Here is an 81,185-nt window from a genome sequence, read left to right as displayed (position 1 = left end):
CCGCCAACGGCCACCCCGCTTGGGCGTCCGGTCCGGAAGCAACGGCTCGATCCGCGCCCACTGCGCATCAGTCAACGGCACACCCGGACCAACGATCAACTGATCCAAACGAAACTGCCTAGCCGGGCCATAAGTAGCGTGTGACCGGTGAGCACGGACTTTCAGAAGGCGCGGGCCGCGCTCGGGGCCAGGCTTCGGGACCTGCGGGTCTCGGGCCCTGCGGGTCGGCTCACCGGTACACAGCTGGCGGAGCTGCTCGGCTGGACGCACTCCAAGGTCTACAAACTGGAGAACGGGCGGCAGACCGCGACGGCCGACGACCTGCGGGCCTGGGCGGAAGCGACCGGCAGCCCGGATGTCGCCGATGAACTGCATGCGCGGCTCAAGGGCTTCGAATCCCACATCCGCTCGTGGCGCCGCCAACTGGCCTCCGGACATCGCCCGGTGCAGGACGCGATCACCGCCGAGCACGCCCGTACCACCACCTTGCGCATCTGGGAGAACTGCCTCGTCGCGGGCATGCTCCAGACCGCCGACTACGCCCGGGCCGTTTTCACCCGGCACGCCGAACTCATGCAGTCGCCCCGGGACACCGAGGACGCGGTGCGCGCGCGGGTACGTCGCCAGGAAGCGCTGTACGACTCCGGTAAGCGGCACCAGATCATGATGTGGGAGGGGGCGCTGCACGCCCTGGTGTGTCCCCCGTCGGTCCTCGCGGCGCAGCTCGACAGGCTGCTGAGCGTCATCGGCCTCGACACGGTCGAGCTGGGCATCATTCCGTTCTCGAACCCTTTGAAGATCCACCCGGGCAACGGTTTCTGGATCTACGACGAGCGGCTCGTGGTCGTGGAGGACTGGCATGCGGAGCTGTGGCTCGATGACGCCGACAGCATCGCAACCTACGACCGGGCCTGGAACGCGCTCCGCGCGTCCGCCGTCCACGGGGCCGACGCCCAGCGGGTGATCAGTGCCGCGCGCCGGGCGCTGTGACCGTAGCGTCGCGTCCTGTCACGGTGGCGTGGGTCTCGGATGGTGCGACAAAGCGGCCTCCGCCGCCACCGGTAGAATCGACAAAACAGCCACCCTCTTCCGCCGGAAGGCCGCCCCCGTGCCAGAAGCACCCTCCGCCGCCCACGACAGCGCCGCCCCGGACACGGTTCTCGTCGTCGACTTCGGCGCCCAGTACGCCCAGCTCATCGCCCGCCGCGTCCGCGAGGCACGGGTCTACAGCGAGATCGTGCCCAGCACGATGCCCGTGGCCGAGATGCTGGCCAAGGACCCCAAGGCGATCATCCTCTCCGGCGGCCCGTCCTCCGTCTACGAAGAGGGCGCCCCGCAGCTCGACCGCGCGATCTTCGAGGCCGGCGTCCCCGTCTTCGGCATGTGCTACGGCTTCCAGCTGATGGCGACGGCCCTCGGCGGCACCGTCGACAACACCGGTGCCCGCGAGTACGGCCGTACGCCGCTCGCCGTCTCCAAGTCGGGCTCCACCCTCTTCGAGGGCACCCCCGAGAACCAGTCGGTGTGGATGTCGCATGGCGACGCCTGCTCCGCCGCCCCGGAGGGCTTCACCGTCACCGCGTCGACGAACGTCGTCCCGGTCGCGGCCTTCGAGAACGACGAGAAGAAGCTGTACGGCGTGCAGTACCACCCCGAGGTGATGCACTCCACGCACGGCCAGCAGGTGCTGGAGCACTTCCTCTACCGCGGCGCCGGCCTGGCCCCGACCTGGACCACCGGCAACATCGTCGAGGAGCAGATCGAGGCCATCCGCCAGCAGGTCGGCGACAAGCGCGCCATCTGCGGCCTCTCCGGCGGCGTGGACTCCGCGGTCGCCGCGGCCCTCGTACAGAAGGCCATCGGCCCGCAGCTGACCTGCGTGTACGTGGACCACGGCCTGATGCGCAAGGGCGAGACCGAGCAGGTCGAGAAGGACTTCGTCGCCGCGACCGGCGTGCAGCTGAAGGTCGTCGACGCGCAGGAGCGCTTCCTGAACGCGCTCGCCGGCGTCTCCGACCCCGAGACCAAGCGGAAGATCATCGGCCGCGAGTTCATCCGCGTCTTCGAGCAGGCCCAGGCCGAGATCATCGCCGAGGCCGAGGGCGGCCCGGACGTGGCCTTCCTGGTGCAGGGCACCCTCTACCCGGACGTCGTCGAGTCCGGCGGCGGCACCGGCACCGCGAACATCAAGTCCCACCACAACGTGGGCGGCCTCCCCGAGGACATCGAGTTCGAGCTCATCGAGCCGCTGCGCCAGCTGTTCAAGGACGAGGTCCGGATGGTCGGCCAAGAGCTCGGCCTCCCGGACGAGATCGTCCAGCGCCAGCCCTTCCCGGGCCCCGGCCTCGGCATCCGCATCGTCGGCGAGGTCACCAAGGAGCGCCTGGACCTGCTGCGCGAGGCCGACGCCATCGCCCGCCACGAGCTCACCGCGGCCGGCCTGGACCGCGAGATCTGGCAGTGCCCGGTCGTGCTCCTCGCAGACGTCCGCAGCGTCGGCGTGCAGGGCGACGGCCGCACCTACGGCCACCCGATCGTGCTGCGCCCGGTGTCCTCCGAGGACGCGATGACGGCGGACTGGACGCGCATGCCGTACGAGGTGCTCGCGCGGATCTCCACCCGCATCACCAACGAGGTCAAGGACGTCAACCGCGTGGTCCTGGACTGCACGAGCAAGCCCCCGGGCACCATCGAGTGGGAGTAGGACTCCCCGCTCACCGCAGCTGACGAAGCCGCCGCTCCCGGGCAGGGGAGCGGCGGCTTCGCCGCGTGTATGGCCACTTCGGGCGCGCGCCGGTACCTTGCGCCGCGACCGAAGGAGGGATCATGGCCGAGCGACCCGCACCCGTGCCCGTGGAGCGGCTGGGTTTCGAGCTGCCGCCGGTGCACGAGGACCCCGCCGAGGAGCGCGCGTACCGCAAGGAGCGCCTCGCGCTGGCGCTGCGGCTGCTGGGTCGGCTGGGGTACGAGGACGGGGTGGACGGGCACGTCAGCGCCCGCGACCCGGAGTTCGAGGACTGCTACTGGGTGAACCCCTTCGGGCAGCCCTTCGGCGCCCTGGCCGCCGAGGACCTGCTCCTGGTCGACGGGGACGGGCGGGTGCTGCACGGAGAGCGGCGGGTCAACGGGCTCGCCTTCGCCGTGCACGCGGCCGTGCACCGGGCCCGCCCCCGGGCGGTGGCCGTGGTGCGCACGTACGGCCCCTACGGCCGGGCACTGGCCGCGCTCGGCGAGCTGCTCGCCCCGGTCAGCCCGCAGGCCTGCGCCTTCTACGAGGACCACGCCCTCCTGGACGGGTACGCCGCAGCCGAGGACGCCGACCGGATCGCCCGGGCGCTCGGCCCGTACAAGGCGCTGGTCCTGCGCCACCACGGGCTGCTGACCGTCGGGGACTCGGTGGACGCGGCCGCCTGGTGGTTCGTCGCGGCGGAGCGCGCCGCGCAGGTGCAGCTGATCGCTCGGGCCGCAGGGAAGCCGGCGCTGATCGACCACCGCGGGGCGGCCGCCGCGCGGGAGCGGTTCGGGACCGATCTCGCCGCGTGGGTCAACTACCAGCCGCTGTCCCGGCAGGTGGCGTCAACATCATGAACCGTTAATCACCTGCTCTGACATCGTGCGCAATCCGGAGCACTGCCCCAGTGGTGCACAATTCGCTGGCATCGCACCGAAGTTCAGAGAGGCGGCACGCACGTGGCTGTCCAAGAGATGTCCCGAAGCACCCACGGCGGCTCCTGCACCTGCGACGACTGCCCGCACGGCGCACAGGAGGGGCACCGGCGCGCGGTCGCCGCGTTCCTGGAGAAGCGGGACGAGTTCGCCGCCGGGCAGGGGCTGCCGGCCGCTGTGGCCCGCTCCGCGGGCGCGTCCCGGCAGTGGGTCTCCGACGAGCTGACCCTGTCGGCCCGTACGGTGGCCGACCGGGGCAGGGAGGCCGGCAACTCCTGGCTGTACCTGTTCTCGCGACGGGCCGTCCTCGCCGTGTGGATCGCCGCCGGGATGCTGCTGCTGGTGCAGGTCGGCACCGCGCTCGGCACCGGCTGGTCCACCACCCGCACCGCCGGGCTGCTGGCCGCGGTGGTCCTGGCCGTGCTGCTGACCGTCGCCGCCCGGGCCCAGTCGCTGCGCGGCGGGCTGCTGGCGCCGCTGGTGGGGGAGGACAACCGGCTGTCCACCTCGAAGGCGGTGCCGAGCGCCTGGGTGGTGCTGACCGCGTTCGCCGCGCTGCTGCCCGCGCTGCGGCTGGCCGCCTCCTCGCCGGGCCCGGAGCGGCAGGCGCTGTACGCGGGGCTCTCGCTCGGGCGGGCGCTGCCGCTGCTGGCGGTGGTCGCGCTGACCTCGGCGGTGGCGGTCCTGGTGCGCCGGGTGGTGGCCGTCCGGATCATGGCCCAGCGGTTGCAGAAGCTGCCCGCGGACCGGCCGCGCGGGGTGGACCTGCTGACGGACGATGCGGGCCGGGGAAGCTTCCCCGACGCACAGTACGTGCTGGTCTCCACCGTGGTGCTGGCCTTCGCGGCGGTGTCCCTGGCCCGCTTCCCCGACCGGCTGCCGCGGCTGCCGTGGGCGCTGGCCCTGCTGGTGGCCCTGTCGGCGGCCGTGTACCTGGCGGCGAAGTTCGCGGAGGTGACCCGTCCGCTGGTGCTGTCGGTGGTCCGCAGACGCGAGCCCGGCGATCTGGACGCGGCGATCCGGCCGGGGGACGACATCGAGATCCGGGGCGTGGGGTTCGTACCGCCGGGCGCGCAGACGCCGGAGATGCTGGCCCGGCTCGTGGTCCGCATCGGCGCGGTGCACGTGCACGTGCCGCTGGTCCCGGTGGCGGGCGGATTCACCAACCCCTCCGACGCGGTGCTGACGGTGCCGGTCCCGGCGGAAGTGGAACCGGGGCGCATCGAGATCCAGGTGGTCACCGCTGCCGGGGTGGAATCCAACCGCTGCACCATCGACGTGGCCGAGTGAACGGGGTACACATGGGGCGTGAACCGAACAGATGTGTCCGCCGGTGACGTCGGCGACGTCCCCCGCGGCCCTGCCCATGCCGCCCGCGGAGCCACTCCCGGGCTGCGGGAACGGGCCGCCCGGTACGCGCTGCTGCCGCTGCGGGTCTTCCTCGGCGTGACGTTCGTCTACGCGGGTCTGGACAAGCTGACCGACTCCGGGTTCCTGTCCGCTTCCGGCAACGGCTCGATCGGCGAGCTGATGCGCGGCGTGCGCGACACCTCCGCCGTCCCCGTCCTCGTGGACTGGGCCCTGCTCTCTCCCGTCGGCTTCGCCGTGCTGCTGGCCATCGGGGAGATCGCGGTGGGCCTGGGGGTGCTGGTGGGCCTGCTGACCCGGGTCGCGGCCACCGGAGGGGCGCTGATCTCGCTCAGCCTGTGGCTCACGGTGTCCTGGCAGGTGTCCCCGTACTACTACGGCAACGACCTGGCCTACCTGATGGCGTGGATCCCGCTGATCCTGGCCGGGGCGCCCTATCTGTCGCTGGACTCGCTGATCCGGTCGCGCCGGTCGCGGCGCACGGCGTAGGTCACCATCCCCACCAGGGCCGAGAGGGCCAGCCCGCCCGCCGCCATCGGGACGACCAGGAACCAGGGCAGGTCCGCCTCGCCGGTCGCGTCGAGCAGGTAGAGCACGCCCGCGGCCAGCAGGACCAGGCCTGCCAGGAGCCGTCCCGGCTGGAACTCATGACGCCGCACGGGCCACCTCCACCTGTCCCACACCCGCGCTCAGGTGCAGCTCGATCGTGCCGCCGGCCTCGGTGCCGGGCAGCGGCTTGAGGGTCTGCTGCTGGGTTTCGCCGTCGCTCTTGATGCGTACGTCCTGGCTGCTGTCCCCGGGCATCCGGATGTCGCCCAGCTCGACCGAGACGTCGGCCTGCGCGGTGACCTCCCGCGGCACCACCACCTTGAGCCGGCCCGCCTCGATCGTCGCGCGGACCGTCAGCGTGGTGCCCTTGGGCACGTCCAGCCGGCTCAGGTCCAGCGTGGCGAGCCCGGTGCCCGAGGAGTACACCGGCCGTACGTCGGCCACCGCGGCCGGCCGCCACCGCACGTCGTGCCAGTCGGTGCCGATCTCGCGGGGCAGCGCGGACGCCACCGCCAGCAGCCCGGCGGTGAGCAGGGCCAGCAGGACGGTGCCGAAGCCGGTGCGGCCCTTGACCGAGCTGACCGCAAGACCGAGACCGAAGACGGCCAGCGCCGAGGCCAGACCGATCTGCAGGGCGTACGAGAGGGTGCTGCCCTGCCACACCGAGGCGCAGGCGACGCCCCCGCCCAGCACGGCCAGGACGAACACCCGGCCGCCGATGCCGCCGCGCGGCGCGCGGGCCGCGGCGGCTGCCGGCGCCGCCCGGCCCCGGCCGCCGCCGCCCGCGGTGTCCGCCGCGACCGCGTCGGCCGAGTCGTCCGGCCCCCACAGGTAGCCGCTGGACCCGACCGGCCCGGTGGTGCCGTCCTTGACCAGCGGATCACGCCACCAGGACGGGCCGGCGACGGTGGGCGGAGCCTGGGTCTCCGGCGGGGCCGGGCGGTGCGCGGCCTGGGGTTCCGCCTCGGGGGGCCCGGCGTGGCGGCGGCGCTGCGACCAGTACGCGGCCCCGCCGAGCGCCAGGACCACCAGCACGGAGAACGCCGCGAGCCCGCCGTTGTCCAGCATCGACAGGAACAGCGCGCAGCCCACCAGGGCCGCGAAGACCGCGGCCAGGGTGGCACCCTCGACCCGGCCGGTCAGCAGCTTCTTCGCCTCGCTGTCCTCCTCGCCGTCCACCGGCAGCAGCAGCCACGCGAACCCGTAGAAGATCAGCCCCACCCCGCCGGTGACCGCGAGGACACCGAGCACGATCCGGAAGATCACCGGGTCCAGGTCGAAGTACCGGCCGAGGCCGCCGCACACACCTGCGAGGACCTTGTCGCGCTTGCTGCGGCGCAGGGGCGGGCGCTCGGCGGTCCGCTCGACGACGGGCGCGGCGGGCGCGGCGGCAGCCCCGGCAGCCGGGTCGCCCGGCGAGGAGTCGTGCGTGGTCATGGGTCCATGGTGACGGGCCGCCACGCCCCGCGGCACCCGGCCCGACCCTGGTGCAACCCTGATATCCCCCCGGTCGAACTGGGGGGATGCCCTGATGCCCGGGGCCCCGCCACGTGTGACCATCGGTGCCATGCCCGCAGCCGCCGCCCTCCGCACCCCGCACCCCCCCGAGTCCGACGACGTCCCCGTGCGCAGGCTCTACCGCAGCGCCGACGGCCGGATGCTCGGCGGAGTCGCGCGCGGACTCGCCGGGCACCTGGGACTGCCGGTCGTCTGGGTCCGGCTCGCCTTCCTCGGCCTGTTCCTGTGGGGCGACGGGCTCGGCGTGCTGCTGTACGCCGCGTTCTGGGTCTTCGTACCGCTCGGGGTGGGCGGCCGCACCGCGCACCGCCCCTTCTTCGAGACCCTCCCCGACGGCAGCCGGCGCCTGCGCAAACCCGAGAAGGGGCAGATCACCGCGCTCGTCGCCCTGTGCATCGGCGCGGGGATCTTCGTCTCCAAGGTCCAGGTCGGCGGCACGTCCGGCCGCTACGTGTGGCCGACGCTGCTGGTCGGCGCCGGTGTGGTCCTCGTATGGCGGCAGGCCGACAATGCCCGCCGCGCCCACTGGGGCGAGGTCGCCGGGCGCAACCGGCGCTGGCTGCAACTGGCCCGGGGCCTCGCCGGCGTCGCGCTGGTCGGGGTGGGGCTGACCGTCTTCCTCGTCGTACGGGGCTCGGCCGCGCAGCTCGGGAACGTGCTGACCGCCACCCTCGCCGTGCTCGTCGGCGTCGCCCTGCTCGCCGGACCCTGGCTGATCCGGATGACCCAGGACCTCTCCGAGGAACGCCTGATGCGCATCCGCGCCCAGGAGCGCGCCGAGGTCGCCGCCCACGTCCACGACTCGGTGCTGCACACCCTCACCCTGATCCAGCGCAATGCGGAGGACGTGGGCGAGGTACGCCGTCTCGCGCGGGCCCAGGAGCGCGAGCTGCGCAACTGGCTCTACAAGCCCGAGGGCACCGGCAAGGACGAGGCCGAGGAACCGGCCACCCTCGCCGAGGCGGTGAAGAAGACCGCGGCCGAGGTGGAGGACCACCACGGGGTCCCGATCGAGGTCGTCGTCGTCGGCGACTGCCCGCTCGACGAGAAGCTGGGCGCACAGATCCAGGCCGCGCGCGAGGCGATGGTCAACGCCGCCAAGTACGGTGGCGAGGCAGGGGCGGTGCAGGTGTACGCCGAGGTGGAGGGACAGACGGTGTTCGTGTCCGTACGGGACCACGGGCCGGGCTTCGACATCGACGCGGTACCGGACGACCGCATGGGCGTACGAGAATCGATCATCGGCCGGATGCAGCGCAACGGCGGAACCGCAGTGCTGCGGCCCGCACCCGACGGCGGCACGGTGGTCGAGCTGGAGATGGAGAGGGCGGCGAAGGCAGCATGACCGAAGAGACCGGTACCGGGGCAGGGGCGGCGACCAGGCACGCGCGGGTGGTGCTCGTCGACGACCACCGGATGTTCCGCACGGGCGTCCAGGCCGAGATCGGCGACACGGCCCGGACCGGCGTCGAGGTCGTCGGGGAGGCCGCCGACGTCGACCAGGCCGTCACCGTCATCACCGCCACGCGGCCCGAAGTGGTCCTCCTCGACGTGCACCTGCCCGGCGGCGGCGGGGTCGAGGTGCTGCGGCGCTGCGCCCCGCTGATGACGGGGGAGCAGCCGGTGCGCTTCCTGGCCCTGTCGGTGTCGGACGCCGCCGAGGACGTCATCGGCGTCATCCGCGGCGGCGCCCGGGGCTACGTCACCAAGACCATCACCGGGACCGACCTGGTGGACTCGGTCTTCCGCGTGCAGGACGGGGACGCGGTGTTCTCGCCGCGGCTGGCGGGCTTCGTGCTCGACGCGTTCGCCTCGACCGACGCGCCGCCGGTCGACGAGGACCTGGACCGCCTCACGCAGCGCGAGCGCGAGGTGCTGCGGCTGATCGCGCGCGGGTACGCGTACAAAGAGATCGCCAAGCAGCTGTTCATCTCCGTGAAGACAGTCGAATCCCACGTCTCGGCCGTGCTGCGCAAGCTCCAGCTGTCGAACCGGCACGAGCTGACCCGCTGGGCGACGGCGCGCCGCCTGGTCTGAGACCGTGGGGTCCGAGCCCGTGTGATCCACGCCGCAGCGGGCGGGGGCAACCGGAGGGGGCCGCGCCGCCCTCTTGGGTGGCGTGATGAGCTTGACGGGGACCCCCCTCTTCGCGACGGCGATCGCCCTCACGGCGATCGCCGTCGTCCTGCCGCTGGCCGTGTGGAGCAAGGTGCGCGGCCCCGCCGTCGTACGCGTCGCGACGCGCGCGTCGATGCTGGTCTTCGCCCAGGCCACCGCCATCGCCCTGGTCTTCCTCGGACTCAACCGGGACATGAACTTCTACGCCGGCTGGGGCGACCTCTTCGGGACCGGCTCGTACGTCACGGCCGCCCCCGACCTCGGCCCGGACGGGCTCGGCGGCAAGAAGGCCGAGCAGGTCAAAGAGGCCCCGAAGGTGGTCCAGCACTTCGAGCCCGTGGAAGGCCTCGGCGGCCGGGTCAAGAAGACCGAGCTCGACGGCAAGATCTCGGGGGTCAAGGGCGACGTCATGGTGTGGCTGCCGCCGCAGTACGACGACCCGGCCTACAAGGACAAGAAGTTCCCCGTCGTCGAGCTGATCCCGGGGATACCCGGAACGGGCAAGTCCTGGTTCCAGGGGCTCAAGGCGCACGAGGTGCTGGAGCCGCTGATGAAGAGCGGCAAGGTGCAGCCGTTCATCCTGGTCTCGCCGCGCGCCATGCTGCTCGGCAACGCCGACACCGGCTGCGCCAACCTCACCGGCAAGGTCAACGCCGACAGCTGGTTCAGCGTCGACGTCCGCAAGATGGTCACCGACAACTTCCGCACCTCCGGAGAGGCCCGCACCTGGGGCGTGGCCGGCTACTCGGCCGGCGCGTACTGCGCCGCCAAGCTGGCGATCCTGCACCCCGACCGCTACAGCGCGGCCGTCTCGCTGTCCGGCTACAACGACCCCGGCCAGGAGCCCAGCTCGCTGGTGGCCCAGGACCCGGAGCTGCGCCGCACCCACAACCTGAAGGCCCTGCTGAAGGCGGCGCCCACGCCGCCGCCGGTCGCGCTGTGGATGTCGGGAGCCGAACAGGACGGCTACCTGTCCGGCACCGACCTCAAGGCACTCGCGCAGAGCCCGACGGTGGTGCACGCCGAGAAGGTCGCCGGCGGCCACAACCTCGACTCGTGGTCGAAGCAGCTGCCGCAGACCTTCGGGTGGTTGAGCACGCAAGTGAAAATGCCGTAGCCGGAGGGAACCCGCCGACTGGCAGGGGTGGCGGCGATCGGTGACGATGGAGTTGTCCCGTGAAGTCATGCCGTTTGTGTGGTGAGCCGTCACCGGCCGCCGGGACGGAGAGACATGTCGGGTGCCGTCATCATCGTCATCGTCATCGCCCTCGTGTGGATCATCTGGTTGTGGTGGGCGTCCCGTCGCCATAAGCCCGAGAGCCGCCCCCTGGTCGTCGAGGAGAACATTCCGGCGTTCCAGGTCGTGGCACTGGGGCTGCAGGGCTCCGGCAAGACCCTGCTGCTGGCGAGCATGTACCACCGGCTCCAGACACCGGCAGGCCAGAGCTACTTCCTCACCGCGTCGCACGAAGACGTCCTGCAACTCAACCAGTGGTTCAGCCAGATGGCGGACACCGCGTCGGCGGACAGCTGGCCGCCCGGAACGACGAAAGGTGAATCACGGCATTTTTCGTTCATCGCCAAAACGCGTACGCCCGAAGGATTTCGCCCCATCCTTGAGCTGAAGTACCTGGAGTACGCGGGAGAACTCCTCACCGAGCCGCAGGCTCCCGGATCGACCGTCCAGCAAGACCTGTTCGAGCACATCCACGGGGCCGACGCGCTGCTCGGGATCATCGACGGCAACCACATCCGGCAGCATCTGGACGGTGTTCCCACGGGTCTGATGCGTCTGGAGCAGACCCTGGACGCCCTGGTGCCGGCCATGATCGAGGCGACCTGCCCGGTCAGCTTCGTCATCACCAAATGGGACCTGCTGACGGGTTTGCACCCCGACGAGAGCACCCGGTTGGAGCTCGTGCACGACCTGTTGACGTCCAACGACCACTTCCGGTCGCTGGTGAAGATCCACGGCTCCACCCGGGTGGTCCGCCTCATCCCCGTCAGCGCGCTGGGTCCGGGATTCGCGACGGTCGACTCCACCGGAAGGATCGTCAAAGTCCCTCACGGGACGCTGCACCCCACCCGCGTGGACGTTCCGCTGTCGGCCGTGGTGCCCGACCTGTTCGACCAGGTCGAAGCCCGACTCGACCGGGAGGCCCGCTCGGCCTTCTACGACGAGGTGCGCCAACGCAGCCGGCTGACCCCGATGGAGGCGATCGCCTCCATGGGCACCTTCGCCGGCAAGGCGGCGGGCCAGGCCGTGGTCGCGGCGTTCGGCCCCTCCGCGGCCACACTGACGGGGAACGCCCTGATGAGCCTCTTCCTCGACTCCCACCGAAGGGCGCGCCAGCAGTCGCACGACCGGCTCGACCAGGAGCTGAGCCAGGCCGAGCAGAGCATCGAAGCCCTTCGAGAAGCGCGGCGGCGGGTCATCGAGGACATGCGCCGCAAAGTCGCGGTCCTGGAAGACCAGTTGCCCCACTCCAGGCTGTCCTGACATGGCCGGCCCCTCATCCCCCCGGCGGGGGTGGCCGTTCCTCGTCGCCCGTGGCCGCTACCACGGCTACCGGACCCTGCTCGCCCCCGACGTCCTGCTCGCCGCGCGCGACTACGGAGTGCTGGACGATTCCCTGGTACCGAGCACGGTGGAGGACCAGGCACAGGTCATGCAGGTGGTCACCGCAGGCGGACGCCCGCTCACCGTCGTGCACGCTACGCACCGGGTCACCGCGGCCGACGTCGCGGAGCCGGGAACCGAAGCCCTCGACCGGCCACCACGCGACGAGTACGGCCGCCCCCTCGCCTTGATGTACGGGTACGTCTGCGAGGGCGGCGGGGACGTCGCACCGCAACAGGCTGATCTGGCCTTCTGCCGGGAGACCGCGCTCGGCGTCTACCGGCGGTTCCTCGGGGACGAGGAGGGCTTCGCGGTCGAGCCCGGGCCGGCGTTTCCCCTGCGATCGGCCGTAGCCGTGAGCCCGGGCGTCGGGGGGGAAGGCCCCCGGCACGCGCCGACCCGGTCCACCCGGTTCGGGCCCCCTCCGGGCAGGCGGTTGATCGCCGCTGCGATCCTGGCGGCCGTCGTGATCCTGGTCTACGTGGTGTGGGCCGTCATCACTCCGCCGCCGCCACCGGGGCCCACCCCCACGCCGACTCCGACTTCCACATCCACGACGCCGGAGCCACAGCACTCCTGTCCCTCGCCCGACGTCTTCCTGCCCACCTGTCCCCCCGGCCCGTACGACCCGTACGGCGGCTACGGCGACCCGTACGGCGGCTACGGCGACCGGGACGAGCGCGGCGACCACGGCGAGCGCGGCGACTGAGCCGGGACTACGCAGGGCGGGACGCGCCCGCCCAGGGCATGGAGTCGATCGGGGCCACCCGGACAGTCGAGCCGGGGCGGGGGGCGTGGATCATCTGGCCGTTGCCGATGTACAGGCCGACGTGGGTGACACCGGAATAGAAGAACACCAGGTCACCGGGGGCGAGCTGATCGCGGGAGACCCGGTGGCCCGCGTTGATCTGGGTGTAGGTGGTGCGGGGCAGCGAGACCCCGGCCGAGCGCCAGGCCGCCTGGGTCAGGCCCGAGCAGTCGAAGGAGCCCGGTCCCGTCGCGCCCCACACGTACGGCTTGCCGATCGCCCCGTACGCGAAGGCCACCGCACGGGCGGCGCGCGAGCTGTCGGCAGGCGGGGCCGGGGTCGCGGCGTGCGGGCCCGCGGGGGTGGCGGCCGGGGCCGGCCCCGCGGTCCGGGCCTCGTACGCGGCGCGCTCCTCGGCCGTGAGCCGGGCCAGCAGCCGCTTGGCGGTGCTCAGCTTGCCCTCGATGACGGCTTTGGCCTCGGCGATCTCGCGCTCGCGGGTGCGGAGCTCGGCGAGCCGCCCGGCGGCCTTGTCGCGCAGCTGCCCGACCTCGTCGAGCCGGCGGCGTACGGCGGAGACCTCGGCGGCGTTGCGGTCCCCGGCCCGGGTGAGGAACGAGGCCCGGTCGAGGTAGTCCTGCGGATCGTCGGACGTCGCCAGCTGTACGGCCGGGCCCAGGCCCCCGCTGCGGTACTGGGTCGCGGCCAGCGAGCCGAGGGCGCTGCGAGCGCTGTTGAGCCGGTCGGCCTTGCGGGCCGTCTCGTCGCGCAGGGCGTCCAGCGCGCGCTGCGCCTCGTCGGCCTTCTCCTTCGCCCCGTTGTACCGCTCGGTCGCGGCCTCGGCCTCCTCGTAGAGCCGGTCGACCTCCGCCTTGACCTGGGAGGGGGTCTGCTGCGGGTCGGCCTGCGAGGTGCCTTCGAACGCGGTGGCGGTGGCAGCGCCCGCGAGGGCGAGGGTGGCGGCGGTCCGTACGGTGCCGCCGGAGAGCGGGCGCTGCCTGGGCTTTCGGTGACTGGCCACGAGGGCCTCACGTCCTTCCTCGCTCGGGAGCTCGGTGCTAGGAGGAGGACGCTAGACCCGTAGGTAACGGGCAGATGACGGGATGATCGCAAGTGGTCTGATGCGACCGGATACGGCCGTGTGTGGCGGTTGCGGATCAGCGCCAGAGGACGGCGACAAAGATATTGATCACGGTCAGTCCGCCGACCGCGCCGAACAGCGCCTTCCCCACCCGCTCCTCGTCGCGCTTGACGTAGACCAGGGCGAGGATCACGAAGAGGACGGCGAGCTTCACGCCGATCTTGATGTTGTTGACGTGCCCGCCGTCCATCTCGCGGAAGCCGACCAGCAGCACGCCGGTGACCAGCATGGTCAGCGCGCCGTGCAGCATCGCGGGCACGAAGCGGGCGATACCTGCGCCCATCGCCTTCATCTGGGTCAGGAAGCCACCGAGGAGCGAGGCGATCCCGATGATGTGCAGGCCGACGAAGACGTTGATCAGTACGCTCATGGCTTCGAGCGTACGGGGCCGATTTTCCGGGGGCGGGGCCGGGTGTCGGTCCGGCCCCCTAAACTCGGAAGGCGATGAGCAGCCTCTTTGACGACAGTTTCCTGGCAGACCTCACCCCCTCCGACGAGGTCCCGCCGCCGCCCGAGGAGCACGCCGCCCCGGAGCCGGGCGCCGACGACCTCTTCGGGGGCCGCTTCGACGTGCCCATGAGCGGCGACGCGTACTACCGGGACGGCTCCCCGAAGCCCGTCATCGACCCGGCGACCCTCCTGGACGGGCTGAACGAGCAGCAGCGCGCCGCCGTGGTCCACGCGGGCTCCCCCCTGCTCATCGTGGCCGGCGCGGGCTCCGGCAAGACCCGGGTGCTGACCCACCGGATCGGCCACCTGCTGGCCGCGCGGAACGTCCACCCCGGCCAGATCCTGGCGATCACCTTCACCAACAAGGCCGCCGGAGAGATGAAGGAGCGGGTCGAGGGCCTGGTCGGCCCGCGGGCGAACGCCATGTGGGTGTCCACCTTCCACAGTGCGTGCGTGCGCATCCTGCGCCGCGAGTCGAAGCGGCTCGGTTTCACCTCCTCCTTCTCGATCTACGACGCGGCCGACTCCAAGCGCCTCATGGCGCTCGTCTGCCGCGACCTGGACCTGGACCCGAAGAAGTTCCCGCCCAAGTCCTTCAACGCCAAGATCTCCAACCTGAAGAACGAGCTGATCGACGAGGACGCCTTCGCGGCGCAGGCCGTCGACGGCTTCGAGAAGACCCTCGCCCAGGCGTACGCGATGTACCAGGGCAGGCTGCGCGAGGCGAACGCGCTCGATTTCGACGACATCATCATGACCACCGTCCACCTGCTCCAGGCGTTCCCGGACGTCGCCGAGCACTACCGGCGCCGCTTCCGGCACGTGCTGGTGGACGAGTACCAGGACACCAACCACGCCCAGTACACGCTCGTGCGCGAACTCGTGGGGACGGGCTACCCCGACCTGCCGCCCGCCGAGCTGTGCGTGGTCGGTGACGCCGACCAGTCGATCTACGCCTTCCGCGGCGCCACCATCCGCAACATCCTCCAGTTCGAGGAGGACTACAAGGACGCGACGACGATCCTGCTGGAGCAGAACTACCGCTCCACGCAGACGATCCTGTCCGCGGCCAACGCGGTCATCGAGCGCAACGAGAACCGCCGCGCCAAGAACCTGTGGACCCAGGCCGGCGCGGGCACCGTCATCACCGGCTACGTCGCCGACACCGAGCACGACGAGGCCCAGTTCGTCGCCGACGAGATCGACCGGCTGACGGACGCGGGCGAGGCCAAGGCGGGCGACGTCGCGATCTTCTACCGGACCAACGCGCAGTCGCGTGTGTTCGAGGAGATCTTCATCCGCGTCGGACTCCCCTACAAGGTCGTCGGCGGCGTCCGCTTCTACGAGCGCAAGGAGGTCCGCGACGTCCTCGCCTACCTGCGCGTCCTCGCCAACCCCGAGGACAACGTTCCGCTGCGCCGCATCCTGAACGTGCCCAAGCGCGGCATCGGCGAGCGGGCGGAAGCGATGATCGACGCCCTCGCACTGCGCGAGAAGATCACCTTCCCGCAGGCGCTGCGCCGGGTGGACGAGGCCTTCGGCATGGCCGCCCGCTCGACCAATGCGGTCAAGCGGTTCAACGTGCTGATGGAGGAGCTCCGTACGATCGTGGACTCCGGAGCCGGCCCGGCGGTGGTACTGGAAGCGGTCCTGGAGCGGACCGGCTACCTCGCGGAACTCCAGGCCTCGACCGACCCGCAGGACGAGACGCGGATCGAGAACCTCCAGGAACTCGCCGCGGTGGCGCTCGAATTCGAGCAGGCCCGCGGAGAGGACGCCGGGACAGCAGAGGCTGCCGCCTCGGGCGGCACGCTCGCGGAGTTCCTGGAGCAGGTCGCGCTCGTCGCCGACTCCGACCAGATCCCCGAGGAAGACACCGAGGGCACGGGCGTCATCACGCTGATGACCCTGCACACCGCCAAGGGCCTCGAATTCCCGGTGGTCTTCCTGACCGGCATGGAGGACGGCGTCTTCCCGCACATGCGCGCGCTGGGCCAGACCAAGGAGTTGGAGGAGGAGCGCCGCCTCGCCTACGTCGGCATCACGCGCGCCCGGGAGCGGCTGTACCTGACGCGCTCCGCGATGCGCAGTGCGTGGGGCACCCCCTCGTACAACCCGCCGTCGCGGTTCCTGGAGGAGATCCCGGCCGAGTACCTGCAGTGGAAGCGCACGGGCGCGAAGCAGAAGCCGGCCGGACCGATGCGCGGATCCGGCTACGGTTCGGGCTCCGGCGGGGGCAGGGCCACGTTCGGCACCTCGCCCGAGGCGTTCCTGTCGTCCTCGCGTACCACGTCGGGGCCGTCCGGGTTCGCGACGCGCCGGGCCACCGACAAGCCGGTCGTCGCCCTGTCCGTCGGAGACCGGGTCACGCACGACCAGTTCGGGCTGGGCACGGTCATGGAGGTCAGGGGCGCCGGCGCGGACGCGCAGGCCACCATCGACTTCGGGGACGACAAGCCGAAGCGCCTGCTGCTGCGCTACGCGCCGGTGCAGAAGTTGTAACGGTCCTTCGGGGCAACGGCCGTTGGGGGACAGCGGCCGTTTCGGCCCGGCGCCCTTCGGGGCCCGTGCGGGCCGGTTCTGTCAGGTCGGGTCCAGGCCGTGGCTGCGCAGCCACGGCAGGGGGTCGATCGCCGACCCGCCGCCGGGCCGGACCTCGAAGTGGAGGTGCGGTCCGGTGGAGTTGCCCGAGTTGCCGGAGTACGCGATGACATCGCCGGCCTTGACCTTGCCGGACCGGATCTTGGTGCTGCTGAGGTGGCAGTACCAGGTCTCGGTGCCGTCGGGCGAGGTGACTATGGCCATGTTGCCGTAGGCGCTGTTCCACTGGGTGCGTACGGTGCCGTCGGTGGCGGCCATGACCGGGGTTCCGTAGCCGACCGGGAAGTCGATGCCGGTGTGCACGGACATCCACATGCCGCCGGCCTGGCCGAAGCTGGCGCTGAGGCCGTGCTGGGCGACGGGGATCGCGAACTTGGGGCGGGCCGCTTCCTTCGCCGCCTCCTCCTCCGCCTTCTTCTTGCGTTCCTCGTCCTGCCGCTGGCGCAGGTCGATGCGCTCCTGCGTGCGGCTCGCGCGGTCCGCGAAGTCACCGGCGTCGGCGCTGAGCGCGGCCAGCTGGGTGTCGAGCTTGCTGTTCGCCGCGACCGGCTTCACCGAGGCCGGGTCGGGCGCGGCCATCGTGGTGGTGTCCTCGGTGGCCTTCTCCGTGCCGGTGAGTCCGCCGACCGAGGCGGCCGCGACTCCGGCCACACCCATCACACAGGCGGACGGAACGGCGACGGTGAGGAGGGCGGAACGCTTCGCCGGGGTTCGGCGGCGGCTGCTGCCGGCAGACCTGGCGCCGGATGCGGCTGCGGCCTTGGCTCCGCCCTTGGCTGCGCCCTTGGCTCCGCCCTTGGCTCCGGCGCGGCGCGAGGGGCGCGGGGCAGCGGGTGCGTCCGGCGCGGCCGGTGTGACGGGCATCGCCTGGGTCGGCAGGTCGTGTACGGGGGCGAAGTCCAGGTCCGGCTCCGGCTCGGCGTCGGGCTCGGGCGCCCCGTCGGCGAGGACCTCGAAGACGGCGGTCTCGCTGTACGCCTCGGCGGCCGCGTACCCGTACTCCGCCGTGTGCTCCTGCTGCTGTTCGTGCGGGTACTGCTGGTACTGCGGCTGCTGCTGTTCGCCCTGGAACTCAGCCTGGTACTCGTAGGCGAAGGTCTGCGTCTGCTGTTCGTGCGCGACGGTGTTCCAGGCGGTGGCGTCGTACGCACCCGTCTCGGTGCCCGTGGTGCCGTAGCCCGGCATCGCCCACTGCCCGGTCTGCTGCTCGTAACCGAAGGCGGTGGACTGGTAGTCCGTGCTCGGCGTGTGCCAGCCGTGCCCGTCGTTCTGGGCGGGGATGCTCGACAGGTAGGTGTTGTCCTGCGGGTAACTCTCCTGCGGGGCCCAGGCCGTGGTGTCGTAGGCGCCGGTCTCGTAGGAGCCGTAGGAGGCTTGGTCATAGCCCTGAGCGCCCGCTCCGCCCTGCGTTTCATAGGAAACGTAGGCTGAGTCACCAGCGAAAGTGGTGGTGGAAAGGCCGTCGTACCCGGAATCGGGGTACAGGCCCGACGAGGGGCGGTCGTTCACCAACTTCTCTTTCGCCTCGGCAGTGGGGGCCTGGGTGGCCAGGGAACGAGAGGTTCCCTGGGGAGAGCAGTGGCGTGACTGTACCCGGCGGTTACTCGCAACGACAATCTTCGGAGGGTTTCCGACTGCGTGGAACCGGGCATTCGGCCGTCTTTCGGTCGGCGAAAGGCAGAGCCTTGGCCTTGAGTTCGAAATGCGTTCGAGTATGGGGCGGTCGTCGTTCACGCGACGGAAGCGGCCCCGCCCGGTCGTGCGACCCCGGTGGGAACCGGTCCGTCGAGGACCCGCCGGACCGCGGACGTCACTGCGGGATGCGCGGCCAGGGCCAGGTGTCCGATACCGATGACCTGCACGTTCTCCGCCTGTAGATCCGGGTGCTCGATCCGCGCCGTCCCGGGCGGGTCCATCAGTTGGTCGAACTCGCTCCAGAACGCCACGCATCGGGTCCGGCAGCCGGGCGCCGGTGCGCGCAACTCGGCCATCACCGCCGATTCCGGGCGCATCTGCCGGACCAGGGGGTGGACGTTCATGAAGGGGGCGAACCGTGTGCCGGAATGCGGGGTGCCGAGGGTGACGAGGGTGCGGACGCGCCGGTCGCCGCCGAGCCTCTGCACGTAGTACCGCCCGACCAGCCCGCCCAGGCTGTGCCCGACGAGGTCCACCTCCTGGTGGCCGGTCCGCGCGCACAGCTCCTCGACGTACCGGGCGAGATCGCGGGCGGTGACGCGCAGGTCGCGGGTGAACGGCGAATAGTTGTACGTCTCCACGCGCCTGAGGCGGCCCGCCGCGAGGGCGCGGCGCAGCAGGACGAAGACGGACCGGTTGTCGGTGAATCCGTGCAGCAGGAGCACCGGCGGCCGGCCACCGGCGCCGGAGGTCTGGGCCGTTTCACGGCATGTGGAGCGCTTCTCCTGGTACACCCCGGTCGGGTACAGCAGCAGGTGTCCGCCGAGCACGACCATTTCCAGTAATCCGGCGCGCAGTGCGGCACCGGACACGGGTATGCACAGCCCCATCGACGGCCTCCCCTGAGCCCTTTGGGACTGCAGCCTTCTGGCACTCGGGCCGCGCCACCGTGCCGTGCGGCTGTCGGTACGGTGGCGCGGCGACCCCGGTGCGGCTCTCCTGGCGGTGAATCAACGCCGTCCCACGTGTGATTTCCCCCTCGTGCTTGACCGTGAAACGGCGGTGTGCGCGATGCTGTACTTAACGTTCGTTCACTCGGGAGGCAGTGCGATGGGTGTGACCGGTCCGATCCGTGTGGTGGTGGCCAAGCCGGGTCTCGACGGCCACGACCGCGGCGCCAAGGTGATCGCGCGGGCGCTGCGGGACGCGGGCATGGAGGTCATCTACACCGGCCTCCACCAGACTCCCGAGCAGATCGTGGACACCGCCATCCAGGAGGACGCCGACGCGATCGGCCTGTCGATCCTCTCAGGGGCCCACAACACCCTGTTCGTCCGGGTGCTGGAGCTCCTCAAGGAGCGGGACGCGGAGGACATCAAGGTCTTCGGGGGCGGCATCATCCCGGAGGACGACATCGCCCCGCTGAAGGCGAAGGGCGTGGCCGAGATCTTCACCCCGGGCGCCACGACGACCTCGATCGTCGACTGGGTCCACACCAACATCCGCCGCCCCTGACCCCACCGGCCCGACCCGGCCCCCTGACCCCGCCGGGCCGACCTCCAACGCGTCCCCCCGGCCGCCCACCGCGGCCGCCTGCGGCCGGGTTCGGGTCCGCGCGGGTGCCGCTGGGTCGGCCTGGTTTCTGGCGGCCGGCCCGGCGCCAGTTGGCACGCGCCGGGCCAGCCCTCTGGCCGGGTCCGGCCCGGGGTCAGGCCGGGCCTCCGCCGGCGGTTCGGTCCGGCGCCGGGGGCTCGGGTCAGAACGCCCCCGTTGGGCCAGCGGCCAGGTCGGCGCTCCGCCGAGCGGGTAGGCCGCGTGGGGGCGGTCAGGTCGGTGGAGTGAGCTCCGTGAGCATCGACGCACGGACTCTGAGGGTGGCCACCAGCCGCTCGAAGGCCTCCGCCCAGTACGCCGCCGCGCCCGGCGAGGTGTCCGCTGCGCCCCGTGACGAGGCGGTCAGCGACTCCAGCCGGTCCGCCTCCGCGGGATCCAGGCAGCGCTCGGCCAGCCCCATCACCCCGCTGAAGCTCCACGGGTAGCTGCCCGCCTCCCGCGCCGCGTCCAGAGCGTCGACCACGGCCCGCCCCAGGGCCCCCGCCCACGGCACCACGCACACGCCGAGCAGCTGGAACGCCTCCGACAGGCCGTGGGCCCGTATGAACTCCGCGACCCATTCGGCTCGTTCCCCCTCGGGGAGGACCGAGAGCAGCTTGGCCCGCTCCGCGAGCGACGCCGTGCCCGGCGCCGTCGCGGTCGGAGCGGCCGCCGAGCCGAGCAGGGCCTTGGACCACTCGGGGTCGCGCTGGCGCACCGCCGCCCGGCACCACGCCGCGTGCAGTTCCTCCCTCCAGCCCTCGCCCTCGGCCACCGGCAGCGCGACGATCTGCGCCGGCCCGAGTCCCCCGAACCGCTCCCGCCAGCAGGACAGCGGCGCCGCCTCCACCAGCTGGCCCAGCCACCAGGCCCGCTCCCCGCGCCCGGCGGGCGGCCGCTCGACCACCCCGTCGCGCAGCATCCCGGCATCGCACTCGGCCGGTGCGGTCACCCCCTCCGGCCCTACGCAGGCCAGCGCCCGCCGCGCCATCCGCCCGGCCAGTGCCGACCCCGGCAGCGCCGACAGGAGCTCGGCGGCGGTCGCCCGGACATTGCGGCTCCTGTCGCCCAGGGCCGCCTCCAGGAAGGGCTCGTCCTCCTCGGCCAGCCCCACCCGCAGGGAGTCGAGGAACATCAGCCGGTCCTCGGCCCGCTCGGTGGCCCAGCTGGTCGACAGCAGCCGTATCGCGGCCGCCGGCTCATGCGCCCGTACGGCGCCGAGCAGGGCCACGCGCTCCGCGAACAAGCCCTCCTGCCACAGCCGTTCCACCGCGGCCCCGTCCGCGGGCGCGGGCAGCTCCCCGCTGCCGCCCGCCCCGCCGCGCAGCGCGAACCGCCAGTCCGGATTGAACCGGGCCAGCCACAGCCCGCGCGCCCCGGCCAGGGCCAGGGCCTGCGGACGCAGGTCCGTGCGGGCCCGGGCCGCGTCCAGCAGGGCGGGCACCAGCGCAGCCGGTGCGCGGTAGCCGTGCCGTACGGCGGCGGCCAGCCACTGGGGCAGCAGCTCCGTCAGATCCGGAGCCGACCCACGCCGCCCGCCGCCGCTGCCCGCGCCGCCCCGGCCGGCCAGCAGCTGGGCGAGCCGGCGCCGGGCGGCCTCCGGGGGTGCCGGGCGGGGATCGTGCGGCGCGGGCTCCGGCCGCGGACCGGCCTGGGCCGGCCGCAGCCCGGCCCGGCGCCGCAGGGTGTGCACGGCGGCCGCGTCGAGCAGGGCCCCCGGGCTGCCCTGCCGCCGCTCGGTGCCCAGCAGCGCGGCGCCGACCAGCTCGTCCCAGTTCCCGTACCCCGAGTCCGTGGCAGTGGCGGTGGCGGTCATCGGTCCCTCCCTCTTCCCTCATGGTGTTCCGTGCTCCGGTCCCGCCCCCTCCGCGGGACCGGAGCGGTCCCTGGGCCATTGCGCCCCGTTCGTCCTGCCCTTCAGCTGGCGTGGTTGTCGTCCACAGAAGCCCCCCGGCTCAGTCGTTTTGTGCACGACGACGCCCCCGCGCCGCCGTTCCCTGCGTATCCCCCTGCCGACGACGCCCCCGTGTCCCCGGTCAGACCAGGGCCACCGGCTCCGCCGTGTCCGGCGGCCAGGCCGTCAGCGGCGTGAAACCGCGATGGCCGCATTCGCCGAAGACCGTGACGGGCCCGCCGCCCGAGAGGGCGGCCAGTTGCCACAGCCCTGCGCGCGAGGCGCCCCCGGGCAGGGGTACCGGCAGCGCGGAGGTGCCCTCCGCATCCGCCAACTGCCAGCCCAGCTCTCCTGGTATCGGAATCACCGGACCCAGCACCACCGGCCAGGAGTCCAGCCACGGGTCCTCCCGCAGCGCCGCCCCGTACGCCTCCAGTGCCTCGGCCGTGCTCACCCCCGCCGGAGCCTGCGCGCCCGGGGCAGCCGCCGCCTGCCTGTCCGCGAGGTCGGCCCGCAGCCCCGCCGACCCGGGCCGGAAGCGGGCCTCCGCCTCCAGCACCAGACCCACGGGCAGCGCCAGACCCGGTGGCCGCCCGGGCGGTCCGAAGTCCAGCACCAGGGCCGGGCGCCCGCTCTCCAGCCCGCGCAGCCATATCCGGCGGGTGGTGAGCCGGCCGTCCGGCGACACCGTGTCGTACTGGGACAGCACGAGCCAGCGGTCCCGTACGGCCTCCCCCTCCGCGGCGGCACCCGGCAGCCCCACCCTGCTGCGCACCGTCGCGGCGAGCGGTTGCGGCAACCCGGCCAACCCCAGCCAGCCCCGGTTCAGCAGGTGCAGCAGCGCGCTCTCCTCCAGCATCCGGGCGGGCCAACCGGGACCGCAACTGGGTATCGTCCCCAACTCCCGCACCCGCGCGGCCAGTCCCGGCGCCTGTGCGTCGACCATCCGGGCGGCGGTCTCCTCCCAGGCCGCGTACCCGCTCTGCTCCTGGCCGGCCAGGCCCCCGCGCAGCAGGTCCACGAGCCGCTGCTCCAGCTCGGTGACGCCCCCGCCGATCCGGGCCGCCCGCCGCTCGGCCCGCCTCCGGGCAGCCTGCGCGTCCACCGGACGGGCCTCCGCGGCGGCCGGGCGGGCCGCCTTGGCCGCCCGCTCCGCCAGCCACTCACCGGCCCAGTCCGGCGCCTCCCCCGGCTCGCCGAGTCCCTCGGCGGCCCAGAGCAGCAGCAGTCCCAGCGCGTGCTTGCACGGGAACTTCCGGCTCGGGCAGGAGCACTTGTACGCCGGACCCGCCAGGTCCACGACCGTTCGGTACGGCGCTTTGCCGCTGCCCTTGCACAAGCCCCACACCGCACCGGAAGCGGAACCTCCGGTCTGCGACCAAGGACCCGCCCCGCTCAGCTTGCCTCCCGCCTTGCGTGACGCCTCGTCAGGAGCCAGAGCCAGTACCTGTTCCGCTGTCCAGCGGACCCCCTGCTCAGTCATGGAACAACCGTAGAGACCCCCACTGACAATCGCGCTGACCTGCAACGACGAGGTGTGCAGAGCCCGTTGTCAGTGCCGTGGTGCACCGTGGGAACAGCAGTCGGGAGCGGTTGCGGAGCATTGGAGGGGGACCATGAGCACGAACGGGATCGACACCGGAGCCGAGGCGCTGCGCCCGCACGCCGAAGACGCCTTCGCGGACGAACTGAAAGTCTTGGCGGCCGCCGACGACCGGCCCCGCCCGGCCCGCTGGAAGCTCTCCCCGTGGGCGGTCGCCACCTACCTCCTGGGCGGCACCCTGCAGGACGGAACCGTCATCACACCCAAGTACGTCGGCCCGCGCCGCATCGTCGAGGTCGCCGTCACCACGCTCGCCACCGACCGCGCGCTGCTCCTGCTCGGCGTCCCCGGCACCGCCAAGACCTGGGTGTCCGAGCACCTCGCCGCTGCCGTCAGCGGGGACTCCACCCTCCTGGTCCAGGGCACCGCCGGCACCCCCGAGGAAGCGATCCGGTACGGGTGGAACTACGCCCGCCTCCTCGCCCACGGGCCGAGCCGCGAAGCCCTCGTACCCAGCCCGGTCATGCGGGCCATGGCCGACGGCATGACCGCCCGCGTCGAGGAGCTCACCCGCATCCCCGCCGACGTCCAGGACACCCTCATCACCGTCCTGTCCGAAAAGACACTGCCGATACCGGAGCTCGGCGAGGAGGTGCAGGCCGTACGCGGCTTCAACCTCATCGCCACCGCCAACGACCGCGACCGCGGGGTGAACGAGCTCTCCAGCGCGCTGCGCCGCCGCTTCAACACGGTCGTGCTGCCGCTGCCCGCCACCGCCGACGCCGAGGTCGACATCGTCGCTCGCCGCGTCGACCAGATGGGCCGTTCCCTCGCACTGCCCTCCGCACCCGAGGGCCTGGAGGAGATCCGCCGCGTCGTCACCGTCTTCCGTGAACTGCGCGACGGGGTCACCGACGACGGACGGACGAAGGTGAAGACGCCGAGCGGCACCCTGTCCACCGCCGAGGCCATCTCCGTCGTCACGGGCGGCCTCGCGCTGGCGGCCCACTTCGGGGACGGGGTCCTGCGCCCGTCCGACGTGGCGGCAGGGATCCTCGGCGCCGTGGTCCGCGACCCCGCCGCCGACAAGGTCGTCTGGCAGGAGTACCTGGAGACCGTGGTGCGCGAGCGGGACGGCTGGAAGGACTTCTACCGCGCCTGCCGGGAGGTGACGGTATGAGCCCGACGGGGCGTTCGGGGCCGCTGCTGCTCGGCGTACGGCACCACGGGCCCGGCTCCGCCCGCGCGGTGCGGGCCGCCCTCGACGCGGCCCGGCCCGCCGCCGTGCTCATCGAGGGGCCGCCCGAGGGCGACGCGCTGCTGACGCTGGCCGCCGACCCCGGGATGCGGCCGCCCGTCGCCCTGCTCGCCCACGCCGCCGACGACCCGGCCAGGGCCGCCTTCTGGCCGCTGGCCGAGTTCTCGCCGGAGTGGGTCGCCATCCGCTGGGCGCAGGAGCAGGACGCGGCGGTGCCGGTGCGGTTCATCGACCTCCCGGCCGCGCACACCCTGGCGGCGCAGCAGGAGGCCGACGCGCCCGATTCCGTACGGCTGGACCCCCTGGCGGTGCTCGCCGAAACCGCCGGGTACGACGACCCCGAGCGCTGGTGGGAGGACGTGGTCGAGCACCGGGGCGACGGCACGGCCGATCCGCCGGCGGCGTTCGAGGCGCTCGGTGAGGCCATGGGCGCCCTGCGCGAGGCGTACGGCGACGGCGGTCACACCCGCGACCTGGTGCGGGAGGCGTTCATGCGGCAGCGGATGCGGGCCGCCCGCCGGGAGTTCGGCGAGGACTACGCCGTGGTGTGCGGGGCCTGGCACGTCCCGGCACTCCGCGCGAGGACCACGGCGGCCGCGGACAAGGCCCTGCTGACCGGGCTGCCCAAAGTCAGGGTGGAGACCACCTGGGTTCCCTGGACCCACCGGCGTCTCGCCCGGGCCGGGGGGTACGGGGCGGGCATCACCTCGCCCGGTTGGTACGCCCACCTCTTCGCGGCCCGGGACCGGCCGGTGGAGCGCTGGCTCACGAAGGTCGCCCGCCTGCTCCGGGAGGAGGACCGACAGGTCTCCTCGGCGCACGTCATCGAGGCGGTCCGGCTGGCCGAGACGCTGGCGGCGGTGCGCGGCCGGCCCCTGCCCGGGCTGGCGGAGACCCTGGAGGCCGTCCGGGCGGTGATGTGCGACGGCTCGGACGTACCGCTCGCGCTCGTCGAGGACCGGCTGGTCGTCGGTGACGTCCTCGGCGAGGTGCCCGACGCGGCCCCCGTCGTCCCCCTCCAGCGGGACCTGACCCGCCGGCAGCGCTCGCTGCGGCTGAAGGCCGAGGCGCAGGACCGCGAGCTGGAGCTCGACCTGCGCAAGGACACCGACGCGGCGAAGTCCCTGCTGCTGCGCCGGCTGCGGCTGCTCGGCATCGACTGGGGCACCCCGGCCGCCTCCCGCGGGAGCACCGGCACGTTCCGCGAGACCTGGCGGCTGCGCTGGGATCCGGAGCTGTCGGTGCGGGTCGCCGAGGCGGGCATATGGGGGACCACCGTCCTCGCCGCCGCCACGGCCAAGGCCGAGGCGGATGCGGCCGGGGCGGCGGAGCTGGGAGAGGTCACCACGCTGGCCGAGCAGTGCCTGCTGGCCGGTCTGGCCGGCGCCCTGCCCGGCGTGCTGCGCGCCCTCGCCGACCTGGCCGCGCTGGACACCGACGTGGCCCGGCTCGCCAAGGCGCTGCCCGCACTGGCCCGCTCCTTGCGCTACGGAGACGTCCGCGGGACCGACGCCTCCGCCCTGGGCACGGTGGCGAGCGGCCTGGCCGAGCGGATCTGCGTCGCGCTGCCGCCCGCCTGCGCCGCCGGCCTCGATGCCGACGGGGCGGCGGAGCTGTGCGGCCACGTCGACGGGGTGCACGGGGCGATCGGGCTCCTCGCGGACACCGGCGCGGCCGACGGCCTGCGGGAGCGCTGGTCGGCGGTGCTCGGCGCGCTGGCCGGCCGGGACACGGTCCCCGGGCTGATCCGCGGCCGGGCGGCGCGGCTGCTGCTGGACGACGGACGGCTGCCGGCCGAGGAGACGGCCCGCCTGATGGGCCTGGCCCTGTCCCCGGCCGCCGCACCCGCGGATGCGGCGGGCTGGATCGAGGGCTTCACCGGCGGTGGAGCGGGCGGCGGCACCCTGCTGGTCCACGACGACCGGCTGCGGGGACTGATCGACGCCTGGCTGGTCTCGGTGCCGGAGCGTGCGTTCATCGACGTACTGCCGCTGCTGCGGCGGACCTTCGGGGCGTTCGAGCCGGGCGTGCGCCGCAGCCTCGGCGACCTGGTCCGCCGCGGGCCCGGCGCCGCCCCGGCCGCCCGATCGGGCTCCGGCTCGGCCCCGGCGGGCTTCGCCCCGGACCTGGACCCGGCCCGCGCCGACGCGGTGCTCGACGTGGTCCGGCTCCTGCTCGACGGGCCGGAGCGCATACCCGCGACACCCGGCTGAGCGGAACCGCACCCGGACCGACACGGCCCGGGCCGCAAGCCCACCGGCGCCGGGGCCGGCCGGCCGCTCAGCCCTACACGCCGGCCCACGGGCCCGGCACTCGGACCCGGCACACAGGAACGACACGGACAGGGGGACGGACAGATGGTCGGTACGGGAATCCCGGCGGCGCCGAGCGGGGCCGAGGAGGCCGCACAGGCAGGCGAAGGCGACCGGCTGCGGCGGTGGCGGATGGTGCTCGGCGGCGGCGAGGCCGACGGGACCGGGTGCGCGCTCAGCGGGCGGGACGCCGCCATGGACGCCGCACTCGGCGCGCTGTACGGGGGTGCAGCCGGCGGCAGCCGCTCCCGCAGGGCGGCGGGGGAGCGCTCGGCGGGGCTCGGCGGATCCGCGCCCAACGTGGCGCGCTGGCTCGGTGACATCCGTACGTACTTCCCGAGCTCCGTCGTCCAGGTGATGCAGCGCGACGCCATCGAGCGCCTCGACCTGTCCACGCTGCTGCTGGAGCCCGAGATGCTGGAGGCCGTCCAGCCCGACGTGCACCTCGTCGGCACCCTGCTCTCCCTCAACAAGGCCCTGCCGGAGACGACCAGGGAGACGGCCCGCGCCGTGGTCCGCAAGGTGGTCGAACAGCTGGAGAAGAAGCTGGCCTCCCGGACCCGGGCCACCCTGACCGGCGCGCTCGACCGCTGCGCCCGGATCAGCCGGCCGCGCCACCACGACATCGACTGGGACCGCACCATCCGGGCGAATCTGAAGAACTACCTGCCCGAGTACCGCACCGTGGTCCCCGAGCGGCTCATCGGGTACGGCCGTTCGGCCCAGTCGGTGAAGAAGGAGGTGATCCTCTGCATCGACCAGTCCGGTTCGATGGCGGCCTCGGTCGTCTACGCCTCCGTGTTCGGGGCGGTGCTCGCCTCCATGCGTTCGATCGCGACCCGCCTCGTCGTCTTCGACACGGCCGTCGTGGACCTGACGGATCAGCTCGACGATCCGGTGGACGTTCTCTTCGGAACCCAGCTCGGCGGCGGCACCGACATCAACCGCGCCCTCGCCTACTGCCAGTCGAAGATCACCCGGCCCGCCGACACCGTCGTGGTCCTGATCAGCGATCTGTACGAGGGCGGCATACGCAACGAGATGCTGAAGCGGGTCGCAGCGATGAAGGGGGCGGGCACCCAGTTCGTGACCCTGCTCGCGCTGTCCGACGAGGGCGCGCCCGCCTACGACCGCGAACACGCCGCGGCCCTTTCCGCACTGGGCGCCCCGGCCTTCGCCTGCACCCCCGACCTGTTCCCGGAGGTGATGGCCGCGGCCCTGGAGAAGCGTCCGCTTCCGGTCCCCTGAACGGCCGCCCCCAGCACCTCGCGCGGTCCTCCGCCCATCGGCAGATCACACGAAGTTCCAGTTCAACCGTGAGGTGTTCTGTGACAGGTATCACCGCTCAGGTGTGAGCTGCGATTTAGGGACCCACGGCCCGCGGGGATAACCTGCGGGACGGACATGCCGCGTCCACGGTGACCGTGTGCGCATCCCCTGTGACAGCGCCGTCACGTTGCCCTCCGCGGCACGCCCACGCAGATAGCAGACAACCGCGATCACTGCGAATCTTAAAAAAGACAAGGGACGGACGCGCGTGGACCTGTTCGAGTACCAGGCGAGGGACCTCTTCGCCAAGCACGGTGTACCGGTGCTGGCCGGTGAAGTCATCGACACGCCTGAGGCGGCTCGCGAGGCCACCGAGCGGCTGGGCGGCAAGTCGGTCGTCAAGGCGCAGGTGAAGGTCGGCGGCCGCGGCAAGGCCGGTGGCGTCAAGCTCGCCGCGACCCCGGACGAGGCCGTCGCCCGCGCGACGGACATCCTGGGCATGGACATCAAGGGCCACACGGTCCACAAGGTGATGATCGCGGAGACCGCTCCCGAGATCGTCGAGGAGTACTACGTCTCCTACCTGCTCGACCGCACCAACCGCACCTTCCTGGCCATGGCCTCGGTCGCGGGCGGCATGGACATCGAGCAGGTCGCCGAGGAGACCCCCGAGAAGCTCGCCAAGGTCCCGGTGAACGCCAACGAGGGCGTGACCATCGAGAAGGCCCGCGAGATCGTCGCCCTGGCGCAGTTCCCGGCCGAGGTCGCCGAGAAGGTCGCCGAGGTCCTCGTGACCCTGTGGAAGACCTTCATCGCCGAGGACGCGCTCCTCGTCGAGGTCAACCCGCTCGCGAAGGTCGCCTCCGGCGAGGTCATCGCGCTCGACGGCAAGGTCTCCCTCGACGAGAACGCCGAGTTCCGCCAGCCGGGCCACGAGGAGTTCGTGGACCACGCGGCCGCGAACCCGCTTGAGGCCGCCGCCAAGGCCAAGAACCTCAACTACGTCAAGCTCGACGGTGAGGTCGGCATCATCGGCAACGGCGCGGGTCTCGTCATGAGCACCCTCGACGTGGTCGCGTACGCCGGCGAGAACCACGGTGGCGTCAAGCCCGCCAACTTCCTGGACATCGGCGGTGGCGCCTCCGCCGCCGTCATGGCCAACGGTCTTGAGATCATCCTCGGCGACCCGGACGTCAAGTCCGTCTTCGTCAACGTCTTCGGTGGCATCACCGCCTGCGACGAGGTCGCCAACGGCATCGTCCAGGCGCTGGCCCTGCTGGAGGAGAAGGGTGAGGCGGTCACCAAGCCGCTCGTCGTCCGTCTCGACGGCAACAACGCCGAGCTGGGTCGCAAGATCCTCTCGGACGCCAACCACCCGCTGGTCCAGCGCGTGGACACCATGGACGGTGCGGCCGACAAGGCCGCCGAGCTCGCGGCTGCGAAGTAAGGGCAGAGGTCACAGACTCACATGGCTATCTTCCTCAACAAGGACAGCAAGGTCATCGTCCAGGGCATGACCGGTGCCACGGGCATGAAGCACACCAAGCTGATGCTGGCTGACGGCACCAACATCGTCGGCGGCGTGAACCCGCGCAAGGCCGGCACGACCGTCGACTTCGACGGCACCGAGGTCCCGGTCTTCGGCTCGGTCGCCGAGGCGATGGAGAAGACGGGCGCCAACGTCTCCGTCCTCTTCGTGCCGCCGGCCTTCGCCAAGGCCGCCGTCGTCGAGGCGATCGACGCCGAGATCCCGCTGGCCGTCGTCATCACCGAGGGCATCGCGGTGCACGACTCCGCCGCCTTCTGGGCGTACGCGACCGCCAAGGGCAACAAGACCCGGATCATCGGCCCCAACTGCCCGGGTCTGATCACCCCCGGCCAGTCCAACGCCGGCATCATCCCGGGCGACATCACCAAGCCCGGCAAGATCGGTCTCGTGTCCAAGTCCGGCACGCTGACCTACCAGATGATGTACGAGCTCCGGGACATCGGCTTCACCTCCGCCGTCGGCATCGGTGGCGACCCGGTCATCGGCACCACGCACATCGACGCCCTGGAGGCCTTCGAGGCCGACCCGGAGACCGAGCTGATCGTCATGATCGGCGAGATCGGCGGCGACGCCGAGGAGCGTGCGGCGGACTTCATCGCGAAGAACGTCACCAAGCCGGTCGTCGGCTACGTCGCGGGCTTCACCGCCCCCGAGGGCAAGACCATGGGCCACGCCGGCGCCATCGTCTCCGGTTCTTCCGGCACCGCACAGGCCAAGAAGGAAGCCCTTGAGGCGGCAGGCGTGAAGGTCGGCAAGACGCCGACCGAGACCGCCAAGCTGGCGCGCGAGATCCTGAACGCCGCGCAGTAGTCTCCTGCCGCTGCGGTACGTAGGTACGTACGTGCATACGGGCGTGGCCCGCATCCCTTCGGGGGTGTGGGCCACGCCCGTTTCCGCGCCTGCCTGCCTGCCCTTGTCGCCTAGCCGCCTACTCCATCTCGGGGGCGAGGCGGGCGGGCCCGGCGTCCGGATCGGCGCGCAGTTTGTCGTGGAGCTCCTGGCTCTGCTGGGTGAGCTGCTGGGGGCCGCTGAGCGGAGGCACGCCGGAGACGCTCACGCCCGGGGCGATCGGGGGCTCGTACTGGCGGGGCGCGGTCACGGTGGTGTACGCCGTCGCGACGGCGATCACCGCGGTCAGGCCGAAGACCGCCCGGCTCCAGCCGCGGGCCCGGTATTCGGCAGCCCTCCGGACGACGGCCGCGGGGCGCGGCACCAGCGGTCCCGGGGGCCGCACCGCACCGAGCCGCTCGCGCAACACCGCGGACCGCCGCTCGGGCGGGGCGGCGGCCAGGTCGGGGATCCGGTCGGCGAGCTCGGTGTGCGCGGTGAGGAGGCGGTAGCCCGCGATGGGGGTGCTGCACTCGGTCTCGGCGGCGGTGTCCGGGAGGTCGAGGCCGACGCCGTCGTAGAGCAGGACGGTACGCCGGTGGGTGGGAGGCAGCGCGAGCATCGCGTCCATCACGATCCGGTCGGCGGGGTCCGCCGGGGGCTGGTCGGGGTGCTTGTGGGCGCGGCGGAAGCGGTGCCAGGGGGAGAGGGCGTACTCGTACGCGACCGCGCGCACCCAGCCGACGGGATCGGGATCGGTGGCCACCTCGGGCCAGCGCGCCCAGGCCTGCTGGAACGCCCGCTCCACGGTCTCTTGGGCGAGCTCGCGGCGGCCGGTGAGCAGGTAGATCTGCCGTACGAGGGAGTACGCGGCCGCCCCGTGCAGCCGGTCGAACGCCCCGGCAGGCCCCCGCTCCACGGGCCCCACGGCCACCACCTCGGCCTCCGCGGGAGCCGCCGCCCCCGAGCCCGCGTGGACACTGTCGCCACCGGGCCCCTCAGCCCCGGCCCCGAGGTGCACCACCCCGCACCCGACGCCGCCCCACGCCCCCACCCCGAACACGACCTCGGCCGCAACGCCGGGATCGAGCACGCCCTCGGACTCGGCGTCACCAGCCTCAACCGCGGGCCGGGCGTCTGCCCCGTGACTGGCGTCGGCCCCGGCCCCAGCCGCGTGCCCGACCCCAGCGCGGGCCTCGGCCTCGGCACCTTGCCCGGCCTCAGCATCGGTCCCGTGTCCGGCCAAGGCCACGTCCTCGGCGCCGGTCCCGTCCTCGGGCCCGGCACCGGTCGCGTGCCCGGCCTCGGGCCCGGCTTCGGGACCGGTCCCGGTCTCGGCGTCGGCACCGGCCTTGGGCTCGGCTTCGGGACCGGTCCCAGCGCCGGGCCGAGCGTCTGCCCCGTGACTGGCGTCTGCGCCGGTCGCAGCCCCGTGCCCGGCCCCGGCACCTTGGCCGGCCCCCGCATCGGTCCCGTGCCCGGCCTCGGGTACGTCGCCGGCGCCGGCGCCGGTCCTGCTCCCGGCCTCGGCCAGGGCCACGGGACCGGTCCCAGGCCCGGGCCCGGCGTCGGCCTCCACGGCCTCGGCATCGGTCCCGTGCCCGTCCTCAGGCCCGGTCCCAGCTACGGTCCGGGCGTCGGTCTGGGCACCCTGCCGGGCCTCAGCATCGGTCTCATGCCTGGCTTCGGGCACGGCCTCGGCGTCGGTTTCTACGCCTTGGTCGGCCTCGGCGTCGGCACCGGCTTTGGGCCCGGCGTCGGGACGGGTCCCAGCCCCGGGCCGGGCGTCGGCACCGGTCCCGTCCCCGGGCAAGGCATCGGTCCCACGCCCGGCCCCGGCACCCTGCCCGGCCTCGGCATCGGTCTCGACCCCATGACCGGCCTCAGCCTCAGCCTCAGCCTCAGCCTCAGCTTCAGCCGCGGCGTCGGTCCCAGCCTCGGGCCGGGCGTCGGCCACGGCGCCGGCCTTGTCCACGGGCCGGGTGCCGGGCACGGCCCCAGCCCCGGCCTCGGGCGCGCCGTCGGCGCCGTGAGTGGCTTCGGCACAGGTCTCGGGCCCGGGAGCGGGTTCGGCATCGGTCGTGGTGCCGGCGGTGGCGGGGGCGCCCGGGGCGGAATGGGCGGCGCCGGCCTCTGCGGCCGTATGGGGGAGAGGCTCGGCTCCCGGGTGGGGCTCGCCCTCGGCGTCGGTCCCGGCCCGGTTGTCGGGCGGCCCGGCCGCGGCGTCGGGAGGGGACGGGGCGCCGGCCTCGGATCCGGCCGTGGTCCCGAGGCGGGGTGCGGCCTCGCCGCCCGCTTCGGCAGGGAGGATCGCGGCGTCGGGCGTTGGGGCGGCAACGGGATCGCGGGAACCGGGAGTGGACGCGACGTCAGCTGGGGTGGGCCGGCGCAGGGTGGACAGGAAGGCGGCGTACACACGGCGCTTGCGGCCGCGGGGGGTCGTGCGGCCCGCTTCCCAGGAGCGGACCGTCGTGGCGGTCACCCCGACCGCCGCCGCCACCTCCGCACGCGTCAGGCCCGCCGCCTCGCGCAGTCTGCGGCGTTCCTTGGGCGAGGGGAGCCTCGGCTCCTCGACGCTCTGTGTCATGCCACGCTCCCCGCGACCTTCCGGCAGTCCTGGGCGAAAAAATACATAAAACGTATATTGGGCGACACCACGGACATTCGCCTATTACCCGCCCATAGCGCGTGTCGTTGGCACCATGTCGGGGTGACCCAAGTGACCGAACGCGGGACCCCGTTGCCCCCGGCCCCGCAGCCTCCGGCTCCGCTGCCCACGGCCCCGCGCCCCGCGGCCCGCCGGCGCCGTTCGCCCGCGGCCGCCGCCTGTGTCCTCGGCGGTGCCGTCGCCGCCGGGCTGGGGCTCGGCTTCCTCGCCGTGCTCGTGATCGTGCTGTGGATCAGCTCCCCGTACCCCGACAGCGGCCCCGGCGGTGCCCTGCACCTCGCCGCCGGGCTGTGGCTGCTCGCCCACGGGACCGAGCTGGTCCGCTACGAGACCCTGTCCGGGACGCCCTCCCCCGTCGGGCTGACCCCGCTGCTGCTCGTCGCGCTGCCCGCGCTGCTCATGCGGCGAGCCGCGCGGCTCGGCAGCGCCGCCGACGACGGGGACGAGGTCCTGCCCGCCAGTGCCATCTTCTCGGCCGTGACCTGCGGTTATCTAGGCGTCGGCTCACTGGCCACGGTTTACGCGGCCGGCGGCCCCATGCCCGCCGACCCGCTCAGCGCCGCCTGGCACGTCCCGCTCGTCGCCGTCCTCGCGGCGGGCGCCGGCGTGTGGTCGGCCAAGGGGCGCCCGCTCGGGCCGCTGCCCCGCTGGGTGCCCGGGGCGCTCCGGCAGGCCGTCGCGCGGCCCCGGTACGCGCTGGCGCTCCGGGCGGGGACCGCCGGGGCCCTCGTGCTGCTGGGCGGCGGCGTGCTGCTCGTCGGGGCTTCGCTCGTCTGGCACGGCGCGGAGGCGCGGACCTCGCTCATGGCGCTGACCGGGGTGTGGTCGGGCCGGTTCGCCGTCCTGCTCCTCGCCCTCGCGCTGCTCCCGAACGCCGCGGTCTGGGGCGCCGCCTACGCCCTCGGGCCCGGCTTCGCCCTCGGGACCGGCGTGACCGCCACCCCGCTCGGCTTGGCCCATCCGCCGCAGCTGCCGAGGTTCCCGCTGCTGGCGGCGCTGCCGCCCGAAGGGCCCGGCACCCTGCTGACCTGCGCGACTGCCGGGCTGCCGGTGCTGGCGGGGCTGGTGGTGGGGTGGTTCGCGGTCCGCCGGGCGCGTGAAGTTCCCTGCGGTGAAACCGCTCTGACGACGACTCTGGGGGCCGTGGTGTGCGGGTTGCTGATGGCCGGCCTCGCCGCCGCCTCGGCCGGGCCGCTCGGCTCCCGGCAGCTGGCGAGCTTCGGGCCGGTGTGGTGGGCGACCGGGGTGGCGGCCTTCGCGTGGACGCTGCTGCCCGCCGTACCGGTCGCGGTGGCGGTCCACTCCTGGCGCAATCGCCCCGCCCGCAGGGGCGCCGCCGTGGAGGACGACTGGCACGACAGCGGCGTACGGGAGGTCCGCTGGGAGGCCCTGCGCCGCACGGCGGTGGCCCTGGTGCCCGAACTGCCCGGGGAGACCACCCCGGCACCGGTACCGGCCCCGGCCGCCGACCTGGATCCGCCCGCACCGGCGAAAGCACCGAGGAAGGTCAAGGTGGTGACGGGAATTCAGCTGGACCTGGCCTCGCTCAAGGCCCCCCCGAACCCGCCCGCCCCGAACCCGCCCGCCCCGAATCCGACCGGCCCGAGTCCGGCCGCCCCGCTTGCGGCCGCCCCGGAGCCGGCCACCCCACAGCCGGCCGACCCGGTGCATCAGGCCGATCCGCCGGCGCAGCCCCAGGCCGTCGGGGCGCCGCTCGTACCACCCGTCGCGGGCGCGCGCGTCCTGGCCCGCCGCAGGCCCCCGGCCTGAGCCGAAGGGCGTCCTGGCCCGGCACGATCCGGGCCCGGCCCCAGGCCAGGCCCAGCCCAGGCCCTAGGTCCGGACCTTCAGGTACCTGCCGAGCAGGTTGTCCGGCAGCAGCCTGTTGCACTGCAGTTCCGCCGTCTGCGTGAGGGCGTCCTCGCGGCAGACGTAGAAGTCCTTGTACGCGAGCTGCACGGCGTACGAGCTCAGCGCCAGCAGGATCGCCAGCGAGGCCGTGACCAGGCCGCTGATCGCAGCGGTCCGCTGGGGCCGGGCGGCGGGCCCCAGGGCGGCGAGCCCGCCCCGGGCCGCCGTGCCGTCCGAGCCCGGCTCCGCCGGCGCCCCGGGCCTGCCGCGCAGCCCGCTGATCCCCCAGTACAGCGCGAGCGCACCGAGCAGCAGCCCGACCGAGGGGATGTCGAAGAGCCCGAAGAAGAAGCCCCACATGCCGGCCAGCAGTGCGTAGCGGGCGTGGCGCTGGATCGGGTCCGTCGGATCCCAGCGCACCGGCCCTTCGGGGCCCGGGCCGGGTTCCCCGGTCGGGCGGCCGCCGTCACCGCCGCCGCGCGGCTGCCACGGCTGGTCGGGCCGGCCTTCCGGGGGAGCCGCGAAGGGGTTGTCGTCGGTGGAGGAGTCGGGCTGACGGCGGTCCGGCATCGAGTGCGTTACTTCCCCTGTGTCGTGGACACCCGTGGTGGGCGTCGAGTGCGGCGCGGGCGTTTACGGCATGTATGCCGCACGCTACCCCTCGGCCGTCCCCCCGTCCCTCGGGGGCTGTCCGGTGTGCCGGTATCGTTGCAGGCGGTCGCGCCTTCGTATGGTCCCCCGTATACCGGGGCCCCGGAGTTTCGTATGACCACACAAGACGAACGACGTGATTCCGCGAGAAAGGGCCTCCCATGGCCGCCTCCCGCCTGGTCGTGCTGGTCTCCGGCTCCGGCACCAACCTCCAGGCCCTGCTCGACGCCATCGACGCCCACCCCGGGGGGCCCGAGGGCTTCGGGGCCGAAGTCGTCGCCGTGGGGGCCGACCGCGAGAACATCGTCGGCCTGGAGCGGGCCGAGAAGGCCGGGATCCCCACTTTCGTGTGCCCGGTCAAGGCGTACGCGAGCCGCGAGGAGTGGGACGTCGCCCTCACCGAGGCGACCGCCGCCCACGCACCGGACCTCGTGGTGTCCGCCGGGTTCATGAAGATCGTGGGCAAGGAGTTCCTCGACCGCTTCGGCGGCCGGTTCGTCAACACCCACCCCGCCCTCCTCCCGGCTTTCCCGGGCGCCCACGGCGTACGGGACGCCCTCGCCTACGGCGCGAAGGTCACCGGCTGCACCGTCCACTTCGTGGACTCCGGCGTGGACACCGGTCCGATCATCGCCCAGGGTGTGGTCGAGGTCCGGGACGAGGACGACGAAGCCGCTCTCCATGAGCGCATCAAGGAAGTCGAGCGCCAGCTGCTCGTCGATGTCGTGGGGCGCCTGGCCCGGCACGGCTACCGCATTGAGGGACGAAAGGTAACGATCCAGTGACCGCCGTAGAGAGCAGCACCACCTCGTCGAAGCGACCGATCCGGCGCGCGCTCGTCAGTGTCTACGACAAGACGGGACTGGAGGAGCTGGCCCGCGGCCTGCACGAGGCGGGCGTCGCGCTCGTCTCCACCGGCTCCACCGCCTCCCGGATCGCCGGGGCCGGCGTGCCGGTCACCAAGGTCGAGGAGCTCACCGGCTTCCCCGAGTGCCTGGACGGCCGGGTCAAGACCCTGCACCCGCGCGTGCACGCCGGCATCCTCGCCGACCTGCGCCTGGAGGACCACCGGCGCCAGCTCGCCGAGCTGGGCGTCGAGCCCTTCGACCTGGTGATCGTCAACCTGTACCCCTTCCGAGAGACCGTCGCCTCCGGCGCCACCCCCGACGAGTGCGTGGAGCAGATCGACATCGGCGGCCCGTCCATGGTCCGCGCCGCCGCCAAGAACCACCCGTCCGTAGCCGTCGTGACCAGCCCCGACCGCTACGCCGACGTCCTCGCCGCGGCCCAGGGCGGCGGCTTCGACCTCACCGCGCGCAAGCGGCTGGCGGCCGAGGCCTTCCAGCACACCGCCGCGTACGACGTCGCCGTGGCCTCCTGGTTCACGAATGCGTACGCCCCCGAGCCGGAGGCCGTGCTGCCCGAGTTCCTGGCCGGCGCGTGGGAGCGCAAGTCCACCCTCCGCTACGGCGAGAACCCGCACCAGGCCGCCGCCCTCTACACCGACGGCCGGCCGGACGGGCTCGCCAACGCCGAGCAGCTGCACGGCAAGGAGATGTCCTTCAACAACTACGTGGACACCGAGGCCGCTCGCCGCGCCGCCTACGACCACGAAGAGCCCTGCGTCGCGATCATCAAGCACGCCAACCCGTGCGGCATCGCGGTCGGCGCGGACGTCGCCGAGGCGCACCGCAAGGCCCACGCCTGCGACCCGCTCTCCGCGTTCGGCGGCGTGATCGCCGTCAACCGCCCCGTGACGGTCGAGCTGGCCGAGCAGGTCGCGGAGATCTTCACCGAGGTCATCGCGGCCCCGGCGTACGAGGACGGCGCCGTCGAGGTCCTCGCCAAGAAGAAGAACATCCGCGTCCTGAAGGTGGACGGCCACCCGCACCAGCCGGGCGACCTCAAGCCGATCTCGGGCGGCGTGCTGCTCCAGCAGGCGGACGCCTTCCAGGCCGAGGGCGACGACCCGAAGAACTGGACGCTCGCCACCGGCGCAGCGCTCTCCGCGCAGGAGCTCGCCGAACTCGCCTTCGCGTGGAAGGCCTGCCGCGCGGTCAAGTCCAACGCGATCCTGCTCGCCAAGGACGGCGCCTCGGTCGGCGTCGGCATGGGCCAGGTCAACCGCGTGGACTCGGCGAAGCTCGCCGTCGAGCGGGCGGGCGCCGAGCGCGCCCAGGGTGCGTACGCCGCTTCCGACGCCTTCTTCCCCTTCCCGGACGGGCTGGAGATCCTGACCGCGGCGGGCATCAAGGCGGTGGTCCAGCCGGGCGGTTCCGTCCGTGACGAGCTGGTCGTCGAGGCCGCGAAGGCGGCGGGCGTGACCATGTACTTCACCGGGACCCGGCACTTCTTCCACTGATCTCCGGACCCCGAATACGGCGAAGGCCGCCATCCGCAGCAGCGCGGGTGGCGGCCTTCGCCGTACGCCGTGAGGACGGCGGTGCTTCGAGCGGTGCTTCTAGTACTGCGGGCGGCGGAAGTACGCGCCGGCGGGCGAGTTGGCCAGGCCGACGAGCACCCACAGGGCCAGGCCGAGCTGGATCAGGGCCAGGATCAGCGAGAACACGACGGCGCCCGCGGCTTGGTCGCTGCCGAGCGCGGCGAGGTTCATGATCACGCTGAGCCCGGAGAAGAGGGTCATCAGCGAGCCGTAGATGATGCCGGAGACCCGGACACCGCCGCGACCCTTGCCCAGCTTGGCGGCCGTCAGGAGCGGCCACAGCGAGAAGGCGAGGCAGATGATGCCGACGAACACGATCACGCCGCCCGCCAGGGCCCCCGCATCGCTCGCCGCGGAGCTGGAGGAGTCCGAGAAGAGGGAGGCGAAGAACGCTCCGCCGAGGAGCAGCACCAGGCCGCCCAGGACCTGCAGACCTCCGACGATGAACAGGATGACGCGGGCCGCCTTCACACCGCCGGGCATGGGCATCTGGGCGCCCGGGACGGGGTATCCGCCGGGGCCGGCCGGGTACGCCGGGTAGGCCTGCGGGGCCTGCTGCGGGTAGGCGTAGCCACCCTGCGGCGGGACGCCCTGCGGGGCCTGCTGCGGGTAGCCGTAGCCGGGCTGGCCCTGGGGCTGCTGCCCGTAGGGGTTGTTCGGGTCGCCGAAGCTCATCTGGGGTGTTTCCTCCGTGGAAGTGCGGGGACGCGCGGCACGCGCGGAGGAAAAACACCCTGTTCTACGGTCCGCCCCCCGGCACTGCCCGCGGCACTCTTTCGGCCATCGTCTTCCGAGCGGGCGGGAGTTGTCCAGCGAGCGCGTCATCGGTCCGTCACTTGTTGTGCAAGTGCAATGAATGGTTCAAGCCTGTGACGAACCGGCGGGCAGCGCCACGACTGGAACCGGGGCCACTCCATCCGGGAGGATGGGTGCATGACCGCCCAGATTCTCGACGGCAAGGCCACGGCAGCCGCGATCAAGTCCGAACTGGCCGCCCGCGTGTCGGCCCTCAAGGCCCGGGGCATCACCCCCGGACTCGGCACCCTGCTGGTCGGCGACGACCCGGGCAGCCGCTGGTACGTCAACGGCAAGCACAAGGACTGCGCGGAGGTCGGCATCGCCTCCATCCAGCGCGAACTGCCCGGGACCGCCTCCCAGGAGGACATCGAGGCGGTCGTACGCGAGCTCAACGCGAACCCGGAGTGCACGGGCTACATCGTCCAACTCCCGCTGCCCAAGGGCATCGACACCAACCGGGTCCTGGAGCTGATGGACCCGCTGAAGGACGCCGACGGCCTGCACCCGATGTCGCTGGGCCGGCTCGTGCTGAACGAGCCCGGCCCGCTGCCCTGCACCCCGTACGGGATCGTCGAGCTGCTCCGCCACCACGGTGTGGAGATCAACGGCGCGCACGTCGTGGTCCTCGGCCGCGGCATCACGGTCGGACGCTCCATGGGCCTGCTGCTGACCCGCAAGTCGGAGAACGCCACCGTGACCCTGTGCCACACCGGCACCCGCGACCTGCCCGCGCAGCTGCGCCAGGCCGACATCGTCGTCGCGGCGGCCGGAGTGCCGCACCTGGTCAAGCCCGAGGACGTGAAGCCGGGCGCGGCCGTCCTGGACGTGGGCGTCAGCCGCGACGAGCACGGCAAGATCGTCGGGGACGTGCACCCGGGCGTCGCCGAGGTGGCGGGCTGGATCTCCCCGAACCCGGGCGGTGTCGGGCCCATGACCCGGGCGCAGCTCCTCGCCAACGTGGTGGAGGCGGCGGAACGGACCACGACCAGTGCAGGCTGAGCACGACGCGCAGGAGCCCGCGGCCCCCAGGTCCCGGCGCTTCCCGCCCGTCACCCAGGACACCGCCCGCCCCGAGGGAGCCGGCCGCGCCGCGCCCGGGGACGCGCTCGCCGCCCGCCAGTGGCCGATGCTCAGCGTGCTCACTGCGACCGCGGTGGGCCTGCTGATCACCGCGCTCGGGCAGCCGCGGGTCGGCTGCCTGGTGATCGGTGTGGCCCTCATCGCGGCAGCCGTGCTGCGGCGCGTCCTGCCCTCCGTGGGCATGCTCGCGGTGCGCTCCCGCTTCACGGACATGGTCACGTACGGGGTGCTCGGCGTGGCGATCACGCTGCTCGCACTGGTGATGGAGCCCCAGCCGTGGCTGGAGATCCCCTTCCTGGAGAGCGCGGTCCGCTTCACCGTCCGCTGAGCCTGCGTACACCCGTCCGGCGGGTCCCGGCAGTCCCGGAATCCGGGGCCGACCCCCGCTCGTGCCTTCGAACTCCCGGTCCGTGTGCCGTGCACCACACGGACCGGGGGATTGGGCCGCTCCAAGGTCGGATAGCCTGACGCCGGATGTCTCTTCACATCAAGATTCGCAGGGGAGCGGCGTCCGCCAGCACATGGGGCACGGACGCCCCACCGCCAGCTGTCTAACGGAGAAGGCCATGACCCGCACTCCCGTGAATGTCACCGTCACCGGCGCCGCCGGCCAGATCGGCTACGCGCTGCTCTTCCGCATCGCCTCCGGCCACCTGCTCGGCGCGGACGTGCCGGTCAAGCTCCGCCTCCTGGAGATCCCCCAGGGCATGAAGGCCGCCGAGGGCACCGCCATGGAGCTCGACGACTGCGCCTTCCCGCTGCTGAAGGGCATCGACATCTTCGACGACCCGAACCAGGGCTTCGAGGGCGCGAACGTGGCCCTGCTCGTGGGCGCCCGCCCGCGGACCAAGGGCATGGAGCGCGGTGACCTGCTCTCCGCCAACGGCGGCATCTTCAAGCCGCAGGGCGCCGCGATCAACGCGCACGCCGCGGACGACATCAAGGTCCTGGTCGTGGGCAACCCGGCCAACACCAACGCGCTCATCGCGCAGGCCGCCGCCCCGGACGTCCCGGCCGAGCGCTTCACCGCGATGACCCGCCTGGACCACAACCGCGCGATCTCGCAGCTCGCCAAGAAGACCGGCGCCGACGTCACCGACATCAAGCGCCTGACCATCTGGGGCAACCACTCGGCCACCCAGTACCCCGACATCTTCCACGCGGAGATCGCCGGCAAGAACGCCGCCGAGGTCGTCGCCGACGAGCAGTGGCTCGCCGACACCTTCATCCCGACCGTCGCCAAGCGCGGCGCGGCGATCATCGAGGCCCGTGGCGCCTCCTCGGCCGCCTCCGCCGCCAACGCCGCCATCGACCACGTCCACACGTGGGTCAACGGCACCGCCGCGGGCGACTGGACCTCCATGGGCATCCCGTCGGACGGCTCCTACGGCGTCCCGGAGGGCCTGATCTCCTCCTTCCCCGTCACCTGCAAGGACGGCAAGTACGAGATCGTCCAGGGCCTGGACATCAACGAGTTCTCCCGTGCGCGCATCGACGCGTCCGTGGCGGAGCTCGCCGAGGAGCGCGACGCGGTGCGCGAGCTCGGCCTCATCTGATCGGACCCCCGTCCGATCGGATCGCCTGACGGAACCACCGAAAGCCCCGGCGCGGCGCGCGCCGGGGCTTTTTGGCGCGATCAGCCCTGTCTCCGGGGCGAGCGCGGCCGTAGGGTTCCCTCCTCCCGAGCGAGGAGCACCCGTGAACGGCCCACCGCACGGCAGAGCACCCGTCGACCCGTCGGACACCGAGGCGGGGCGCCTGCTGTGCGCCGGCGTCTACCTCGACGCCTCCTACCGCGACCGGGTGATCGAGGAGCTGTACGTCCACGAGGAGCGGTTCCCGGCACCCTCGTACGGGTTCGACGCCGCCCGCGTCCTCGCCCACGCCCTGCGTGCGCTGCGCACCGAAGTGGCCTGGTCGACGGCGGTCGTCGCGGTGTGGGGCTTCGGTCTGCTGCTCACCCGTACGTTCTTCGTCTTCCTGCTCGTCCCGGCGCTGCTGCTGAGCGGTGCCGGACGGCTCAAGAAGCGCCGGGAGCGGACCGGCCGCGGCGCCGGCGGACGCATCTTCGAATGGATCCTCCGCGGCCACGCCTGCCTGCTGCTCGGCCGCGTCCTCTGGGGGGTGCTGCGGGGCTTCTTCACGGACGACGTGCGCCGGGAGACGCTCCCCGACCTCGCCGGACTCGGCTCCATCCTGGGACGGATGGTGCAGGCCGACCCGCTCGGCATCTTCCTGGAGGTACCCAGGATCGGCCAGATCTACGGCACGGCCTACTCGTGGACGGTCGTCCTGATCGCCGTGCTCGTCACGGTGCTCACCGGCTTGCGGCGGGGGCACTTCGCACAGATCATCCACGCCTCCCTGAGCCGGTCGCAGTACACCGGCCCGGCCGCCGACCCGCCGGGCGGCCGACGCTTCCGGCGGGCCCGGGACCGGATATGGCGGACCCAGCACGCGCCCGTGGTCCTGTACGAGGTGGACAACCCGTTCTGCGGCGCCGGCCAGGCCCACCTGCCGTGGCAGTTGGCCGTCGAACTGCGGCCCCGGGACGGCGGCCACGCCCAGCCCCTCGACAACGCGCGGATCATCGAGCGGATCCGGCCGCAGCTGGAAGCGCTGCGGGTGCCCTCGCCGCACGGCTCCCCCGAAGCGGAGGAGGCCGTACTCGACCGGCTGCGCGAACTGGTCGTCGACGAATGCGTGTTCCTGCCGGCCGCGGGGCTGCCCGACGTGGACGCCGTGGACCTGTCCGAGGAGGCGTTCGCCGCGCATCGCGCCGCCGCAGTCGAGGAGGGCGGGGAGCGGCGCCGGCACTTCCTGCGCGTGCGCATCGGCGGCTGGGACGAGAACCTCGTCATAACCGTCTTCATCCGGGTCCACACGCAGGGCGGAATGCTGATGCTGGAGGTGGCGCCCCACGTCCTGCTGCCCGTACGGCCCGACTTCCAGCGGGCCGACGACATCGCCCGGCGGCACCGGCGCAACACCCCGCTCGCCAAGGTGCTCCTGGCGCTCGGCCACGCCCCCGGCTCCCTGGGCGTGGCCGTCGCCACCCTGGCCGGGGCCTGCCGCGTCCCGTGGCGGCTGCTCACCGCCGGACACGGCGTGGCGTACGCGGCGGGGCCGGCGGCCTCCGTACGCGAACTCGCCGCGCAGGAGGACGGATCGCTGTTCCAGCTGATGGACCTGGACCGGTACCTGAAGACCATCCAGGAGCGGATCGTGGGCGGGGTGACCCTGGCGCTGCACGAGGCGGGCTGGCACACGGAGGAGTTCGCGGAGCGCGCGGTCAACGTCGCGGAGGGCGGGGTCTTCATCCAGTCGGTGAGCAACAGCGCCTTCGGTATCGGCGGAGTGAGCCACAACAGCGCCGTGAACAAGGTGCCCGAGCAGGCGGAGCGGAAGGAGAGGCGGATGCGGACGGCCAAGGAGAGCAGACATGGCGGCTAGCGAAGGGAGCGGGCGGGAGCCCGCCGTGCGGATCGGCGAGGTGGGCGGCAGCGCCTTCAGCATCGGCGGGACGCACGTCACCAACACCGTGCACCACGGCGGCGGTCCGGACGCGGCCGGACCGACCGCGGAGCAGCTGCTGGAGGCCGTACGCGACCTGCGCGCCGCCCTCGTGCGGCTGCCCCGCAGCGACGGACGGACCGCGCTCGACGCCGAACTGGACACGGTGGCGGAGGAGCTGACGGAGGCGGAGACGGTCAGCCCGGGCCTGGCCGCCCGGCTGCACGCGGCGCTCGAACGGTGGTCCCCGCTGGTGGACTCGCTGAGCGCGGCGACCGCGCTGACCGCGCTGCTGACCTCGTTCGGGGGGTGAGCCATGGCCTCGGGGGGTGGCCCCGCGCGCTGGAACCCGCGGTCGCAGCAGTGGGAGTACCCGCAGGTGCGCCCCGAGGCGCAGCCGACCGGAGCGGACTCCGGGCTGCCGCCGCGGCCCGCGTACCCGCCGGGCCGGGCTGCTGCGGGCACTGCGGGCACCACGGCCGGCGCTCCGGGCACTCCGGCCGGTGCTGTGGGTGCCCCGCCCGGTGAGGCGGGGGACCCGGCCGAAGCTGTGGCCGGTGCGGCCGATGCGGGTGCGGACCCGGCCGGTGCGCCGTCCGGGCGGCGCCGGGTGCGCCGGTGGGTCGCGGTGGCCGCGAGCCTAGGCCTGGTCCTGCTGCTGGGCGGGTCCGCCCTGGCGGGGTGGCTGCTGCTGCGGACGGACCCGCCGGCCGTGCCGTCCGGCTACCAGGTGGTGCACGACACCGGGGCGGGCTTTCGGGTCGCGGTCCCGGGGGACTGGCAGCTCAGCAGCTCCGAGTCCGGCTCCGGGGCCGGGGCGGTCTTCCGCCCCGCCGGGGGCGGGACTGCCTTCCTCCAGGTCTTCGAGGTTACCGGGGGTCCCGCCAACGCGTGCGAGGTGCTCGTCGAGGGGACGCGCGCACTGAGCGCCCGGGACGGCTACCGGAGGCTGTCCCTCACGACGACGCCGGGCCCGGGCTGCGAACTCGTCCACGAGCTCCCCGACACCCCGTCCGGGGACACCGGCCGCGGCATCGGACGGCTCGTCGTCGCCCCCGACGGCAGCCGGTGGGTGCTCATGGCCTACGGGCCGGCCGCCGAGGCCGCCTCCGTCCGGACCCGCATCACGGCGGCCCTGGCCTCCTTCCGGCGGGAGTGAGCGCCCCGGTCAGTGGTACATGCCCGGGGTGTAGTGGCCCGGGACCATGCGGGTGCTGACGGCGAAGCGGTTCCAGACGTTGATCGTCGCGATGACGGCGATGAGGTGCGTGAGCTCCTTCTCCTCGAAGTGCTTCGCCGCCTTCTCGTACACCTCGTCGGGAACGAACCCGTCGGTGAGGACGGTCACCGCCTCGGTCAGCTCGATCGCGGCGACCTCCTTCTCCGTGTAGAAGTGGCGCGACTCCTCCCAGGCGCTGAGCTGGACGATCCGCTCCACGCTCTCGCCCGCCGCGAGCGCGTCCTTCGTGTGCATGTCGAGGCAGAACGCGCAGTGGTTGAGCTGCGAGGCGCGGATCTTGACCAGCTCGACGAGGAGCGGGTCCAGGCCCTTCTTCGCGGCGATCTCCAGGCCCACGACGGCCTTGTAGACCTCGGGCGCGTGCTGTGCCCAGCGCATGCGGGGGGTGTGCTCGGGGGCGTACTCGGGGGTCTGGTCCGCGGTGTTCGCGTTCGTCTGCGTCGTCATGCGATCAGCCTATGAAGCGGGCGGCCCACCGATATGGTCCATCTTCGTGAAGGAATCCTGGGCCACTTTCGGTGCCGACCTGCATCTTGACCTCTCCGCCGGACGCGGCCTGCGGGCCGGGCTCGTCGAGGCGTTGCGGGAGGCCGCGCGCAGCGGGCGGCTGCCCCCCGGGACCCGGCTGCCGTCCTCGCGTACCTTCGCGGCCGACCTCGGGATCGCCCGGAACACGGTTGCGGAGGCGTACGCCGAGCTCGTCGCCGAAGGCTGGCTGACGGCCCGCCAGGGCTCGGGCACCCGGGTCGCGGAACAGGCCCGTCCGCGTGCCCGGCCCGCGGCGGCGGCCCGGGTGCGCAGCCCCGCGCGGCGGGGGACCGCGTACAGCCTGCTGGCCGGCAGCCCGGACCTCGGCGGGTTTCCGCGGGCGGCCTGGCTGTCGGCCGCCCGGCGGGCCCTGACCGACGCGCCGAACGAGGCCTTCGGGTACGGGCTCGACCCGCGCGGCCGGGTCGAGCTGCGGGAGGCCCTGGCGGGTTACCTGTCGCGGGCGCGCGGGGTGTACGCGGACCCGGAGCGGATCGTGCTGTGCGCGGGGTACGCGCATGCGCTGATGCTGCTGGCGGGGGTGCTGCGGGCGCGGCGGGTACGGGAGGTGGCGGTGGAGGGGTACGGCCTCGGCGAGCACCGGGAGCTGCTGACCGGGGCCGGGCTGCGGACCCGGCCGCTTCCGGTGGACGGGGCGGGGGCGTGCACGGTGGAACTGCCCGACGGGGTGGGGGCGGTGCTGCTGACTCCGGCGCACCAGTTCCCGACCGGGGCCGCGCTGACCCCGCAGCGGCGGGCGGCGGCGGTCGACTGGGCGCGGACCACGGGCGGGCTCGTCCTGGAGGACGACTACGACGGCGAATTCCGCTACGACCGGCAGCCGGTGGGGGCGCTGCAGGGGCTCGACCCGGAGCGGGTGGCCTACCTCGGCACGGCGAGCAAGTCGCTGGCGCCGGGGCTGCGGATGGGGTGGATGGTGCTGCCGGCGGGGCTGGTGGACGAGGTCGTCGCAGCGAAGGGGCGCATCGACTGGACGTCGAGCGCGTTGGACCAGCTCACGCTCGCGGAGTTCATCCGGTCGGGGGCGTACGACCGGCACGTGCGGGGGATGCGGCTGCGGTACCGCCGCCGGCGCGACGAGCTGGTGGCGGCGGTCGCGGGGCGGGTGGCGGTGTCGGGGATCGCGGCGGGGCTGCACGCGGTGCTGGACCTTCCCGAGGGGACGCAGCCCGCGGTGCTGCGGGCCGCGGCCTGGCAGGACCTGGCCCTCGAAACCCTGTCCCGCTACGCCCATCCGGAGGCGGCGCTCCCGCCCCGCGAGGCGCTGGTGGTGGGCTACGGCACCCCCTCGACCAGCGCCTGGTCCCCCACCCTGCGCGCCCTGGTCGCCGCGCTCCCGTGAGGTCAGGCGGGGTCGGGTCCCGGCGGGGGCTCGCCGAAGCGGGACAGGGCCAGGGCTCCGCACACCGCCACCGCGAAGCCCAGGACGGCCAGCCAGACCAGGCCTTCGCGGGTGCGGTCGCCGAGCCACGCCACCCCCACCGCCGCCGGCCCGATCGTCTCGCCCAGCACCATCCCCGCGGTGGCCGCCGTCACCGAGCCGCGCTGCAGCGCCGAGGTGAGCAGCAGGAAGGCCGCACCGCCGCCCAGCAGCAGCGCGTACAGGGCCGGGTTCGCGAAGGAGATCCCGTCGATGAGGCGGACGGCCACCTCCACCACCCCGAAGCCCGTCCCCGCGGCCAGGCCGAGGAGCAGCGCCCGGGGCCGGTCCGGCAGGCCGCCCGCCACGGCCCCCACCAGCAGCACCAGGGCGGCCACCCCGAGCAGCCCGAACTTCAGCGCGAGGGAGCCGGTCCCGGAGCCCTCTTCGCCCGAGGCCAGTCCCAGCAGCGCCAGCCCCGCGCACACCACGGCCACCGCCGCCCACTCGGCTCCGCTCAACCGGACCCGGAGCAGTCGCGCCGCGACCACCGCCGTCACCGCGAGGCTCGCGGCCAGCGCCGCACCGACGGCGTAGATGGGGATGTGTGTGAGCGCCACGATCTGGAGGACGAAGCCGACGGCGTCCAGGGCGAGGCCCGCCACGTACCGCCACTGCCGCAGCGCCCGCAGGAGCAGTGCCGTGTCCACCCCCGAGCCGGTCCCCGGCTCCGCGGCCCGGGCCGCCATCGCCTGCAGGACCGATGCCGTACCGAAGCAGACCGCCGCACCGAGCGCACAAATCATCCCAAGGAGCACGAATTGACTCTAGGTCATGGAGGTGCGGCGAGGGTTTGGGCGGCCGGATTCCATCGCCTTGCCGTCCCGTTCTAGTCTGTCGCCCATGGTCATGGACAGCACGAGTACGAGCAGCAGCACCGCCCGCCGCCGCATGCGGTCCGGCGCCGTCGCCCTCGGCGGGATGGGACTGCTGGCCGCCGCGCTCGTGGCCTGCGGCAAGAGCGACGAGCCCGACAAGCGCTGCGTGGACCGCGTCACGCTGGAGAAGCTCAACAGCAAGGAGTGCAAGAGCGGCAGCAGTAGCAGCCGCGGCGCGTACTACTACGGCGGGAGCGTCCGCAACAACAAGGTCAGCGGCGGCAGCTTCGACAAGTCCGCCGTCACCCGCGGCGGCATCGGCGGCCACTCCAGCTCCAGCGGCGGCTGAGCCCGTGCGGCGCCACACCATCGAGCCCCGCCCGGACTGGCAGCGGACCGTCGAGGAGCAGGGGCTGATCTACCCCCTCACCCGCTACCCGGACGACTCCCTGCGCCCCTACTGGGACGAGAGCGCGTACTACTCCTTCTCGCTGCCCGAGGTCGAGGCCCTGGAGGACGTCGTCGAGGAGTTGCACGCCATGTGCCTGGCCGCGGCCGCGCACATCGTCGAGCACGACCGCTTCGCCGACCTCGGCATCACCGACCCCGACCTCGCCGCCCTGATCGCCGAGTCCTGGCGCAGGCGCGCCGAACAGCCCTCCCTGTACGGCCGGTTCGACCTGCACTACGACGGCTCCGGCAGCCCGGCCAAGATGCTGGAGTACAACGCGGACACCCCCACCTCCCTCGTCGAGGCGGCGAGCCCGCAGTGGTTCTGGATGGAGGAGCGCTTCCCCGGCGCCGACCAGTGGAACTCCCTGCACGAGCGGCTCGTCGACGCCTGGCGCCGGCAGGCGGAGCTGCTGCCGCCCGGGCCGCTGCACTTCGCGCACTCCGAGACCGACGAGCTCGGCGAGGACCTCATGACGGTGGCCTACCTCCAGGAGACCGCCGAACAGGCGGGTCTGGAGACCGAGGCGCTGTCCGTCGAGCAGATCGGCTGGGACAGCCTGTCGGGCCGGTTCGTGGACCAGAAACTCCGCTTCATCCGCAGCTGCTTCAAGCTCTACCCCTGGGAGTGGCTGGCCACCGACCCCTTCGGCCCGCAGGTCCTCGGCACGTACGACCACGGCGGCGGATCCGGCAGCACCTGCTGGATCGAGCCGCTGTGGAAGATGCTGCTGTCCAACAAGGCGCTGCTGGCGATCCTGTGGGAGCTCTTCCCCGACCACCCCAACCTGCTGCCCGCCTACCTCGACGGCCCGCGCGAACTGGCCGACACCACCGGCTACGCGGCCAAGCCGCTGCTGGGCCGCGAGGGCGCCGGGGTCACCCTCCACGAGGCCGGTCCGGGCGGGGAGCCGTTCGTACCGGCCGAGGGGGAGACGTACTGCTTCCAGGCCCTGGCCCCGCTGCCCGACTTCGACGGCAACCGGGTCGTGCTCGGCGCGTGGGTCGTCGAGGAGGAGGCGGCCGGGCTCGGCATCCGGGAATCGGCGGGGCCGGTCACGGACGAGTACGCCCGCTTCCTGCCCCACGTCATCCTCTGATCACCCGGCGAGCACGGCCCGCAGCTGGTCCAGGCCCCAGTCCAGGTCCTCCTTGCTGATCACCAGCGGCGGGGCGATCCGGATCGTCGCCCCGTGGGTGTCCTTGACCAGCACGCCCCGCTGCATCAGCTGCTCGGAGACCTGCCGGCCGGTGCCGTGCCCCGGGGCGATGTCCACACCCGCCCACAGGCCGCGCCCGCGGACGGCCGTCACCGCGCCGCCGCCGACCAGCAGGCCGAGCTCGCGGTGCAAGTGGTCGCCGAGTTCGGCGGCGCGCTGCTGGTGCTCGCCGGTGCGCAGCATCGCGATCACCTCCAGGGCGACGGCGCAGGCCAGCGGATTGCCGCCGAAGGTGGAGCCGTGCTCGCCGGGGCGGAACACCCCGAGCACGTCCCGGTCGGCGACGACCGCGGAGACCGGGACCACACCGCCGCCCAGGGCCTTGCCGAGGATGTAGACGTCCGGCACGACCCCTTCGTGCTCGCAGGCGAAGGTCGTGCCGGTCCGGCCCAGACCCGACTGGATCTCGTCCGCCATGAACAGCACGTTGCGCTCGCGCGTCAGCTCCCGTACGCCCGGGAGGTATCCGGGCGGCGGCACGAGGACCCCCGCCTCGCCCTGGATCGGCTCCAGCAGCACGGCCACGGTGTTCGAGGTGACGGCGTGGGACAGCGCGGTGAGGTCCCCGTACGGCACGATCTCGAAGCCCGGCGTGTACGGGCCGAAGTGGTCGCGGGCCTCGTGGTCGGTCGAGAAGCTCACGATGGTCGTCGTGCGGCCGTGGAAGTTGTCGGACGCGACCACGATCTTGGCGTGGCCGTCCGGCACGCCCTTGACCTCGTAGCCCCACTTGCGGGCGGTCTTCACCGCCGTCTCCACCGCCTCCGCTCCGGTGTTCATCGGCAGCACCATCTCCTTGCCGCACAGCGCGGCCAGCTCGGCGCAGAACTCGGCGAAGCGGTCGTGGTGGAAGGCGCGCGAGGTGAGCGTGACCCGCTCCAACTGGGCGTGGGCCGCGTCGATGAGACGGCGGTTGCCGTGGCCGAAGTTGAGCGCCGAGTAGCCCGCCAGCATGTCGAGGTAGCGACGGCCTTCGACGTCGGTCATCCACGCGCCTTCGGCGGACGCCACGACGACGGGCAGCGGGTGGTAGTTGTGCGCACTGTGGGCCTCGGCGGCACGCAGGGCATCAGCGGTTGTCGACACGGGGTCTCCGATCGTCGGTCGTGCGGGCGGGCCGGCCGGCCCCGGATGACGAGTGGTGGCGCCACCCTGTATACGGGTATACGGCTATACGTCGCTCGTATACCGGGCGCGGAAACCTTTCTTGTGGCCCGCCCGCTATGGTGGGCGCTACGCACGGCGACTGGCGTACGGAGAACCAACTCCGGGGGAGTCGTGCGCGGACGACCGCACACAGGGCCGCTCGCCTGGGCCTCGCGGGGACGAGAGCCGACATCGACCCCGGAGGAGCCCCCGTGAACGCGCGCCGCCATCCCGCCCTTTCCGCGACCGACCCCGAGCTGGCGTCCTTCGTCGCGGCGGAGGAGACCCTGCAGGCCGAGACCCTGCGCCTGATCCCCAGCGAGAACTACGTGTCGGCGGCGGTGCTCGAAGCCTCCGGCACGGTGCTGCAGAACAAGTACAGCGAGGGCTACCCCGGCCGCCGCTACTACGAGGGCCAGCAGAACATCGACCGCGTCGAGGCGCTCGCCGTCGAGCGGGCCAAGGGCCTGTTCGGGGTGGACCACGCGAACGTCCAGCCGTACTCGGGCTCGCCCGCGAACCTGGCCGTGTACCTGGCCTTCGCGAAGCCCGGCGACACGGTGATGGGCATGGCCCTGCCGATGGGCGGGCACCTGACGCACGGCTGGGGCGTCTCGGCGACGGGCTCCTGGTTCCGCGGTGTCCAGTACGGCGTCCGCGCCGACACCGGCCTCATCGACTACGACGCGGTACGCGACCTCGCCCTCGCGGAGCGACCCAAGCTGATCTTCTGCGGCGGCACCGCGCTGCCCCGCACGATCGACTTCGAGGCCTTCGCCTCGATCGCCGCCGAGGCGGGCTCGGTCCTCGTCGCGGACGTGGCGCACATCGCGGGCCTCATCGCGGGCGGGGCCCACCCGTCGCCGGTCGGGCACGTGGACGTGGTCTCCACGACGACCCACAAGACCCTGCGGGGCCCGCGCGGCGCGATGCTGATGTGCAAGGAGGAGCACGCCAAGGCCATCGACAAGGCGGTGTTCCCGGGCCTCCAGGGCGGGCCGCACAACCAGACGACGGCGGGCATCGCGGTGGCCCTGCACGAGGCGGCGCAGCCGTCGTTCGTGACGTACGCGCACGCGGTCGTCGCCAACGCCAAGGCGCTGGCCGCGCAGTTGCTGGCCCGGGGCTTCGACCTGGTGTCGGGCGGTACGGACAACCACCTGATCCTGGTGGACCTGACCTCCCGGGGCGTGCCGGGCAAGGTGGCGGCCAAGGCGCTGGACCGCGCGGGCATCGTGGTGAACTACAACACGGTCCCGTTCGACCCGCGCAAGCCCTTCGACCCGTCGGGCATCCGGATCGGCACCCCCTCGCTCACCTCCCGCGGCCTGACCGAGGAGCACATGCCGCTGGTGGCGGACTGGATCTCCCGCGCGGTGGACGCGGCGTCCGCGTCCGACGAGGCGGCCCTGTCCGTGGTCCGCAAGGAGGTCACCGCCCTCATGGCCACCCACCCGGCCCCGGGCCTCCCGGTCTCCTGACCGCGCGGGGCCCCTGCGCGGCGGGGCTGTGCGGGGGCCGGGGGCGGTGACGGGGTGGGGTGTCGTCCGGGGCTCATGATTCATGGCGCCCGATCCGGATCGCGTTGGTGATCGGGATCAGGCGCCAACACATCACGTTCCACGCCCGGTCAACACCCCACCCCGCCCCCGCCCCCGCCCCCGGCCGGGCGTCCCGCAGCCGGGGCCGGCACTCGCAGGGCCAAAGCGGTCGCTTGCTTCGGGCAAGATCCGGACGCGCCGCTACGCGGCGGTACCCCCAGCCGCCGCCCGCCCGGCACGGCCCGCCCGCCCGGCGCCCCCGCAAGGACCCGGCGGCTTCCGGCCACGGAACGGCCGGAGTCGGCCCCCGCACCTGAGAGAATGGAGCCATGGCTTCTGATCGTCCTCGCGCGCTCTCCGGCATCCAGCCCACCTCCGGCTCGTTCCACCTCGGGAACTACCTCGGAGCCATCCGCCAGTACGTCGCCCTGCAGGAGACGCACGACGCCTTCTACATGGTCGTCGACCTGCACGCGATCACCATGCCCCAGGATCCGAAGGACCTCCGCGCGAACACCCGGCTCTCGGCCGCGCAGCTCCTCGCCGCCGGCCTCGATCCCGACCGCTGCACGCTCTTCATCCAGAGCCACGTCCCCGAGCACGCCCAGCTCGCCTGGGTGATGAACTGCATCACCGGCTTCGGCGAGGCCAGCCGGATGACCCAGTTCAAGGACAAGTCCGCCAAGGGCGGGGTGAACAGCGCCAGCGTCGGCCTGTTCACGTACCCGATCCTCCAGGTCGCCGACATCCTGCTCTACCAGGCGAACGCCGTCCCCGTCGGCGAGGACCAGCGCCAGCACATCGAGCTGACCCGCGACCTTGCCGAGCGCTTCAACCAGCGCTTCGGCGAGACCTTCACGCTGCCCGCCGCGCACATCGTCAAGGAAGTCGCGAAGATCTACGACCTCCAGGACCCGTCGATCAAGATGTCGAAGTCCGCCTCGTCCCCCAAGGGCCTGATCAACCTCCTCGACGAGGCCAAGGCCACCGAGAAGAAGATCAAGAGCGCGGTCACCGACACCGAGGCCGAGGTCCGCTTCGACACCGCGGCCAAGCCCGGCGTCAGCAACCTGCTCACGATCTACTCCACCCTCACGGGCGAGAGCATCCCCGCCCTGGAGGCCAAGTACGAGGGCAAGGGTTACGGCGCGCTGAAGACCGACCTGGCCGGTGTGATGGTCGATTTCGTCACACCGTTCAAGCAGCGCACCCAGGAATACCTGGACGACCCGGAGACGCTGGACTCCATCCTGGCCAAGGGCGCGGAGAAGGCCCGCGCCGTCGCCGCCGAGACCCTGGCGCAGGCGTACGACCGGCTCGGTCTGGTGCCCGCCAAGCACTGACGACCGGGGCCCCTGGCAATCCGGGGGGTTTCGGCCCCACACTGGGGCGGCAGGCCGCACACAGCATTCGACGGAGGAGACATACGTGGGGACCGTAACGCTCGGCGTTTCGATCGCGGTCCCGGAGCCGTACGGCAGCCAGCTCCAGCAGCTGCGCGCCGGCTTCGGGGACGCCGCCGCGCACGGCATCCCCACGCATGTCACCCTCGTCCCGCCCACCGAGGTGGAAGCGGAGCGGCTCCCGGAGATCCGGGCCCACCTGGCCGAGGTCGCGTCCGCCTTCGGCCCCTTCGTGATGCGCCTGGCGGGGACGGGAACCTTCCGTCCGCTCTCGCCGGTCGTCTTCGTCCAGGTCGTCGAGGGCGCCACGGGCTGCACCCGGCTCCAGGGCCTGCTGCGCGACGCGGGCGGACCGCTCCAGCGGGAGCTGGCGTTCCCGTACCACCCGCACGTCACCGTCGCCCACGGGATCTCCGAGGAGGCGATGGACCTGGCGTTCGACACCCTCGCCGACTACGCGGCCGAGTGGATGTGCTCCGGATTCGCGCTCTACGAGCAGGGCCCGGACGGGGTCTGGCGCAAGCTGCGCGAGTACCCCTTCGGGAGTGGCCCGGCCGGCGGTGTCCCGGCGCAGCTCGGCTCACCGGTCGACGAGGCGACGGGGGCGAACGGGCCGGGCGCGTCCTCCGCGCCGCGCTCCTGAGGCAGCGGCCGCGAGGTCTGCCGCAGGGCCCGGCGGACATGGAACGAGAGCGTCCGCAGGACCAGCGTGTGGAACGGACGAGCCGTGGGGCGAAAAGTCACAATCGACGACCGTAGTGCCCAAAAGCGACAATCTCTGCTATTTCCGTCGGCTCCTTTACGGTGACCCCATGGACTGGCTGACGAAACTCCCGGTGATCGGCCCGCTCGCGGCCCGTCTGATGCGCACCCACGCATGGCGCTCGTACGAACGTCTCGACCGCGTCCACTGGACCCGGTTGGCCTCCGCGATCACCTTCATCAGCTTTCTCGCCCTCTTCCCCCTGATCACCATGGCCGCGGCCGTCGGCGCCGCGCTGCTCAGCCCGAGCCGGCTCGACCGCCTGCAGAAGACCCTGGCCGAACAGGTCCCCGGCATCTCCGACCAGCTCGACCTCAACAGCCTCGTCGCGAACGCGGGCACGATCGGCCTCGTCGCCGCGGCCGTCCTGCTGTTCACCGGCATCGGCTGGGTCGGCTCGATGCGGGACTGCCTGCGGGCGGTCTGGGAGAAGGACGACGAGGACGAGGGGAACCCCTTCGTCCGCAAGGGCAAGGACGCGCTCGTCCTCCTCGGCCTCGGCGGCGCGGCCCTCGGCTCGGCGGCGGCCTCCGTCATCGGCTCGACCGCCGTCGGCAGGTTCGGCGCGTGGCTGGGCGTCCCCCCGCACGGGGCGGGCGGCGTGCTCCTGCGCATCGGGGCCTTCCTCGTCGGCGTCCTCGCGGCCTTCCTCCTGCTGCTGTACGTACTGAGCCTGCTGCCCGGGGTCGAACCGTCCCGCAGCCGCCTGATCCAGGCCTCCCTGATGGGCGCGGCGGGGTTCGAGCTGCTGAAGCTCCTGATCAGCGGCTATATGCGCGGGGTCGCGGCCAAGAGCATGTACGGGGCCTTCGGCGTGCCGGTCGCCCTGCTGCTCTGGATCAACTTCACCTCGAAGCTGCTGCTCTTCTGCGCGGCCTGGACGGCCGCCGACGCGCCCGCCGGCCCCAGGGCGCCGGAGTCCCGGAGTCCCGGAGCCCCGGACGCGGGGGAGTCCTAGACGAGGGTGGTGTCCTGGCCGCTGCGGCGCCCGCGCGGGCTGCGCGGCCAGCGGCGGTTGACGGCGTACGCGCCGGCCGCCACCACCGCGAGCGCCCCGCCCGCGACCCCGAGCGCGGTGCCGGCGCCGCCGCCGGAGCCGGCGGCCGACGCCGTCGACGCGTCGTGTTCGTGCGACTGGGCCGGGGAGCCGAGGGAGGTGGTGTCGGCGCTCTTCGGCGGCACCAGTTCCCCCACCGGCTTGACCTTGCCGAGGGCGGCGAAGCCCCAGTCGAAGAGCGCGGCGGTCTCCTCGTAGACGGAGTTGAGGCCCCCTGCGGCCGGATTCATCACCGTGACGAGCAGCTTGTTGCCGCCGCGCTGGGCCGCGCCGGTGAAGGTGGAGCCGGCCATCGTGGTGTTGCCGTTCTTCACCCCCGCGATGCCCTTGTACGGGGTGATGCCGCCCGCGCCCGTCATCAGCCGGTTGGTGTTCTGGATCTCGAAGTACTCGCGGGGCTTCCCGGGCTCCTGGCGGCCGGGGAACTTGGCGCTCACCGTCCCGCAGTACTCCCGGAAGTCCTCCTTCTGCAGGCCGGAGCGGGCGATGAGAGTGAGGTCGTACGCGCTCGACACCTGCTCGGGGGCGTCGTACCCGTCGGGCGAGACCACGTGGGTGTCGAGGGCCTGCAGCTCCTCGGCGTGCGCCTGCATGTCCTTGACGGTCTTCCCGATGCCGCCGTTCATGGCGGACAGCACGTGCACGGCGTCGTTCCCGGACCGCAGGAACACCCCGAGCCACAGGTCGTGGACGCTGTACTCGTGGTCCTCCTTGACCCCGACCAGGCTGGAGCCCTCACCGACGCCGGACATGTCCTCGTCGGTGACCTTGTGGACCGCGTCCTTGGGGAGGGTGGGGAGCACCGTGTCCGCGAAGAGCATCTTCATGGTGGAGGCCGGGGGCAGCCGCCAGTGCGCGTTGTTCGCCGCCAGGACCTCGCCCGTCTCCGCGTCGGCCACGATCCACGACCGGCCCGTCAGATCCGTCGGCAGGGCCGGCGCACCTGCCAGCGGATTCACCTGCACCCCGGGCTTGCCGAGGGCGGCTCCGCCGACCGTGGACATGGAGGCGGGCGGCGCTGCCGCCTTGGGGGCCTGCAGGCCCTTGGGCGGCACTCCCTTCCCGTCGGGAGCGGGCGACGGCGGCGCGGCATGCGCGGGCGCCACGAGCACGGCGGGGACCAGCAGCGCGGCGGAAAGGACCGCCAACGCGGTCTTTTTGGCAGACACGCAGGTGAACGTACATCCCGATGGGCTGTCCGGCGCCACGGCCCGGCCTACGTGTCGGAACCACTGCCGGGACAGCCCACCCGGACGCGTCCGTCCTGGGGACGAAACCCATACTGGGAGCATGAAACTCAGCCGCGCCGCCTCCTGGTTCCTGCTCGCCTTCGGAGTGTGGAGCTGGGTCATCTGGGCAACCTTCGTCAAGAACCTGTGGCAGGACGCCAGTGGCCTGGCGTTCGATGCGGCGGGCGAGCCGACGGCCTACTTCTGGGTCCACCTTCTCCTGGCCGTCACGTCCTTTCTCCTTGGGACGGCCGTTGGTGTGATCGGGTTGCGCAGTGTGCGGGCGCTGCGGCGCGGATCCCGCGAGGACACCCCCGCATGAGGATCGCGGTCTTCGCGGCCGTGGCCCTGCTGGTCCTGGGCCTCCTGGCGCTGGTCCACCGCTGGCTGTGGATCCGGCTGGTCCGCGACACGACCCGGCCGGGCGGGCCGGCCCGCCGGACGGGCACCGCTCTCGCCTTCGCCCTGCCGCTGCTGTCCTTGGCCGCCCTGACGGCGGGCCGGGCGGGGGCGCCGTTCCCGCTCCAGCAGGCGGTGTCCTGGCCGGGCTACCTGTGGCTCGCGGTGCTCCTGTACCTGACCCTGGCCCTCCTCGTGACGGAACCGGTCCGCGCGCTCCTCCTGCGGGGCAGCGCCGCGGCGGCCGGACCGGAGCCCCGGGTGCGGGCGGGGGCGGCCGCCGGCGGCGAAGCACCCCCGCAGGGCCGCCACACCGACACCGGTCCCGGCACCGCACCGGCCGCCGCGCCCCCGGCCACCCGGGACACCGCGGCCCCGGCCACCCGGGACACCGCGGCCCCCGCTCCCGGTGACAGCGGGGGCGACGGGGTCACCCGGCGGCGCTTCGTGGCGCGGTCGCTCGGCGGGGCCGCCGCCGCAGCCGCCCTCGGCACCGTCGGCCTCGGCACGTACGGCGTCCTGCGCGGCCCCCGCGTCAAGCGCGTCCGCGTCCCCCTCGCCAAACTCCCGCGCGCCGCCCACGGCTACCGGATCGCCGTCGTCAGCGACATCCACCTCGGCCCGGTCCTCGGCCGCGCCCACACCACCCGCATCGTCGAGACGATCAACCGCACGCAGCCCGACCTGATCGCCGTCGTCGGCGACCTCGTGGACGGCAACGTCCACGACCTCGGCTCCGCCGCCGAGCCCCTCAGGTGGCTGCGCGCCCGCCACGGCTCGTACTTCGTCACCGGCAACCACGAGTACTTCTCCGGCGCGCAGCAGTGGATCGACGAGGTGCGCGAACTGGGCCTGACCCCCCTGGAGAACGCCCGCCGGGCCCTGCCCCACTTCGACCTCGCCGGAGTCAACGACATCCAGGGCGAGTCGGAGGGCCACGGCCCCGACTTCGGGGCGGCGCTGGGCGACCGGGACCGCGCCCGCGCCGCCGTCCTCCTCGCACACCAGCCCGTCGTCATCCACGACGCCGTCCGCCACGGCGTGGACCTCCAGCTCTCCGGCCACACCCACGGCGGCCAGCTCTGGCCCGGCAACCACCTCGCCGAGCTCGCCAACCCCACCGTCGCGGGCCTGGAGCGCTACGGGGACACCCAGCTCTACGTCTCCCGCGGCGCCGGCGCCTGGGGTCCCCCGGTCAGGGTCGGGGCGCCGTCCGACATCACCGTCGTCGAACTCGCCTCGTACCAGGCCTGAACCCCGCCCGCCGTCGCCGGAGCGGGCTCAGGCGGCGGCGAGGCGCCGTTCGAGGCCGTCGAGGATGAGCTCCAGCCCGTAGTCGAACTCCGCCCCGTGGTCGTACCCGGGCGCGAGCACGTGCTCCCGGGTGAACTCGGCCAGGTGCGGGTAGCCGTCCGCCGGGAACGCGGCCAGGAACTCCGCGGCGGCCCCGCCCGCGTCCTGCGGGTCGAACGGCAGGGCGGCCTCCGTCAGGGCGAACCCGTAGACGTAGCTGTCCAGCAGCGAGTAGGCGTGCGCCGCGAGCGCGAAGGGGAAGCCGCCGCGCCGCAGGGTGGCGATCACGGCGTCGTGGTGGCGCAGCGTGGCCGGGCCGGGGTGGGCGCGCGACTCCATCACCGCGGTCGCCCACGGGTGGCGGCGCAGCACGGCCCGGGCCGAGTGGGCGCGGTGCTGCAGCGCGGTGCGCCAGTCGGCGTCGGCCGGTGGCAGGTCGATCTCGCCGAAGACGACGTCGACGATGCCGTCGATGATCGCCTCCTTGTTGGACACGTGGTGGTACAGGGACATCGGCTTGACGCCGAGCTCTTGGGCCAGCGACCTGATCGTGAGCGCGGCGATGCCGCCGGTGTCCGCGACGCCGACCGCCGCGGCGAGCACCTTGTCCCGGCTGAGCGGAGCCTGCTTGGCCATGTGTCTTCCGTAGGGGTGGGGAGTTGACTGCTGCCCCGAGGTTACCGTACTAAGTAAGTCGTACTTAGTACGGTAGAGAGGGTGTGCGGGATGGGCGGCATGGAAATGAGCGGCATGGAAGCCATGAGGGCGATCGTCCAGGAGGGCTACGGCCCTCCCGACGTGCTGCGGCCGGCCGAGGTGCCCCGGCCCGTCCCCGCGGCCGGCGAAGTGCTCCTGCGGGTCCGGGCGGCCGGCGTGGACCGGGGCACCTGGCACGCCATGACGGGCAGGCCGTACGCGGTACGGCTGGCCCTGGGGCTGCGCGGGCCGAGGAGCCGGGTGGCCGGGCTGGACGTGGCGGGGACCGTCGTCGCGCTGGGCGAAGGGGTGACCGGCTTCGCGGTCGGCGACGAGGTGTACGGCGTCGCCCGCGGCTCCTTCGCCGAGTACGCCACCGCCCGCGCGGACCGGATCGCCCCCAAGCCGGCCCGGCTGGGCTTCGAGGAGGCCGCCGTCGTGGCGGTCTCGGCGTGCACGGCGCTGCGGGGACTGCGCGACGCCGGCCGGGTGCGCCCGGGGCAGCGCGTCCTGGTGGTCGGGGCCTCGGGCGGGGTGGGGACGTACGCGGTGCAGCTGGCCAAGGCCTTCGGAGCCGAGGTGACCGGCGTGTGCAGCGCGGCCAAGGCCGACCTGGTCCACTCGATCGGCGCGGACCGGGTCATCGACTACGCCCGCGAGGACTTCGCGGCCGACGGCCGCAGGTGGGACCTGGTCCTGGACATCGGCGGGAGCAGCCCGCTCTCCCGGCTCCGCCGGGCCCTCACACCCCGCGGGACCCTCGTCATCGCGGGCGGCGAGGACGCCGGCGACTGGATCGGGATGGGGCGGCAGTTCGGTGCGCTCGCGCTGTCGCCCTTCGTACGGCAGCGGCTGGCCGTGCTCTTCGCGGCGCCGCGCCGGGCCGACCTCGACACGCTGAACGGGCTGATCGAGGCGGGGAGCCTGACCCCGGTCGTGGGCGCCACGTACGGCCTGGACGCGGTGCCCGAGGCGGTACGCCGCCTCGCGGCGGGCCAGGCGCGCGGGAAGACCGCCATCACGATCGCCCCGGCGGAGCGGGACGCCTCCTGAGGACCGCCCTCCGGATCAGGCCGGGCCCGGGGTTCCGCGGGCTCCTCGGGCCGGCTCTTCGTCCCCGTTCGCCGGACCGGCTACTCGGCCGGTTCGGTTTCCGGGTCCGAGGCGCGCTTCTTGTTCGCCACGGCGGTCTGCGCCATGCCCGGCAGGAAGTCCGCAAACAGTTCGTGCAGCTCGCGCACCAGCGGCCGCAGCACCCGGAACCGGGCGAGGACGATGCCCCGCGTCGTCAGCTGCGCGCCGCGCTCCGCGAGTTTGCGGGTCTTCTCGCTGCCCGGCGACCGGTCGAAGACCCAGTACAGGACGAGTCCCATGTGCGAGAGCCACATCAGCTCCGGCAGCACGTCGGCCAGTTCGGCCGGCACCTTCGTCTTCGCGCCGGCCAGTACCTCGCGGTGCATGTCGATCGCCGCCCGGCGGGCGGGTTCCGATTCGGTGGAGAAGGGGCTCAGCGGACTCTCCGGGTCGGCCGCGTTCTTGAAGAACTGCGAGGCGAACTCGTGGTACGGCTCGGCGATGTCCAGCCAGCTCGTCAGCACGCCCGCGAGCCGCTTCTGCAGATCGCTCTCGTGTTCCAGGATGGGTCGGACCGCCGCCTGGTGCGCGGCGCCGATCCGGTCGTAGAACCCCTGGACCAGGTGTTCCTTGGACTCGAAGTAGTAGTAGGCGTTGCCGACCGAGACCCCCGCCTCCTTGGCGATGGCCCGCATGGTCGTCTTGTCGAAGCCGCGCTCCTGGAAGAGACGGAGCGCGGTTTCGAGGATGAGCGTGCGGGTCTGCTCGCTCTTGGGAGCCTTCTGATCAGTCACGGTGTACGAGCCTATCGGGGCGCGCAGTGGTCGTCACAGGCCGGTTCCGCCACCTCCGCCTCGTCCGCCGGCCCGCCTTCGGTCCGTACGGCCTGCCGCCACGCGGAGGCGGTGTACAGGGCCGCCCGGGCGAAGGGCCGGCCCGCCGGGGTGGCGAGCCAGTTCGCCTTCGGCCGGTGCTCGGCCAGCGCCCACAGGCACACGATGAAGGCGTCGGTGCCGGTCCACACCTGGCCCCTGTCCCCGACGACGGTGATCTCGCGGAGCGTTTCCGCGTGGGCGAGGTGCGGGAACAGCCGGCGGGCCTCGGCGGACGCGGCGGGCACGAGCCGGAGCGGCACCAGCTGCTGCTGCCCCAGCAGCCAGTGCCGGATGTGGACGCAGAGCGGGCAGTCGGCGTCGTAGAGGACGGTCAGGTGCCGGGTGGCCGGCGCGGCCGGTGCCATCGGTCAGGCCCCGGCCGGGGCGGTCCACCCCTGCGGGGCCACCGGCGGCGTCTGCTGGCGCTCCATGATCCCCCGGCGGCGCATCTTGTTCAGCACCCAGACGTTGCCGAGGTGCATGACGCCGAGGACGAGCAGGACCACACCGAGCTTGACCGAGAGCGCCTCGAACAGTCCGCGGGCGTCGAGGATGGCATCGGCCGACCGCAGGTAGAGGGCCACGAAGCCGATGTTGACGAGGTAGAAGCCGACCACCAGGAGGTGGTTCACGGCGTCCGCGAGCTTCTCGTTCCCGTGCAGGACGTCGGCGATGAAGATCCGCCCGTTGCGGCTGAGGGTGCGGGCCACCCAGATGGTGAGCCCGATGCTGATGAGCAGGTAGATGACGTATGCGACGACGGTGAGGTCCATGCCTCGCCCCCCTTGAACGTGTTCAACTCGTTGGCATGGCTGACTGTAGACCTCTTTTTGAACAGGTTCAAGCGTTGGGTGGGAGCGGGAGGGTTCGCAGCCGTGGATCAGCAGGGCGGCCGCAGCCCGTCGTACGGGCCGGCCGGTCGGGCCGCCGAGACGATCGCCGCCTCGGGGCGCGGCATCGGGGTGCCGTCGGGCAGCAGGAGGGGGCCCGGCTCCAGGACGGTGCCGACCTCGGCGCCGCGACTGGTGGTGTTCTCGGCCGTGACGCGGGTCAGGGGCGTGGGCGTGAGCGTCTGCTTCTCGCGGACGTACGCGACGAAGCTCTCGAAGTCGCGCTGGTGGCGGTACGGCGCCTGGAAGCCGGAGAGCGCCGGGTAGCCGTCGTTCGCGAGGAACGTGTACGAGGGGGCCGCGAGCCGGTAGGTGCGGGCGAGGTCGAGCGGCGCGCCGTCGATGAACACGTCGGCCGGGTTCACACGGTCGCCGACCCTGCCCAGGGCGTTGAAGGAGTAGCGGACGTTCTTGGAGACGGCCAGGGGCGCGAAGAGCAGCTCCCCGCTCGCCGCGGTCGTCCACTGCTGCTCCAGGGCGTCGTGGATCTGCTGCCCGGTCACCGTCGCGCTGACGATCGGGTCGCCGAAGCCGACGGCCTTCCAGGCGTGGCCGAAGGTGACGGCGCCGGCCGAGGCCGTGTCGCGGACCAGGTCGCCGGCGATGAGGGCCTGCCCCACCCGGGGGGCCGCGGCGACCACGGCGAGCTGGGCCGGGAGGTTGGGGTGGATGTTCGCGTCGTTCTCGGGGTCGGTCGGCCGGCTGCCCGCCCACAGGGCCCAGTCGGCGACGAGGTCGCCCATGGTGCTCTCGCCGGCGGTGCTGCGGGTCCGCAGGAACGAGCCGGTCTGCGTGCCGATCCGGGAGGCGTCGCGCGCGGCCGCCTGGCCGGCCCAGTAGTCGACGACCTCCTTGAGCGCCGGATCGGGGGTGACGTCACGGGTGTTGGGGTGGTTGGTGGACACGGTCAGCTCGCGGACCACCCTGCCGGTGAGCGGGTCGAGGCGGAGGTTGATCTCGTTGACGAGCTGGCCGTAGCAGCCGGCCTCGACGAACGGGCGGGGTACGCCGTTCGGGTCGGGGAGCATCATGTTGAACCGGGTGTGCCAGTGGCCGGTGACGATCGCGTCGATGTCGGGGGAGACCCGCAACGCCAGGTCGAGGGCCGGGCCGGAGGGGTCGGAGCCGCTGTTGAAGTCGGCGCCCGCCACCGCTCCGTCGTGCATGCTGAGCACGATGGCACCGACGCCCTGGGCCTTGAGCAGGGCCGCGTAGGAGTTGGCGGTGGCGATCTCGTCGAGGGTGGCCAGGCCGGGCTGGTAGGAACCGGGGAAGAGCTCGGTGCCGAGGGCGGTGAGGTGGATGAAGCCGATCTGCAGTTCCCGGCCGGCGGCGGTGCGGACCGTCTCGATGCTGTACGCGGGCAGGACGGTGCGCCGGTCGGCGCCCCAGACGGTGTTGGCGCTGTAGTAGCGGAAGTCGGAGCCGTGGAAGCGGGCGCCGGAGGAGTCGGTGAAGGAGGCGTCGAGGCCCTCGACGGGGAACGGGACCCCTTGCTCCATGTGGCGTTGCAGCATGGCGGGCGACTTGTCGAACTCGTGGTTCCCGGCGGTCGCGAAGTCGAGCCCCATGAGGTTGAGGGCCTCGATGGTCGGCTCGTCGGCGAAGGCGGCCGCGTCGAACTCCCAGCCCGAGAAGGCGTCTCCGCAGGAGAAGAAGAACGAGTTCGTCCGCCCGGCACGCAGGCGGGCGAGGTGGGCGGCCATGTAGGCGACACCGCCGACGGTGTAGGTCTGTCCGCCGTTGCCGGTGACGGTGGCGTTGCTGCCGGGGGCGGCCTGGAGGTAGCCGTGCAGGTCGGTGATGTCGAGGAGCTGGACGTCGACGTACTCGTCGGCGGTGGCGGCGTCGCGCGCGTGGTCGGTGGCGTAGGCGGGGACGGCGGTCGCGAAGGTGGCTGCGAGGGTACCCATGGCGGTGAGGAAGTCCCTCCGGCCGAGGTGGGTCCTGGAGTGCGGTGGCCTCGTCACGCAGGCATCGTCCCGCCGGCCGCCCCCGCTGTCGACGCGCCGCTCCGGCCGTCCACCACGGACGGGCCAACCCCGCGGCCGTCACCCCCGGGGTGACGGGTCCCCGCCCGCCTGACCTCCGGGGCCGGAGACCGGCTACCTGCCCTTCGAGGGCGACCGGACGCCGGCGCTGATCCTCGGCAAGGCGGTGATGCCGGCGGACGACACGGGCATCACCGACCCGACGATCACCGGGCAGATCCTCAGATGCTGACCGACCGGGCGTAGTTGACCTGGCTCATCACCCAGTGGAAGGTGCCCGGGTCGGTGGCCGGGACCATGGTGGAGTGGTGGCGTCCGCCGCTGGTGACCGTGACCTGGATGTAGCCCGTGGTGGTCCGCTCCTTCATCAGGAGGAAGAGCAGGCCGAGCAGACAGAACAGGAAGAAGATGATGGCGAGCACCACCGCGTGCGTCGGGATCTTCGTCTCGGTGCGGGAGAAGTCCGTGGCGTTCCACATCGCGCCCCTGAGCGGCATGGCGCCGGACGGGGTGATGATCTGGTCCCCGGCGATGGTGATGTCGCCGAGGGAGAAGCCGCTCGCGCCCGCGCCGCCGCCCATCGCCGGGGCCGGAGCGTAGGCCGGCGGCTGACCCGTCGGCATCGCCGGAGGTATGGCGGGGGGCATCGCCGGCGGCTGGGCCGGGGCCTGCGGCTGGGCCGGAATGCCCGCGCCGCCCACGGTCGGCTGGTAGCCGGGCGCCGCCGGGTAGGGCTGGGGATAGCCGTAACCGGGGTTGCCGGGGCCCCCGTTGTCGCTCGTGTAAGGATTCGGCTGCTGCTCGCTCATGCGGCCGATCTTTCCACAACGGGCGAGGCCCCGGGCCCCCGAGGTGAATTCGGGGGCACGGGGCCTCGTACGACCGGGCGCGGCGGTCAGAAGCGGCGCGTGATCAGGGCGCGCTTGACTTCCTGGATCGCCTTCGTGACCTCGATGCCTCGCGGGCAGGCGTCGGTGCAGTTGAAGGTCGTGCGGCAGCGCCAGACGCCGTCCTTGTCGTTCAGGATCTCCAGCCGCTGCTCGCCGGCCTCGTCACGCGAGTCGAAGATGAAGCGGTGCGCGTTGACGATCGCCGCCGGGCCGAAGTACTGGCCGTCGTTCCAGAACACCGGGCACGAGGACGTGCACGCGGCGCACAGGATGCACTTGGTGGTGTCGTCGAAGCGCTCGCGGTCCTCGGCGGACTGCAGGCGCTCACGCGTCGGCTCGTTGCCCGTGGTGACCAGGAACGGCATGACGTCGCGGTAGGCCTGGAAGAAGGGCTCCATGTCGACGACGAGGTCCTTCATCACCGTGAGGCCCTTTATGGCTTCGACGGTGATCGGCTTCTCCGGGTTGATGTCCTTGATCAGCGTCTTGCAGGCGAGCCTGTTCTTGCCGTTGATCCGCATCGCGTCGGAGCCGCAGATGCCGTGCGCGCACGAGCGGCGGAAGGTCAGCGTGCCGTCCAGGTCCCACTTGATCTTGTGGAGACCGTCGAGCACGCGCTCCTTCGGGTCGATCTCGATCTGGAAGTCCTGCCACTGCGCCTCGTCCGAGATCTCGGGGTTGTAGCGGCGGATCCGGAACGTGACCGTGATGTACGGGGAGGCCGCGGCCGCCTCTTCCATCTTGTCCAGGGTGGGGGTAGCCATCAGTACTTACGCTCCATCGGCTGGTAGCGGGTCGTGACGACCGGCTTGTAGTCGAGCCGGACCGAGTCCGAGCCGTCGGCTCCGACCTCGCGGTACGCCATGGTGTGGCGCATGAAGTTGACGTCGTCGCGGTTCGGGTAGTCCTCGCGGTAGTGACCGCCGCGGGACTCCTTGCGCGCCAGCGCGGACACGGCCATGACCTCGGCCAGGTCGAGCAGGTTGCCCAGCTCGATGGCCTCCAGCAGGTCAGTGTTGAAGCGCTTGCCCTTGTCCTGGACGGACACGTTCTTGTAGCGCTCGCGCAGCTCCGCGATCTTCTCGACCGCGGTCTTGATGGTCTGCTCCGTACGGAAGACCATCACGTTCGCGTCCATCGTCTCCTGGAGCTCCAGGCGCAGGTCGGCGACCCGCTCGTTGCCCGTGGAGTTGCGCAGCCGCTCGACCTGCTCCACGACGAGGGAGGCCGGGTCCTCCGGCAGCTCGACGTAGTCGTTCTCGGCGGCGTACCGGGCCGCCGCGATGCCCGAGCGCTTGCCGAAGACGTTGATGTCCAGCAGCGAGTTGGTGCCCAGGCGGTTGGCGCCGTGCACGGAGACGCAGGCGACCTCGCCGGCCGCGTACAGGCCCGGGACGACGGTGGTGTTGTCCGCCAGGACCTCGCCCTCGACGTTCGTCGGGATGCCGCCCATGGCGTAGTGCGCGGTGGGCTGGATCGGGATCGGGTCCGTGTACGGCTCGATGCCCAGGTACGTACGCGCGAACTCGGTGATGTCCGGGAGCTTCGCGTCGAGCTGCTCCGGCGGCAGGTGGGTGAGGTCCAGGTACACGTGGTCGCCGGCCGGACCGCAGCCGCGGCCCTCACGGATCTCGGTGTAGATGGAGCGCGAGACGACGTCACGGGACGCGAGGTCCTTCATGACCGGCGCGTACTTCTCCATGAAGCGCTCGCCGTCCTTGTTGCGGAGGATGCCGCCCTCACCGCGGGCGCCCTCCGTCAGCAGGATGCCCATGCGCCAGATGCCCGTCGGGTGGAACTGGAAGAACTCCATGTCCTCCAGCGGCAGGCCGCGGCGGTAGCAGGCCGCCTGGCCGTCACCCGTGAGGGTGTGCGCGTTGGAGGTCACCTTGAAGAACTTGCCGGTGCCGCCGGAGGCGTAGATGACGGCCTTGGCCTGGAACACGTGGATCTCGCCCGTGGCGAGCTCGTACGCGACCACACCGGCCGACTTCTTGACGCCGTCCTCCTCGACGATCAGCTGGTCGAGGACGTAGAACTCGTTGAAGAACTCCACGCCCTCCTTGACGCAGTTCTGGTACAGCGTCTGGAGGATCATGTGGCCCGTGCGGTCCGCGGCGTAGCAGGACCGGCGCACCGGGGCCTCGCCGTGGTTGCGCGAGTGGCCGCCGAAGCGGCGCTGGTCGATGGTGCCGTCCGGGGTGCGGTTGAACGGCAGGCCCATCTTCTCCAGGTCGAGGACGGCGTCGATGGCCTCCTTCGCCAGGATCTCGGCGGCGTCCTGGTCGACCAGGTAGTCACCGCCCTTGACCGTGTCGAAGGTGTGCCACTCCCAGTTGTCCTCCTCCACGTTCGCCAGCGCGGCGGCCATGCCGCCCTGCGCGGCGCCCGTGTGGGAGCGGGTGGGGTAGAGCTTCGTCAGCACGGCGGTGCGGCTGCGCTTCGTCGCCTCGATGGCGGCGCGCATGCCCGCGCCGCCGGCGCCGACGATGACGGTGTCGTACTTGTGGATCTTCATTGGTTTGCGCCTCAGCCCCGTTGCCTAGCGGATGTTCGGGTCGAAGGTGAAGATCACCAGCGTGCCCAGAAGGATGGTGAACACCGTGGCGGTGTAAAGCAGGCCCTTCAGCCACAGCCGCGTGCCCGCGCGCTCCGCGTAGTCGTTGATGACGGTACGCAGACCGTTCGCGCCGTGCAGCATGGCCAGCCACAGCATGAGCAGGTCCCAGACCTGCCAGAACGGGGACGCCCAGCGGCCGGCCACGAAGGCGAAGCCGATCTTGGAGACGCCGCCGTCCAGCACCAGCTGGATGAGGAGGTGGCCGATGACCAGGACGACGAGCACGATGCCCGACAGGCGCATGAAGAGCCATGCGGCCATCTCGAAGTTGCCGCGGGTCGAGCGCGGCGTCTTGCCGGTGCGCTTGCGCGGGGCCTCGATGTAGGGCGCCGGGTTGTCGACGTCGTAGAGGGAAGCGCCCTCCACCTCACCGATGGCCTGGGCGGAAGAAGTGTCAGTGGACATGCGCGTCACTTCCCGAACAGCTCAAGGTAGGCGTGGGTGAGGACCGGGATGATGGCGCCGATCATCAGCAGGGCCCAGAGCGCCACGACGGACCAGAGCATCTGCTTCTGGTAGCGCGGGCCCTTGGACCAGAAGTCCACGGCGATGACACGGAGACCGTTGAGCGCGTGGAAGAGGATGGCGGCCACGAGGCCGTACTCCAGCAGCGCGACGATCGGAGTCTTGTAGGTAGCCACCACGTCGTCGTACGCCTCGGGGGAGACGCGGACGAGAGCGGTGTCGAGGACGTGTACGAACAGGAAGAAGAAAATGAGGACGCCGGTGACTCGATGAGCCACCCAGGACCACATTCCTTCCCGGCCGCGGTACAACGTTCCAGCCGGCACGGAAAACCCTCCGGAAGCGGGGCGGGGGCCAGCCGGCTTCGTTGTCGGTCGGGCCCGGCCGGGTACGGTCCTCCGGCCCCGGACATCGTAGCGACGCTTTGTCGGTTCCTTCGCGCGGGGGTCATCGGTGTGATCAAACAGGCACGGACGGGCTATCCCACAGGGCGGAATGGCCCGAATCGGCCGCGGACGCCCCGTCCGGCGAGGTCAGCCAATGTGTCAGGTCGGCGAGCCGCGCCTGCGCCAGACGGCGCAGCTCGTCCGCGGTGATCGCCCGCTCCTCGTCCGCGTCGAGCCCCATCCGCCGCCGGATCGCGGCCAGCAGCTGGGACGCCTGCTCCTCCTGCGGATGCCCGTCCAGGCAGATCACGAAGGCGTGGCCGAATTTGCGCTCGTACTCCGCATGGGCGGCGTCCAGCGCCAGCAGCGCGGCGTACGGGGCCCCGTGGCCCAGCTCCGCCGGGGGCTCCAGGGCCAGCGCCTCGCTCAGGTCCGCCTGCGCCAGGTCGTACGAGGCCTCGTCGGCGGCGGCGCGCAGCGCCCCGGCATCCGGGTAGGGCCGGTGGGCGGCCACGCGCTGGGCCCAGCGCCGGCTGCCGCAGCAGTGCAGCAGGACGGCCTCGGCGGCTTCACGGGTCAGGGCGTTGAACCGCGCCAGGCCCGGGCCGCCCGCGGCGTCCGCGCCGCAGGGCTCGGAGCATCCGCGGGCCTGTGCCGGAAGGTGGCTGGACAGCGGGGGGCTCCTCGGGGCGAGACGCGGGTGTACCGCCACGCTAGCCACGTGGGGACGGGCCTGTCGTACCCATCGGAGGTTTTCACCCGTAAGTGAGCCGAAAGGATGACCCGGGCGGGTGGAGGGCGACCTGAGGCCCCGTCGCATCGGGTGACCGGGAGGGGCGGGAAGGGGCCCCGGGCGGGGCGGCGAGGAGGCGAGCCCCGAAGATGAACGGAGGGGCCGGAGAAGGAGGAAGACGACCGAGGCCGCCACCCCCCACAGGAGAGGCCCCGGTCGTCGTCCGTACGGGCTCGTGCGACAAGCCCGTATCCCTGTCAGCGCCGCGCGTGCGTTTTGTGTCACACCCCGCTTCGCGCACGATTGGTTGCTGCCTGTACAACTCGTGGACGAAGGTACTTGAAAGCCGTAACGTGCTGATTTGCGCCACACATACAGGACACTGAACGGGTTGGGGACTTTGCTGGGGGACGACGCGGAGCTGACCGCCGCGGTGCTCGCGGCACAGGGCGGCGACGAGAACGCGTTCCGTGCTGTGTACCGCGCCGTGCACCCGCGCCTGCTCGGATACGTACGCACGCTCGTCGGGGACGGCGACGCCGAGGACGTCACCTCCGAGGCCTGGCTGCAGATCTCCCGCGACCTCGCCTCCTTCACCGGTGACGCCGACCGCTTCCGCGGCTGGGCCGCCCGGATCGCCCGCAACCGGGCCCTGGACCACATCCGCATGCGCGGGCGCCGTCCGGCCATCGGCGGCGACGAGACGGAGCTCACAGGGCGCGCCGCGGACAGCGACACCGCGGGCGAGGCGATGGAGGCCCTCTCCACCGGCCGAACCATGGCGCTGATCGCACAGCTGCCCCAGGACCAGGCCGAGGCGGTGGTGCTGCGGGTCGTCGTCGGCCTGGACGCCAAGAGCGCGGCCGAGACCCTGGGCAAGCGGCCGGGCGCCGTACGCACCGCCGCGCACCGCGGCCTGAAGAAACTGGCCGAGCTGCTCGGCGCGGAAGCCGGTTCCGGGACGGGCGTGGACGCCGGAGGGGACGGGGGCTCGGACCCCGCGCGTGCCGTCGGCCATAATGCCGGTGGACCGGCGCCGGCCGGCGGGGCCGTGCGGGATCTCGACGCCGTTCCCGCACAGCGCGGCCGAGGTGGGGGCCTCGTAGAGCAAACCGGTGTGACGCATTCACGTTGGCGGACGCAGAAGGACATGTGATGGCCGACGAGCGCAACAGGTGGCTGGACAGAGCCGCGGCGGAACGAGTGCTGCGCGGCGGGCCGGTCGCCCCTGTCGCCGATCACCACGCCCGCGAAGCGGAGGCCCGGCTGAGGGACGCCCTCGACTCCTTGAGGGTCCCGCCCGCGCACCCCGGTGAGCAGCTGCCCGGCGAGGCCGCCGCGGTGGCCGCCTTCCGCGCGGCGCGCGGCGGAGCCGCCGCGACGACCGCGGACACGGCCGTCTTCGACGAACCCCTGATCGACCTCGGCACGGTCGTCCCCGCCCCCGTCCCGGTCCGGGCGTTCGGCACCGGGCGCAGCCGCGCGCTGCGGTTCGGGCTGGCCGCGGCGCTGGCCGGGGTGGCCGTCGGCGGTATCGCCGCCGCCGCGGGCGCCGGCCTGCTGGACCGGATCACGCACGACAGCGCGGGTCCGGCGCCGGCCGTGTCCCTCAGCGCGGACGAGGACCCGCAGCCGAGCGGTGACATCACGGGCCCGACGCCCGGACCGCAGCTGCGGCCCACCCCGCTGCGCGACGGCTTCGCCCCCACCCCGGGCGCGCCCACCGCCCCGGGCCCCGACGGGAACCCGTGGACCGGAAGCGGAACGGGCTCCGGCGCAGGGACCGGCAGCGGTTCGGGAAGCACCCCGGGCTCCGCCGCGGGCGGCTCCGCCGGCAAGGACCAGTCTTCGGGCGCCACGGACTTGCTCCGCGACACCGACAAGGAGAGCCGCCTGAAGGCGGTGGACCTGTGCGAGGCCTACCGCTCGGGCCACATGACCGCCGACCGCCGCGAGCGGCTCTCGAAGCTGGCCAAGGGTCTGGCGCGCATCCCGCACTACTGCGAGGCGCTGCTCGACGACCCCGCCGCCCCGCGCAGCTCCGGCGACGGCAGCATCGTCCTCAAGGCCCCGCGGGTGGCCTCGCCGACCGCCTCGCCCAGCCCGAGCAGCCCGTCGGGCGGTCTGCGCCTCCCGCGCTGACGTCCGGCGCGTGAGCCACCCGGTCGTGGTTCGCGGCCCTTCGCGCGCGGCGTGCACCCCTCGGCATGAACGGCCTGTAACACTTTTCGAACCTGCGGCGCAGTACACAACGAGCCGACTGGTCATCGGCCGCGCATGAGCCGGGGTTCCCCCCGTACCCCTGGGCTCTGCGCACCCGGCGCGGGCGGGGTTCGTTCCCCCGGCCCTGCCCGCGCCCCTTACTTCTCCGACCTTCCCGCCCGGGCCTGGGGCCTTCGGGGCTCGTGCGCCCCTCCGGCCCGCCGCGACCGGATCACCAGTAGACGACGACCTTGTCGCCGACCTGCACCTGCTCGAACAGCGCCGCCAGCTTGCCCTTGTCCCGGACGTTGACGCAGCCGTGCGAGGCACCCGCGTAACCGCGGGCCGCGAAGTCCGCCGAGTAGTGGACCGCCTGGCCCTGGCTGAAGAACATCGAGTAGGGCATCGGGGTGTGGTAGATCGTCGACGTCCAGTCCTTGGCCTTCCACTCCACCTTGAACTGGCCCTCGCGGGTCGGGGTGTTCTCGGAGCCGAACCGGACGTCCATGGTGGAGATGATCTTGCCGTCGATCATCCAGGCGAGCGTGCGGCTCTCCTTGCTGATGCACATGACGCGGCCCGTCATACAGCGCGGGTCCGGCGCGTCGACCTCGTTGACGGTCGGCGGGCGCAGCTCTTCGGCGGTGGGCTTCTTGCTCACGCTCTGGATCTTCTTCCAGGTGGCCTCGTCGACCGCCCCGGAGGCGGTCAGGCCGTTCTTCGCCTGGAAGGCCTTGACCGCGGCCGTGGTCTTGGAGCCGTAGAAGCCGGTGGGCGCCACCGTCATGTACTTGAGCTGCTTCAGGCGCGCCTGGAGCTCGCGCACCTGCTCGCTCTCGTCGCCGTTCGCCATGATCGCCTTGACCGTCGGGGAGGGCGAGGCGGACGGCGAGGCCGACTGCGAGGCGGACGCGGAGGGGGAGGGGTCGGCGGGCTTGCTGTCCGGCGACGGGGAGGAGGGGGAGGAACCCGCCGTGGACGCGGACGGGACCGACGAGGCGGAGCCGGCCGGCTCCGTCTTCTGCGGCCCGCAAGCGGTCGCGGCGAGCGCGACGGCGGTGGCCACCCCGAGCGTGCGGATTATGACTCTCTGGCGGTGCATCGCATTCCCCCGATTTCGGTGTCGTGTCATGTAGGTGATGCCTGGCGGGCGTGGAGAGTTGCGGATGATCGCCGGATGTTGCGCCATTGTGACCAGCTGCCCCGGCCTCCCCAGCGGTGGACGGAGGAGGTTGTATCAGCCCCGGACCCGTTTGCTCCATGGAGGGTTTCGTCACATGGCAGGCACCGAGAGCGGATTTCCCATCGAACCGGTCTACGGGCCGGGCGATCTGACGGCGTGGGACCCGGAGGTCAAACTGGGTGAACCAGGGGCGTATCCATACACGCGGGGGATCTACCCGACGATGTACACCGGCAAGCCGTGGACCATGCGGCAGTACGCCGGGTTCGGGACCGCCGCCGAGTCCAACGCCCGCTACCGCCAGCTCATCGCGGGCGGCGGCACCGGCCTGTCCGTCGCCTTCGACCTGCCGACCCAGATGGGGCACGACTCGGACGCCCCGCTCGCCCACGGCGAGGTCGGCAAGGTCGGCGTCGCGATCGACTCCCTCGACGACATGCGGGTGCTGTTCGACGGGATCCCCCTCGACCGGGTCTCCACCTCGATGACCATCAACGCTCCGGCGGCCCTCCTGCTGCTGCTGTACCAGCTGGTGGCCGAGGAGCAGGGGATCGGCGGCGGGAAGCTGACCGGGACCATCCAGAACGACGTCCTCAAGGAGTACATCGCCCGGGGGACGTACATCTTCCCGCCCGGGCCCTCGCTCCGGCTGACGGCCGACACCTTCGCGTACTGCCGCGCCGCGGTCCCGCGCTGGAACACCATCTCCATCTCCGGCTACCACATGGCTGAGGCCGGGGCCTCGCCCGCACAGGAGATCGCCTTCACCCTCGCCGACGGCATCGCGTACGTCCGTACGGCCCTGGCCGCCGGGATGGCGGTGGACGAGTTCGCCCCCCGCCTGTCCTTCTTCTTCGTCGCCCGCACCACCCTGCTGGAGGAGGTCGCCAAGTTCCGGGCCGCCCGGCGGATCTGGGCCCGGGTCATGCGGGAGGAGTTCGGCGCCCGGGACCCGAAGTCGCTGATGCTGCGCTTCCACACGCAGACGGCCGGGGTCCAGCTGACGGCGCAGCAGCCCGAGCTGAACCTCGTACGGGTGGCCGTGCAGGCGCTGGGCGCCGTGCTGGGCGGCACCCAGTCGCTGCACACCAACTCCTTCGACGAGGCGATCGCCCTGCCGACGGAGAAGGCGGCCCGGCTGGCACTGCGCACCCAGCAGGTGCTGGCGTACGAGACGGACGTGCCGCACACCGTGGACCCGTTCGCCGGCTCCTACGCGGTCGAGCGGATGACGGACGAGGTGGAGGAAGCGGCGCTGGCGCTGATGCGGCGGGTCGAGGACATGGGCGGGGCGGTCGCCGCGATCGAGGCCGGCTTCCAGAAGGCGGAGATCGAGCGGAGCGCCTACCGCATCGCGCGGGAGACCGACAGCGGCGAGCGCGTGGTCGTCGGGGTCAACCGCTTCGCCCTGGACCAGGAGGAACGCTACGAGCCGCTGCGCGTGGACCCGTCGATCGAGACCCGCCAGCGCGCGGCCCTGGCCGAGCTGCGCGCCACCCGCGACGCGGCGGCGGTCGCCTCGGCCCTCGCGGCCCTGCAGGAGGCGGCGGCGGGCACGGACAACGTCCTGTACCCGATGAAGCAGGCCCTGAGCGCCCGGGCCACGGTGGGCGAGGTCTGCAATGCCCTCCGTGAGGTGTGGGGAGCCTACGAGCCGGCCGCATCCACATGGTGAAATCCAGTGGCGGGACAGGTGCAAGCCCATGGGACACTCCAGCCCATGCTGGGTGTCACCGATCTGCCGACCTACCTCCTCGGGCTCGTCCTGATCATTCTGCTGCCGGGGCCGAACTCGCTCTACGTGCTCTCCGTCGCCGCGCGGCGCGGAGTGCGCACCGGGTACAAGGCCGCCGCCGGGGTGTTCAGCGGGGACGCCGTGCTCATGGCGCTCGCCGCCGGAGGCGCCGGGGCGCTGCTCCAGACCAGCCCCGTGCTGTTCGGCATCGTCAAGCTGCTGGGGGCCGGGTACCTGACCTGGCTCGCCGTGGGGATGATGCGCGGCGCGTGGGCGCTGTGGCGGTCGCGGACCGAGCGGTTCGAGGAGGAGACCGGTCCCGAGGCGGACGCCGGGGAGCTGGAGCGCCCCTACCGGCGGGCGCTGCTCATCAGCCTGTTCAACCCCAAGGCGATCCTGTTCCTCGTCTCCTTCTTCGTGCAGTTCGTCGACCCCGCGTACGCCTACCCGGCGCTGTCCTTCCTCCTGCTGGGCACGCTGCTCCAGCTCGGCAGCTTCCTCTACCTGACCCTGCTGATATTCGGCGGCACCCGCCTGGCCGCGGCCTTCCGCCGCCGCAAGCGGCTGTCCGCCGGGGCGACCTCGGCGGCCGGTGTGCTCTTCCTCGGCTTCGCCGCCAAGCTCGCCGCCGGCTGAGCACTCCGCGCGGCCGCGGGGCCGCCCGCCGCTGCGGCGCTCACCTCGGGCGGGCCGCGCGCAGCCGGCGCACTGCCCGAGGTAGGCCTCGGCCTCCGGCCGTCGGGCCGCCAGGACCTGCGGCTGCATGGTGAAGCCGACGGCCGTGAGGAGTCCCGTCAGCTCGGCCGCGACCCGGTCGGGGCCGGGCGGGCTCCAGCGCGCGACCGCCCGGGCCGCTTCACCCCGCTCGCCGGCCACGGGCGCCGCGTCGAGGTGTCCACCTCCATGCCGGTCACCGTCCACGGGGCGATGACGCTGCGGGCCAACACGTTCGCCTGGACCCGCGCCCGGTTCGGCCCGCCCCGCCTGACCGGGGGCACCGACCTCGTCGGCACCTCGCTCGTGGGGACCGGCGTGGTCGACCCGGCCCGCTACCTCGACGCGGTGCGGGCCCTGGCCCTGGAGCACGGGGCCACCCGCTGCTTCGCGCACCGCCGGGAGTCCCGGAGAAACTGCGCGCGCTGAGCAAGGCGACCGGGCTGGAGATCGTACGGCCGCACCTGCCGCTGGAGCTGATCGCCCGGCGCGGACCCGTCGGCCGGACGATCGTCAGCTTTCCGTCCACGGTCGTCCACACCCTGCCGTACGCCCTGACCGGAACCGGTGTGACCGTCGCCGTATGCGATGTGGACCCGGCCTGGCTCACCGGCTCCGCCTCGCCGCGCGCCCGCATGTTCCTCGCCGGGGTCACGGCGAGCGCCCGTGATGTGCGCAGACTCCTCGCCGGGACGGCCTCTGCGGCCGGATGAGCGCGTGAGTTTACCCCCCGGTGCATCCGGTCATGCGTCCAGAGGTCTGGTTTTTTTCCCCTAACGGCATGAACTTTTGGTGATCTCCAGCCATTTGGGCCATCCGTACGCCTACCCTTCAACGGGTGAACCAGTTGATGTCCCGCGAGTCCCAGACCGCCCTGCCCGGCACGCCCGACCGGCCCGAGCTGCCCGGCAAGCTTCCGGACCACCTGCGTGCCGAACTGATCGCCTTCCGCCGGGACTTGCACATGCATCCCGAGCTAGGACACCAGGAGTTCCGCACCACGGCGGCGATCAAGGCCCGGCTGGAGAAAGCCGGCCTGCGCCCGCAGGTGCTGAAGTCCGGGACCGGACTGATCTGTGACGTGGGCACCTGGGACGGGGGCCGGCCGATGCTGGCCCTGCGCGCGGACATCGACGCCCTGCCCATTCCGGACGCCAAGACCCACGTGGCGTACCGCTCCACCTTCCCGGACCGCGCCCACGCCTGCGGCCACGACGTGCACACCGCCGTCGTCCTCGGCGCCGGCCTCGTCCTCGCCGAGCTCGACCGGCAGGGCCTGCTGCCCCGGCCCGTGCGGCTGCTCTTCCAGCCCGCCGAGGAGGTCCTGCCCGGCGGAGCCACCGACGCCATCGAGTCCGGGGTGTTGGACGGCGTGGGCAAGATCGTGGCGGTGCACTGCGACCCGCGGGTCGACGCGGGGCGGATCGGCCTGCGGCCCGGCCCCATCACCTCGGCGTGCGACCGCCTGGAGGTCACCCTGGAGGGCCCCGGCGGCCACACCGCCCGGCCGCACCTGACCACCGACCTGGTCACGGCCGCCGCCCGGGTCGCCGTCGACCTGCCCGCCGTCCTGTCGCGCCGGATGGACGCCCGCTCCGGCATGTCGGTCACCTGGGGCCGGATCGAGTCGGGGCACGCCTGCAACGTGATCCCGATGCGCGCGGAGCTGTCCGGAACCATCCGGTGCCTGGACCTGAACGCCTGGCACGAGGCCCCCGACCAGATCCACGCGGCCATCGACGAGATCGCCTCCGTGCACCGGGCCAAGTCGGAGATCACCTACGTGCGCGGGGTGCCCCCCGTGGTCAACGATCCGGTGGTCGCCGAACTGCTGCGGGAGGCCATGGCCTCCCGGCTCGGCCCGGAGTCCGTCGAGGACACCGAGCAGAGCCTGGGCGGCGAGGACTTCTCCTGGTACCTGGAGCACGTGCCCGGCGCCATGGCCCGGCTGGGGGTCCGCACTCCCGGCGACAGCGCCAAGCGGGACCTGCACCGTGGTGACTTCGACGTCGACGAGTCGGCCATCGCCGTCGGCGTGGAGTTCTTCACGGCCGCCGCCCTGCTCGACGGGCGCCGTACGAGGCCGATCGGGTAGAACTCCCTACACCATCTGAGCGGCGCCTGTCGCAGCTGTCCAGCCCTTGGTACACAAGGGCTGGACACATGAGGAGTTACTGATCGGTCACTGTCCGGTTCGCGACGATCCGATAACGACTCATGAACGGGCCTTTAACTGACATCTACGCGCGTTACGATCGCCGCGAAACCAGCGCCGGTCGTGGCGCTTCGGTCAGGTTTTGAAGGAGCCTCCCCTTGCGCCGGATCACCAGGATCGCCACCGTGGGCATCGCGTCCGCGGCGCTGGCCCTCTCGGCCACCGCCTGTGGCGGAAAGAAGTCTTCGGACACCGGATCTTCGTCCTCCGCCACGAAGGAATCCACCACTGCCATCGCGTACGACATCGGCGGCCGCGGCGACCAGTCGTTCAACGACGCCGCCTTCGCCGGCCTGGAGAAGGCCGAGAAGGAGCTGGGCGTCAAGGGCAGCGAGGCCGAGCCCACCGAGGGCGAGGGCGAGGCCGACAAGGTCCAGCGCCTCACCGAGCTGGCCCGCAAGGGTTCGAACCCGGTCATCGGCGTCGGCTTCTCCTACGCCCCGGCCATCAAGAAGGTCGCCCCGAAGTTCCCGAACACCACGTTCGGCATCATCGACGACACCTCGGTCACCGGCGCGAACATCGCGAACCTGGTCTTCAACGAGGAGCAGGGCTCCTACCTGGCCGGCGTCGCCGCCGCCAAGGCGTCCAAGACCGGCACGGTCGGCTTCATCGGCGGTGTCGAGGTCCCGCTGATCAAGAAGTTCGAAGCCGGCTACACCCAGGGCGTCAAGGACACCAACCCGAACGCCAAGGTGCTGTCCGCCTACCTGACCCAGCCGCCGGACTTCGGTGGCTTCTCCAAGCCCGACCTCGGCAAGGCCGCCGCGCAGGGCCAGCTCGACGCGGGCGCCGACGTGGTCTACGCCGCCGCCGGTCTGGCCGGTTCCGGTGCCATCGAGGCCACCGCCGGCAAGGGCAAGTGGGCCATCGGCGTCGACTCCGACCAGTACAACCAGGCCGGTCTGTCGAAGTACAAGGAGCACATCCTGACCTCGGTCACCAAGGACGTCTCCGCGGCCGTCTTCGACCTGATCAAGTCCGTCAAGGACGGCAAGCCGGAGAGCGGTGAGATCCGCTACGGCCTGGACAAGAACGGTGTCGGCCTGGCCGACTCCAACCCCGAGTACAAGAAGATGGCCGACGTCATCGCCGCGGTCGAGAAGGCGAAGGCCGACATCATCGCCAAGAAGATCACCGTCAAGACCGCGCCGTAAGGCAGTTCCTGACATGCAGTGATGGTCTCCGGGGTTCGGGAAGCGGTCTCTGCCGCTCCCGGGCCCCGAGCCGTGTTCTACGGTGTGCCTTGTGGCCCGTCGGCTGCAAGTTTTCACTTCTGACAGTGCTACGCGCGTAGAGGCATCGTGGACGCGATACCTTCTCCAACCGCCCTGTCCTCCCCTGCCTTCCGGCTTTCCAGCTCCTTCCGCGCCAAGGAGAGTGCGTCATCAACGCGTCCAGCCCGCCCCCCGCAGTCGAACTGCACGGCATCACCAAGCGCTTCCCCGGCGTCGTCGCCAACAAGGACATCGCGATCACCGTCCGCAAGGGCACGGTCCACGCCCTTGTCGGTGAGAACGGCGCCGGCAAGTCGACCCTGATGAAGATCCTCTACGGCATGCAGAAGCCGGACGAGGGCACCATCGCCATCGACGGGGAGCAGGTCTCCTTCAGCAGCCCCGGCGACGCCATCGCCCGCGGCATCGGCATGGTGCACCAGCACTTCATGCTCGCCGACAACCTCACCGTCCTGGAGAACGTCGTCCTCGGCGGCGAGAAGCTGTACGGCATCGGTGCCAAGGCCCGCAAGAAGATCAAGGAGATCTCGGACGCGTACGGCCTCGGCGTGCGCCCCGACGCCCTGGTCGAGGACCTGGGCGTGGCCGACCGGCAGCGCGTGGAGATCCTCAAGGTCCTCTACCGCGGAGCCAAGATCCTCATCCTCGACGAGCCGACCGCCGTGCTCGTGCCGCAGGAGGTGGACGCGCTCTTCGACAACCTGCGCGAGCTCAAGGCCGAGGGCCTGACCGTCATCTTCATCTCGCACAAGCTGGGCGAGGTGCTGAAGGTCGCCGACGACATCACCGTCATCCGCCGCGGCACCACGGTCGGCACCGCCGATCCGCGCACCACGACCACCAAGCAGCTCGCCGAGTTGATGGTCGGCTCCGAACTGCCCTCCCCCGAGACCCGCGAGTCCACGGTCACCAGCACGCCGATGCTCCGTGTCGAGGACCTGCGGCTGGCCGCCACCGACCCGGAAGGCATCGTCCGCGAGGTACTGGCCGGCATCGACTTCACCATCCACAAGGGTGAGGTGCTGGGCATCGCCGGTGTCGAGGGCAACGGCCAGACCGAGCTCATCGAGGCCCTGATGGGCATGAGCATCCCGGACGGCGGCACCATCACGCTGGACGGCACGGACATCTCCACCCTGGCGACGCGCAAGCGCCGCGAGGGCGGCATCGGCTACATCCCCGAGGACCGCCACCGGCACGGCCTGCTGCTGGAGTCCCCGCTGTGGGAGAACCGCATCCTGGGCCACGTCACCGAGCAGCCCAACTCCAAGCGCGGCATCATCGACCCGAAGGCCGCCCGCAAGGACACCGAGCGGATCGTGCGCGAATACGACGTCCGCACGCCCGGTATCGAGGTCACCGCGGCCTCCCTCTCCGGCGGCAACCAGCAGAAGCTGATCGTCGGCCGCGAGATGAGCCACAATCCGAAGTTCCTCATCGCCGCCCACCCCACGCGCGGTGTGGACGTCGGTGCGCAGGCGCAGATCTGGGACGCGATCCGCGAGGCCCGCCGCGAGGGCCTGGCCGTCCTGCTCATCTCCGCGGACCTGGACGAGCTGATCGGCCTGTCCGACACCCTGCGCGTCATCTACCGCGGCCGCCTGGTCGCGGACGCCGACCCCGCGACCGTCACCCCCGAGGAGCTCGGCACCGCCATGACGGGCGCCGCCTCCGGGCACCTGGAAGCCCCCGACAACCGCTCCGCCGCCGGTACCGACGCTGGTACCGACTCCCCGGAGGACGAGGCCCGATGAAGAAATTCGACAAGGACCGGCTGCTCCTCGGCTTCGCCGGGCCCGCACTCGCTCTGGTCACCGCCTTCCTGCTGACCATGGTCGTGCTGGCCGCGACGGGCGTGGACCCGATCGAGCCGCTGCGCCTGATGGTGGAGAACGCCGGCTACGAGGACGTGCAGGTCCTCATCGTGAACCAGGCCGGCACGTATTACCTGGCGGCCCTGGCCGTGGCCATCGGCTTCCGCATGAACCTCTTCAACATCGGCGTCGACGGTCAGTACCGCCTGGCGGCGATGCTGTCCGCCGTCGTCGGCGCGGCCGTCACGTTGCCCGGCCCGCTGCAGATCCTGCTGATCGTGGTCGTCGCGATGTGCGTCGGCGCCTTCTGGTCCGGTATCGCCGGCATCCTCAAGGCCCGCCGCGGTGTGAGCGAGGTCGTCTCCACGATCATGCTCAACGCGATCGCGACCAGCCTGATCGCCTGGCTGATCCTGCCGAAGAACCTCGGTGTCCAGCCGGCCGGCTCCAACGACCTGACCACCGGCGACATCCCGGAGGCCGGCTGGTTCCCGGCCGTCTCGCTCGGTGACGGCCTGGAGATCTACGGCTTCACCTTCATCGCCTTCGCCCTCGGCATCGTCTACTGGTTCGTGCTCAACCGCACCCGCTTCGGCTTCGACCTGCGTGCCACCGGCGCCAGCGAGTCCGCCGCCCAGGCCTCAGGTGTGGACGCAAAGAAGATGATCATCACCTCGATGCTCATCTCCGGTGCCGTCGCCGGCCTCGCCGGCATGCCGGTGCTGCTGGGCGAGAGCCACACGTACAGCCTGTCCTTCCCGGTCGGCGTCGGCTTCACCGGCATCACCATCGCGCTGCTCGGGCGCAACAGCCCGATCGGCATCCTCTTCGCCGCGTTCCTGATGGCCTTCATCGACAAGGCCTCGGCCTCGCTCGACACGGCCGGCTACGCGAAGGAGATCGGCACGATCATGAAGGGCCTGATCGTGATCGCGGTCGTCGTCTCGTACGAGCTCGTACGTCGCTACGGCATCCGCCGCCAGCAGCAGAAGGTCGGCGAGGAGCTGGCCGCAGGCCACGCCATCAAGACCGATAAGGAGGTCGCGGCGTGAGCACCAGCACCGTCTCCGCGACGAGTGCCGCCCCGAAGAAGTCGGGCGGCCGCAAGAAGCTCACCCTGCCCTGGATCCTGCTGATCATCGCGGGCGGCCTCGCGCTGATCTCGCTGGTCCGCCTGATCAGCGGCGCCAACGACCTGACCTCCGTCGGCCAGGTCTCCGGCGCACTTCAGCTCGCCGTCCCGATCGGCCTCGCCGGCCTCGGCGGTCTGTG

General features: G+C 72.4%; 71 protein-coding genes, 2 pseudogenes and 1 riboswitch (1 of these 74 only partly in view). Of the genes and pseudogenes, 46 read left to right on the top strand and 27 right to left on the bottom strand.

Going from position 1 to position 81,185, the window contains the following annotated elements; all coding sequences use genetic code 11:
- Nucleotides 1-147: 147 nt before the first annotated feature.
- From AB0B01_RS03080 to AB0B01_RS03060, 5 genes are all read left to right on the top strand, one after another.
- Nucleotides 148-990, top strand: coding sequence for a helix-turn-helix transcriptional regulator (locus AB0B01_RS03080; RefSeq protein WP_361712247.1), 843 nt, complete (start codon nt 148-150; stop codon nt 988-990).
- 118 nt (nt 991-1,108) lie between these two features.
- On the top strand, nt 1,109-2,704 hold the full coding sequence (gene guaA / locus AB0B01_RS03075) for a glutamine-hydrolyzing GMP synthase (RefSeq protein ID WP_361712245.1): 1,596 nt from the start codon (nt 1,109-1,111) through the stop codon (nt 2,702-2,704).
- 122 nt (nt 2,705-2,826) lie between these two features.
- On the top strand, nt 2,827-3,588 hold the full coding sequence (locus tag AB0B01_RS03070; protein WP_361712243.1) for a class II aldolase/adducin family protein: 762 nt from the start codon (nt 2,827-2,829) through the stop codon (nt 3,586-3,588).
- A 102-nt stretch (nt 3,589-3,690) separates the two neighbouring features.
- On the top strand, nt 3,691-4,956 hold the full coding sequence (locus AB0B01_RS03065) for a hypothetical protein (protein WP_361712241.1): 1,266 nt from the start codon (nt 3,691-3,693) through the stop codon (nt 4,954-4,956).
- Between the two features lie 102 nt (nt 4,957-5,058).
- Nucleotides 5,059-5,523 (top strand): DoxX family membrane protein, encoded by a 465-nt coding sequence (locus AB0B01_RS03060; protein WP_361712280.1) that lies wholly within the window; start codon nt 5,059-5,061, stop codon nt 5,521-5,523.
- Here AB0B01_RS03060 and AB0B01_RS03055 read toward each other — a convergent pair.
- Nucleotides 5,469-5,693 (bottom strand): hypothetical protein, encoded by a 225-nt coding sequence (locus AB0B01_RS03055; protein WP_361712239.1) that lies wholly within the window; start codon nt 5,691-5,693, stop codon nt 5,469-5,471. The two genes, AB0B01_RS03060 and AB0B01_RS03055, sit on opposite strands and share 55 nt — an antisense overlap.
- The gene (locus tag AB0B01_RS03050) at nt 5,680-7,020 is read right to left on the bottom strand and encodes a PspC domain-containing protein (protein WP_361712237.1); all 1,341 of its coding nucleotides are present in this window, start codon (nt 7,018-7,020) and stop codon (nt 5,680-5,682) included. Before AB0B01_RS03050 ends, AB0B01_RS03055 begins: the two co-directional genes overlap by 14 nt.
- A 130-nt stretch (nt 7,021-7,150) precedes the next feature.
- Between AB0B01_RS03050 and AB0B01_RS03045 the strand changes: the two genes are divergently transcribed.
- The 5 genes from AB0B01_RS03045 (at nt 7,151) to AB0B01_RS03025 (ending at nt 12,548) form a co-directional block, all read left to right on the top strand.
- Nucleotides 7,151-8,446, top strand: a complete 1,296-nt coding sequence (locus AB0B01_RS03045) for a PspC domain-containing protein (protein ID WP_361712235.1) — start codon at nt 7,151-7,153, stop codon at nt 8,444-8,446.
- A complete protein-coding gene (locus AB0B01_RS03040; protein WP_361712233.1) occupies nt 8,443-9,138 on the top strand; it encodes a response regulator transcription factor in 696 nt (231 codons plus the stop codon). The genes AB0B01_RS03045 and AB0B01_RS03040 overlap by 4 nt, the downstream gene beginning before the upstream one ends.
- Nucleotides 9,139-9,223: 85 nt before the next feature.
- Nucleotides 9,224-10,336, top strand: coding sequence for an alpha/beta hydrolase-fold protein (locus tag AB0B01_RS03035; protein ID WP_361712231.1), 1,113 nt, complete (start codon nt 9,224-9,226; stop codon nt 10,334-10,336).
- Between the two features lie 114 nt (nt 10,337-10,450).
- Nucleotides 10,451-11,719: a hypothetical protein gene (locus tag AB0B01_RS03030; RefSeq protein WP_361712229.1), complete on the top strand. Its 1,269-nt coding sequence runs from the start codon at nt 10,451-10,453 to the stop codon at nt 11,717-11,719.
- A gap of 1 nt (nt 11,720) precedes the next feature.
- On the top strand, nt 11,721-12,548 hold the full coding sequence (locus AB0B01_RS03025; protein ID WP_361712227.1) for a hypothetical protein: 828 nt from the start codon (nt 11,721-11,723) through the stop codon (nt 12,546-12,548).
- Nucleotides 12,549-12,555: 7 nt separating this feature from the next.
- Here the strand turns inward: AB0B01_RS03025 and AB0B01_RS03020 are convergent, their stop codons facing one another.
- On the bottom strand, nt 12,556-13,608 hold the full coding sequence (locus AB0B01_RS03020) for an NlpC/P60 family protein (protein WP_361712225.1): 1,053 nt from the start codon (nt 13,606-13,608) through the stop codon (nt 12,556-12,558).
- Between the two features lie 136 nt (nt 13,609-13,744).
- Complete coding sequence (locus AB0B01_RS03015) at nt 13,745-14,098, bottom strand: hypothetical protein (protein ID WP_361712223.1); 354 nt, start codon at nt 14,096-14,098, stop codon at nt 13,745-13,747.
- Between the two features lie 74 nt (nt 14,099-14,172).
- Here AB0B01_RS03015 and pcrA point away from each other — a divergent pair, with 74 nt between their 5' ends.
- The gene (pcrA, locus tag AB0B01_RS03010) at nt 14,173-16,680 is read left to right on the top strand and encodes a DNA helicase PcrA (protein WP_361712221.1); all 2,508 of its coding nucleotides are present in this window, start codon (nt 14,173-14,175) and stop codon (nt 16,678-16,680) included.
- Nucleotides 16,681-16,761: 81 nt separating this feature from the next.
- Here pcrA and AB0B01_RS03005 read toward each other — a convergent pair whose 3' ends face one another.
- Together AB0B01_RS03005 and AB0B01_RS03000 are read right to left on the bottom strand one after the other, a co-directional pair.
- Nucleotides 16,762-18,288 carry a M23 family metallopeptidase gene (locus AB0B01_RS03005; RefSeq protein WP_361712219.1) on the bottom strand — a complete coding sequence of 509 codons (1,527 nt, stop codon included), beginning with the start codon at nt 18,286-18,288 and terminating at the stop codon, nt 16,762-16,764.
- Nucleotides 18,289-18,509: 221 nt separating this feature from the next.
- On the bottom strand, nt 18,510-19,304 hold the full coding sequence (locus tag AB0B01_RS03000) for an alpha/beta fold hydrolase (protein ID WP_361712217.1): 795 nt from the start codon (nt 19,302-19,304) through the stop codon (nt 18,510-18,512).
- Nucleotides 19,305-19,524: 220 nt separating this feature from the next.
- On the opposite strand from AB0B01_RS03000, the gene AB0B01_RS02995 reads away from it, so the two are divergent.
- Nucleotides 19,525-19,929, top strand: coding sequence for a cobalamin B12-binding domain-containing protein (locus AB0B01_RS02995; RefSeq protein WP_361712215.1), 405 nt, complete (start codon nt 19,525-19,527; stop codon nt 19,927-19,929).
- A gap of 310 nt (nt 19,930-20,239) precedes the next feature.
- On the opposite strand, the gene AB0B01_RS02990 is transcribed toward AB0B01_RS02995, so the two are convergent.
- Nucleotides 20,240-21,823: a DUF5691 domain-containing protein gene (locus tag AB0B01_RS02990; RefSeq protein WP_361712213.1), complete on the bottom strand. Its 1,584-nt coding sequence runs from the start codon at nt 21,821-21,823 to the stop codon at nt 20,240-20,242.
- A gap of 220 nt (nt 21,824-22,043) precedes the next feature.
- Nucleotides 22,044-23,384 (bottom strand): SWIM zinc finger family protein, encoded by a 1,341-nt coding sequence (locus AB0B01_RS02985; protein ID WP_361712211.1) that lies wholly within the window; start codon nt 23,382-23,384, stop codon nt 22,044-22,046.
- A 133-nt stretch (nt 23,385-23,517) separates the two neighbouring features.
- Here AB0B01_RS02985 and AB0B01_RS02980 point away from each other — a divergent pair, with 133 nt between their 5' ends.
- From AB0B01_RS02980 to sucD, 5 genes are all read left to right on the top strand, one after another.
- Nucleotides 23,518-24,624: an AAA family ATPase gene (locus AB0B01_RS02980; protein ID WP_361712209.1), complete on the top strand. Its 1,107-nt coding sequence runs from the start codon at nt 23,518-23,520 to the stop codon at nt 24,622-24,624.
- The gene (locus AB0B01_RS02975) at nt 24,621-26,915 is read left to right on the top strand and encodes a DUF5682 family protein (protein ID WP_361712208.1); all 2,295 of its coding nucleotides are present in this window, start codon (nt 24,621-24,623) and stop codon (nt 26,913-26,915) included. Before AB0B01_RS02980 ends, AB0B01_RS02975 begins: the two co-directional genes overlap by 4 nt.
- 231 nt (nt 26,916-27,146) lie before the next feature.
- Entirely contained in the window at nt 27,147-28,262 is a 1,116-nt protein-coding gene (locus AB0B01_RS02970) for a VWA domain-containing protein (RefSeq protein ID WP_361712278.1), read from the top strand.
- Between the two features lie 289 nt (nt 28,263-28,551).
- On the top strand, nt 28,552-29,730 hold the full coding sequence (sucC, locus tag AB0B01_RS02965) for an ADP-forming succinate--CoA ligase subunit beta (RefSeq protein WP_361712207.1): 1,179 nt from the start codon (nt 28,552-28,554) through the stop codon (nt 29,728-29,730).
- Between the two features lie 21 nt (nt 29,731-29,751).
- Entirely contained in the window at nt 29,752-30,642 is an 891-nt protein-coding gene (gene sucD / locus AB0B01_RS02960; protein ID WP_030710487.1) for a succinate--CoA ligase subunit alpha, read from the top strand.
- A gap of 2,407 nt (nt 30,643-33,049) precedes the next feature.
- Here the strand turns inward: sucD and AB0B01_RS02955 are convergent.
- Nucleotides 33,050-33,247 (bottom strand): annotated as a pseudogene (locus tag AB0B01_RS02955) (helix-turn-helix transcriptional regulator); the annotation flags it as partial.
- 123 nt (nt 33,248-33,370) lie between these two features.
- On the opposite strand from AB0B01_RS02955, the gene AB0B01_RS02950 reads away from it, so the two are divergent.
- Complete coding sequence (locus tag AB0B01_RS02950; protein ID WP_361712205.1) at nt 33,371-35,098, top strand: DUF6350 family protein; 1,728 nt, start codon at nt 33,371-33,373, stop codon at nt 35,096-35,098.
- Between the two features lie 63 nt (nt 35,099-35,161).
- On the opposite strand, the gene AB0B01_RS02945 is transcribed toward AB0B01_RS02950, so the two are convergent.
- Nucleotides 35,162-35,749 carry a hypothetical protein gene (locus AB0B01_RS02945; RefSeq protein ID WP_361712203.1) on the bottom strand — a complete coding sequence of 196 codons (588 nt, stop codon included), beginning with the start codon at nt 35,747-35,749 and terminating at the stop codon, nt 35,162-35,164.
- Between the two features lie 242 nt (nt 35,750-35,991).
- On the opposite strand from AB0B01_RS02945, the gene purN reads away from it, so the two are divergent.
- Nucleotides 35,992-36,615, top strand: a complete 624-nt coding sequence (gene purN, locus AB0B01_RS02940) for a phosphoribosylglycinamide formyltransferase (protein WP_356845089.1) — start codon at nt 35,992-35,994, stop codon at nt 36,613-36,615.
- Nucleotides 36,612-38,192 (top strand): bifunctional phosphoribosylaminoimidazolecarboxamide formyltransferase/IMP cyclohydrolase, encoded by a 1,581-nt coding sequence (gene purH / locus AB0B01_RS02935; protein ID WP_361712201.1) that lies wholly within the window; start codon nt 36,612-36,614, stop codon nt 38,190-38,192. Before purN ends, purH begins: the two co-directional genes overlap by 4 nt.
- 99 nt (nt 38,193-38,291) lie before the next feature.
- Here purH and AB0B01_RS02930 read toward each other — a convergent pair whose 3' ends face one another.
- A complete protein-coding gene (locus AB0B01_RS02930; RefSeq protein ID WP_361712199.1) occupies nt 38,292-38,948 on the bottom strand; it encodes a hypothetical protein in 657 nt (218 codons plus the stop codon).
- Nucleotides 38,949-39,206: 258 nt separating this feature from the next.
- Here AB0B01_RS02930 and AB0B01_RS02925 point away from each other — a divergent pair, with 258 nt between their 5' ends.
- From AB0B01_RS02925 to AB0B01_RS02900, 6 genes are all read left to right on the top strand, one after another.
- Nucleotides 39,207-40,070 carry a bifunctional methylenetetrahydrofolate dehydrogenase/methenyltetrahydrofolate cyclohydrolase gene (locus AB0B01_RS02925; protein ID WP_361712197.1) on the top strand — a complete coding sequence of 288 codons (864 nt, stop codon included), beginning with the start codon at nt 39,207-39,209 and terminating at the stop codon, nt 40,068-40,070.
- Nucleotides 40,060-40,479 carry a DUF3017 domain-containing protein gene (locus tag AB0B01_RS02920; protein ID WP_361712196.1) on the top strand — a complete coding sequence of 140 codons (420 nt, stop codon included), beginning with the start codon at nt 40,060-40,062 and terminating at the stop codon, nt 40,477-40,479. Before AB0B01_RS02925 ends, AB0B01_RS02920 begins: the two co-directional genes overlap by 11 nt.
- Nucleotides 40,480-40,717: 238 nt before the next feature.
- Nucleotides 40,718-41,707, top strand: a complete 990-nt coding sequence (locus tag AB0B01_RS02915; RefSeq protein ID WP_361712194.1) for a malate dehydrogenase — start codon at nt 40,718-40,720, stop codon at nt 41,705-41,707.
- A 142-nt stretch (nt 41,708-41,849) separates the two neighbouring features.
- Nucleotides 41,850-43,604, top strand: coding sequence for a hypothetical protein (locus AB0B01_RS02910; RefSeq protein ID WP_361712192.1), 1,755 nt, complete (start codon nt 41,850-41,852; stop codon nt 43,602-43,604).
- Nucleotides 43,594-43,977 carry a hypothetical protein gene (locus tag AB0B01_RS02905; protein WP_361712190.1) on the top strand — a complete coding sequence of 128 codons (384 nt, stop codon included), beginning with the start codon at nt 43,594-43,596 and terminating at the stop codon, nt 43,975-43,977. The genes AB0B01_RS02910 and AB0B01_RS02905 overlap by 11 nt, the downstream gene beginning before the upstream one ends.
- A gap of 3 nt (nt 43,978-43,980) precedes the next feature.
- Nucleotides 43,981-44,823: a hypothetical protein gene (locus AB0B01_RS02900; RefSeq protein WP_361712189.1), complete on the top strand. Its 843-nt coding sequence runs from the start codon at nt 43,981-43,983 to the stop codon at nt 44,821-44,823.
- 9 nt (nt 44,824-44,832) lie between these two features.
- On the opposite strand, the gene AB0B01_RS02895 is transcribed toward AB0B01_RS02900, so the two are convergent.
- Nucleotides 44,833-45,351 carry a carboxymuconolactone decarboxylase family protein gene (locus AB0B01_RS02895; protein ID WP_361712188.1) on the bottom strand — a complete coding sequence of 173 codons (519 nt, stop codon included), beginning with the start codon at nt 45,349-45,351 and terminating at the stop codon, nt 44,833-44,835.
- A gap of 46 nt (nt 45,352-45,397) precedes the next feature.
- Here AB0B01_RS02895 and AB0B01_RS02890 point away from each other — a divergent pair, with 46 nt between their 5' ends.
- On the top strand, nt 45,398-46,795 hold the full coding sequence (locus AB0B01_RS02890) for a PLP-dependent aminotransferase family protein (protein WP_361712187.1): 1,398 nt from the start codon (nt 45,398-45,400) through the stop codon (nt 46,793-46,795).
- Between the two features lie 2 nt (nt 46,796-46,797).
- On the opposite strand, the gene AB0B01_RS02885 is transcribed toward AB0B01_RS02890, so the two are convergent.
- Nucleotides 46,798-47,619, bottom strand: coding sequence for a hypothetical protein (locus AB0B01_RS02885; RefSeq protein WP_361712276.1), 822 nt, complete (start codon nt 47,617-47,619; stop codon nt 46,798-46,800).
- A 103-nt stretch (nt 47,620-47,722) separates the two neighbouring features.
- Here AB0B01_RS02885 and AB0B01_RS02880 point away from each other — a divergent pair, with 103 nt between their 5' ends.
- Both AB0B01_RS02880 and AB0B01_RS02875 read left to right on the top strand, forming a co-directional pair.
- Nucleotides 47,723-48,040 (top strand): hypothetical protein, encoded by a 318-nt coding sequence (locus AB0B01_RS02880; RefSeq protein ID WP_361712274.1) that lies wholly within the window; start codon nt 47,723-47,725, stop codon nt 48,038-48,040.
- A gap of 4 nt (nt 48,041-48,044) precedes the next feature.
- On the top strand, nt 48,045-49,241 hold the full coding sequence (locus AB0B01_RS02875; protein ID WP_361712186.1) for a glutathionylspermidine synthase family protein: 1,197 nt from the start codon (nt 48,045-48,047) through the stop codon (nt 49,239-49,241).
- Here the strand turns inward: AB0B01_RS02875 and rocD are convergent, their stop codons facing one another.
- Entirely contained in the window at nt 49,242-50,447 is a 1,206-nt protein-coding gene (gene rocD / locus AB0B01_RS02870; RefSeq protein ID WP_361712185.1) for an ornithine--oxo-acid transaminase, read from the bottom strand.
- Between the two features lie 146 nt (nt 50,448-50,593).
- Nucleotides 50,594-50,684: riboswitch (ZMP/ZTP riboswitch) on the top strand.
- 35 nt (nt 50,685-50,719) lie between these two features.
- Here rocD and glyA point away from each other — a divergent pair.
- The 4 genes from glyA to AB0B01_RS02850 all read left to right on the top strand — a co-directional run bounded on the left by glyA (nt 50,720) and on the right by AB0B01_RS02850 (nt 55,172).
- The gene (gene glyA, locus AB0B01_RS02865; protein WP_361712184.1) at nt 50,720-51,988 is read left to right on the top strand and encodes a serine hydroxymethyltransferase; all 1,269 of its coding nucleotides are present in this window, start codon (nt 50,720-50,722) and stop codon (nt 51,986-51,988) included.
- A gap of 389 nt (nt 51,989-52,377) precedes the next feature.
- Nucleotides 52,378-53,391 carry a tryptophan--tRNA ligase gene (gene trpS, locus AB0B01_RS02860; RefSeq protein WP_356845117.1) on the top strand — a complete coding sequence of 338 codons (1,014 nt, stop codon included), beginning with the start codon at nt 52,378-52,380 and terminating at the stop codon, nt 53,389-53,391.
- Between the two features lie 85 nt (nt 53,392-53,476).
- Entirely contained in the window at nt 53,477-54,094 is a 618-nt protein-coding gene (locus tag AB0B01_RS02855; protein WP_361712183.1) for a 2'-5' RNA ligase family protein, read from the top strand.
- Between the two features lie 169 nt (nt 54,095-54,263).
- On the top strand, nt 54,264-55,172 hold the full coding sequence (locus AB0B01_RS02850; RefSeq protein ID WP_361712182.1) for a YihY/virulence factor BrkB family protein: 909 nt from the start codon (nt 54,264-54,266) through the stop codon (nt 55,170-55,172).
- On the opposite strand, the gene AB0B01_RS02845 is transcribed toward AB0B01_RS02850, so the two are convergent.
- On the bottom strand, nt 55,169-56,440 hold the full coding sequence (locus tag AB0B01_RS02845; protein ID WP_361712181.1) for a D-alanyl-D-alanine carboxypeptidase: 1,272 nt from the start codon (nt 56,438-56,440) through the stop codon (nt 55,169-55,171). The two genes, AB0B01_RS02850 and AB0B01_RS02845, sit on opposite strands and share 4 nt — an antisense overlap.
- Before the next feature lie 121 nt (nt 56,441-56,561).
- Here AB0B01_RS02845 and AB0B01_RS02840 point away from each other — a divergent pair, with 121 nt between their 5' ends.
- Together AB0B01_RS02840 and AB0B01_RS02835 are read left to right on the top strand one after the other, a co-directional pair.
- Nucleotides 56,562-56,822: a hypothetical protein gene (locus AB0B01_RS02840; protein WP_361712180.1), complete on the top strand. Its 261-nt coding sequence runs from the start codon at nt 56,562-56,564 to the stop codon at nt 56,820-56,822.
- Nucleotides 56,819-58,153 carry a metallophosphoesterase gene (locus AB0B01_RS02835; RefSeq protein WP_361712179.1) on the top strand — a complete coding sequence of 445 codons (1,335 nt, stop codon included), beginning with the start codon at nt 56,819-56,821 and terminating at the stop codon, nt 58,151-58,153. Before AB0B01_RS02840 ends, AB0B01_RS02835 begins: the two co-directional genes overlap by 4 nt.
- A gap of 27 nt (nt 58,154-58,180) precedes the next feature.
- Here the strand turns inward: AB0B01_RS02835 and AB0B01_RS02830 are convergent, their stop codons facing one another.
- Nucleotides 58,181-58,828, bottom strand: coding sequence for a TetR/AcrR family transcriptional regulator (locus AB0B01_RS02830; RefSeq protein WP_361712178.1), 648 nt, complete (start codon nt 58,826-58,828; stop codon nt 58,181-58,183).
- Nucleotides 58,829-58,942: 114 nt separating this feature from the next.
- Between AB0B01_RS02830 and AB0B01_RS02825 the strand changes: the two genes are divergently transcribed.
- The gene (locus AB0B01_RS02825; RefSeq protein ID WP_361712177.1) at nt 58,943-59,941 is read left to right on the top strand and encodes an NAD(P)-dependent alcohol dehydrogenase; all 999 of its coding nucleotides are present in this window, start codon (nt 58,943-58,945) and stop codon (nt 59,939-59,941) included.
- 80 nt (nt 59,942-60,021) lie between these two features.
- Here the strand turns inward: AB0B01_RS02825 and AB0B01_RS02820 are convergent, their stop codons facing one another.
- The 10 genes from AB0B01_RS02820 to AB0B01_RS02775 form a co-directional block, all read right to left on the bottom strand.
- Nucleotides 60,022-60,756, bottom strand: a complete 735-nt coding sequence (locus AB0B01_RS02820; protein ID WP_361712176.1) for a TetR family transcriptional regulator — start codon at nt 60,754-60,756, stop codon at nt 60,022-60,024.
- Nucleotides 60,757-60,767: 11 nt separating this feature from the next.
- A complete protein-coding gene (locus AB0B01_RS02815) occupies nt 60,768-61,202 on the bottom strand; it encodes a DCC1-like thiol-disulfide oxidoreductase family protein (RefSeq protein ID WP_361712175.1) in 435 nt (144 codons plus the stop codon).
- Between the two features lie 3 nt (nt 61,203-61,205).
- Nucleotides 61,206-61,610 (bottom strand): hypothetical protein, encoded by a 405-nt coding sequence (locus AB0B01_RS02810; protein ID WP_361712174.1) that lies wholly within the window; start codon nt 61,608-61,610, stop codon nt 61,206-61,208.
- 107 nt (nt 61,611-61,717) lie between these two features.
- On the bottom strand, nt 61,718-63,640 hold the full coding sequence (locus tag AB0B01_RS02805) for a bifunctional metallophosphatase/5'-nucleotidase (protein WP_361712173.1): 1,923 nt from the start codon (nt 63,638-63,640) through the stop codon (nt 61,718-61,720).
- 299 nt (nt 63,641-63,939) lie between these two features.
- Complete coding sequence (locus tag AB0B01_RS02800) at nt 63,940-64,527, bottom strand: hypothetical protein (RefSeq protein WP_361712172.1); 588 nt, start codon at nt 64,525-64,527, stop codon at nt 63,940-63,942.
- Between the two features lie 86 nt (nt 64,528-64,613).
- Complete coding sequence (locus tag AB0B01_RS02795; protein WP_361712171.1) at nt 64,614-65,372, bottom strand: succinate dehydrogenase iron-sulfur subunit; 759 nt, start codon at nt 65,370-65,372, stop codon at nt 64,614-64,616.
- Entirely contained in the window at nt 65,372-67,126 is a 1,755-nt protein-coding gene (gene sdhA / locus AB0B01_RS02790; RefSeq protein ID WP_361712170.1) for a succinate dehydrogenase flavoprotein subunit, read from the bottom strand. Before sdhA ends, AB0B01_RS02795 begins: the two co-directional genes overlap by 1 nt.
- 24 nt (nt 67,127-67,150) lie before the next feature.
- Entirely contained in the window at nt 67,151-67,633 is a 483-nt protein-coding gene (locus tag AB0B01_RS02785) for a succinate dehydrogenase hydrophobic membrane anchor subunit (protein WP_356845141.1), read from the bottom strand.
- 5 nt (nt 67,634-67,638) lie between these two features.
- Nucleotides 67,639-68,019, bottom strand: a complete 381-nt coding sequence (gene sdhC, locus AB0B01_RS02780) for a succinate dehydrogenase, cytochrome b556 subunit (RefSeq protein ID WP_361712169.1) — start codon at nt 68,017-68,019, stop codon at nt 67,639-67,641.
- A gap of 133 nt (nt 68,020-68,152) precedes the next feature.
- On the bottom strand, nt 68,153-68,791 hold the full coding sequence (locus tag AB0B01_RS02775) for a 2-oxo-4-hydroxy-4-carboxy-5-ureidoimidazoline decarboxylase (RefSeq protein ID WP_361712168.1): 639 nt from the start codon (nt 68,789-68,791) through the stop codon (nt 68,153-68,155).
- Nucleotides 68,792-69,212: 421 nt separating this feature from the next.
- On the opposite strand from AB0B01_RS02775, the gene AB0B01_RS02770 reads away from it, so the two are divergent.
- Both AB0B01_RS02770 and AB0B01_RS02765 read left to right on the top strand, forming a co-directional pair.
- On the top strand, nt 69,213-69,968 hold the full coding sequence (locus AB0B01_RS02770; protein ID WP_361712272.1) for an RNA polymerase sigma factor: 756 nt from the start codon (nt 69,213-69,215) through the stop codon (nt 69,966-69,968).
- Nucleotides 69,968-70,954 (top strand): hypothetical protein, encoded by a 987-nt coding sequence (locus AB0B01_RS02765; protein WP_361712167.1) that lies wholly within the window; start codon nt 69,968-69,970, stop codon nt 70,952-70,954. The genes AB0B01_RS02770 and AB0B01_RS02765 overlap by 1 nt, the downstream gene beginning before the upstream one ends.
- 292 nt (nt 70,955-71,246) lie before the next feature.
- On the opposite strand, the gene AB0B01_RS02760 is transcribed toward AB0B01_RS02765, so the two are convergent.
- Nucleotides 71,247-72,116, bottom strand: coding sequence for a L,D-transpeptidase family protein (locus AB0B01_RS02760; protein WP_361712166.1), 870 nt, complete (start codon nt 72,114-72,116; stop codon nt 71,247-71,249).
- 175 nt (nt 72,117-72,291) lie between these two features.
- Here AB0B01_RS02760 and AB0B01_RS02755 point away from each other — a divergent pair, with 175 nt between their 5' ends.
- The 8 genes and pseudogenes from AB0B01_RS02755 to AB0B01_RS02720 form a co-directional block, all read left to right on the top strand.
- Complete coding sequence (locus AB0B01_RS02755) at nt 72,292-73,872, top strand: methylmalonyl-CoA mutase family protein (RefSeq protein ID WP_361712165.1); 1,581 nt, start codon at nt 72,292-72,294, stop codon at nt 73,870-73,872.
- 45 nt (nt 73,873-73,917) lie between these two features.
- Nucleotides 73,918-74,568 (top strand): leucine efflux protein LeuE, encoded by a 651-nt coding sequence (gene leuE / locus AB0B01_RS02750; protein WP_361712164.1) that lies wholly within the window; start codon nt 73,918-73,920, stop codon nt 74,566-74,568.
- Between the two features lie 243 nt (nt 74,569-74,811).
- Nucleotides 74,812-75,359: pseudogene (locus AB0B01_RS02745) on the top strand (hypothetical protein); the annotation flags it as partial.
- Nucleotides 75,360-75,496: 137 nt separating this feature from the next.
- Entirely contained in the window at nt 75,497-76,741 is a 1,245-nt protein-coding gene (locus tag AB0B01_RS02740) for an amidohydrolase (RefSeq protein WP_361712271.1), read from the top strand.
- Nucleotides 76,742-76,959: 218 nt separating this feature from the next.
- Complete coding sequence (locus AB0B01_RS02735) at nt 76,960-78,018, top strand: BMP family ABC transporter substrate-binding protein (protein ID WP_361712163.1); 1,059 nt, start codon at nt 76,960-76,962, stop codon at nt 78,016-78,018.
- Between the two features lie 230 nt (nt 78,019-78,248).
- Nucleotides 78,249-79,853: an ABC transporter ATP-binding protein gene (locus AB0B01_RS02730; protein WP_361712269.1), complete on the top strand. Its 1,605-nt coding sequence runs from the start codon at nt 78,249-78,251 to the stop codon at nt 79,851-79,853.
- Nucleotides 79,850-80,965, top strand: a complete 1,116-nt coding sequence (locus tag AB0B01_RS02725) for an ABC transporter permease (RefSeq protein ID WP_361712162.1) — start codon at nt 79,850-79,852, stop codon at nt 80,963-80,965. Before AB0B01_RS02730 ends, AB0B01_RS02725 begins: the two co-directional genes overlap by 4 nt.
- A protein-coding gene (locus AB0B01_RS02720) for an ABC transporter permease (RefSeq protein ID WP_361712161.1) crosses the window boundary here: on the top strand, nt 80,962-81,185 show its beginning. It continues 1,042 nt past the right edge of the window; 224 of the gene's 1,266 nt are visible here — the first part of the coding sequence; its start codon is at nt 80,962-80,964; its stop codon lies off the right edge, out of view. The genes AB0B01_RS02725 and AB0B01_RS02720 overlap by 4 nt, the downstream gene beginning before the upstream one ends.

Origin of the sequence: Streptomyces sp. NPDC044571 (assembly GCF_040647115.1) — a bacterium.
Lineage (GTDB): Bacteria > Actinomycetota > Actinomycetes > Streptomycetales > Streptomycetaceae > Streptomyces.
This window is presented reverse-complemented; position numbering and strand designations above follow the sequence as displayed.

Bases quoted from the DNA above. Each gene is read 5' to 3' on its own strand.
- AB0B01_RS03070 (WP_361712243.1), top strand. From the start codon at position 2,827: ATGGCCGAGCGACCCGCACCCGTGCCCGTGGAGCGGCTGGGTTTCGAG.
- AB0B01_RS03050 (WP_361712237.1), bottom strand. From the start codon at position 7,020: ATGACCACGCACGACTCCTCGCCGGGCGACCCGGCTGCCGGGGCTGCC.
- AB0B01_RS03045 (WP_361712235.1), top strand. From the start codon at position 7,151: ATGCCCGCAGCCGCCGCCCTCCGCACCCCGCACCCCCCCGAGTCCGAC.
- AB0B01_RS03040 (WP_361712233.1), top strand. From the start codon at position 8,443: ATGACCGAAGAGACCGGTACCGGGGCAGGGGCGGCGACCAGGCACGCG.
- AB0B01_RS03035 (WP_361712231.1), top strand. From the start codon at position 9,224: ATGAGCTTGACGGGGACCCCCCTCTTCGCGACGGCGATCGCCCTCACG.
- AB0B01_RS03030 (WP_361712229.1), top strand. From the start codon at position 10,451: ATGTCGGGTGCCGTCATCATCGTCATCGTCATCGCCCTCGTGTGGATC.
- AB0B01_RS03025 (WP_361712227.1), top strand. From the start codon at position 11,721: ATGGCCGGCCCCTCATCCCCCCGGCGGGGGTGGCCGTTCCTCGTCGCC.
- AB0B01_RS03015 (WP_361712223.1), bottom strand. From the start codon at position 14,098: ATGAGCGTACTGATCAACGTCTTCGTCGGCCTGCACATCATCGGGATC.
- pcrA (WP_361712221.1), top strand. From the start codon at position 14,173: ATGAGCAGCCTCTTTGACGACAGTTTCCTGGCAGACCTCACCCCCTCC.
- AB0B01_RS03000 (WP_361712217.1), bottom strand. From the start codon at position 19,304: ATGGGGCTGTGCATACCCGTGTCCGGTGCCGCACTGCGCGCCGGATTA.
- AB0B01_RS02995 (WP_361712215.1), top strand. From the start codon at position 19,525: ATGGGTGTGACCGGTCCGATCCGTGTGGTGGTGGCCAAGCCGGGTCTC.
- AB0B01_RS02990 (WP_361712213.1), bottom strand. From the start codon at position 21,823: ATGACCGCCACCGCCACTGCCACGGACTCGGGGTACGGGAACTGGGAC.
- AB0B01_RS02985 (WP_361712211.1), bottom strand. From the start codon at position 23,384: ATGACTGAGCAGGGGGTCCGCTGGACAGCGGAACAGGTACTGGCTCTG.
- AB0B01_RS02980 (WP_361712209.1), top strand. From the start codon at position 23,518: ATGAGCACGAACGGGATCGACACCGGAGCCGAGGCGCTGCGCCCGCAC.
- AB0B01_RS02975 (WP_361712208.1), top strand. From the start codon at position 24,621: ATGAGCCCGACGGGGCGTTCGGGGCCGCTGCTGCTCGGCGTACGGCAC.
- AB0B01_RS02970 (WP_361712278.1), top strand. From the start codon at position 27,147: ATGGTGCTCGGCGGCGGCGAGGCCGACGGGACCGGGTGCGCGCTCAGC.
- sucD (WP_030710487.1), top strand. From the start codon at position 29,752: ATGGCTATCTTCCTCAACAAGGACAGCAAGGTCATCGTCCAGGGCATG.
- AB0B01_RS02945 (WP_361712203.1), bottom strand. From the start codon at position 35,749: ATGCCGGACCGCCGTCAGCCCGACTCCTCCACCGACGACAACCCCTTC.
- purN (WP_356845089.1), top strand. From the start codon at position 35,992: ATGGCCGCCTCCCGCCTGGTCGTGCTGGTCTCCGGCTCCGGCACCAAC.
- AB0B01_RS02930 (WP_361712199.1), bottom strand. From the start codon at position 38,948: ATGAGCTTCGGCGACCCGAACAACCCCTACGGGCAGCAGCCCCAGGGC.
- AB0B01_RS02925 (WP_361712197.1), top strand. From the start codon at position 39,207: ATGACCGCCCAGATTCTCGACGGCAAGGCCACGGCAGCCGCGATCAAG.
- AB0B01_RS02915 (WP_361712194.1), top strand. From the start codon at position 40,718: ATGACCCGCACTCCCGTGAATGTCACCGTCACCGGCGCCGCCGGCCAG.
- AB0B01_RS02905 (WP_361712190.1), top strand. From the start codon at position 43,594: ATGGCGGCTAGCGAAGGGAGCGGGCGGGAGCCCGCCGTGCGGATCGGC.
- AB0B01_RS02900 (WP_361712189.1), top strand. From the start codon at position 43,981: ATGGCCTCGGGGGGTGGCCCCGCGCGCTGGAACCCGCGGTCGCAGCAG.
- AB0B01_RS02895 (WP_361712188.1), bottom strand. From the start codon at position 45,351: ATGACGACGCAGACGAACGCGAACACCGCGGACCAGACCCCCGAGTAC.
- AB0B01_RS02885 (WP_361712276.1), bottom strand. From the start codon at position 47,619: ATGATTTGTGCGCTCGGTGCGGCGGTCTGCTTCGGTACGGCATCGGTC.
- AB0B01_RS02880 (WP_361712274.1), top strand. From the start codon at position 47,723: ATGGACAGCACGAGTACGAGCAGCAGCACCGCCCGCCGCCGCATGCGG.
- trpS (WP_356845117.1), top strand. From the start codon at position 52,378: ATGGCTTCTGATCGTCCTCGCGCGCTCTCCGGCATCCAGCCCACCTCC.
- AB0B01_RS02850 (WP_361712182.1), top strand. From the start codon at position 54,264: ATGGACTGGCTGACGAAACTCCCGGTGATCGGCCCGCTCGCGGCCCGT.
- AB0B01_RS02840 (WP_361712180.1), top strand. From the start codon at position 56,562: ATGAAACTCAGCCGCGCCGCCTCCTGGTTCCTGCTCGCCTTCGGAGTG.
- AB0B01_RS02835 (WP_361712179.1), top strand. From the start codon at position 56,819: ATGAGGATCGCGGTCTTCGCGGCCGTGGCCCTGCTGGTCCTGGGCCTC.
- AB0B01_RS02830 (WP_361712178.1), bottom strand. From the start codon at position 58,828: ATGGCCAAGCAGGCTCCGCTCAGCCGGGACAAGGTGCTCGCCGCGGCG.
- AB0B01_RS02825 (WP_361712177.1), top strand. From the start codon at position 58,943: ATGGAAGCCATGAGGGCGATCGTCCAGGAGGGCTACGGCCCTCCCGAC.
- AB0B01_RS02815 (WP_361712175.1), bottom strand. From the start codon at position 61,202: ATGGCACCGGCCGCGCCGGCCACCCGGCACCTGACCGTCCTCTACGAC.
- AB0B01_RS02810 (WP_361712174.1), bottom strand. From the start codon at position 61,610: ATGGACCTCACCGTCGTCGCATACGTCATCTACCTGCTCATCAGCATC.
- AB0B01_RS02805 (WP_361712173.1), bottom strand. From the start codon at position 63,640: ATGGGTACCCTCGCAGCCACCTTCGCGACCGCCGTCCCCGCCTACGCC.
- AB0B01_RS02800 (WP_361712172.1), bottom strand. From the start codon at position 64,527: ATGAGCGAGCAGCAGCCGAATCCTTACACGAGCGACAACGGGGGCCCC.
- AB0B01_RS02795 (WP_361712171.1), bottom strand. From the start codon at position 65,372: ATGGCTACCCCCACCCTGGACAAGATGGAAGAGGCGGCCGCGGCCTCC.
- sdhA (WP_361712170.1), bottom strand. From the start codon at position 67,126: ATGAAGATCCACAAGTACGACACCGTCATCGTCGGCGCCGGCGGCGCG.
- AB0B01_RS02785 (WP_356845141.1), bottom strand. From the start codon at position 67,633: ATGTCCACTGACACTTCTTCCGCCCAGGCCATCGGTGAGGTGGAGGGC.
- AB0B01_RS02765 (WP_361712167.1), top strand. From the start codon at position 69,968: ATGGCCGACGAGCGCAACAGGTGGCTGGACAGAGCCGCGGCGGAACGA.
- AB0B01_RS02760 (WP_361712166.1), bottom strand. From the start codon at position 72,116: ATGCACCGCCAGAGAGTCATAATCCGCACGCTCGGGGTGGCCACCGCC.
- AB0B01_RS02755 (WP_361712165.1), top strand. From the start codon at position 72,292: ATGGCAGGCACCGAGAGCGGATTTCCCATCGAACCGGTCTACGGGCCG.
- leuE (WP_361712164.1), top strand. From the start codon at position 73,918: ATGCTGGGTGTCACCGATCTGCCGACCTACCTCCTCGGGCTCGTCCTG.
- AB0B01_RS02740 (WP_361712271.1), top strand. From the start codon at position 75,497: ATGTCCCGCGAGTCCCAGACCGCCCTGCCCGGCACGCCCGACCGGCCC.
- AB0B01_RS02725 (WP_361712162.1), top strand. From the start codon at position 79,850: ATGAAGAAATTCGACAAGGACCGGCTGCTCCTCGGCTTCGCCGGGCCC.